This window comes from Mammaliicoccus sp. RAM2 (assembly GCF_045897195.1).
In the GTDB taxonomy this organism is placed as follows: domain Bacteria; phylum Bacillota; class Bacilli; order Staphylococcales; family Staphylococcaceae; genus Mammaliicoccus; species Mammaliicoccus sciuri.
Genome location: NZ_JBJNWI010000007.1, coordinates 57,672 through 168,424 on the forward strand (window position 1 = coordinate 57,672; position 110,753 = coordinate 168,424).

Genomic DNA, 110,753 nt, shown 5'->3' on the forward strand with positions numbered 1-110,753 from the left:
TCTATTATGACCGGTTGCTGAAGTGTCGTCGGGCCAATTCCCTCAACTTCTCTGAATAAGCTTTGCTATGTAATTTATATTAAGAATACTAGAAATGAGCATTTCTTTCAATAAGTTAACGAATGAAATTAAAAGACTAATCTCACAATCGCCATAATAAACATACCAGCTATAACTGTAATCGTTAAACTTTTAAATATGAGTGCTATTAGAATTGTTGGTATCGAGACTATAATACTCTCAAAATTTAACGTAAACCCCGCATTGCCTTCTTGATTTAACATGCCTTCTAGTATTAATGCCGTAAAGAGACATACCGGCACATATTGTAACCACTTGATCACACTTTCAGGTAAGTCCGCTTTTGATAACAATACAAATGGAGAAACACGGATAATCCAAGTTAAAACAAAACAACTTATCGTAATTAAAATTAAATACATCGATATACTCATTTATCAAACACCACCCCTACGACAGAAGCAATAATTGTCGACACAATAATGGATAAATAAGTTGGCATAAATAATGTCAGAATAAGCATGCATACAATCGTTAATAATATTAAATAAAGATATACTAAGACTTTGCTTTTATGTATCGTTTCAAACTGAGCAATTAATAAAAATATAAACATCGCTGTTAAAGCATAATCGAGGCCAAACATTTCAGGTTTAGGTATTAAGTTACCGACTAAACCGCCAATAATAGATGTGACAATCCATAATAAATAAGCTGAAATATTTAAACCATGCATCCAAGTCGCATTGAGTGATTTCTCTTTCACATATTTCGTAATCGCAACACCGAATGACTCATCCGTTACAAGTGTGCCTATTCCTATATTCGACCAAAAACCATTTCCTTTAAATGCTGGGACTAAAGCCAAACTTTGAAGAAACATTCTTGAGTTAACAAAAAATACCGTCAATAGAATTGCTGAAATAGGGGAGTGGATGGCGACCAACGCACATATAATAAATTGAGCAGCACCCGCATAGACAAAAATAGACAACAATGCAATTTCCAAAATAGATAAACCAGATGAAATACCGACGATACCAAAAGCTAATGCAACACTAAAGTATCCAAGCATAGTTGGTATACAATCTTTAACACCTTGAAGAAACAAACCTTTATTCGTAATACTCGTACTTGTCACAACGATGCCTCCAATCTACAGTTAAAGGTAAGTCTAACGTTTGTCTAACCTCAATCTTACTTACCTCTAAAGAATTTTAATATGTATTAGTTTTATCATACCTATATTACTTTATCAATAACACTTGATTAAATATTCGGAAAATAATTAATCAATTTGATACTGGATTAATCATTTGGGCTTAGATGGCCATAGATGATCAAGTCTTCGTGCGTTATACCTTGATTTTGTACCTTAGCGCACGATATCTCTCAGTCTTCGTGCGTTATGCCCTTATTTTGTACCTTAGCGCACGATATCTCTCAGTCTTCGTGCACTTATATTTATATCTCAAACCATATAAAAAACAGCAGAAATTCAATTGAATGAATTTCTACTGTTTGATTATCTATATAAATTATTCACTTAAACCGAATTCTGCACTTGCCTCGAATTTAACATCTCTACCGATCATCACGCCACCAGTTTCTAATGCTTGGTTAAATGATACGCCGTATTTTTCACGGTCGATTTTACCAGTTACTGCGAAACCTGTTACTGTTTCACCATTTAATGGGTTTTTACTTACGCCGTTGAAATCAACGTCAAATGTTTCTTCGTGTGTTACGCCAGCGATTGTTAAATCACCTGTAATTGAATCTTCACTGATTGATTTTGATTCAAATGTAATATTTGGATTTTCATCTGCACTAAAGAAGTCAGCTGATTTTAAGTGAGCGTCACGGTCAGCGTTTTTAGTATTGATTGAATCTGCTTTTATTGTAACTGTTGCTTTTAATGTAGAAAGGTCATTAATATCTCCTGATACTTCTACGTTATAATCTTCAAAAGTACCTTTAACGCGAGATACCATTAAATGTTTTACTGTAAATTCTAAACTACTGTGTGCTTTGTCGAAATTGAAATTAGTCATCTGTCAAAACTCCCTTTATTTATTTTGTATAATTAGTATATCAAATATAAAAAGTATATTCAAGCATTAAATCAAAAAAAGAGTAACCAATATATGATTACCCTTTTTGTGAGATTTAACTCACTTATAATTCAATTGTTTTTAAGCCGCCCATAAATGGTACTAATACTTCAGGTACAGTGATTGTACCGTCTTCATTTTGGTAGTTTTCAACGATTGCAGCAAATGTACGACCTACTGCTAATCCACTTCCGTTTAGTGTGTGTACGTATTCTGGTTTCGCATCTTTGCTTCGTTTAAATCTTATATTTGCTCTTCGTGCTTGGAAATCTGTCATATTTGAACATGAACTGATTTCTTTATAATCGTTGTAACTTGGTAGCCATACTTCTATATCATATGTTTTAGAACTTCCAAATCCAATATCCCCTGTACATAAGTTCACAGTTCTGTATGGTAATTCTAAAGCTTGTAAAATATTTTCAGCGTGTTGAGTTAATTCTTCTAGTGCTTTAAATGAATCTTCAGGTCTTTCATATCTCACCATTTCAACCTTATTAAATTGGTGTAATCTAATTAAACCTCTTGTATCTCTACCTGCTGAGCCAGCTTCACTCCTGAAACATGCAGATTGCCCTGTAAATTTAATTGGGAATTGTTCATCTTGTAACACTTCATCACGATAGAAGTTTGTTAAAGGTACTTCAGCAGTTGGAATTGTATATAATCCTTCTTTTTCTACTTTAAATAAATCTTCTTCAAATTTAGGCAATTGGCTAGTACCAAACATAGAATCTGCGTTTACAAGTTGAGGCACCATCATTTCAGTATAACCATGTTGCGTTGTATGCATTGTTACCATGAAGTTCATAAGTGCTCTTTCAAGTTGTGCACCTTTGCCTGTTAAGAATACGAAGCGTGCACCTGATACTTTAGCAGCTCTTTCAAAGTCTGCCATCTTAAGATTTTCAACTAAATCCCAGTGCGCTTTAGATTCAAAATCAAATTGACGTGGTGTACCCCATTTACGTACTTCTACATTATCATCTTCATCTTTACCCACTGGTGTTTCATCACTAATTAAATTAGGAATTCTTACTAATCTGTACGTAACATCTTCATTTAATTGATTTAAATTTTGGTCGATTTCTTTAATTTGATCGCCAACTTGACGCATTTCTAAAATAACATCGTCTGCATTTTCTTTATTGCGTTTCTTCTGCGCAATTTCACCGCTTACTTTATTACGACGTGATTTAAGTTCTTCTGTTTGAGCAATGAGTTCACGGCGTTTTTTGTCTAATTCTAAAATTTCATCGATGACCTTTGGATCGTCACCTCTTTTGGCTACTTTATCTTTAACAAATTCCGGTTCAGACCTAATTAATCTTATGTCTAACATAATATTTCCTCCCTCTTATACTATAATTGTTTAAGAAAAAAGCACCACGTTCCTCGTTGTTACACAAGGGACGTGGTGCTTACGCGTTGCCACCCTATTTAACAGTTATTAAAAACTGCACTCTAAGTCATATAACGGTTTCTACCGATTGTTCTTCTTAAAAGGATAGATTCGTTTAAGTTTCATGACTTGTTTACACCAACCACAAGCTCTCTATACATGTACGCTTAAATTACTTATTCCTAAACAATATAGTTATTAAATTAACATAAATATATCAAATTGATATCATATTTTCAAGCTATACTTATGATTCAGTCAAGAGACCTGTGTTTTCATAGACTTTTTTGCCGTTAATGATGACTGTTTCGGCATGATTTACACCGTAATGATATGGTAAATATTCATGGTTTGGAATATCCCATACAACTACATCAGCTTGATCGCCAACTTCAAGTGTACCTGCTTCTGCATCAATTGCTTTAGCTGCATTAACTGTAACAGCATTCCAAATTTCATTAGGCGTAAGCTTAAGCTTTAATGCCGCAATGCTCATTACAAGTTGAAGATTGTTCGTAACACAGCTACCTGGATTGAAGTCTGTCGCAATTGCAACAGCACCATTATGATCAATCATACCTCTTGCATCTGCATATTGATCTTTACCTAAATAGAACGTTGTGCCTGGCAATAATACAGCTACAGTGGCACTGTCTTTTAACGCTGCCTTATCTTCTTCACTAGAAGCTACGAGATGGTCTGCAGATATTGCACCTTCATCTATCGCTAACCCTAGTCCACCAAGTGGATCGATTTCATCAGCATGAATTTTAACTTTTAAACCTTTATCTTTTGCTGCTTGCATATAACGTCTTGATTCATCAATTGTGAACACACCTGTTTCACAGAAGATATCCGCGAAGTCAGCTTTATCTTTCACATCATCTAATAAATCAATCATTTCTTGTAAGAATGTTGCATTGTCTTTCGCATCTTTAGGCACTGCGTGTGGTCCTAAAAATGTATGTTTCATTCGAATCGGTAAGTCTTGCGCTAATTGATGTGCCACATTTAATTGTTTTAATTCAGTTGCTTTATCTAAACCGTAACCACTTTTAGCTTCTACAGTTGTCGTACCGAATTGAATCATTCTAATAATTTCTTTTTTAGATTTTTCGTATAGTGTTTCTTCACTTGATTCACGAGTCGCTTCAACCGTACTTAAAATACCGCCACCTTGTTTCAAGATATCAAGATAACTTACCCCTTGTTGTTTAAGTGCCATTTCATGTTCTCTAGATCCACCAAACACTAAGTGTGTATGTGCGTCTACTAAGCCTGGTGATACGACTTTATGAGTGGCATCAATGACTTCTTTAGCTTCAAATTCTTCAGTATGATCACCTGCATAAACGACTTTACCTTCATTTATAACAACTGTGCCATTCTTGATAATATTTAATTCATTTAAAGCTTTCCCTTTAAGAGGTCCGTCAGTTTTCTTCGGTAAAATTAATTCGCCTATATTTTGGATTATGATATCATTCATGGTTATCTTTCTCCTTTAACATTGGAATATCTACGTTTCTTTCTTTTGCAGTATCAATTGCAATGTCATACCCTGCATCAGCATGTCTTGCTACACCCATACCTGGATCAGTTGTTAATACTCTGCCTAGTCTTCTATCAGCGCGTTCACTACCGTCTGCTACAACGACCATACCAGCGTGTAATGAGTATCCCATACCTACACCGCCACCATGGTGAACTGAAATCCAAGAACCACCTGCAGCTGTGTTTACAAGTGCATTTAAGATTGCCCAGTCACCTACAGCATCTGATCCGTCTTTCATTGATTCTGTTTCTCTATTTGGTGATGCTACTGAACCTGAATCTAAGTGGTCACGTCCAATAACGATTGGTGCTGATATTTCACCTTTTCTAACAAGTTCATTTAATGCTAATCCCATTTTTGCACGTTCGCCGTAACCAAGCCATGCAATTCTTGAAGGTAAGCCTTGGAAAGCAATTTTTTCACTTGCCATATCCAACCAGCGCATTAATTTTTCGTCTTCAGGGAAGAGTTCGCGCATTAATTCGTCTGCTCTTTCAATATCTTTAGGGTCGCCACTTAAAGCAGCAAATCTAAATGGTCCTTTACCTTCACAGAATAATGGACGGATATATGCAGGTACAAATCCTGGGAAATCAAATGCATTTTCTAAACCTTCATCAAATGCTACTTGTCTAATATTATTACCATAGTCAAATGCAACAGCACCATTTTTTTGGAATAATAACATTGCTTCTACATGTTTTCTCATAGATGCTGAAGACAATTCTACGTATTTTTTAGGGTCACTTTCACGAAGTTTATCCGCTTCTTCAAGTGAATATCCTTCAGGCACATAACCGTTTAATGGATCATGTGCAGAAGTTTGGTCAGTCACGATATCAATTTTAAATCCCCTATTTAAGATTTCATGATGAATTTCAGCAGCATTACCTACTAAACCTATTGATAAAGGTTTACCCGCTTTTTTAGCTTCTTCTGCTTTTTCTAAAGCTTCATCTAATGAATCTGTCATAACATCGCAATATCTTGTTTCGATACGTTTTTCAATTCTAGACGGATCGACGTCTACACAGATAGCGACCCCACCATTCATCGTTACAGCTAATGGTTGCGCACCACCCATACCGCCTAATCCAGCTGTTAACGTAATCGTACCTTTTAATGATCCTCCAAAATGCTGGTTCGCACATTCAGCAAACGTCTCGTAAGTACCTTGAACAATACCTTGAGAACCGATATAAATCCAGCTACCAGCAGTCATTTGACCGTACATCATAAGCCCTTTTTTATCTAATTCATGGAAATGTTCCCAGTTAGCCCATTTAGGTACTAATACAGAGTTTGATAATAATACACGAGGTGCTTCTTCATGCGTTTTGAAAACAGCAACTGGCTTACCAGATTGAACAAGCATCGTTTCATCATTCTCTAATCTTCTTAACGTATCAACAATCGCGTCGAAACTTTCCCAGTTACGCGCAGCTTTACCAATACCACCATATACAACTAACTTCTCAGGATGTTCCGCAACCTCAGGATCAAGGTTGTTGTATAACATTCTTAGAACCGCTTCTTGTTCCCAACCTTTACACTCAATTTCTAAACCTTTTTTCGCTTTAATTGCTCTAGACATATCTCATTTCCCCTTTTCTAAAATATTAATAAACTAAATGGTATTGCAATTAATAAAGTAAGTGCAACACGGATAAACCAAATCACTACTAACTTCCATATTGGAATTTTGATATCTGTTGCTAAAATACAAGGTACCAAAGCAGAGAAGAATATAATTGCTGAGATACTTGTAATTGCTGTAACAAACTTCACTTCAATTGATGCTTTAACAACTAGAAGAGAAGGTAAAAACATTTCTATAATTGAAATCGTTGAAGCTTTTGCTAATAACGGTTTATCATCTATTGGAAAAATATAAATAAATGGATAAAATATATAACTTAGCCAATCAATAATAGGTGTGAAATTAGCTAATACTAAACCTAGAAATCCGATTGATAGGATAGAGGGTAGTATAGCCATTGTCATCTCTATACCATCTTTTAAATTGGTCATGATATTTTTAAATAATGTTAATGATTGGTGTGATTGTCTTTTTGCTTCTGTATAAGCTGTTTTAATATAACTACCTTGGACTTTTACTTCTTTTTGACCTTCTTGGTTATTGTAATATGCTTCCGATTCTCTTGAAATCGGTGGTAAATGTGCAGAAATTGCAGTCACAGCAAATGTAATAACTAATGTCGACCAAAAGAATAAATTCCACATATCCATTATATTTAGTGTCCTTGCGACAATTACCATAAATGTTGCTGACACTGTAGAAAATCCAGTCGCAATGATAACTGCTTCTTTCTTGTTATACATGCCATCTTTATACACTCTATTTGTGATCAATAAGCCTAATGAGTAACTTCCAACGAATGAAGCTACTGCATCAACAGCAGACTTTCCAGGTGTCTTAAATATTGGTCTCATAATAGGTTGCATAAAGACCCCAATAAATTCTAAGAGTCCATAACCTACTAAAAATGATAATGCAATGGCACCTACAGGAATCAATATACTTAGTGGTAACATTAACTTTTCAAATAAGAATGGCCCATAGTTAGGCTGAAATAATAGTTTCGGTCCTATATTAAAGACGTACATACACCCTATTATTGCACCGATGATTTTCACGACAACTAAAATAAAATCTGTCACTGACTTTTTAAAATCCATTCTTATGATAGGTAATATTGCGCCAATTAATATAATGATTAAAGCATAATAAGCAGTATATCCTCCTAATAATGAACGCAATGATAAATGTATATGGTCTACTAGTATCGTATTATTCTTACCAATCGTTATAGGAACAAAAAATAATATAATTCCTAATAAACTAAATACATAAAACCTCCACATATCCTTACCTTTGTTGTTTAGTTGTTGATTATTCATCACAAAACCCCTTTGTTTGTTAAATGATTATCTTAAATATTCACAAACTTTCTCTATATCATGATGGAATACTCTATCTTGTGTTATTGAAGGAACAATCGCTCTTAATTCATCGTATTTCTCTTTTGTCTTAGGCGACAGTTTCTCTACCCCTTTAATTTCTACAGCTTGTAAAGCGATGATACACTCTATTGAAATGACTCTTCTTACATTTTGGATTATCTGATAAGCATGCCTAGCACCAATCGTTCCCATTGATACATGGTCCTCTTGGTTTGCAGATGATGGTATTGAATCAACGCTTGCTGGATGTGCTAATGTCTTATTCTCTGAAACGAGTGATGCTGCTGCATATTGCATAATCATAGCACCACTTTGTAATCCTGGCTCTGGACTTAAGAATGCTGGTAAGCCTCCATTGAGTTGTGGATTAACTAATCTTTCAAGTCTTCTTTCTGATACATTCGCTAACTCAGCGACACCTATTTTTAAGAAATCAACGGCAAATGCAATGGGTTGCCCGTGGAAGTTACCACCTGATATTACAAGAGTTTCATCATCATTATCAAAAATCAACGGATTATCATTAGCTGCATTCATTTCAAATTCTAATTTTTCTTTTACATAATTCAGTACTTGGAAGCTTGCACCGTGAATTTGAGGTATACATCTCAATGTGTATGCATCTTGCACGCGCACTTCACCTTGTTTAGTTGTTAATTTAGAACCTTCTAACCAATTTCTCATACGCTCTGCTACTTCAACTTGTTCGTTAAAGTTTCTTACGATATGCACATGTTCATCATATGCGTCTACAATACCGTTCAGTGCTTGATGCGTTAAAGCAGCAATCCATTCTGCATGATGCGCAATATTTTCAGCTTCAATATATGCAATCACACCTTGAGATGTCATAGCTTGTGTACCGTTTATAAGGGCTAATCCTTCTTTTGCTTGTAATGAGTGTGGCTCTAATCCTACTTCGTGTAAGACTTCTTTCGCATTTCTTGTTTCACCTTTATAATGGACATCTCCTTCGCCAATTAAGGCTAAAGCTAAATGAGATAATGGCGCTAAATCTCCTGAAGCACCTAATGATCCTTGCTCAGGTATGACAGGGATAATTCTTCGATTAATAAATTCTACAAGTAACGCTACAAGTTGCTCAGTAACACCTGAATGTCCTTTTAACATAGTATTTAACCTTAAAACCATCATGATTAATGACACATTATCAGGAAATGGTTTACCTGTACCACAAGAATGAGAACGAATTAAATTGACTTGTAAATCGTTATATTTTTCTTGTTCTATTAGCACATCACTAAATAATCCGAAACCAGTCGTAATACCATAAATCGTTTCTTTATTTTTAATGATTTTTTCAACTGTTTCACGACTTTTTCTGACATTAACTAATGCCTCTTCTGAAATGGATATTTGACCATTTTCTTTTAAGAATTGTTTAATGTCTTGAATTGTTAATTCTTTACCATTCAATACTAAATTCACTAAAAAACACTCCTTTTTAGGACACAAAAAATACAACAAACCTAAATTTGTTGCACCTTTCTTCTATCTAGTATCTAATAGGTGTTTCTATGTCTTATATATGATTAATACCTAATCCAATTGTTTCATGCTCTTTACCTTTAATAGGTGCGCCGATTGTGCCATATAAACTCACAGCTATCCATTCACCTTCTGTTTTATCTTGATAAGGATAACCTCTTACTATTGAAAATTTCAAACCAACCGTTCGCATAATTTCACCAATAGATAATTCACCTCTTGTAATACCATTCACCGCTTCTAAAATCGCATGGTATAACGCGTGTGTTTCTCTATACTGACTTTCCGAAATAATCCCTTGTCTTCTAGCTGCTGTTTCAACAGATGAAATAATTTTATTTAATGACATCGTACCAATTTTGCCTACAATAAATCGCATGTCATGACATTGAGGCATTAACTGCTTTGCTGTTTGTTCATCTGTGATTGTTAATAACGTAGCATACTTGCCAATTGATATTTGTTCAGTCATGTGAAAGCTCCTATCTTATCTAATAACTAATGTCTATATTTATTTTAAGTATACGCTTTCAGAAATTTTCTGACAATACTTTTTAGAACATCCATAACTCAGTGATTGATTAATATATTAGTCTGTTAAAGTAATTTCTTTGTGATCTTTTAGAAAATACACTGTTCAATTTCAACTTTAAGTGGCATAATAAATCGTACAATTATTTGAAGGTGGGTTAATATGAAGACTATTTCATCTGTCACAATTCCAAAAAGAGAACAAGAATCTCACAAAGGGGATTATGGTAGGATATTATTAATCGGAGGTAATGCTAATTTAGGTGGGGCTATTATTTTAGCAGCTAGGGCATGTGTTTTTAGTGGTAGTGGGCTTATAACCGTTTCTACACATTCATCAAATTTTGCTGCATTACATTCAAGATGTCCTGAAGCAATGGTTTCAGATATCACTGATTTAAAAAAGCTTTCCAAATTAATTGAGCAATCGGATTGTATATTAATTGGTCCAGGTCTCGGTTTAGATTTTAAAGGGAATAACACATTAACATTTCTATTTCAGAATATTCAGCCACACCAAACATTAATTATTGATGGAGATGCTATTACAATTTTAAGTAAGTTAAAGCATACTTTACCTGAATGTGAGATTATCTTTACACCTCATCAAAAAGAATGGGAAAGACTGAGTAATATCCCGATTGAAGAACAAACATATGAAAATAATAAAGAAGCGGTTGATGCTTTAAATGCAACAGTCGTATTGAAAAAACATGGTACTGAATTATTCTTTAAAGATCATGAATATAAATTATCTATCGGTACACCTGCTATGGCAACAGGTGGAATGGGAGATACGTTAGCAGGTATGATCACAAGTTTCGTTGGACAATTTGAGTTAGAAGAAGCGGTTATTAACGCAACTTATATTCACAGTTATATTGGTGAAAAGCTTTCTAAAGATATGTATATCGTACCGCCATCCAAACTTATAGATGAAATTCCATATGCTATGAAATCATTCGAAGCATAAATATTCAAAATAAAAAAGCATATCACGCTACTGATGATGATCAGTAAGATTGTGATATGCTTCTTTTATATATTATTCTTCGTTATTATCTTGTTCTTCGATGTCTTCATTCACACGTTCAATGAAGTCTTCTCTTAAATCTTCTTTACCATCTTGTGTTTCAGTTTCAACAACTTCAGTCTCTGTTGTTTCTTCTAACACACCTTCAACTGGTGATTCTGCAATTTCATTTTCATCTGGTTCAACTTTAGCTACTGTTGCCACATGTTGATTATCACCTAAACGAATTAATCTTACACCTTGAGCACTTCTACCATTTTGAGAGATATCCGCTACGTGTAGTCTAATAATAACACCTGAATTTGTAACAATCATCAAGTCTTCGTCACCGTTGACAGTTGTGATACAAACAAGGTTACCATTCTTCTCAGTTAGCGTGGCAGTCTTAATACCTTTACCACCTCTATTAGAAATACGATATTGATCAGCTGAAGTACGTTTACCATAACCTTTTTCAGTTACGATAAGTATTTCATCTTGTTGATCTTCATCTGTTACATCTAATCCAATAACTTCATCATCTTCTCTTAATGTAATACCCTTCACGCCAGCTGCTGTTCTTCCTAATGGGCGTAATTTAGATTCATCAAAGCGTATCAATGATGCATGTTTCGTACCAATAATGATTTCTTTCGTACCATCCGTCAGTCTAACCGCAATAAGCTCGTCGCCTTCTTTAAAGTTGATTGCAATTTTACCGTTTTTGTTAATTCGTGAGAAATTAGATAATTTAGAACGTTTAACTGTACCATGTTTAGTAGCAAAGACTAAGTAATCTTCTTCACTTGATAAGTCTTTAACAGCTATCATTGTACTAATCATTTCATCTTTATCGATTTCTAAAGCATTAACGATTGGTAAGCCTTTAGATTGTCTAGACATTTCAGGAATTTCATAACCCTTAAGTTTGTATACACGACCTTTATTCGTAAAGAATAAGACATTATCATGTGTACTTAAAGTTACGAGTTGGCTAACAAAGTCATCTTCTATCGTATTCATACCTTGTACACCACGTCCACCTCTATTTTGTGAACGATATGTAGATACCGGTAATCGTTTAATATAGTTGTTATGACTTAATGAAATAACGATTTGTTCTTCTGGGATTAAGTCTTCATCTTCAATTTGATCAAGACCCGCTGCCGTAATTTCTGTACGACGCTCATCACCATATTTATCTCTTATTTCAGTAATTTCTTCTCGGATGATTTCTAGTAATTTTTCTTCATCACTTAAAATCTCTTTTAATTCTTCAATAAGTTTAAGTAAATCTTGATATTCTTTTTCGATTTTGTCGCGTTCTAAACCAGTTAAACGACGTAAACGCATATCTAAAATCGCTTGCGCTTGTCTTTCAGATAGGTTGAAACGATTTTGTAAACCTTCCATCGCTTCTGAGTCACTTTGTGATTCACGAATTAATGTAATGATTTCATCGATATGATCTAACGCAATTCTTAATCCTTCTAGAATATGCGCTCTATCTTGAGCTTTTTTCAAGTTATATTTCGTACGTCTTGTTACGACATCTTTTTGGTGTTCTAAATAATGATATAGAACTGCACGTAAGCCTAATAATTTAGGTTTACCATCAACTAGTGCAATCATATTCACACCAAATGATGTTTGTAATGGTGTTTGTTTATATAGATTGTTCAGAATAACATTAGCATTTGCATCTTTTCTAACTTCTATAACAATACGTACACCGACTTTTAAGCTTGTTTCATCTCTTAAGTCTGTAATACCTTCAATTTTCTTATCACGCGCTAATTCAGCAATTTTCTCGATTAATCTTGCTTTATTAACTTGGTAAGGTATTTCAGATACGACGATACGTTCCTTACCATTTTTCATAACTTCAATTTCAGAACGAGCTCTCATTAAGATTGATCCACGACCAGTTTCGTATGCACGTCTAATTCCGCTTCTACCCATAATTAAACCAGCTGTTGGGAAGTCAGGACCTTGAACGATATCCATTAACTCATTTGTTGTAATTTCTGGGTTATGACTAAGCGCTAATACGCCGTCTATAACTTCATTTAAGTTATGAGGTGGAATATTTGTTGCCATACCAACTGCGATACCTGATGTACCATTCACCAATAAATTAGGGAATCTTGCAGGTAAGACTACCGGCTCTCTTTCATTTCCATCGTAGTTGTCTTGGAAATCAATCGTATCTTTATTGATATCTCTTAATAATTCACTTGTGATTTTAGCCATACGTGCTTCTGTATAACGCATTGCAGCAGCACCATCACCATCCATAGAACCAAAGTTCCCTTGGCCATCTACTAATGGATATCTATAACTAAAGTCTTGTGCCATACGTACCATTGCTTCATAAATAGATGAGTCACCGTGTGGGTGATATTTACCCATTACGTCACCAACAATACGTGCAGACTTCTTGTAAGGTTTGTCTGAAGTCATACCTTGATCATTCATACCATATAAAATACGTCTATGAACTGGTTTTAAACCGTCTCTAACATCGGGTAATGCACGAGATACAATTACACTCATTGCATAGTCTAAGAATGATTCTTTCATTTCTTTACTGATGTTACGTTCACTAACTCTTGATTGTGGTATTTCAGCCATTAATCATATCCTCCTTAAATCGTAAATGATGCTTTATATATCTAACGTTGCGTATTCGGCATTTTCTTCAATAAATTGACGACGAAACTCAACAACATCTCCCATAAGCATTTCAAAAGTTTCGTCAGCTTCTATCGCATCTGTTAGTGTTACTTGAAGCATTGAACGATGTTCAGGATTCATTGTTGTTTCCCACAATTGATCAGCATTCATCTCTCCAAGACCTTTATAACGTGCTATAGACAATTTCGGTGTTGAGCTAAGTTCTTCTTTTAATTTATCTAATTCTCTATCGTTAAATACATAATATTTTTTCTTACCTTGTTCAACTTTGTATAAAGGTGGTTGTGCAATGTATACATAACCCGCTTCAATAAGTGGTCTCATAAATCTATAGAAGAATGTTAATAATAACGTTCTAATATGGGCACCATCGACATCGGCATCTGTCATGATAACTAATTTATGATATCTCGCTTTACTAATATCAAACTCTCCACCAATACCTGTTCCCAGTCCTGTAATCATGGCACGAATTTCGTTATTACCTAAAATTCTATCTAAACGTGCTTTTTCAACGTTTAAAATCTTACCACGTAACGGTAGAATCGCTTGTGTCTTAGAGTCACGACCTAATTTAGCAGAGCCACCGGCAGAGTCACCCTCAACGATATATAATTCACATTCTTCAGGTTTCTTACTTGAACAGTCTGCAAGTTTACCAGGTAAGCTTGAAACTTCTAATGCAGATTTACGTCTTGTAACTTCTCTCGCTTTTTTAGCGGCAAGACGTGCTCTAGAAGCCATGACACCTTTATCAACAATAATTCTTGCCACGTTTGGATTCTCTAATAAGAATCGTTCAAAGAGTTCAGAGAATAATTTGTCAACGATTTGACGTACTTCTGAGTTACCTAATTTAGTCTTTGTTTGACCTTCGAATTGAGGATCACCGTGTTTAACAGATACAACAGCAGTCATACCTTCACGTACGTCTTCACCAGAAAGCTTTTCTTCTCCTTCTTTAAGAAGCTTATTCTTAATACCATAGCTGTTAATAACACGCGTTAATGCACGTTTAAATCCATCCTCATGCGTACCACCTTCATAAGTATGAATGTTGTTTGCATAAGTTAATAAATTCGTCGCAAAACCGTTGTTATATTGAATTGCAATTTCAACTTCTACGTCATCTTTAGTATCGTGAATATAAATTGGCTCATCATATAGTACTTCTTTAGATTTATTTAACATTTCAACATAAGATTTAATACCGCCTTCATAGTGGTATGAATCTTCTTGAATGTTTTCGTCATCTCTTTCATCTCTCAAAGAAATTTGGATACCTTTATTTAAGAATGCTAATTCACGAATACGTTTTTGTAATGTTTCATAGTCATATTCAGTTGTTTCAGTAAAGATTTCACCGTCAGCTTTAAAGCGTATTGTTGTACCTGTATGATCTGTATCACCAATGACTTTCAAATCAAATGCTGGTACGCCTCTTTCATACGCTTGATGATAAATTTTATTATTAAGGTGAACGTAAACTTCTAAATTAGAAGATAACGCATTTACGACAGATGAACCTACACCGTGTAAACCACCAGATACTTTGTATCCGCCACCGCCAAATTTACCACCGGCATGAAGTACTGTTAAGATAACTTCTACAGCAGGACGTCCCATTTTCTCTTGAATATCAACAGGTATACCTCTACCGTTATCTGTTACTTTAATCCAATTGTCCTTTTCTATTACAAGTTCAACATGATCTGCATATCCAGCTAATGCTTCATCGATACTGTTATCTACAATTTCCCAAACGAGATGATGTAATCCTCTTGCAGATGTAGAACCTATATACATACCAGGGCGTTTACGGACTGCCTCTAAACCTTCTAATACTTGTATCTGATCTGCACCATAACTTGAAGCGTTATTTTGTTCTGACACGTATTTCCACCTTCACTTTCATCTACTCAATAATATTGCCTTTAGATACGTTAAATACCTTGGCATCTTTCATAATCTCATGCTCTATTCCATCAACAGATGTTGTTGTTACAAACGTTTGTACCTTCTCTTGAATTGTACTTAATAAATGGGTTTGTCGATTATCATCAAGTTCACTTAGCACATCGTCTAACAGTAGAATTGGATATTCACCAACAACTTGATTAATCAACTCAATCTCAGCAAGCTTTATGGATAATGCTGTCGTACGTTGCTGTCCTTGAGAACCATAAGTTTGTACATTCATATCATTAACATGAAAACTAATGTCGTCTCTATGCGGTCCAAACCGTGCACTTCCACGCTCAATCTCTTTATCCATTGAATCATTAAGCAACGAACAAAAAACATTTTTAAGTCCAGATACATCTTGATATGTTTCTGACAGTTTAATATTCGGCTCGTATTGAACCTTTAAACTTTCTTTTTCGCTCGTAATGCCTTGATGAATCACTTCGGCAATCTTTTCTAATTCACGAATAAAGTGCGCACGTTTCAAAGTCACATTTGCTGCCGCTTCTGAAAATTGTTCATTGAATACTTCTAACATCGTTCGATCTTTCATTTTCCCAATTTGTAATTGTTTGAGGTAATGATTTTTTTGTTTAAGTAATCTTTGATAATTAGATAAATGATTTAAATAGACCGCAGACATCTGACCGAGTTCCATATCAATAAAACGTCGTCTGATTTGCGGGCTACCTTTTACAATATTTAAATCTTCTGGTGCGAACAACACCACATTTAAGTGACCAATATACTGCGTTAATCGGCTCTGTTCTAGATGATTAACTCTCGCCTTTTTGCCTTTTTTCGTAATGATTAAAGAAATAGGCATTGAGCCGTGGCGATAACTTAGTTCACCTTCTATTTTACCATACTCTTCACCAAACTGTATGAGTTCTTTATCATTCGAAGTCCTATGACTTTTAGCTAGTGCTAAAGTATAGATAGATTCTAATAAATTCGTCTTACCTTGCGCGTTCTCACCAATTAATATATTAACATTGGAATTAAAATCAAGTGTACATTTATCATAATTTCTATAATGAGTTAAAGTAAGTTTCTGTAATATCATAATCTATTCACTGAGATGGTTAATACGAAATTGACCTTCAGAAGGAATTTCGACTAAATCACCATCATGTAATTTTTTGCCACGACGAGTTTCACGTTCACCATTTATTAATACTTCTTCATCTTGGAGGAACCATTTAGCCTGACCACCCGTTCCAATGACGCCTTCATTTTTTAGGAATTGACCTAAAGTAATATCGTCTTTTACTGAGATATCTTGTACCACTATCTTCACTCCAATCTTAATTAGTCATCTCTATATTATACCTTTTTTTCACCAAAAAATCATGCTTTTACGCACAATTCATTTTAAGATAAATTAATCTTCAAAATATTTATATTCTAAGTGAAAAATTAAGTCCGGAACTTAAACATTATTTTCATAATAAAATCAAAAAAGTATAGCTAACGAGTATAGTGAGATACTATGGCGCCTGTTAGTTACACTTCACGCGACTTTTGTTACTATAGACACCCTATCCTTAAACTTTCACACGAAAAAGCTGAGACAATGATCTTTGTCTCAGCTTTCTAAATATTTATATTGCTTTATCTTTCTTTGTAAAAATTAAAATCAAACTGATTAACAGGAATGCTGTTCCTGCTAAAAATGGAATTGTGATGAAGCCAAATACATTAATATACTCTGATGAACATGGAACACCTTGTGTACATGGTTTGATTTCTGCAAATCCTGGTACTTTTTGCTCTAAGTAATGCCATGTGGATATCAATAGTCCAATGATTGATAACGGTAGGGCTATTTTTTTAACATTAAAATCATTTTGGAATGAGCCAATTCCGAGTATTAACACGAGTGGATACATACAGATTCTTTGATACCAGCACATTGTACATGGGACAAATTGTCGTATCTCACTAAAGTATAAACTACCTAACATAGCTACTAAAGCTATTACCCAGGAAATAAATAGTGCATATTGTTGCTTCAAATATATCACCTATTTTTATTTATTTTTCTTTTCTATAGCTTGATCGATTGCTTTAGAAACTTTGTCGTAATCCATTGGATCTGATAATACTTTACCATCTACTACAATTGTAGGTGTAACGTCTACATCGTATTTATTTGTTAAATCTGAATCATTTTTCATTTGTTTATAAGACTCTGAATTTCTATCTTTCACTAATTTCATGATTTGATCTTTTTTAGATTTATTAATATCTAATCCGTCTACTGCTTTTTGGACTACTTTAAGATCTAACCATTCGTCATCTGTTTCTGCATTGTGGTCATCTGGTTGTGCTTCAAATAATGCTCTATGGAAATCCCAATATGCATCAGGTGCGATTTTATAAACAGCATGTGCTGATGCACCACCAATTTCAGATCCTTCACCGTGGAATGGTGCGTTCACAAATCTATATTCCACTTTGTCTTTATCGATATAATCTTTTTCTATTTGATCCATGTAATTCGTTTCAAATGCTTTACATGCTGGACATTTAAAATCTCCGAATTCAACTATTTGAACTTTAGCTTTATCTTTTTTATGTGTTGGATTATCTTTTGTATCTTTTGATAAGTCTGTGGCTTTAACAGTTCTATCAAATAGACTATCTTCTTTGTTGTCACTTCCGCTTCCACCAAACACAACAAGCAATACGATACCTACGACAACAACAAGTATTGCTATCATTAAAAACATAATATTACTGTTACTATTTTTATTCGCCATATTAATCCCTCAATCTCTTTTGTTGATAATATAAATTTTATACTATCACTTAAAGAAATTCTATATCATTCAATAAAAATTCATTAAGGTTTTGTGACAAAATGGTGATTAATATTTTCGTAAAAATTATTTAGTAATTTTTAATGCATTTTTTAAATTTTTGATAACGCCTTTTTCATAAGTGAGCACGCTACCACGATACGTTTTCGCTGCAAACACCAGTAGAATGATACATGTAACGATTGAAATGACAATTCCTAAAATTAAATGCCATTCAGGTGTAGTTTCTGATGTTGTTCTTAATAACATCACCATTGGCGATAACATTGGAATAAAGCTTGTCACTTTTACAAGCATTGTATCTGGGTTTGAAATACTAAATATCGCAATATAGAATGCTGCTAATGAAATAAATGTAACTGGCATCATAGATTGAGCAAGATCTTCTATACGGCTCGTTAATGCCCCTAGAATAGCCGCTAATGAAATATAGGATACAACACCCAAAATTAAGTAAACGGCGCCATAAATAATGATTCTCGTCGTCTCAGAGCCATATTCAACGCCAGCTGACTCAAATAGTCCTTTCAAATCAAATGCGAATATACTAATTACAATTGCAAGTATGATAAAGAATATTTGTGTAAAGGCTACTGCAATGATTGCGAGTATTTTCGCGGATACATGAATCGACGGTTTCACACTTGTAACAATCATTTCAATCACACGTGTTGTTTTTTCAGTCGCAATTTCTGAACCGATTTGGTTAGCGTAATTGATTGTGATAAAGAATGATAAGAAAATGATGATGTAGACAACAGCTGAGTTTAGTGCTTGAACTTTCGGATTAACATCACTAGATTGTTTTTCATCATTCGATTTAATTTCTTCTGTCTTCACATCACTTGGTGTATTTAACGTTTTCAAATCTTTTTCTGATAGATTTAATTTTTGTGCTGTTAATGATGATTGCATTTGGCTAAGCGTTGATTGTAAGGTCATTTTCTCACTTTCACTTACATTGCCTTTTTCATAAATTGTGCCATCTACTTTTTCACCATTCACGTTTACTTGAATTAAACGTTTATACTTTTCGTCTTTAACACCTTTTTTACCTTTTTCGAGTGAAACTTTTTCTACTTTTTCAATATCATCGTTTTGTTTATATTGCTTTTCTAATACTTTATAGATCATATCGTTATCTGTTTGTATCGCAACAACTTTACTATCGTTATCAAAGAAATCAATAATTTTGTCGATGTTACTTAATGCAAAGATTAAAATCATAAAAATTGTAGTCATGATGATAAATGATTTACTTTTCACTTTTTGCATATACGTTAAATTAAATGTCGGCCAGAATTTATTCATGCTTATCACCTACCTTAGCTATAAAGATATCGTTTAGAGATGGTTCTGCAACTTGGAATCGTTTGAGGTAACCTAACTTCGTCACATTTTGATAAATACTTTCTGCATGTTTTTCATCAGAAATTGTGATTTTAACGCCTTTTTTAGTCGTTTTAAATGCTTCTACACCTTCAAAGTCTTTTAAGAATTCTAAATCATAGTCGCCTTCGATAAATACATCTTTCTTACCAAAGTCATCTTTAACTTGATCAAGAGAACCAGCAACGACTGCTTTACCTTTATTCATAATGCAAATATAGTCACAAAGTTCTTCTACATGTTCCATTCTATGTGAGCTGAATATAATCGTTGTGCCTTGTTCTTTTAAATCTTTAACAGCAGCTTTAAGCAATTCAACATTGACTGGATCAAGTCCACTGAATGGTTCATCAAGAATTAATAATTCGGGTTTATGAATGATTGCAGCAATCAGTTGTACTTTTTGTTGATTACCTTTCGATAATGCTTCGATCTTTTTTTCTTTATTTTCAAATGCATCAAATCGTTTCAACCAATAATCTAATGCTTCTGAAATATCTTTTCTTTTCATGCCTTTTAGTTCAGCTAAATATTGCACTTGCTCCCAAACTTTTAATTTTGGATGCAATCCTCTTTCTTCAGGTAAATAACCAATCGTATTGGTCATATTATAGTCAATTGGCTTGTCGTTAAATGTCACAACTCCAGTTGTCTTTGGTAATAAACCTAAAATCATACGAAATGTTGTCGTTTTACCTGCACCATTTCCGCCTAAAAATCCATACATCGTACCTTTAGGAACTTCCAAATTAACATCATGTACAGCCGTAAAGTCATTGAATTTTTTGGAAACATCTTTAATTAGTAATGTCATAATGTTTACTCCTTTTCTTTAGATTCTATTTCTGAAATATCTATATTCTCGTCTTCTTCGAAAATAAATAATTCATCTATAGATACTTCGAACACTTGAGAAAGCTTATGTGCTAGTACTAACGTAGGATTGAATTTGTAACGCTCAATAGAATTGATTGTTTGTCTAGACACTTTAACCAATCGAGAGAGTTCACTTTGTGTCATGTTTTTCTGTGTGCGATATTCATAAACTTTGTTTTTCAATTCATCACTTCCTGTCAAGTTAACTTTACAATATATGAATTTTTACACCGTGTCAAGTGAACTTGACACAAAAAAAATAGCTGAGACCCAAATTAGGTCCCAGCCATTACATGTTTATTAATATGTTCTGATTGGTAAGATAAGTTGTACGACAGTTTCGTCGTCTTTAGGTTTAAGAATAAACGGTCTCATTGTACCAAAGAATTCTACTTGTACTTCATCGTTGTCGATAGCTTTTAATGCATCCATCATGTATTTAGAGTTAAATGAGATTTTTAATGATTCACCTTCAACATTGTCTGTAGATACATCTTCTTTAACTGTACCGATTTCTGGTGAAGTAGATGATAATTCAACTTTATCAACATCCGTAGATAATTTAATGACGTTGTTACCACCCTCACGTGCTAATAGTGATGCACGATCTATTGCATGATAGAACTCACTATTATCTAAGATGATTTTAGTTTCATAGTTCTCTGGGAATAGTCTTGTTGTATCTGGATAGTTCCCTTCAAGTAATCTTGAAATAAAGTTAATGTGACCAACTTTAAATAATACTTGGTTACTTGCAAAGAAGATATTGATGTCTTCTTCAGAATCAGAAACGATTTTGTTTAATTCAGATAAAGCTTTACCTGGGATAATAACATTTTTATCATCGATTTCTTCGTCTTCTAATTTTAATTTTCTTAATGCAAGTCTGTGTGAATCTGTTGCAGTACAGATTAGTTCATTGTTTTGAATAAGCCAGTTAACACCTGTTAATACAGGGCGTGTTTCTGACGTGGACACTGCAAAGTTCGTTTGTGCGATAATGTTCTTTAATACTTTAATTGGTAATTTAATTGCATCGTCTTCAGATACTTGCGGTAATAATGGATATTGATCTGGATCTAAGCCACTTACGTTAAATTCAGAATGTCCTGATGTGATCAGTGTTTTAAATTGATCATTCGTTGATAAATTAACGGTTTTACCTGGTAATTTTTTAACGATATCTACAAAGAAACGTCCTGGAAGTACTACAGAACCTTTTTCTTCAATATCTACAATTTTTTCACCATCAATATTTTGATTTATTGTTATTTCTATTGATATTTCAGAGTCTGATCCTGTTAAGATGATGCCTTTATCTGTAGCATCTATCTTGATTCCTGTAAGTATCGGTAATGTAGTTCTTGGTGAAATTGCTTTTAATGTATCATTCAATTGATTAAGAAAGTAATCTCGTTGAATTGTAAATTTCATAACTTATAAAACTCCTTCCAGTCGTTATATATTTAATTATATATCTTTTAAAATCATAGTAATAGTCATAGGGGCTGTGGATTGGTGGATAACTCGGCTTAAATGGTGATATAAAAGTTATTCACATGTTGATAAACTGTGTATGAATGTGCACAACTTATCAACATTATCCACGAATTTGTTTTTCCAGTTGTTCTAAATCATTTTTGAGTTCTGGGTTGTTTTCTAAATCTTTTTTAATTTTATCATGTGCATGGATGACAGTTGTATGATCTCGTCCACCAAATTCTTCACCAATTTTAGGTAATGAAAAATCAGTAAGTTCTCTTGATAGATACATAGCGATTTGTCTCGGATATGCAATTGATTTTGTACGTTTCTTAGCAGCAAAGTCTTCGATTCTAACGTTATACATTTTACCAACAGCTTGTTGAATGTCTTGAATCGTGATTTTAGTAGATCTTGGTGATGAAATAATATCTTTAAGTGCTTCTGCTACTAAATCTGTATTAATCGGTTTATTTCTAAGTTTGGAGTACGCTAATACTCTCGTTAAAGCACCTTCTAATTCACGTATATTGGATTGAATTGAATTAGCGATATAAGTTAAAGCTTCAACAGGTATATCTAAGTTTTCTTCTTCGATTTTCTTTTGTAAAATAGCCATTCTCGTCTCAAAGTCAGGAGGCGTAATATCTACTATTAATCCCCATTCGAAACGTGTTCTTAAACGATCTTCTAAAGTTGGAATTTCTTTAGGCGGACGGTCACTTGAGATGACGATTTGCTTTTTATTTTGATGTAAATCATTAAAAGTATGGAAGAATTCTTCTTGCGTTTGCTCTTTCTTTTGAATGAATTGAATGTCATCTATTAAGAGCACATCGATGTTTCGATACTTGTCTCTAAAGCTTTCCGTATCGTTCATACGTATAGACTTAATAAATTCATTTGTGAATTTTTCGCTAGATGTATATAGAACGTTAGCATTTGGATTTTGTTCAAGCACATAATGACCAATTGCATGCATTAAATGTGTCTTTCCTAAACCGACGCCTCCATATATGAAAAGCGGATTATAAGCATTGGCTGGTTCTTCGGCTACTGCTAGTGAAGCAGCGTGCGGGAACTGGTTACCAGGTCCAATAACGAATGTATCAAAAGTGTTATTACTGTTCAGCTGACTATTTGTAACTTCTTCATATGCTTCAGTTTCTTTAGGTTTTTCTGGCTGTTCAGTGAAATCTTCACTTTGTAAATCTTCTTCTGATATAAATTTAACTTGAACTTTGTCTCCAATCACTTCATATATAAAGTTTGTGACGTGTTCATGATATTTATTGGTTAACCACTCAGCGACAAAAGGACTTTGTGCAACAACTATTGCGCGCTTACTATCAATTTGATGTAAGTAAGTCCCTTTGAACCATGTATTATAACCAGCAGAAGCGATTTGATCTTCAGCAATAGATAACACTTGCTCCCAAATTTCTTCTTTTGAATTCATAAAAGTCCTCTTTCTCATTTAAATTTATTGAGTTATACACATAAAATAAGATTGTTGATAAAGAAAATCACAGGTTGTGAATTATTATCCACAACTTACACACAAACGGTGGATAACTACACTTTATAATTCTCTTGTCCACAATCTTTACACGTAAATATTTATGAAATAATCACAGTAATATCAATGCTTTGTATAACTTATCCACACAATTATACTTTTAAACAAATCGAGTTGTCAAATACCTGTGAATATGTGCTGTTTGATGAGATTATACTGTGAATAAGAATATATCTTGATCAATTTATCCACAAAAAGTTGGTTATGTATTGTGAATAAGTGGATAACTTAATAAATAGAAGTTGTAAATTTCTTCTTGATTTTTAAAATCTGATTTGTTATAGTTTAGTAGTTATTGAAATTGTGACAAATCACACGTATGGTATAAATAATTTTGAAACTAATCTTCTGATATATATAAATGAATATCATACAAATGATAATCTAATGTAGAATTAGATGTTAAGAATAATTAATGGAGGTGTTCTTAAATGGTAAAACGTACGTATCAACCAAATAAACGTAAACATAGTAAAGTACACGGTTTCCGTGCACGCATGAGTTCTAAAAACGGCCGTAAAGTATTAGCTCGCCGTCGTCGTAAAGGTAGAAAAGTATTATCAGCTTAAGATCACTGAAGAGCAGTGGTCTTTTTTTTGTTTTAATTGAAGGAATTGTTTTGTATAATAAACAATAATTAAGTGATGTATTGTGGAGTGGATGTTTGTGGAAAAGGCTTATCGAATTAAGAAAAATAATGATTTTCAAAGAATTTATAAAAAAGGTAAGTCAGTCGCTAATAGACAATTTGTTATTTACACAGCTGAAAATGATCTTGATCACTTTAGATTAGGTATAAGTGTTTCAAAGAAAATGGGTAATGCTGTTACAAGAAATAGAATTAAAAGGTCCATTAGAGAATGTTTTAAGAATCATAAAGAAAATATTATTCCTAAAGACATCATTGTTATCGCTCGAAACCAAGCTGTTGATTTAAAAGTCATTGAAACACAGAAGAGTCTAGAGCATGTATTGAAGATTGCTAAAGTTTTTAATAAACGTATTCCCTAAGTATTGATATATTACTAGGAGGTTGCAGCATGCTTAAATCGCGCTATGAAGGACAATCAGTAGAACAAGCACTACAACAAGGTTTAGAAGATTTGAATGTTCAAGAACAACAAGTAAGAATTGATGTTATTAATGAAGGTAAAAAAGGTATTTTTGGATTTATGAAACAAGATGCACAAATTGAACTAACTGTAATCGATCCAGAACTTAAACAGTTTGAATCAATTGAAGCATTAAAAAATCGTCACGAGTCGGTCGAAGAGGACGATAGACCATTAACAGATGAAGTGACACATCAAGAAGACACAATAATAGAAGAAAAAGATATTCAGTCAGAAACAGGCATACGTGAAGATCGCAATCAGAAAAAAGATTCATTAAATGAAGTGGCACAAAACACTTTAGATTATGTACTTAATATCATAAGAGAAATGGATATTGATGTAGATGGTTCATATGAAATTAAGTCTAATACAATTTATATTAATATGACTTCCAACAATGCTGCTTATATAATAGGTAAGCGTGGTCAAATTTTAAACGCCTTACAAATAGTAGGTCAAAATTATATGCATCAATTTGTTAAAGGTTATTATACGCTTATATTAGATATCGAATCATATCGAGAAAAGCGTAAAGAAACGTTAGAAAAATTGGCGCTTAATATGGCTAAGAAAGCAACTCAGACAAAGAGACCGGTTAAATTAGAACCTATGCCAAACTTTGAACGTAAAATTATGCATCAAGCAGTCAGTAAAATTGAAAATATCGAAACATACTCTGAAGGAAGAGAACCACATCGATATTTAGTCATTAAGAATAAATAAAAATAGTCGGAGTGAGTCATCTCGCTCCGCATTTTTTCGAACAATATATTCGAAAAATATTACAAAACCATTTACAATCAATAGAATAGTTATTAATGGTGGAGGAGAATATCATGGATTTAGATACAATTACAAGTATCTCAACGCCTATGGGTGAAGGTGCAATAGCAATCGTACGATTAAGTGGTCCGGATGCCTTAAATATTGCTAATCGTATATATAAAGGTAAGAAACAAATTACTGAAGTGGCATCACATACAATTAATTATGGTCATATTATTGATCCTGAGACTGATGAAGTCGTAGAAGAAGTCATGGTTGCTGTTATGAAAGCACCAAAGACTTTTACGAGAGAAGACATCGTTGAAATAAATTGTCATGGTGGTTTAGTAACAGTTAATCGTGTACTTGAGTTAACGTTATCTAATGGTGCTAGAATGGCAGAACCAGGTGAGTTTACGAAACGAGCATTCTTACACGGACGTATTGACTTGTCTCAAGCAGAAGCGGTTATGGATTTCATCCGTTCTAAGACGGAACGCGCATCGAAGGTAGCCTTAGGTCAGATGGAAGGACGTCTAAGTAGTCTTATTAAAGGCTTAAGACAGTCCATATTAGAAATACTTGCTCAAGTAGAAGTGAATATTGATTATCCTGAATACGATGACGTAGAAGAAGCTACAACTAAATTCTTATTAAAAGAATCAAGGCATATTGAAAATGAAATCGATCAATTATTAAGAACAGGCCAGCAAGGTAAAATTATGCGCGAAGGTCTATCAACAGTCATTGTTGGGAAACCAAACGTAGGTAAAAGTTCTATGCTTAACAACTTGATTCAAGATAATAAAGCGATTGTTACTGAAGTAGCTGGTACAACAAGAGATGTATTAGAAGAATACGTCAATGTTCGTGGTGTACCATTAAGATTAGTGGATACTGCAGGTATTCGTGAAACAGAAGACATCGTAGAAAAAATAGGTGTAGAAAGATCAAGAAAAGCTTTATCAGAAGCAGATTTAATTTTATTTGTTCTTAATTATAATGAAGCATTAACGGAAAATGACTATCAGCTATTTGATGTCATTAAAGATGAAGATGTGATTGTGATTATAAACAAAATGGACTTAGAACAGAAGTTAGATATTGATGAATTAAAAGCAATGATAGGCGACCATCCTTTAGTTCAAACTTCTATGGTTGAACAACAAGGTATTGAAGAACTTGAACAGAAGATTTCAGAGTTATTCTTTGGTGGACAAGTACAAGCACAAGATATGACATATGTCTCAAATTCAAGACATATAGCATTATTAAAAGACGCTAAGACATCTATAAATGATGCAATTCAATCTGCTGAAGACGGTGTACCTATAGATATCGTACAAATAGATTTAATCAAAACTTGGGAATTGCTCGGTGAAGTAATTGGTGAAGAAGCAAGTGATTCACTAATTGACCAACTGTTTAGTCAATTCTGTCTCGGAAAATAAAAAGGAGGAAAAATTTTGACACAAAAATATGATGTTATTGTTGTCGGCGCTGGACATGCAGGTGTGGAAGCTGGTTTAGCTTCTGCAAGACGTGGTGCAAAAACACTAATGCTTACAATTAACCTTGATAGTGTAGCATTTATGCCATGTAATCCATCAGTTGGTGGTCCAGCTAAAGGAATTGTTGTAAGAGAAATCGATGCGCTTGGTGGTCAAATGGCTAAGACAATCGATAAGACACACATTCAAATGCGTATGTTAAACACTGGTAAAGGTCCAGCTGTAAGAGCATTACGTGCACAAGCAGATAAAGTATTGTATCAAGAAGAAATGAAACGTGTGATTGAAGATGAACCAAATCTTGATATTATGCAAGGTATGGTTGAACGTTTAATTATAGAAGATAATAAAGTTAAAGGTGTAGAAATGGTTATCGGCTCAACTTATGAAGCGGATGCTGTTGTATTAACGACAGGTACATTTTTACGTGGTGAAATTATTTTAGGTAACTTGAAATATTCAAGTGGACCAAACCACCAAATGCCATCTATTAAATTAGCTGAACACTTGAAAGAATTAGGCTTTGATATCGTGAGATTCAAGACTGGTACGCCTCCACGTGTTAATGGTAATACAATAGATTACAGCAAAACAGAAATTCAACCAGGTGATGAAGTAGGACGTGCGTTCAGTTATGAAACGACAGAATACATTTTAGATCAATTACCTTGTTGGTTAACATATACAAATGAACAAACGCATAAAGTTATCGACGATAATTTACATTTATCTGCTATGTACTCAGGTATGATTAAAGGTACAGGTCCAAGATATTGTCCTTCAATTGAAGATAAATTTGTTAGATTCAATGATAAACCAAGACACCAATTGTTCTTAGAGCCAGAAGGACGTAAGACACAAGAAGTATACGTACAAGGTCTATCAACAAGTTTACCTGAACATGTTCAACGTAAAATGTTAGAAACAATTCCAGGACTTGAAAAAGCAGACATGATGCGTGCCGGTTACGCAATTGAATATGATGCAATTGTGCCAACACAATTATGGCCAACACTGGAAACGAAAGTCGTTACAAACTTATTTACTGCGGGTCAAATTAATGGTACTTCAGGATATGAAGAAGCGGCAGGACAAGGTTTAATGGCAGGTATCAACGCTGCTGGTAAAGTATTAGGTAAAGAAGACGTTATATTACGTCGTTCAGATGCTTATATCGGTGTGTTAATTGATGATTTAGTTACAAAAGGTACGAACGAACCATACCGTTTATTAACTTCTAGAGCAGAACATCGTCTATTATTAAGACATGATAATGCAGACTTAAGACTGACAGATATCGGTTATGAAATTGGTATGATTTCTGAAGAACGTTACGCTAAATTTAATCAAAAACGTGAAGCAATTTCAGCTGAACGAGAAAGATTAAGAGGTATTCGTATTAAACCGAATGCACATACACAAAGTGTTATCGAAAGTCGCGGTGGAACAGCGCTTAAAGACGGTATATTAGCTTTAGATCTATTACGTAGACCAGAAATGGATTACGCAGCTATTATGGAAATCTTACAAGAAACTTCACCAGTAGATGAAGACGTACAAGAACAAGTAGAAATTCAAACGAAATACGAAGGTTATATCCAAAAATCATTAGCACAAGTTGAAAAAATGAAACGTATGGAAGATAAAAAAATTCCTGAAAATATCGATTATGATGCAATCAATAGTTTAGCGACTGAAGCACGTCAAAAACTTAAAGAAGTTAAGCCACTTGATATTGCACAAGCTTCTCGTATTTCAGGTGTAAACCCTGCAGATATTTCGATTTTACTTGTGTACATTGAACAAGGTAAAATTCAGAAGGTGAACTAACATGAATGAACAAACTTTTATTGATACGTTAAAAGAATCAGGTATAACATTATCAGATAAACAAATTAGTCAATTTGAAACATACTTTGAGATGTTAGTAGAGTGGAACGAAAAAATTAACTTAACAGCAGTTACTGAAAAAGAAGAAGTGTACTTGAAACACTTCTTTGATTCAGTGACACCAAGCTTTTATATAGATTTTAATGAAATTGAAACGATTTGTGATGTAGGGGCAGGCGCTGGATTTCCGAGTATCCCTTTAAAAATCGTATATCCACACTTGCAAATTACGATAGTAGATTCATTAAATAAAAGAATTAAATTTTTAAATGAATTAGCTGCATCATTAGACTTAGATAAAGTAAACTTTGTACATGATAGAGCAGAAACATTCGGTAAATCACAACAGTACCGAGAAAGCTTTGATCTTGTAACTGCAAGAGCAGTAGCACGATTATCTGTATTAAGTGAATTATGTCTACCTTTAGTGAAAAAGGGCGGTCAATTTGTAGCATTAAAAGGCTCACAAGGTAATGAAGAGTTAGAAGATGCACAATTTGCAATTTCTGTCTTAGGTGGAGAAGTAAAAACAGTAAATGAATTTACGCTACCTCTTGAAGAAAGTATGAGACAGATCATTACGATAGATAAATTAAGACAAACACCTAAGAAGTATCCAAGAAAGCCAGGAACACCAAACAAAGAACCTTTAACAAAATAATTCCTGGGAAATATGTATGAACGAAAGTAGGTATATTGAGATGAAAAAGCCTTTTTCTAAATTATTTGGACTTAAAGACAAAGAATTAGAACACATAGAAGAAGCACGAGCTGAAGGTAATGTGGCAGTCATATCAACAGAAAGAATAGTGCCAAACCGTTATCAACCGAGAAAAGTATTCGATGAATCTAAAATTAAAGAACTCGCACAATCTATAAAAGAACATGGATTATTACAACCTATTGTTGTTCGTCCAATTGAAGAAGGTATGTATGAAATCATAGCAGGTGAGCGAAGATTTCGTGCAATGAAATATAACGATTTACCAGAAACTGAAGTTATTATTAAACCATTAAATGACAAAGAAACAGCAGCCGTTGCACTAATTGAAAATATACAAAGAGAAAATTTATCAGCTATAGAAGAAGCGGAAGCCTATAAGAAATTGCTGGATTTAGAAGATATTACACAACATGATTTAGCAGTTAGTATGGGTAAGAGCCAGTCATTTATAGCCAATAAATTAAGACTGCTCAAATTATCAGAACCTATTATTATTTCATTACAAAAAGGTGAAATAACAGAAAGACATGCAAGAGCATTGTTAGGTTTAGATGATGAAGGGCAGCAAGAAGTCTTAACATCCATACAATCTCAGAACTTAAACGTTAAACAAACAGAAGATCGCGTTAAGAAAATACGCGGCTCTGAAAAAGTAAAAGCAAAACAATTTCAATTCGAACAAGACATCACAGAAGCACTTGATTCACTCGAACAAAGCATTAAAAATGTTGAAAAAGAGGGTATTAAAATCAAGCGAATTGATGAAGAACATAAAGACTTCTATGAAATTACGATTAAAGTTTATAAGAAGAAATAATATATAAAGTTTGGGACATTATAAAATATCCCAAACTCTTTTTTATGTTTACATATAGAATTTCTGTAAATTTCCGATATATTATTGTTATTTGTAAAAAAGTCATTTATACTTTTCTGTAAACGTTTTCATTTAAAAGGGGGATTTTAATGATTACATTTTTAGTTTCTATCGTTTTATTAGTTATAGGTTATTTTACATATGGCAAGTATATTGAAAAAATGTTTGGTGTTAAGGATGAACGTCCGACGCCTGCTCATGATCAAAGGGATAATATTGATTTTGTTCCGATGTCGACAAATAAGAACTCATTGATTCAATTGTTAAATATTGCAGGGGTTGGACCGATATTTGGACCGATTATGGGTGCTTTATATGGACCAGTTGCTTTTATTTGGATTGTATTAGGGTCTATATTTGCTGGTGCTGTTCATGATTATTTAACAGGTATGATTTCTATCCGTAATAAGGGGGCTCATTTACCTGAATTAGCTGGTAAGTTCTTAGGTAATGTGATGAGACATCTCGTAAACGTCTTTACACTATTACTATTGTTATTAACAGGTACGGTATTTGTTACGAGTCCGGCATTACTATTACATTCTTTAATGGATGGTAGAGTGGCTTTAGGTATTATTATTTTTGTTATTTTCTTATATTATTTCTTATCAACAGTGCTACCTATCGACAAAATTATTGGTAAAGTTTATCCGATATTTGGTTTCATCTTGATGATTTCTGCAGTAGGAATCTTTGTACGATTAATTATGACTGGTGCAGAAATTCCGGAACTAACTTTGAAAAATATGCATCCTGATTCGGCACCAATTTTTCCTTTATTATTCTTTACGATTACTTGTGGTGCTTTATCTGGTTTCCATGCGACACAATCACCGATTATTTCTAGAACGACGAATAATGAGAAAAATGGTCGTAAAATATTCTACGGTATGATGATTGCTGAAGGTATTATTGCGATGATTTGGGCTGCGGCTGCTATGAGTTTATTTGGTGGCTATGGTGGTCTACAAGAAGTGTTAGCGAAAGGTGAAGCGGCGCTTGTAGTGAGTGAGGCTTCTACTATGTTATTAGGTTCTGTATTTGGAACATTAGCGATTCTAGGTGTTATTGTATTACCAATAACAAGTGGTGATACTTCGTTTAGAAGTGCGAGAATGATTTTAGCTGATTATTTTAATTTCGGTCAGAAAAAAGTAATGAATCGCTTCGCAATTGCGATACCTATGTTTGTTATTAGTTTTATTTTAACGAGAGTAGACTTCACAATACTTTGGAGATACTTCTCTTGGGCAAACCAAACAACAGCTGTTATCGCTCTATGGATAGGCGCTATGTATTTATTACTATCTAAAAAGAATTTCTATGTCGCTTTAATACCTGCTTTATTTATGACATGGAATATATTCACGTATATATTAAGCCAACCAATTGGATTTGGGATGGATTTATCACTTAGTTATTGGTTGTCAGCTGGTTTGACGATTTTATGGTCTATGTATTTCTATTATTTATATCGTAAAAATAGTGAAAATGCGATAGAAATAGATTATCAAATCGGTGGATCACCCGTATCTAAATATTAAACAGTAAAAGCACCTTTCGATCTCCATCGAAAGGTGCTTTTTATATATTTAATATAGGGAAGGTAGTCTGCCATACGATACTCGCTCAAAAATATCATATGGCAGTGCTATTATTTAGGGGTAATAGCAAATGCGCGGACAGGGAATCCGGGTGCATTTTTAGGTTTAGGGCTAATGGCTAATATAATTGAACCACGAGTTGGTAGTTCGTCTAATCCGGTTAACAGTTCTATTTGAAAAGTATCTAAACCAAGTACGTATCGTTCACCGACAATGTCATTATTTTTACGGATGTCTACTGAAGCATCAGTATCAAATGTTTCATGTCCGATTGACTTGATCTTTCTCTCTTCAAACAAGTATTTAAGTGCGTCTAATGACCATCCTGGGAGATGTTCATGACCACCATTGTCTTTGTTCTCAAATTGCTCTTTATCTGGCCATTTCTTTGACCAGTCACTTCTAAATGCGACAAACGTTCCACTTTCAATTGGTCCATTTTCAGATTCCCATTGAAGAATGTGTTCTTTAGTTAGTCTGAAATCTGAATCTTGGGCTACTTCTTTTGAGAAATCTAACACGATTAAAGGTAAGACTGTTTCTTGTAAACCGAGTTCATGTAAATATCGTTTATGTTCTACAAAATGTATAGGTGCATCTATATGCGTGCCATATTGTGTAGGAAATTGCCATGATTGGGCAAAGAAACCGTCATCTTTAACTTTATATAATGTTTTTGTTTCTGCATTTTCAAAAGCTGAAAAATGTGGAGATTCTGAATCAAATGTATGCGTTAAATCTACCCATTTATATTCTTTCAGTTGATTTAGCGAGTTCCATAATGGATATGACATAACATCACCTCATTTATTAGTTAGGTTGTTTAACTGTATTGTCTTGACGTAATTTTTCTACTGAATTTACTAATACAGTTAAAGCTTGTTTTACTTCTTCTTCTTGTCTTGTCTTCAATCCGCAATCAGGGTTTACCCAGAATAGAGAACGGTCAATTTCTTGAAGTGCTCTATCGATTGCAACTGTAATTTCTTCTTCTGTAGGTATACGAGGGCTATGAATATCATATACACCTAAACCGATACCTAAGTCATATGTGATATCTTCAAAATCTTTGATTAAGTCACCATGACTTCTTGAAGTTTCGATTGAGATAACATCAGCATCTAATGATTTGATCGCATGGATGATTTGACCAAATTGTGAGTAGCACATATGTGTATGAATTTGTGTTGAATCTTGTACTGAAGAAGTTGATAATTTGAATGAATGTACAGCTTTATTTAAATAATCTTCATGGTATTCAGAACGTAAAGGTAAGCCTTCGCGCAATGCAGGTTCGTCTACTTGGATGACTTTAATACCCGCTTCTTCAAGTGCTAGAACTTCTTCATTAATGGCTAATGCGATTTGATCTTGAACTTCGCTACGTGGGATATCCACACGTTCGAATGACCAGTTTAAGATTGTAACTGGACCTGTAAGCATACCTTTAACAGGTTTGTCAGTTAAACTTTGAGCATATAATGTCTCTTTAACTGTTAATGGTGCTGTCCATTTAACATCTCCGTAAATGATTGGTGGCTTAACGGCACGAGAACCATATGATTGAACCCAACCAAACTTAGTTACTAAGAATCCGTTTAGCTTTTCACCGAAGAATTCAACCATGTCATTACGTTCAAATTCACCGTGTACTAATACGTCTAATCCAATTTCTTCTTGAATTTCAATCCAACGTTTAATTTCATTTTGTACGAATTCTTCGTATTTTTCATCTGAAATACGATTGTTTTTCCAATCAGCACGGTATTTACGTACTTCTCTTGATTGAGGGAATGAACCAATCGTTGTTGTTGGTAAGTCTGGTAAATTTAATACTTGATCTTGTAAGACTTTTCTTTCTTTAAATGGTGTTGTACGTTCTGATTTAACTGAATCATAGTCATATTCTAGTTGTTTGAATGATTGACTTTCAAAGCGTTCATATTGCGCTTTTAATTCGTTATATAAAGTGTCATCATTTTCGTTAAATAATTGTTTTAAAGCATATAGTTCGTCTAATTTTTCAGTCGCAAAGCTTAAACCTTCACGAACTGAGTCGTCTAATGTTTCTTCTTCTAAAGTAACTGGTACATGTAATAATGAAGAAGATGGTTGAATAACTAATTCATCTGTATAAGATTGTAATGTTTCGATTAAAGCTTTCTTCTCTTCAATATTAGTTGACCAAACATTTCTACCATCAACGATACCAGCGAATAAAGCTTTTTCTTTAGGGAATAAGCCATCTTTGATTTGTTGTAAGTTAAAGCCATTGTCATGTACAAAATCTAAACCGAAACCATAGACTGGTAGTTGACCAACAAAGTTTAAATCTACGCGTTCGAAATATGTTTGTAAGACAAGTTTCGCAGCAGGTGCCGCTTCGTTAAAGAATTCATATGCTTCTTTCGTAATATCTTGAAGATCAGCTGCACCGTCTGTTACTAGAATTGGCTCATCTACTTGGATGTATTCAGCGCCAGCATTAGTTAATTGCTTGAATACTTCTTTATATAACGGTAAAAGTGTTCTTACTTTTTCGTCGAAACTTTGGTCGCCACCTTTAGATAATGCTACGTATGTAACAGGTCCAAGAATAACTGGATGAGATGTTACACCAACTTCTTTAGAAAAGTTGAATTTCTCAAGTAACACATTTTTATTTAATTGAGGTGACACGTTGTCCCATTCAGGTACGATGTAGTGGTAGTTTGTGTTGAACCATTTGATTAACGCACTTGCAACATGATCTTTGTTACCACGTGCAATATCGAATAATAAATCGTCATCTACAGGACGTCCTTGGAAACGTTCTGGAATAATGTTAAATAGTAATGATGTATCTAACACGTGGTCATATAGTGAGAAATCACCAGTAGGGATATGATCAACATGATGTTCTTTCTGAATTGTTAAAATTTCTTTGTGTAAATCCTGCAACGTTTGATCTAATTCGGCTTTATCTATTTTTTTAGCCCAGTAACTTTCGATGGCTTTTTTCCATTCTCTTTTCTTACCTAGTCTTGGGAATCCTAAATTTGATGTTTTAATTGTCATAATATTGCCTCCTTGGTTTGTGTTCCAGTTTTTAGTTGTGAATAATTTGCTAATTCAACTGTTAAATCATATTTTAAAAATGGTGTAACTAAGTACAAGCCATTAAAATATTGGTGTACTGCATCAATCAATTGTTTACTCAAATTAATACTGAGCTCTCTTGTTGCATCTCTGTCATCTTTGACTTTTTCAAAGGCGTTTAGCACCGTATCTGATAGTTTAATACCAGGTACTTCGTTGTGTAAGAAGAGTGCGTTATTGTAATTCGTAATTGGCATAATACCAATGAAAATCGGCGCTTCTATATGTTTAGTTGCTTCATATATTTCTTTAACTCTTTCAGGTTCATAAATCGGTTGTGTAATAAAGTATTCCATTCCAGATTCAATCTTTTTTTCTAATCTTTTGACTGCTGGCTCTAGTCGTCTTACATTTGGATTGAATGCACCTGCAACAGAGAAGTTCGTATTGCTTCTCAATGTGTCTCCATCGGCGTTTATACCTTGATTAAACTGAGTAATAATTTCAGCTAATCCGCTAGAATTAACGTCGAATACACTTGTTGCGCCAGGGAAGTTACCCACTTTAGAAGGGTCGCCCGTAATCGTTAAGATGTCATTAATACCAAGTAATGAAAGGCCCATTAGGTGAGATTGCAAGCCGATTAAGTTTCTATCACGGCAAGCTAAGTGTACGAGTGGTCTAATTTTATATTTTTGTTTAATGACACTTGCTGCGGCAATGTTAGAAATTCTTACACTCGCTAATGAATTATCAGCAAGCGTGACCGCATCTACACCTGTATCTTCAAGGGCTTGTATCCCATCGAAAAATTTATTCGTATCTAAATGTTTAGGTGTGTCTAATTCAACAATAACGGTTGGTCTTTGTTGAACAAGCTCTTTAATACTAGGTTCTTCTTTATTTTGCTTTTTGTACTGTTTTGTTTCGATTGGTATAACATTTTTATGCTTGATAGGCTTTAAATCTTTGACGACATTCTTTATTTTTTTAATATGTTCCGGTGTAGTACCACAACATCCACCTATTAATCTGACGCCTTGGTTAACGAGCTCTTTAGCTGCATCTGAAAAGTAATCTGAGTTGTTATTGTATTTCAAGTCGTTGTCTTCTAAATCCAGTAAACTTGCATTTGGATAACATGAAAGGTAAGCATGATCAGGTAAGTCAATATGTTTAAATGTCTTAATCATATGGTATGGACCGTGATGACAATTTAAACCAACGACATCTGCACCGGCGTTTACTAATGTTTTTAATGCATCTGGTATAGGTGTGCCATTTCTCAAATAATTTGTATTACTAGCTGTTAGTTGAGCAATAATCGGAATGTCGTATCTTGCTTTTGTATCTTTTAAGACAGCAAGTAATTCTTCTAAATCGTAGTATGTTTCAAATAAAATACCATCTACACCTTCATTAACAAGTGTTTCAATTTGAATCTCTGTGTGATATTGAATAGCTTCAATTGATAAGTTACTCTTTTTGATATTACGAAAACCGCCTACCGTACCTAGAATAAACGTATGGTCGTTGCTCGCTCTTTTAGCGATTTGAACAGCTTCTCGATGAATTTCTTTTACGCGATGTTCTAAATTAAAATCTTGAAGCTTCTCAAAATTTGCACCGTACGTGTTTGTTTGAATAATATCTGCACCAGCTTCAATATATGAACGGTGAATTTGTTCTATCTTGTTAGGATGTGTCAAATTATAACTTTCTGGGCAAGTATCCAATCCTTCAGAGTAGAGGATGGTTCCAATTGCTCCGTCAGCTAATAAAATTTGGCTCTTTAACGCTTCTTTTAGAATCATATGTAGCCTCCTTTAATGCCCAATCGATATCTGTAATCAATTCTTTGACATCTTCTAAGCCGACTGACAATCTAAATAATCCGTTAGTGATACCACGTTTAGCTCTCACTTCTTCAGGGATGGCTGCGTGACTCATTGTAGCTGGGTGAGAAAGAATCGTTTCTACACCACCTAAGCTTACAGATACAAGTGGGATATTAAGATGGTCAACAAATGCTTGTGCTTTTGATTCATCTTTAAGTCTGAATCCGAGCACGGCACCGCCATTTTTAGCTTGTCTTAAATGTGTGTCATTTGTGATTGGATAATAGACTGTTTCAATTGCTTCATTATCGATTAAATATCTATAAATTTGTTCTGTGTTATAAACAGATTGTTTAAATCTAATTGGTAATGTCTTTAAATGCTTAGCAAGTGTCCAAGAATCATAAACACTTAATCCTGAACCTGTACCATTTTGAATAAGGTAAATTTCATTTTTAAGTTCTGGGTCATTCACGACTACTGCTCCAGCTATGAGGTCACTGTGACCACCTAAGAATTTTGTAGCTGAATGAACGACGATGTCAGCACCTAGTTTCAATGGTGATTGTCCTAAGGGTGTCATAAATGTATTATCGACAGCTAATAGTGCGTCGTGTTTACGTGCAATTTGGCTAACTCCATCAATATCTGTCACTTTAAAGAGTGGGTTAGAAGGTGTTTCAACATAGATCAATTTCGTATTATCTTGAACAGCTTCTTTGATATTTTGTAAGTCTGTTTGATCGACAGTTGTAAATTCTATTTCAAATTTCTTAAGAATTTGTTCAGTTAGTCTGAACGTTCCGCCGTAAACATCATCTGGAAGAATCACGTGGTCTCCTGGTTTCAATGTTAAGAAGACAGCTGTTATTGCAGCAATTCCTGAACTAAATGCAAATCCGTAATTACCGCCTTCTAAATCTGCTAACTTTTCTTCAAGTAACTTTCTATTAGGGTTACCACTGCGTGCATAGTCAAATTCTTGATTGCCCCCTAAAGTTTCTTGATGGTAAGTCGATGAATAGTATAATGGTTGATTGCTTGATAAGTGCTCATTACCTCTAGTGGAATCCAATATTAAAGACGTTTCTTTTGAATAGCTCATATTGACACTCCTTCTTTTCTTGAATTTTTTAAGGCTTGTAGTATGTCTTCGTAAATATCTTCGTAATCTTCTATTCCAATAGATAAACGGAGTAAATATTCATCAATACCGCGTTTATCTTTTTCTTCATCTGCCATATCTACATGTGTTTGTGTATATGGGAAAGTGATAAATGTTTCAGTACCGCCAAGACTTTCAGCAAATATACATAATTTAATATTTTGTAAGAAGCTATCAACGCTATATGCATTGTTTAAACGGATACTTAACATTCCGGTTTGACCTGAGTAAAGGACTTCATCAATGCTTTCAACAGATTGTAGTGAATGTGCTAACTTTTGAGCATTTTCAGTAGAACGGTCAAGTCGTAAATGTAATGTCTTTAAGCCTCTCAGTAATAAATAACTATCGAATGGTGAAAGTGTTGCACCGATCATATTATGAAATTGGCCAAGCACTTCACCTAAGTAGTCATCTGCTACAGTGACAATGCCAGCTAACACATCATTATGACCACTTATGTACTTTGTAGCAGAATGTAAGACGATGTCAGCACCGTCTTTTAAAGGTGTTGATAAGTATGGTGTTAAGAACGTGTTATCTATAATCGTTAATATATTTCTTGCTTGTGCAATTTCATATAAAGGATTTAAATCTACTGAGAACATTAACGGATTTGAAATGGGTTCAATAAAGAATGCACGTGTATGTTCATTAATAGATGCGTTTACTTCATCAATATTTGAAAAGTCTATGTACTTAAATTTGATGTTGTATTGTTTTTCATAAAATTCAAATAATCTAAATGTGCCACCATATAAGTCGAATGACACTAAGATTTCATCATTTGGTTTAAATAAGTTACAAACTAATTGGATACTAGCCATACCACTTGATGTTGCAAATGAGTATTTACCACCTTCAAGTTTGGCAAATGCATCTTCAAAGTTTGAGCGAGTTGGATTTTTTGTTCTTGTATAATCAAAACCAGTCGAACAACCTAATTTTTCATGTTGATAGGCTGTAGAAAGATAAATTGGGTTTGTAGTAGCCCCAGTATGGTCTTTAGTTAATGAAATTTGAGCGAGTTGAGTAGATTTCATAATAGCCTTCCTCCCTAATGAATTTAAAAATAAAAAAAGCTTCCGTCCTTTAAACCCGAAATAAATCGGATGTAAAGGACGAAAGCTTAGCTCGCGGTACCACCTTTGTTCGCAATGACATTACTGACATTACCTCTATAAGTACGAGTCTCTTACAAGAAGATATAATGGCAGTAAAATTGGTGAACAAATTCCAGTACGCCATCATCGCTAAAGAGACTTTAATACTGTATCGCTATAACGGGCGATCCCGTTGACACCTCAATATCGATGCCACCACTCCAAGGCCATTTTCAATCTTTCTTTCAATGTCCCCTTTCAGCAAATGGGAACTCTCTGATGATTGCAGTGTAAGATTTACTTTCCTTTTTATCGTGATTTTATTTGTTTTCGTTGTTGATATATTACACAATACTATGCGTATATTTTTTTGTCAACAACTTTTCTGAATATTTTAATTTATCGCTCAACTTTTCTTTTGTGCATATCCCTTTCAAAATTGTTATAATCTAATTTGGATGTTTTACGTGAAACATACGAGAATAAATAACGTGGTGATGAAATGAAAGAAAGAAATCAAGCATTAACAGATAAGATTTCTTATAACCATAGTCATGATAAAATTGTTGAACTTCCTTTAGAAAAATTAAGAAGGAATCCGTATCAACCGAGAGATTATTTTGATGAAGAAGCTTTGAGAGATTTAACTCAGTCTATTTCACAGCATGGTGTGTTGCAACCTATCGTCGTAAGAGAAACGATAAAAGGTTACGACATCGTAGTAGGTGAAAGAAGATTTAGAGCAAGTCAATTAGCTAACAAAGATTCAGTACCGGCAATCATTAAAAATTTAACCGATGAAGAAATGTTAGAACTTGCTATTATAGAGAATCTTCAACGTGAAAATTTAAAACCTCTAGAAGAAGCAAAAAGTTATGCGACGATGATGGAAGAACTGAACTTAAAACAACAAGACGTAGCAGATAGATTAGGGAAATCAAGATCATACATTGCAAATGTCTTAAGGTTGCTCAACTTACCACCAAGTGTAAAAAAATTAATCAACGAAGAAAAAATATCAAGTGCACATGGTAGAACATTACTTGGTTTAGATAAGAAACATCAATTAGATCAAGTGGCTAAAAAAGTTGTAAAAGAACATATGAGTGTTAGAGCATTAGAAGAATATATTAAACAGTTAAATGCTCATGGCCAAGACAAGAAAAAGAAATCCAAACAACCGAAACCTAATTTCTTAGTTAAACATGAATATCAATTAAAAGAAAAGTTTGGAACGAATATTGATATTTCTAAGACTAAAAAAGTAGGTAAAATTTCTCTTGAATTTAATTCTGAAGATGAATATAAGAGAATATTAGAATTATTGTTAGAAGAATAAGAGGTGTAAAAGTGAATAAGATTATGAACATCATCCATAAATTGATAGACCCATTTATGGATCCAGAAAATTGGCAGAAGTGGATAGAACAAATATTAATCGGCATATTCTACATTGTATTAGCTTACGTCATTATTAAAGTGCTTCATAAAGTCGTAGAGAAATTCTTTACAACGAAATACGGAACTAAGAGGGTAGGGAAGTCTAACAAGCGTGCTAAAACAATGGTTAACTTACTACAAAATGTTATTTCTTATGTCGTATGGTTTATAGTTGCGACAACGATTTTAAGCAATTTAGGCATAAGAGTTGAAAGTATTATTGCTGGTGCCGGTGTTGTAGGGTTAGCAATTGGTTTCGGCGCACAAACTTTAGTGAAAGATGTCATTACGGGCTTTTTTATTATTTTCGAAAATCAATTTGATGTTGGCGATTATGTAAAAATTAATACAACAGGTACCACTGTTGCGGAAGGTACTGTACAATCAATAGGAATGAGATCTACAAGAATATTATCATTTGCTGGTGATTTAACAATACTTCCTAATGGTACAATGAATGAGATTGTAAACTTCTCAATTCATAACGGTATGGCTATCGTAGAAATCCCTGTATCTATTAAAGAAGATTTAGATGAAGTTGAAAGTAAGTTAAATGAATTTTTACCAACAGTTAAAGAAAGATATGAAATATTCATTAAAGATCCTGAAATTTTAGGTGTAGAAACTGTGACGGCAGGGGAAGCAACGATTAAAATAGCAGGTGAAACAGAACCAAATGAACATGCATCAGGTGCAAGAATCTTAAGAAGAGAAGTGAAATCTTTCTTCGATAAAGAAGGTATTCAAGCGCCAATTCCAACAATGGTTTCTTATAATCCAAATAACATTCAATAATCATCTAATCGGGAGGCAAAAATATGATCAAATCATATGAGTTAAATGATATCGTTGAAATGAAAAAACAACACGCATGTGGGTATAATAGATTTAAAATTATAAGGCTCGGTGCAGATGTTAGAATAAAATGTGAAGAATGTTCTCGTAGTATTATGCTACCAAGACAAGAGTTTAATAAAAAAATTAAAAAAATATTAGTAAAAGGACAAGGTGAATAAAATATGGCATTAACAGCTGGCATAGTAGGATTACCAAACGTAGGTAAATCAACATTATTTAACGCAATTACGAAAGCAGGAGCACTTGCAGCGAACTATCCTTTCGCAACAATCGACCCTAACGTAGGGATTGTAGAAGTACCAGACCACCGTTTACAAGAATTAACGAAATTAGTAAAACCTAAGAAAACTGTACCAACAGCATTCGAATTTACAGATATTGCAGGTATCGTTAAAGGTGCATCTAAAGGTGAAGGATTAGGAAATAAATTCTTATCACATATCCGTGAAGTAGATGCGATTTGCCAAGTCGTACGTGCATTTGTTGATGAAAATGTAACGCACGTATCAGGAAAAGTAGATCCAATCGATGATATTGAAGTTATTAATATGGAATTAGTATTAGCTGACTTAGAATCAGTAGAAAAACGCTATGAAAGAGTAGCAAAAATGGCAAAACAAAAAGATAAAGATGCCGTGGTTGAAGAAAAAGTATTAGCAAAAATTAAAGAAACATTAGAAAACAATAACCCAGTAAGAAGTTTAGAATTCACACCAGAAGAAAAAGCAATCGTGAAACATTTAAGCTTACTTACTTCTAAACCAATGTTATATGTAGCAAACGTAGCAGAAGATGAAGTAGCAAGTCCAGAAGATAACGAATACGTACAAAAAATCGAAGAATACGCAAGTAACGAAGGTTCACAAGTTATCGTTATTTCAGCAAAAATCGAAGAAGAATTAGCAACATTAGATGACGAAGACCGCGAAATGTTCTTAGAAGATTTAGGCGTAGAAGAAGCAGGATTAGACAAATTAATCCGCGCATCATATAACTTATTAGGATTAGCAACATACTTTACAGCAGGTGAACAAGAAGTAAGAGCATGGACATTTAAAGAAGGCATGACAGCACCACAATGTGCAGGAATCATCCATACAGACTTCGAAAGAGGCTTCATAAGAGCAGAAACCGTAAGTTATGACGATTTATTAGCAAATAACGGTATGAACGGTGCTAAAGAAGCGGGTAAAGTAAGATTAGAAGGTAAAGAATACCTAATGAAAGACGGAGACGTTGTACACTTTAGATTTAATGTGTAAGATAAAGGCCAGTAGTGTTTATGCACTATTGGCTTTTTCTGTGATATCATTGAGAAAAAGATTGTAAAAAGTAATACTCTATGCTATAATTCTTGATTGTGAGTAATGAAAATTATTCCTTGCTTAATACTGAGTTATTAGGCCGCATAGACCACAAGGAGGTGTAAATTGATGAGAACATATGAAGTAATGTACGTAGTACGTCCAAATATCGAAGACGAAGCTAGAAAAGCTGTCGTTGAGCGTTTTAAAGGAATCTTATCTTCAAACGGTTCAGAAATCATCGAAGAAAAGGATTGGGGTAAACGTCGTTTAGCTTATGAAATCCAAGACTTCACAGAAGGTTTCTACAACATCGTTAGAGTTAAGTCTGAAAATGACGAAGCTATCAGTGAATTTGATCGTTTAGCAAAAATCTCTGATGATATCATTCGTCACATCGTAGTACGCGAAGAAGAAAAATAATTTAACTTATAAAATGGGGGAGATTAAATGATTAATCGTGTTGTATTAGTCGGTCGATTAACTAAAGATCCGGAATACAGAGTAACACCCTCAGGCGTTCAAGTTGCTACTTTTACTTTAGCTATTAATCGTACTTATACGAATCAGCAAGGTGAAAGAGAAGCTGACTTTATCAACTGTGTTGTATTTAGACGTCCCGCAGAGAATGTAAACAATTACTTATCTAAAGGTAGTCTGGCAGGAGTTGAAGGTCGTCTACAATCTCGTAGCTACGAGAACCAAGAAGGTCGTCGTGTTTATGTAACTGAAGTTGTTTGTGACAGTGTTCAATTCCTTGAACCAAAAGGCGCAAACCAACGTCAATCTGGTAATGATAATCAATCATATAACCAAAATAATAACGAATTCCAAAATTATGGACAAGACTTTGGTGGTAACCAACAACAAGGACAAAAAGCACCTTCAAATCAACAGTCAAATAATCAACAATCAAGTAATCCATTTGCAAACGCTAATGGCCCAATTGATATCAGTGATGATGATTTGCCGTTCTAATAGTTGATTGAAACGAATATAAATTGATAAACATTTAACGAGAAGGGAGGAACACAATCATGGCAGGTGGACCAAGAAGAGGTGGTCGTCGTCGTAAAAAAGTTTGTTACTTCACAGCAAACGGTATTACACATATCGACTACAAAGATACAGATTTACTTAAAAAGTTTATCTCAGAAAGAGGTAAAATCTTACCACGTCGTGTAACAGGTACTTCAGCAAAATACCAACGTATGCTTACTGTAGCTATCAAACGTTCACGTCACATGGCTTTATTACCATACGTTAAAGAGGAACAATAATATATAACGTATAGCAAAACCCTTTAGCAATCAGGCTAGAGGGTTTTTTTGTGTTTGGATTTATAGAAAAGTTGTTATTTATAATGACAACGATATTATTGTAAATAATTTGGAATTATTAAAAGTATAAATAGTATAAACATTACTAGTGCGCTGAAGTAAATAGACTTGTTATTTCTTATATATACTTTAGATATTGTTTCACAAATTAATAATTGAGTTAAAAAACTAAATACAAACAAGAATAATAAACTAAAGATTAGTCTTAATAAATTAATATTTGTAAAATTAAAAGAAATAAACATAAACATTGTCAGAAATAAAAAGGCTGTATAAATAAAGTACTGGAAAAGAATGTGTGTTCTATCTAATAATCTTCTAATAATTTCAAAGTCAAAGATATATTTTAGTAAAAATATGTTTACTGAAATAGAGAAAACAAACTGTATATATAGCAAAGCGGTTAAATTATTAAAAAAAGATGTCTTTTGATCCAAGAAAGTCGTTATTATAGATAATAATAAAATGAGAAATACGATGAATAAATTTATTTTTCTATACATTAAAAAGCTCCAATATATTAATTGATTTTTACTACGTTTTGAAAGCTATCAGGTGCATCTTTCTTATTGTTTATAATATCAATATAATCAAGTATAACATCTTCCCCTATACCTGTGGTGTATACTAAGTATGATTCATTATCATAAATTTTTCCTAGATGATTATTAATAAAATCTTGCATAATTTGGTATCCATCTTAAGTATCGTCATTAGTTATTTTTTTGAGAATGTCTGTTTTTAGTGAATGTTCTATATCTAAACACATAGGTAATAATATGTAACGTAATCTCATATCTAAAGTCGCAAGATCTGATAATGCAGAAAATTCGAAATTATAATTTCCACTATCATCTTTAGGTACATTTTTTCTGAATGAAGATAATTTAAATAAGTACGTATTATATTTCAATATTTCTTTAGCTTCATCCTCTTTTATTTCGTTAAATAAAATACCTAATGATTTTAATTTTTAATTTGCTCTTCAAAGCTCAATTTTGGTTTTCTTTTCATACATAACTACTTATCCTTTATATCTGGCCATCTTTTGATAGTTTATATTGATTAAATTATATAATAATAATCCAGCATTTCATATATCATGTTATGTTGGCTTTTTCTTTATTTCTGTAGTTGTTTTCAATGCATCTCATTTCATTCATTGTAAAAATACAATATAATAATGAGTAATAGAATTTATGGGATGTGTGTTTATGAAGGCTATTTATGACCTTATTAAAAGTGATGCGGATATGATTTATATTTTAGAAGTTGTAGAAAGCCTGAATTTAAATGATTCGTGGGTTAGCGCGGGATTTATAAGAAATAAAATTTGGGATATGATTCATGATTATACAGATAAGACACCATATAATGATGTTGATGTTATATTTTATGATGCTGACTGTCTAGATGAATCTATTGAGAAGCGATATGAACAGCAATTAAGAGATATTGATTCTAGCATACCTTGGTCAGTAAAAAATCAAGCGAGAATGCATTTGAAAAATGATTTTATTCAATATATTGATTCGAAGGATGCTGTGGATCATTATACAGAAGCGCCAACAGCTATTTGTGCTAGGATAAAAAATGGTGAGTTAGAAGTACATTATAACTACAGTGTTCAAGACTTGTTTAACGGTATTGTTTCACCAACTCAATATTTTAATCATGACTCTGGTAGATATGACGTTTATTTGGATAGAATTAATCGAAAACAATGGCATAAGCAATGGCCAAATTTAACATTTGATAATTAGAATTTAAGTAAAGATTTAATTCTTAAAGGATGTGTTCTTAATGACAATCGAAGGATTAATTGAAAGATATAAAAATACATTACCTGATGAACAAATAACTGAAGAAGATTTTAAATTAATGATGTCCAATATTGGAAATCTTAATGCCAATATTCGTGAAGATAATTTTGACTTAATTGCGCGTTTAATTATAAGTGGGAAATTGGAAGATTATCAAATGCTACAGTTACTTGAGCATTGTGAATTTGTTTTAAGAAGTGTTAACGAAAGTGATACTGAACATCTTGTGCTGGATAGAAGTTTCAGTGCACTTATTATCGGAATCATTGTTGAATATTTAGAAGAACATGAACAGTTACCTCAGGATATTTACGAGAAGATTATAAACATAGCGATTAAATACATGGATAAGGAATCTGATGTTAGAGGATATGTACAAGGGACAGGATGGATGCATAGTGTTACGCATGGATCAGATTTACTTGCAACATGTGTTAGATCTAAAAATTATTCAGGTGACTGTAATAAAGTGATCTTAAAGGTCATCGCTAAAAAACTTTATCAGTTAAATACTGATTTATCTTGCTATATAGATGATGAAGATGAGCGACAAGCATTTATCATTGAAGCATTACTTGAAAAAGGACTTGCAGATCAAGAATTAAGTAATTGGATAAGCGAGTTATTCGTGACAGTTAATCAAACAGATTTAAATCAATCTGAAGAAGTATATTTAAGTTATTTTAGAATAAGGAAAAATATAAAAGATTTCTTGAAGACATTGTATTTTAGACTAAAATTTAATCAAAAATGTCAGGTAACTCAAGATAAAATAGAAGAAATCCTTAATAAGTTATACTTAGAATTAACACAACAAGGAGAATAAAAATGGGGATAAAATTTTATGTAGCAGGTAGTTTTGGAAATAAGAATGTTGTAAATAAACTTATAAAGAGCTTAGAACAACACGGCTTACAAAATACTTATAATTGGACGCTGAATGATAAAGCAATTAATAAAGAGGACTTAAGAAAAATTGGTCAATCAGAAGCGGATGCAGTGAAAAATTCAGATATACTGTTAGCTATATTGCCCGGAGGTAAAGGGACATATACAGAAATAGGTATTGCGATAGGACATAATAAACCTATTCTATTATTAGCACAAAATGAAAACATATTTGAAGCTGATAATGCAGCTACATTTTATTTCCTGGAAAATGTTTATCGAAAGCAGCTTGATAGGGTTAATGTATATGAAGAAGTTGTAGGTATTATTGAATCTGTGAAATAATATGGTCATGATTTAAATATAAATAAAGGATGATGTTTCATGAAGTCGGTTAGTGTATATCATTATGATGCATTTAGTTTAGAAGTGAATAAAGGAAATCCTGCTGGTGTGGTATTAGATAGTGAAGGATTAACAGATGAAGATATGCAAGAAGTTGCGAAACAAATTGGATTTAATGAAACAGCATTCCCTTTAAAATCAAGCCGTGCTGATTTTAGGATACGATATTTTACGCCAGGTCACGAAATGGATTTGTGTGGACATGCTACTATTGGAACAATCGCGGCAATGAAACAACATGGATTATTAGAAGATAATAATGAATTTATAATAGAGACGAATGCAGGTATCTTACCAATTACTTTAAATGTTGAAAATGATAATATTTATATAACGATGCAACAAGCTAGCCCTCAATTTGATGCGTTCAATGGATCGAAAGTAGATTTGGCTCATGCTATCGGAATTGATGAGAAAGATATAGTAACAGATTATCCGATTGTTTATGGGAGTACAGGAGCATGGACATTATTAGTACCTATTAGGAATCTAGAAGTATGTAAAAGAATGATTCCTCAAAATAAATTATTTCCAGAAATATTAAAAGAAAGACCCAAAACTTCAATTCATCCTTTCTGTATGGAAACATATAAAGAAGGCTTGAATATGCATGCAAGACATTTTTCTTCACCATTTTCAGGAACGACTGAAGACCCCGTTACAGGAACTGCTTCTGGTGTAATGGGCGCATACTATGCTCAATATATAAATACATCGACTAAATATCCGCTTGAACTAATCGTTGAACAAGGACAAGAAATAGGAAAAGATGGACAAGTGTATGTGCATGTGAATAATATAAACAATCAGCTTAATATTGAGATTACAGGTAGTGCAATATATGTTAAAGAATTAAAAATAGAATTATAATCATTTAGACTACCGGAACACTAAAAACCCTCTCTAGACAAGGACTAGAGAGGGTTTTGATTTTTTCTATAGTAGTGTTCTTGATAATTCCCCCATTCATTATCAAGCTCTGATTTAGTTACAATTTTATATGGATTAAAAATGGTTTGTCCATTTTTATTTATGAATAAACCATCATCAATTTGATATGCGGCATGTACTACGGCGTTATTCTTTAAATAAACAATTACATCACCGTTTTGACTTCCTTCTGAAACTAATTCGTAGTTTAAAGATTTAAGGCTTGTTAGAAAAGCATCTGCTTTTATCCACTGTTGTAATATATTTTTATCACTAGTAATAGCATAAAGGACTGTTGAAAGACAGTTTGATCCTTGATGTTTTGGAAAAGTAGAAACAATTGAACTTAAATGATTGGGTAATTGCAATGTTGAATGTTGTGTTACGTGATTATCACAATATCTATCTACTCTATTTTGGAAAAACTGTCTTTGTTTATTTGTTGTTAATTGACTCCACTTTTGTGAAGTAATGAGGTTACCTTCTAAGAATAGTGGATTGTTAACTCTTTCTTGTTCCTGAAGTATATATGTTTTTGAATCTCTGTTAAGATTTTCAAACCATCCTTTAGAAGCTTGGATTACATAATTGTAATCACTTAAATTCCAAAACTCATATAAGTTATTTGTATCAATATTAAATGAACTTGTTGTCTTAAATGCATCTTTAAGAGTGATAACTACATCTTCATTTTCAAAAGGGATATCTTTAACAAAAAATAAATCAAAATTATTATAGTAATTTTCAGACCAATATTTAAGTATTTGTTCAGTAGGATATATTTTCATAACTATACCTCAATTCTAATAACTTAAAATTTATTAAATTTCAGTTTTTCTATAACATGGTCGTGATTTTTATATAGTACGAGATCTGCTCTGTTTTTAGTTGGCAAGATATTTTTGATTAAATTGACTTCGTTAATATTGTCCCATAGATCTGTTGCTATTTTTAAGGCTTCTTCTTTTGGGATGTCTCGATATTTATAGAAATGTGAGTCTGGCTTCTGGAAAGCTTCTTCTTGAAGTAGTAAGAAGCGATTGAGATACCATTTCTTCATATTTTCTATTGTTGTGTGTAAATATATTTTGTAATCAATATAATCACTTACGAGTTCTTCTTCATGTGGACTTACTTGGAAGATATTCACGCCTTCTATAATAAGAATGTCCGGACAGTCTATGTTGTGATACTGGTCCTTAAGACGGTCGTATGTGATATGTGAATACGTGTATGTTGGAATGTTAGGCTCGTTGTTCTTAATTTGTTTTAAGTGACTGATTAATGTTTTTGTATCATAACTTTCAGGAAATCCTTTTTTAGAAAGTAAGTCTTTATCGATGAGTTCTTGTTTAGGCATGATATAACCATCAGTCGTAATCAGATCAACTTTCCAGTCCGCGTTATATTCTTGTAGTAAGTTTAAAAGCAGTCTTGAGACAGTGCTTTTCCCTACAGAAACCCCTCCTGATATTCCAATAATAAAAGGTGGTGTATTATTTTTGTTATGTAATTTGTTGTTAATGTTAGATGAATAATCTTTATGGAATTTAACTTTGTTTGTCAAAAAATTAATGAGTGGCAAATAGAGTTCATTAATTTCTGAATTTGTTAAGTTATCATTTAAACTGATAATTTCTTCTAAGTTTAAATGACTTGTATCCATATCTAATTTAAAATTTGTGTTTTGCCATTCTTCTTTTGTGAATTTCATAATGAGTTCCTTTACTTAAGAATTTTTCACTTTTTACAGTACTCGTATAGGGTAACATAAATAGTCATGAAAGTGCTTTATTAATTTTGAAAAATTCTTATATACTATTTTATTCATGTACATCATGATTTTCTTTATAGTGTTAAAATGTATAGAAGATATGGGAATTATTAAAAATTGTCTTAATATAATTTTGAATTTGAGGTGACTGGAAGATGAATGGTTCTATACATCATTTAGAGATCTATGTTAGTGATATAAATAAATCTAAAAACTTTTATAGTTGGTTATTAGGACTGCTAGGATATAGTTTGTATCAAGAATGGAGAGAAGGTTTTAGCTTTAAATTAAATGAAACGTACATAGTATTTGTACAAGTGGACGATTCATTTAAACAATATGGATATCATCGTAAAAGGATTGGATTAAATCATTTGGCATTTACAGTTGAAGACAGAGTAACAGTGGATGGTATCAATATTATTTTGGAACAAAAAAATATTAATAGACTGTATGATGATTTATATCCATATGCTGGAGGTAATCATCATTATGCTGTTTATTTTGAAGATCCAGATAAAATGAAAATTGAAATAGTATCTAAAGAATAACACCACCTCTAGATTTGATATAAAGGTGGTGATATTCTTAAAATTCTGCTATGACAAGTTTATCTTCAAGGACTTGGTTTACAAAGTTTACTGTTGCTTCTCTTGATATAGGGTTATGTCCTAGCTTTTTATTGTTGTATAATATGAACTTTATGTTTGAACTGTTTATTTCGTATTTATTTAAGAAACTACAAAATGGATCGAAATGTCTAGTCATATCAGTCTCACATAATCTGTTTTGGATGTAGTAAATTTTAGGTACATATTTTTGTTTGCGAAATAAGCTCGTGATCGATAGTCTAAGTGCATATTGTTTCTTGATATAATCGCGTGAACGGTTGGGAAATATTTTAGTGTATAATTTTTCGACGTTCACTTTATCGTAACGATCTACGTAACATTGTGGATTGTTCACTACAGCAGTTGTGCCTTTATGTAATGTTGCTAAATACATAGACATAAAGCCACCTGCTGATGAACCACAATAGACGACATTTTGAGATTCTATTTGGAGTGCTTGCGTGACTTGTTGCGCAATTTCAGAATAGTCTTTTAAGAAATGACGTTCTTCTCTTCCAACACCCCAACCAATACGTAATTGCTTATAATGAACAGTTCTGTCATCTATATAAAGACAATTTGCATTAAAATCTTCATGCCATTTACTTCTCATAAAGACAGGTGGTTTACTTTTAGATGGATCAATCGCACCATTTGAAAATACAACTAATTTATGATTATCTTCTTTAAGATTTAACTTGATATAGATGTCTAATTTATCTTTCATGATTTTCACAACTTGATTATTATGCGCCCATAAAAGGTCATTGTTCAAATCTTCGTAATTTAATGTTTCCATGATGTGGAACACTCCTAATGGTTAATATTCATTACAAATACTTAATATAAAATTCAATATAACAAAGTACTCTAGCAATTAACAATTATATAGTGGAAATTTACAAAAACTTAACAAAAAAGAGGCTAGGCATCATGCCCAACCTCTTTTTAAAGGGATTAAATATTGAATAATCTTTGGAAGAATCCTTTTTTCTTAGGTTCTTCTTCAGTTTCTGATTTGATTTCTTCTTTTACTTCTTCTTCTTTGTTTTCTGAAAGCGTTGAAGTTTGTTCTACTGTCGTTTCAGGTGCTTTTTCTTCAGTAGATGCTGCTTTGTCAGTAGTTTCTTCTTTAGCTGTAGTTGTATCTTCTTCTTTAGATTCTACTACTTTATCAGTAGTCGTTTCTGGTTTAACAGCAGTTTCTTTATTTTCTGATTTCACTTCAGCTTGTGTTTCAGATTTAACTGGCTCTTCAGCTGCAGTAACTTTTGTTACTTCTTTATCTTCTTGTTTTTTAGTTTCAACTGATTCACTAGAAGTCTTGTCTTTTGAAACTACTTTAGAACTTTGTGGTTGTTCAGCTTGTTTCGTTTCAACTTTAGTATCATTCTCTTGAGCAGTAGCCTCTGATTGTTGGGGTGCTTGTAATGCTAAAGTTTGTTCTAGTTTCTGTTGTTGAATATGAACTTGTTGCAACATTTCACCAAGCATTTGTCTTTCTCTACGCATATGTTGAACTTCTAATCTTAATTCTTCAATTAAATGTTGTAGTTCAGGTGTTTGATTAGCAGGTTCGTCTTTAACAAGAACTTGTAAAAAGTCTTTCTCTTGTTCAAGTGTTTCGAATGCTTGGTCATAACTATTTGTTTCTTTAACCTTTTCTGCTATTTCTTGGAAAAGTTCAATATCTTCTTCTTGGAAGTCTGTCGCTTCTCTTCCACGATATTCTGTCTTAGAAAGTTGATATCCTCTGTCTTCTAAGTGTTGTACAATTTTTCTAACTTGCTTTTCACTAAGACCTACTTTAGTTGCGAATTCTTTAGTTAACATATTATAAATCATCCTTTATTTGACAGTAATTTAATAGGTAGGGTTGTCTGTCGGCAGACAACCCTCACACTTCCCTTTATACATTACATGTAAATAACAGAAAGTTCAAGTATTTATTGTATTAATTGTGAAAAGTATTATATGCAAAAAAGAAATATGTTATTATTTAGGAAATTAGAACAATAAAAATTAATATTGGAGCTGTTAGATATGTCTAATAATACTGAGAAAAAAGCTTTTAAACCAATTTGGATTATTGTTAGTTTTGTTGTATTAATTGGAATATTGTTATTACCGACTTCAAACGATTTACCTGTTATGGCAAAATGTGCGCTAGCGATTTTAGCTTTTGCAGTTATTATGTGGGTAACAGAAGCCGTAACTTATCCTGTATCAGCGGTCATGATTGTTGGACTGATCGTTGTACTCATTGGATTTAGTCCAGTTCAAAATTTAGGAGATGCTTTAGGCAATCCGTCAGCAAATGGAAAAGCTTTAGAAGGGGATTCATTACTAGGTACAGGCAATGCGTTACAAATGGCTTTAAGCGGATTTTCAGGATCTGCAGTGGCACTCGTTGCAGCAGCATTATTCTTAGCTACAGCGATGCAAGTAACCAATTTACATAAACGTTTAGCATTACAAGTACTTTCTATTGTAGGAAACAAAACAAATAGAATTGTTATCGGTGCAATTGTAGTTTCTATTATTTTAGCATTCTTTGTACCTTCAGCTACTGCAAGAGCTGGTGCTGTTGTACCCATCTTATTAGGAATGATTGCTGCATTTAATACATCTAAGAACAGTAAATTAGCAGCATTATTGATTATTACAGCCGTGCATGCCGTCTCAATATGGAATATAGGTATTAAGACTGCCGCCGCTCAAAATATCGTTGCGATAGGGTTCATTAATAAATCAATGGGACAAGATGTTTCTTGGGGTGAATGGTTCTTGTATGCAGCACCATGGGCGATTATCATGTCAGTCGTCTTATACTTTGTGATGATTACTGTCATTAAACCTGAAGAGAAAGAAATAGAAGGTGGAAATGAATTAGTTAAAGCACAATTAAAAGAATTAGGACCAGTTTCAGCAAGAGAGTGGCGACTCATTACGATTTCTATCTTATTATTATTTTTCTGGTCTACCGAAAAAGTGCTCCATCCGATTGATTCATCTTCAATAACAATCATTGCATTAGCAATTATGTTAACACCTAAAATCGGTGTCTTTACTTGGGAAGATGTTGAGAAGAAAATTCCTTGGGGTACAGTTATCGTATTTGGAATTGGTATCTCACTAGGAACAGTATTGTTGGAAACAACAGCGGCACAATGGTTAAGTGATAAAACATTTGGATTGATGGGACTTAATCATATGCCACTAATCTCAACCATTGCACTCATTTCTATATTTAATATTTTAATACATTTAGGATTTGCGAGTGCAACGAGTTTATCTTCAGCATTAATACCTGTATTTATAGCTTTAACACAAACATTAAATTTAGGTGACCAATCTATCGGGTTTGTACTTATACAACAATTCGTGATTAGCTTTGGTTTCTTATTGCCAGTTAGTTCACCACAAAATATGCTGGCATACGGCACAGAAACATTTACCGTTAAAGACTTTATTAAAACAGGTGTACCACTCACAGTTATTGGATACTTATTAATTATCTTGTTCAGCATGACATATTGGAAGTGGATAGGATTGATATAAAGGAGAAGACGTATAAACAGGCTGCTGAGATGAGAAATCGCCGAAGTCGTGGCTTAAGTCGCGAATAAAGCCAAGAGATCGCGCAAGTCATGGCTTAACGATTGAATAAAGCCAAGAGATCGCGCAAGTCATGGCTTAATGCCTAAATAAAGCCAAGAGATCGTCCAAGTCATGGCTTAACGACTAAATAAAGCCAAGAGATCGTCCAAGTCATGGCTTAATGCCTAAATAAAGCCAAGAGATCGTCCAAGTCATGGCTTAACGACTAAATAAAGCCAAGAGATCACCCAAGTCGTGGCTTAACGACTGAATAAAGCCAAGAGATCATCCAACTCCATCCGAACTACATAAAAAAGCCGTTCAATCTTCAAAATTGAACGGCTTCTTCTTGTGTAATTAAAACCATACGCTATGCGTATGGTACAGTATGGTTTAACCGTTGTATTAAAAAATGCATCTCTACATGCTAAAATAATATTTGGTCAGCCAACCAAAATTAACAACACGAGGAGATGCATTAAATGTCATCAGACACAAACAGTTTAGCACATACAAAATGGAATTGTAAGTACCACATTGTGTTTGCACCAAAATATCGTAGACAAATTATTTATGGGAAAATTAAAAGAGATATTGGTATTATTTTAAGACAATTGTGCGAAAGAAAAGGTGTAGAAATAATAGAAGCTGAAGCATGTAAAGATCATATTCATATGTTAGTTAGTATTCCACCAAAGTTAAGTGTTTCTCAATTTGTAGGTTATTTAAAAGGTAAGAGCAGCTTAATGATATTTGATAGACATGCCCATTTAAAGTATAGATATGGTAACAGAAAATTTTGGTGTAAAGGATTTTATGTAGATACAGTTGGTAGAATAAAAAAGTGATAGAAAATTATATAAGAAATCAATTACAAGAGGATATAGTAGCAGAACAGTTAACAATGATAGAGTACATAGAACCTTTTACTGGGGAAGAAACTCGAAAGAAGACAAAATAAAACAACCCTTTTAAGGGTTGCTGGGAAAGTAGTACATTTGGCTGATCTTCTCAGTGCCCTTTTAGGGCTGGTCAGTAATAGAAGCTTATAGCCGCAGAACAAACCACCCGTTAAACGGGTGGTTTTGATTTGCGTTATTTAAATTAATTGCCCGATGAATACGGCGATGATGATAATTGGAAGTACAAATTTAACTAAGAAATACCATGTATTTACAAAGAGTCTTCCTTTTTTAGTTTCGCTCATATTTAATTCTTTCATAATGATTTCTTTATTGAATATATGACCAACAAAGATGGTTACGCCTAATGCACCTATTGGCATTAAGATATTCGCGACTAAGTAATCCATATTATCAAAGAATGTACCGACACCGAATGTAAAGTCTTGGAGTAACCCGTTTGAAAGTGCTGATGGTATCCCGAATATAAAGACTAATATACCAATGATATATGACCATTTTTTTCTATTATCATTATTATTTTTAGTAATGTTTGAGATATTCAATTCTAATAACGAAATTGAAGATGTAATGGCTGCGAATAAAAATAATATTAAAAATAGTAAATAGAATAATTGACCGACAAACATTTGATCAAATACTTGTGGAAGGACGATAAATAATAATCCTGGTCCTTGGTTAGGTTCTAATCCAAATGCGAAAATAGCTGGGAAGATGGCTAACCCGGCTGCTATTGATACAGCTATGTTCATCCATACAATGGCATTCGCACTTTTGACGATATTTGTTTTACGATCTAAATATGAAGCGTATGTCATCATACCACATGTTCCTAATGATAATGCGAAGAACGATTGTCCTAGGGCATATAGTATACCTTCAGCACTTAAATCCGATACTTTTGGTTGTAGGAAATATTGAATTCCGTCTAAAGCGCCGTCTAAAGTGATCGATCTAATAATGACAATTACGAACGATATAAATAAAAGTGGCATCATGACTTTTGAAGCTTTCTCGATACCTTTTTCTACACCTTTACTGACAATAACTACAGTGAAAAGTATAAAAGCAAACTGACTCGCTAATGAATAAAATGGGTTAGATATATAATCATTAAAGATGTTGCCGTAATTATGTGATTGCGTTAATCCAAAGCTGTCTAAAAGTGTACGTATAATATATAAAATGATCCAACCACCGATAACACTATAGAATGAAAATAGTACAAAGACTGTTAAATTTCCAAGCCATCCTACTAAATTCCAAGATGATTTACCGGACACTTTTTTGAAGATGTTAGTAGAATATGTTCTACCATAGCGACCCAATACAAAGTCACTTAAAAGTAGTGGTAAGCCAACAAGCAATGTGAAAATAATAAATATTAATAAAAATGCGCCACCACCGTATGTTCCAGCCATGTATGGGAATTTCCATACAGCACCAATTCCTATAGCTGACCCGGCACTTGCTAGAACGAAACCGATACTGGACGACCATTGAGATAAATTTTTCATATATATACCTTCTTTTAATTGATATTCACTTTAAAGCGGTAAAGCTTTTAAGCAAAAAAATAAAACTCACAGCAATGAATTTTACACTATATTTTTGGATAATGCAATATTAAAAAATATCGGCAACATAAGTTAGTTGCCGATAGGGTATTATAATTAATAGAACGAATAAAGAACTTATTCGCCGATTGAACCGTTACTTTCATCATTCCAAGCGATGATTCTATCTACTGGTAATCTACTAGAATCATGTGGTGGTTTAACACCTTTACCAATAGCGATTAAATGAGCTGGTACATATCTAGAAGTATCAATATTTAATGCTTCTAATACAGCTGTTTTGTCAAATCCGCCGATAGGGTTTGTATCGTAACCATGATCAGTCGCAATAAGCATTAATTGCATAGAGGCTAAGTTTGCATCCATTAAACCTTGTGCATTAAAGTAACTTTCGTCAGCACTGCTAATTAAATTTGAAATTGTTTCAATAAAGTAATCTTTTGAATTTTCATCCATATAACCAAGTTCAACATTCTTCTCGTAAATATCGCTCACATATTCAGCGTGTTTTAAATCTGCAAGTACAAGAATAATTGCACTTGATGAATGTAATTGTCTTTGGTTGAACTGTACTAGATGGTCTAATTTTTGTTTTGTTTCTTCAGAATCGATGATAACAAAGCGCCATGGTTGTAAGTTGATTGATGAAGGTGCTTTAGTAGCAAGTGCTATCATTTCTTTTATTTCTTCTCTTGGAATTTTGAAGTTTGGGTCGAATTCTTTAACTGATTTTCTTTTATTAATAATTTCAGTTAATGAAAGCTTTGAGTGTGTCATTTTATTTCTCCTTTTAGTATGATGTCATTATAATGCACCAATTAACTAAAAAAATAAAATGATTAGCTTACGAAATAAATTTTTTTAGGAGGGATTGTCATTGGAATCGAAAATATTAATCACAGAACTGGATAAACCGATTTTTCTAGCGGGTATGGCTGGAGGTATTACAACACCTGATTTAGTGGCTTCAGTTTGTAATGAAGGCGGCTTTGGACAAATTGGTGCTGGATATATGACGCCTGATGCTTTAGCTAAAGATATAGACCAAATTAGACAAATGACGACTGAACCGTTCGGCGTCAATTTATTTGTGCCAGAGTATCCGGCTATTGATCAAGAAAAAGTTGATTTTATGAATAAAATATTACATCCCATAACTGAAAAATTAAACAGCAAACAAATACAGGATGTTTCAATAGATGTGAATTTTGATGACATGTTAAACGTGATTATAGATAAATATGTTGAATATGTAAGCTTCACATTTGGTAAGCCTTCAGAAAGACTCGTTCGCAAATTACATGGTCATCATATTAATGTAATAGGGACAGCAACAGATGTAAATGAAGCTCAAGCTTTGGAATCCATAGGTATTGATGCGATAGTGATTCAAGGTAGTGAAGCGGGTGGTCATAGAGGTTCATTTGAACAATCATTGCCAGAAAATCGCCTTACAACTGAGCAATTGTTTAATCAAACGTATCCTTTGATTAACGTTCCATTAATAGTAGCGGGCGGTATCACAACACCTGAATTAGCGAAAAATTATATTCAAAAAGGTGCTAGTGCAGTTCAACTGGGTACAGCATTCTTAACGACACATGAAAGTGGTGCGCCAGAAGTGCATAAAGAGGGCATATTAAAGGCACATCCAGATGATATTATATTAACGAATACGTTTAGTGGCCGTTATGCAAATGGTATTATAAATCCATTTATACAGTATATGGAACAGTTTAAAGATGATATTTGTCCGTATCCTATTCAAAATATATTAACACAACCTTTAAGAGGGCAGTCTAAAAAGTTAAAGAATAAGGATTATATGAATTTATGGTGTGGAACAAATCCGGAAGGTGCCAAAGATGAAAGTGTCCGTGCATTAATGGATAGATATCATAAAGCAATAAAAAGCTGACTTCGATTGCGATGTCAGCTTTTCTAATTTATAAATCCATAGATTCTAATAATTCGTATACAAATTCTCGATTGTTTTCATTTCCGTGTATATATTTGTTGATGTAACAAGAACGAATACTCGGTGAGATAACGTCTTTTTGAAGCGGCAAGTATTGCTTAATATATAAATCTATTGGCGTAGGTGCTAATGATTTTTGTGGATTCGGTTGTATATAAGGGATGTCTTGTTGAACTTCATAACCATGTCTATTAAAGAAGTTCTTACGTAAAATCGCTTCTTCTTTACCACTGTTGTTTTCGTATGATTCTTCTCCAAACGATTCCAACATAATCATGTTAGCATCTCTTCCATGAACATCTTGAGCATGTTTATGAAGTTCTGTTTCAATTCTTTCCAATGTTTGTCCGCCAACACGCTGATTGCGGTATTCAGGATGCGTCATTAAATAAATAATAAAAGCTGAATTTGTTGTAGGTTCATAATGACCTGTAGATAAACTTACGACCGTGTCATCAATTAAACCAACTAAAAATATATAATGTTTCTTTATGTAATCAGATGTTAGCGAATGGATAAAGACATGGCGGTCTTCTCGCAACTCTGCCTTGAAAATATCTTCATACATTTCTAATGCTTTTTTGAATAATGGATCATCGATAGATGTGACAACTTCAAAATTCATAGTTATGAACCCCTCATAATCAATATTTTATAATATTATAACATAAGATTTTAATGGTAGTAGTATCGTATTGAGGAAATAAAAAGAGAGACCGGGACATTACACTATGTCCCAGCCTCTTAAGATATTATATTGTCTTATTTAGGATTATCATCTGTAGGGTTATTGATATCTGCTTCTTCATGTCTGACTTTTTCAGAAACATGTTCAGTATCTTGAACTTTATTTTTCTTAATGACGATTTCTTCAGATACGACATTTTCTTTTTCTACGTTTACACGTTCTTCGTGTAATGGAATGTTTACGGAATCATCATCATTTGCGTTAAAATCTTCGTCTACTTTCTCATTAACAGGTCTACGTTCGATTGTTACTTCTTCACGTTCAACAGGTACATCAAATTCTTGTTCTTCTTCAACAACATGTTTATCAACAGATGCTTCACCTGTTTCAACATTCTCTTTGTCTACATTTAGACGTTCTTCATGAAGTTGAACAGCTTCTTCATCTACATTGTTATCTTGTGTGTCGTTATTGTAGGACTGTTGGGATGCATAAACATTTGTATCTTGTTCATCTTGACTAGAAGAGAAGTTAGATTCACGTGTTGTTGTTTCATTTGATGTTGGTGGCTCAACACTTTCGTTTGGTTTATCGTAATTTAAGCTTGAACGCTCTGTTTCCACATCATCATCATGCACTCTTGAGAATGATGATTCATTTTCTCTTGTTAAATCTCGTTGATCTTTAACTTTATCAGTTTCACCATATTGAGTAGACGTATTTGTCGTTTCTCGATTATTCAAATCTTCTAAATCTCTTTCATTATCGCTAGAGTAGACTCTTCTATCATCTTGTACTTCATCTTCTGTTTCTTGTTGTTCTCTTTGTTCGTTTGCATAACCAGCAGCGCCAAGACCTGAAGCACCAGCTAAATTAGCTGAAGTTGATGTGCCATCATGGTTGATGTTTGAAGCATCTACATCATCATGGGCTACATCTTCTTCATTAATATTATTACCATATCGATTAGTATTTACATCTCTATCTGTTTCAGCTTCATTATCAAATGATGATGCTTCTGTTTTTTCTGTTTCAGCACCTTTAGTAATATCATTTTCAGATACTTCATCTTGCTGATTAAATTCATCTTCTCTTTCAGCTTTATCAAAATCAGATGCTTCATCTACAGCTTCATCATGATCTTGATCAGAAGATGAATGCGCGGCAGCGGCACCAGCGCCCGCAGCACCTGCACCTAATCCGGCACCAGCAGCTGTACCTTTAGATACGCCACTTTCTTCGCTCTCATCACTAGAAAATGGTTTCGTGTTATCGTAATGCTCATTTCCTGTTTGAGAGTCTTTAGGGTGATCTGAATCATAGTTTTCAGTATCACTTATATTGTCATTATCAACATATAATAATATTTTTCCGTTATTAAGTTCTTGTTTGTATCCATCTAATTCTTCTTCTGGAACATTTAAACTAGATAGTACACGTTCTTCAGCACTTTCACCTGAGAATAGTGCAGTAATCTTGTCACTAAATGAACCTCTTGAGTTCTTCACTTTAACATCCGTGTAGTCTAAGGAGTTATCATCTAACCTGTCTTCGGAAATAACTTGTAAGTCACTTTCTCCGACGCCTTCTTCTTTTAATTGATCAATACGTTGCAGTAAATCACTTTCGCTACTAAATTTTTCTATTTTACCCATACTAAAACCTCCATAAATTTGTAATGTGTAAAAATCTTATCAACAGTGATTATTTTCTAGGTGTTTACATACTTAATAAATATTGTCTACGTAAATACAATATAATTCACAAATACCCTTGTGGAGGAGAATCAAACAAAATTCTATTAACTTTCTAATTATTTAGATTTTTCAGTCTATTTAAAACCGCTTAAAATAGCGCTAACATAAGGTTTTGCCTATTGTAAAAATACTGAAATTTTGTTATTATCAATGAATAATTTATTACTAAAAACTCATATAATCTGAAGAATATGGCTTTGGAAGTTTCTACCGTGTTGCCTTAAACGACACGACTATGAGTAAATGAATAACACTGGAATCAGACTATCCAAAATGGTGTGGTTTTATATTATTTTTTACTCATCTTACCTAATTTCTAGGATTAAGGTGTGTTTTTTTTAATCTAAATGAGGAGGCGAGTAGTGTGAGGACACTACAAGATAGGGTTAAAGAAGATGGTGTAGTCATCGATGAAAAGATTCTTAAGGTTGATTCATTTTTAAATCACCAAATTGATGCAAAGTTAATGTATGAAGTTGGTCAAGTTATTACGGAACATTTTAAAGACAAGAAAATTACGAAAGTACTTACGATTGAAGCGTCAGGTATCGCGCCTGCTATTATGGCATCCTTACATTTAGATGTGCCATGTTTATTTGCGAAAAAAGCAAAACCATCTACAATGACATCTGAATTTTATCAAACAGATATTCACTCATTTACTAAAAATACAACGAGTACAGTGGTTATTGCGAAACAATTTTTAAATGAGGATGATCATGTGTTAATTATTGATGACTTTTTAGCGAATGGAGAAGCATCATTAGGATTACATCGCTTAGTTCAAGCAGCAAATGCAACAACATCTGGAATTGGAATTGTTATAGAAAAAAGTTTCCAACCGGGCAGAGAGAAGTTGGAATCTGAAGGATTAGAAGTCTTATCTCTATGCCAAGTTGCTTCATTATTAGGAAATACAGTCAAACTGGTAGGAGAATAACATGAAAAATTTCATCTTAAGTGTTCAACATTTACTTGCTATGTATGCTGGTGCCATAATGGTACCTATTATCGTCGGATCTGCTTTAAAATTCACACCTGAAGAAGTGGCTTACTTAGTCGCAATTGATATCTTTATGTGTGGTGTAGCAACATTTTTACAAGTATATAAAGGAATAGGAATTGGACTGCCGGTAGTCTTGGGATGTACATTTACTGCAGTTGCACCAATGATTCTAGTTGGTAATACACACGGAATAGGTGTGTTGTACGGTTCTATATTTCTTTCAGGGGTTATTGTAGTCTTAATTTCTCCATTTTTCTCGTATTTAGTAAAATTATTTCCACCTGTTGTTACAGGAAGTGTCGTTACAATAATCGGTATTACGTTAATGCCAGTTGCCATGAATTATTTAGCTGGTGGTCAAGGTGAAAAGCATTATGGAGATAGTAAAAATATATTCTTAGGATTATTTACATTAGTGATCATCTTATTAATACAAAGATTATCTAAAGGGTTCATTAAATCTATAGCGATATTGCTCGGTTTATTAATAGGCACAACCGTCGCTTCCTTCTATGGATTAGTGGATACATCGAATTTAAAAACTTCCAATTGGTTAGAATTACCTAGACCATTTAGATTTAGTGGTTTTGAATTTGAATTTGGTACAACAATCGTCTTTGTCATTATTGCAATCGTTAGTTTGATTGAATCAACAGGTGTGTATCATGCTTTAAGTGAAATTACGAAACAACCTATTACTAGAAAAGATTTATCAAAAGGTTATAGAGCTGAAGGAATTGCGATTATTATTGGTTCAATTTTTAATGCGTTTCCTTACACAGCTTATTCTCAAAACGTCGGCCTAGTTTCATTGTCTGGAGCTAAAAAGAATCAAATCATGTATATGATGGTTGCGTTATTAATCGTTTGTGGCTCCATACCTAAACTCGGTGCATTAGCAAGTATGATTCCATTTCCAGTTCTAGGTGGTGCGATGATTGCAATGTTTGGAATGGTTATGGCATACGGTGTGAAAATGCTTGGTGGCATAGATTTTAACAAACAAAACAATTTACTCGTTATTGCCGTATCGGTCGGAATTGGTGCAGGTATTACAGCAGTACCTCAAGCACTTGAAACATTTGGAGAAAACTATGCATGGTTAACACAAAATGGTATCGTATTAGGTACTTTCTCAGCTATTATATTAAATTTATGTTTTAATGGATTAAACAATCAACAAAACAGTGAAAATGTGAAATAATAAATATGAAAATAAATTAATGGAGGTTATATACATGTGGGAAAACAAATTTCAAAAAGAAGGCTTAACGTTCGATGATGTATTACTAGTACCAGCAAAATCAGAGGTATTACCAAGTGATGTCGACTTAAGTGTATCTCTTTCAAAAAATATTAAGTTAAATATTCCAATCATTTCAGCTGGTATGGATACTGTTACTGAAGCTAAAATGGCGATTGCTATGGCAAGACAAGGTGGCTTAGGTGTAATTCATAAGAACATGTCTATAGAACATCAAGCAGATGAAGTACAAAAAGTTAAACGTTCTGAAAATGGCGTTATTACGAACCCATTCTTCTTAACACCTGAAGAGCAAGTGTATGCAGCAGAAGCATTGATGAGTAAATACCGTATTTCTGGTGTTCCAATCGTTAATAACGAAGAAGATATGGAACTTATCGGTATTATTACAAACCGTGACTTAAGATTTATCGAAAACTTCTCAATTAAAATTTCTGATGTTATGACTAAAGAAGATTTAGTAACAGCGCCAGTTGGTACAACGTTAGAACAAGCAGAAGAAATTTTACAAAAATATAAAATCGAAAAACTTCCATTAATTTCTGAAGAGGGTAAACTTAAAGGATTAATTACAATTAAAGATATTGAAAAAGTAATCGAATTCCCATATGCAGCAAAAGACAGTGAAGGACGTCTACTTGTTGCAGCAGCATTAGGTATCGCTAAAGATACACCAATTCGTGCTCAAAAATTAGTAGAAGCGGGAGCAGATGCACTTGTTATTGATACTGCACATGGTCACTCTAAAGGTGTCTTAGAAGTCGTTAAACATATTAGTGAATCATATCCAGAAGTTACAATTATCGCAGGTAACGTTGCAACTGGTGAAGGTACTAAAGCATTGTTTGAAGCGGGAGCAGACGTGGTTAAAGTTGGTATTGGACCAGGTTCAATCTGTACAACACGTGTCGTTGCAGGTGTAGGTGTACCTCAAATTACAGCTATTTATGATTGTGCAACGGAAGCGCGTAACTATGGTAAAGCAATTATTGCTGACGGTGGTATTAAATTCTCAGGTGATATCGCGAAAGCTTTAGCAGCAGGCGGAAATGCAGTTATGTTAGGTAGCTTACTTGCTGGTACAGAAGAAAGCCCTGGACAAACAGAAATCTTCCAAGGTCGTCAATACAAAGTTTATCGTGGTATGGGATCACTTGGTGCGATGGAACAAGGTTCTAAAGACCGCTACTTCCAAGAAGATACTGCAGCTAAGAAATTTGTACCAGAAGGTATTGAAGGTAGAATTGACTTTAAAGGCCCATTACAAGATACAATTTATCAATTAATTGGCGGTATTAAGAGCGGTATGGGTTATACAGGATCAGCTAACCTAGAACAATTAAGAGAAGAAGCTCAGTTTATTAGAATGACTGGCGCAGGCCTTAAAGAATCACATCCACATGATGTTCAAATTACTAAAGAAGCACCAAACTACTCATTTTAATTAAAGGAGAACTACAATTATGGAAATGGCTTTTGAACAAGAGTTAATTCTTGTATTGGATTTTGGTAGTCAATATAATCAATTGATTACACGTCGTATAAGAGAAATGGGCGTATACAGTGAGTTACACGACCATGAAATCTCTATCGAAGAAATTAAAAAAATGAATCCTAAAGGTATTATACTTTCAGGTGGACCAAATTCAGTATACGAAGAAGGATCATTCACAGTTGATCCTGAAATCTTTGAACTAGGTATTCCTGTTTTAGGTATTTGTTACGGTATGCAATTAATGACTAAATTATTAGGTGGTTCTGTAGAAAGAGCTAACGAACGTGAATACGGTAAAGCAACATTAAATGTTAAATCAGATGACGAGTTATTCTTCAGCTTACCTAATAGTCAAACAGTTTGGATGAGTCACAGTGACAAAGTAATCGATATTCCTGAGAACTTTGAAATCATTGCAGACAGCCCAAGTTGTCAAAATGCAGCAATTGAAGATAAATCAAGAAAATTATACGGTGTACAATTCCATCCAGAAGTAAGACATACTGAATACGGAAATGACTTATTAAGAAACTTCATTCGTCGTGTTTGTGAATGTACAGGAAACTGGACAATGGAAAACTTTGTTGAAATCGAAGTAGAAAAAATTAGAGAACAAGTTGGCGATCGTAAAGTATTATGTGCGATGAGTGGTGGCGTTGATTCATCAGTTGTAGCAGTATTACTTCATAAAGCAATTGGCGATCAATTAACTTGTATCTTCGTAGACCATGGATTGCTTAGAAAAGGTGAAGGCGACATGGTAATGGAGAACTTTGGTGAAGGATTTAATATGAACATCATTAGAGTAGATGCCAAAGATCGTTTCATGAGTAAATTAGCTGGCGTTTCAGATCCTGAGAAAAAACGTAAAATTATCGGTAATGAATTTGTATATGTATTTGATGACGAAGCATCAAAATTAGAAGGCGTAGATTTCCTCGCACAAGGTACGCTTTATACAGATATCATTGAATCAGGTACAAAGACTGCACAAACAATTAAATCACACCATAATGTAGGTGGATTACCAGAAGACATGCAGTTCCAATTAATAGAACCAATTAATACACTATTTAAAGACGAAGTACGTGCACTAGGAATCGAATTAGGCATACCAGAACATTTAGTATGGCGCCAACCATTCCCAGGCCCAGGTTTAGGAATTCGTGTATTAGGTGAAATTACTGAAGAAAAATTAGAAATCGTAAGAGAATCAGACGCAATTCTAAGAGAAGTCGTGCGTGAAGAAGGTCTAGAAAGAGACATTTGGCAATACTTCACAGTATTACCGGATATCCGTTCAGTAGGTGTTATGGGAGACTACCGTACATATGACTACACAGTCGGCGTACGTGCAGTAACATCAATAGACGGCATGACAAGTGACTTCGCAAGAATTGACTGGGAAGTCTTACAAAAAGTATCAAGCCGTATCGTAAACGAAGTAGACCACGTAAACAGAGTTGTCTATGACATTACATCTAAGCCCCCAAGCACAATAGAGTGGGAGTAAGATAATTAACCCCCCTTTAGCCTTAACGGTTAGAGGGGGGTTATATTTTCATAAAGCGTTTCATATGTTTGTAATTTTTATTTTTGATATATTGGAATATATAGACAAGGAGGCGTTATGAATGTTCGTTGCACAAGCAATTTTTTCTACTAAAGATGAGGCATCTAAGGCTATATTAGATAATAAAGTTAGTCATGCTAAACAAGATTTTGAAGGTTTTGAGGGCTTTATTGATGCTCAAGTTTGGAAGTCTGAAACGGGAAGTAAGTTAGAATATGCAATTGTTTCTAAATGGAATGGTAAGAAAGATTTTCAAGCTTGGATTTCTAGACCTTCTCATGTTGAAGAGCATAAAAACATGAGTAAAGAAAAGAAAGAAAACGAAGAAGCGAAAGTTTCGAAAATCGAAAAGCAAATTAAAAAATACGAACTTGTAGATTAATAAGTAAGTTATTTTAAGGAGCTTATAAAATAAAAATCACGAGTGATTTTAGGTGGATATTCATCTTTAGTCACTCGTGATTTTTTGGTAGAAGTCATACTTATAACTGTAAATTTTTGTATAATATAAGAGAACTTAAGTATAAAAATAAATTCCTAAGTTATGAATTGAAACGCTTATTAGGAGGGATTGGCGATTAAAAGGTTAATCGTATTATTTTGTATATTCATCGTAGTTGTGGTCAGTGTGATGTTGTTTATATCAAATGAAAGAGATAATGATCGTGATGTTCGGAATTTTACTTCTAAAAATGGAACGGAAGGTGAATATTTAATTTATCCTGTTAAGGACGCTAAGGGGATATTAGTGTGGTTACATGGTGATGGTGCTTATGAGTTTCATCATCCTGATTCAGAAGTCTATTTAGCTGGGAAAGATGGCATCCGTCAAGTTGCTAAAGAAAAAGGGTTAACTTTAGTTGTACCGAAGTCTGTTAACGATGAAGAACAATGGTGGAAGAATGGAGAAGCAAATGTGCAATATTTAGTTGAATTGATTTCTTCTTTACCAAATCATGAAAAATTATGGATAGGCAGCTTTTCAGGTGGTGCAGAAACAACAGCATATTGGATGTTAGATAAATTACCAGAACTAAATGTTCAATCTGGCGGCGCTATAATGTTTGGTGGAGGAGGCTCTCCAAAGAAAGAAGGGATTGCCACTCATATAGAAAAGTCACAACATGTTAAAGGATCATTTCCATTAACATGGATTGTTGGAGAAAATGATCACGTAGGTGGAAAAACTGAAGATGACCCATTTGATGCTTTCGCTACAAGTAAAGAAGGTGAAGCATTCTATGCTCAAGAAGGGTGGGTAACAAAGAGGGTTGTCTTAAAACATTATAGTCACATATTGGCGAATGGAGAAGTCGGACTGTATGGGAAATATTTAAGAGAATATATTGATTGAAAATTACTAATTCATATTAAATATTTATTAGTTTCTAGAGTTTATATATAACTAAAGCTGTATTACTTAAAATTAATATTATGAATTTTTTGATTTATTTGAATTTACCATCTTAATTTTAATTTATTTATGCTAAAATTATATATAAATATATATAAGGAGTGTTTAATATGAATTGTCCTAAATGTGGTTCACCTGTTATGCAAGATGATAGATTCTGTGGTGAATGTGGTGAAAAATTAATTCAGTCTAATGGAAACACGACTGCAGTAGAATCAACTAACAATGAAAAAGTTGAAAAGTTTAAGAGTTCTTTAAATACATATAAAAATGAAACTTTAAATGAGAGTAAAGGTTTCTTTAAGAATATTTTCGCAAATTTAGATCAAGAGATCTCAAGTACACACACATATAGTTATAAATTTATAGCTTCTTTAGTAGGTGCAGGTATTCTATTGCTATTAATTTTCTTGTTAATTATAGTACCTGCAGATATAAGCTTTTTTGGACCATCTAAATCAAGTATTGTTTTCAGTGTTTTATTTTCAATCATTTTCAGTTTAGCACTGTTATTTGGTATAAATTTAGGTATTGTTAAACTGTTGAATACGAATATTAGCGTGCATAAACTATTATCAGACTTTGTTTCATTTAATTTATTTTCAACAGGATTTTTCTTTGTTGGATTATTATTTGCGCTCATTAAAGTGCCGAGCTTCGCAGCGATATTAATCTTGTTAAGTATTTTATTATTTGTAGTATCTCCTATCTACTTAATGACGAACTATAGTAATCAATTTAACTTCCGTTTTCAAGTGGTGTACGGCATTCTTATTTACTTTGTTGTTGCATCGATTATATTACGTATATTAGTAGAAAAATCAATTTCGGATTCTCTAGATATAGTTAATTCGTTATTGACTGATTATTAGGAGGTAAGTCATGAAATATTGCAAAAATTGCGGGAATAAACTTTCTGATGGACAAAAGGTATGTACAAATTGTGGTACGCCTGTAGCTCAAGGAAATCAAACGAATCAGAATGTTGAACATAAGAAAATGAATAAAAAACCACTGATTATTATAGCAATCATAGCATTACTATTAATATTAGTATTTGCCGTTTATAAAGTCATCGAATCACAACTATCTCCTGTTAATGAAGCTGAAGAAATTGCTTCAGATATTAAAAAAGGAAATACTAAATCTTTAAAAAATCATTTGAAATTCAATAATCGTGATTTAAGCCAAACAGAAAGTAGAGCCTTTTATGATTATGTAGTAGAAGCGGATAGTTCAGATAGATTTGCTGATGAGGTTGAAAGCCAAGTGAAAGATATGAAAGATAGTGATGCGGAAAGTACTTCTATAAGTGCTGGAGAACAGCCTGTTATTCAAGTTAAGAAAAATGGTAAGAAATATGGCATCTTTGATAATTATGAATTTGAAGTTGTAAAAGAAAGTGTTTCAATACAATCAGATTCAGATAGTACAATTACGTATGACTACAATGGTAAAAAGAAAAATATCAAATTATCTAAAGATAACGATAAAGTATTTGCAACACTGCCTATAGGTAATTATCATTTAGATGCTACTAAGGCAATTGATGATAAGAAATTTAAAGGTGAAGTTATAGTTAACATGGTAGATTCATCAGAAGTTATAGAGAATTTCAAGCAGAAAAATGTTAAAGTAAATATCGACTCAGAGTATAGTTATGGCGAGGAAGATGTAGATATTTATATCAATGGAAAGAAACGAGGTACTTATCAAACATATGACGAAACAACATACGGCCCGTTCTTACCAGATGAAAAAGTAGCCATATATGCACAAACTAAAGTAAATGGTAAAGTATTTAAAACAAAAACTGTTAATGTTACGAAAGCTGATGACGGTGAAGATGAAATAACGGTGGATCTTTCGTTTGATGATGATGCAATCAAAGATTATAAAGAAAATGAAGAATTAAAAGACAATGTACAAACATTTATGGAAGATTATACTGATGCATTAAATGAAGCATATGAGGAAGAAGACTACATGTATGTATCTAGTTATATTAAGAGTAGTTCAGATACAGCAGATCATATAGAAAATGTTGTTGAAGAAGGCGGTAGTACAGAGTTCTCTACACCTAAAGTGACAAAGTATGATAAAAAAGGTGACACCATTACAATTGAAACAGAAAAGAAAGACCAAAATGGTAAAAGTATTAAATCTAAATACGTATTAGATTATGATTCAACATTCTCTGACTTTAAAATTAAAGATTATACAGATATCTAATTTAATCAATAGAGTTTAGAATCTAAGGCATTAGTATTGTCTTAGATTCTTTTTCTATATTTTATATATAAGAATATAGCACTATTTTCACTTGAAATTATATATATGTATTGTATCATGAAGGTGAATAATTACACTCAATAATTTTTAATATAAATTTGAAGTGGGTGATAATTAAAAAGCTAGGATTTGGAGATTGTCATAGTTGCGTTGATTGAATGTTTAAACGAGAAGTTATCGCAAGTAAGTACTCAAAATTTAAGGAGTGATTGATTATGCGTAAAGTAAGTAAAGTACTTTCAGCAACGGTCGTCTTATCAACACTTGTAGTAGGGTCTTCAGCGGTGTCTATAACAGGTAGTAGTTCAGATGTTCAAGCAGCAGAAAAATTTCAAGAATGGGGTCATGGTGAAGGTGGAAGCGGTGTTAGTACAGAAAGTACTGCAGATACACAATCGCAAATACCGTGGTATAACTATGAAGGCTATACAACATATGATCCAACATTTACATTAGATTATAATTTTGTTCGTGCAATGAAATATGATAATTTTACGCTCAATGGCTATAAAGCAAATCCAAAAGCTAACCAAAACCATGCTTATACAGTAGATTCTTATGGTTCTCAAATAGATTTTAATGAGAAAGATCAAGTTATCCAAATGGAATTCAATACAAAACCACACGCAGTCACTAAAGCACAATTTAAAAAAGCGCACGCATCAAATGATAGTACAGCAGAAGGAAAATTTGAAGATGGTGGTACATTCATACCTTATAATACAAATAACGGCGCTTATAAAGCCTACTTTGATAAAGATGGTTATTTAACACATATCCGTATTGGTCAATAGTGTATGAAGATGTGACTGATTATATATAAAGAATAGACAATCCTCTAAACTTTTGGTTTAGAGGATTGTTTTAATTAAATTGATTTATTTTTATTAATCGGTTAAAATAAATTAACCATAAATAGAAGGAGAGATTTCATGCAACCAAATCGATTTGAAATAAATACATTTGAGGAACTGAAGTGTATATCTGATCAATTACGAATGAAAATATCTATGCTATTGATAGAACGAGAAATGACTGCAACGGAAATTGGGAAACATTTGAATATTCCAAAGGCTAAGATATTTTACCATTTGAAAGAACTTGAGAGATATGGAATGGTAAAAATCAATCGTACAGAGGTTAAAGGAAGTAATGTTTACAAATATTATGTAGCAACTCATAACGGATTTAAAGTGAATCCACAGCTATTAAATGAATATCGAGATGAAGTGTCAGATTCAACAAAAGATATGGTAACTTCACAGATTAATCGAACGATTGATGTGTTAAATCAATATGGTTTAATCATGGATGATGAACAGTTAATATCAAAGACTGTACAAGCGAAGTGGTCTCAGAATCAGTTCGATACATTTAAGCAAAAACTTGATGCATTAATTGATGAAGTAGATCAACAATCCAATGATGAAGATAAATCATATTATTATTTGAATATAATTGGATTTGAAATGAGAGATAAAGTCTTTAATCGTAAGGAGAATGATGATTAATGAGAGGACTCTTAAAACATACTGACTTTATGCAACTCATTTTTGGACGAATATTAACCAATACTGCAGATAGTATTTATTTTATTACGACTATGTGGTTAATTTATGATATAACAAAAAGCTCTGCACTTACAGGGCTTTTAAGTAGTTTGATATTAGTACCGAAATGTTTACAGATGTTTTATGGGCCAATTATTGATCATTTTAGTTTGAAGAAAATTTTGATACATTCTCAAACGATACAAGCAGTCTTAGTGGGTATAATTGCTGTTCTCCTATTCTTTCACTACGAAAATGCTATACTTATTATTATTCTTGTTGTGACAGCAGCAATGGTAGGTGAAATTTCTTACCCTATTAGTAATAAATTAGTGCCAGTGTTATTACCTAAAGATAAAATTGTGTCAGGTAACGCAATGATGTCGTTTTCTAATCAAAGTATGGATTTAGTATTAAATACAGTTATTACGATATTGATTTCTTTAGTTAGTATTTATACGTTATACGTTATGAATACAATTATTTTTATAAGCGCAGCAGTTATATATGCGATGATAAAAGTTAAATCTCAAAAATCTACTGGTAGTACATTGGATTTTAAAACATATATGAATTCATTAAGTGAAGGTTTATATACAGTGAGACATTCATTATTGTGGATATTCCAGATTGGCGCATTTGCAGTTAACTTTGGAATTGGCATGGTTTATACAGCACTACCTGTTTTATCTCACTACCTTAATCAACCAATATATTATGGATTGTTTTTATCTGCTATATCATTAGGTATGGTATTATCAACGCTAGTTGTTGGATATGTTAAGAAATATCCATTTGGTAAATTGATGGTAGTAACTTTTATTTTATCCGGTGTTTTTCTATTGTTAGGTTTTGTAACACCTATTTATATCTTTATTATTTTGTTTGGCTTAAGTTGGTTATCTGTAGGATTGGCGAATATTTTATTCCTGTCAGCTAGCCAAGCAATCATTCCAGAGTACATCTTAGGAAGAATAACTTCAATTACAAGTAGTTTAGGTGTCATTGGTTTACCTTTAGGAAGTCTAATAGGTGGGTTTTTACTAGAATTAATGAACCCAATTGCTTTAATCAGTATAACAGGTTGCTTTTTTATTGTTTTGGGGATTATTTGGCTAGTGCATCCAAAACTTAATAAACTAAGACCTATTGATTTATTAACTTTGGATGATTTTGAAATAAGTGTAGATAATAAGAATATTGATATAAAAAACGATGCTCTAGGAAGTTAAATTAGAGCATCGTTTTAATATGTTCAATTTCTGGTTCTTCTAGTTCGTGGGCGCCGTCGAGTAGTTCGAATTGAACGTTTTTAAATAATGGTTTAAGTTGTTCTGATAGTGCTTTTACTTTGCCAGGTATTGTTAAATAATCATTTGAACCTGTCGTAATAATGACGGATGTTTCTTTATAAGTTTCTGTAATATGATAGTCGAGGTCTGATGGGTGCAGTAATAAGATTTGATCAACTTTAATAAGGTGTTGTTCCAGTAATCCTAATATGAAATTCGCACCGTTTGAATAACCTAAAAATATGACTTCTTCATAATCGTGTTCTTCGATAAATGTATTCCAAAAATCTATAAAAGATTTCGTTTGTTGCTCGAAGTCATGTCGGTCTAATGTGTTGTTCTGAAGAGGTGCAAAGAAACGTCTTTCTTGTCCTTCGCCAACACTACCTTGTAAGCTTAAAATGTTAGCTTCAGGGTTTAATATACTTGAAAAAGGAAGAAGTTGGTATTGATTGCCACCTGTTCCATGAAAAAGTACAATTAAAGTATTGCTATTCGGATTTTCTTGTAAGAAATATTCCATTATATCTCCTCCATTAATGTGAAAGGGCTGTTGTTTATGAATCACAATTCAATTATACATCATGTATCTATTATAAATCATGATGCAGAAGAATCATTCAATTTTTATCGTAATATATTAGGTCTCAATTTACTAATGAAGACTGTTAATCAAGAGAACTATGAAATGTATCATGTTTTCTTTGCTGATAAATATGGACGACCAGGTACAGAAGTGACGCTTTTTGAAATGAAAGAAGGTAAAGATAATCAGTTTGGTGCAAATGCATTTGATCGATTACTTTTTAAAGTGCCTTCTGTAGAATCGTTAAAATATTGGGAAGCACGGTTTGATGAATATGAAATATGCCACTATGGTATTGAAGTTTACACTGACCGTAGTCTAATTCGTTTTGAAGGACCGGATAATACGCCACTCGGTTTAATCGTCATTTCTGATCAAGAAAATGTCCATCAATTTAATACAGATGAAGAAAGTACCGTGCCAGTAGAATATCAAATACTTGGTCTAGATTCTATACATGCACGTGTCAGATATCCTAAAGCAAGTATAGAACATTTCCAACAATTATATAATTGGACATCAGTAGGTCAGCAGACATTCTTTGATACAGATTTAACTGTTGAGATTTTGCATAATCATAATCAAGATATGTATCATGAAATACATTTTATTTATGACACATTTAATCCACTTGAAGATCAAGGATTTGGCGGTATACATCACGTTGCTATTTCAGCTGAAGACGAAGGTGAATTGCAAGAAGTTGAAACAGCTTTAGATAAATTAAATATGGTCCATTCACCGATTAAAAATCGAGGATTCTTTAAATCAATTTACTATAGAGATCCAAATCAATTGCTATTTGAAGTTGCGACTTTAAAGCTTAATATGAAAGAAATTGCCTTTGAAGACAAAGCATTTCAAGACATCACGTTATACTTACCAGAACATTTAGAAGAGAAACGCGCATATATAGAAAATCAATTACAAAAATAGAATTGAGTAAAATAATGTATTTTATATAATATAAGTATTTGAAATACGATATATATAACCATATAATATAATTAACATTGAATATTGTATTTGAGGGTTGATATTTATGAATACGATTATTAAAAATATTAAACAAAGACCTAAGCAATTTATATTATGTGTAGCGATTCCATGTTTATGGCCATTACTACTATTATGGGATAATATAAAAATAGAGTCATTTATAATAATAGGAATCGGAATGTCAATCATGGTATTTGTCAATTTCAATATGAATGCGTCTCATGAAGTATTAGGTGAAGAACTTAACCAAATCATAAAAAAGCATGGCATTTCAAAAGAACACTTGTTTGAAATAACAGGATTAACAAAGTATGAAGTAACAGAAAAAGACCATCAATTTGAATTTTATGTTTCACCAGGAAGAAAGAAAAAGTATTTAAATATGTTGAAAGAATATTATGAGTAAATAATAAAAGTAGCAAAAATTACACCTGACTTGTGAATTTTTGCTGCTTTCTTTTTTGTGGAATAAATCAAGTGCACGTTAGGTGTAAGCAAGTCCAAGCGCACGAAGACTGAGAGATATCGTGCGCAAGGGTACAAAATCAGTGAGTAACGCACGAAGACTGAGAGATATCGTGCGCTAAGGTATAAAATTAGGGCGTATCGCACGAAGACTATATAATACTTACTTATTCTCTATACAATATGACTGTATTTTTATAATTTTATCTTCTCTAAATGTGTATATGTCACATGCATTTATCTTATTTATTTGGATATCTTCTTTATAAAAATAACCAGTACCTATAACGACAATTTGGTGGACACTTTTAATCGTATCGTGAATTTCAAATTGTGTTGTTACGGTTTCAAAATAATGTGAGACTTGTGTGCAATAATTTGCAACTTCTTCATAACCTTTCAATGTTGTATCGCCAACAATATGCCATTCGATATCTTGATCTAAATAAGCATTACATTTATCAAAATGTCCTGTAGAAAAACTTTCTGCAACCGATGAGTTAGACAATGAAGTTCACCTCATTTTAGATAAATTATATCAATCAGAGTGTAAAATAACAATTTGGAGGCGGAATATTGTCAAAATTGTTACAATATTTTATAATAATTACAAATATTAACATTCTTGTTATGTGAAAGGGGCGGTCAACATGCACTTTATTGTCACATTAATTGTTGCATTAGTAGTTGGCATATACACGTATAAGAAGAAAGTTCCTGTTAATGCTAAGACATTGTTGTTTACTATGGCTTTTGTAATAATGTTGCTAGCATTATCAGATTTCTTTGCAGGAATATTAGAGGGTATTCAAGACGCAAGGAATAATAGATAACGTAATATATTAAAGAAGCTTACACGGTTTTTAAAGTGTAAGCTTCTTTTTATAAACCCTTTCATATCAAAGATGCAAAATATCTTTGGCAATGTTTTTTCAGGATTTTTAATGCAATGACAACGATGTTTGATACACTGTTTTTGAATCTTTTATTAAGGTGATGACAAGGAGGACATCAATATGAATTTAAGTAAGCAAATTATTCATTTGAGAAAAGAATATAACTTATCTCAAGAAGATCTAGCTGAAAAAGTCTTTGTGAGTAGGCAGTCTATTTCTAATTGGGAAAGGGGTAAGAGTTACCCCGATATTGAATCTTTATTGCTACTTAGTAATATATTTGATGTCTCCTTAGATCATTTAGTAAAAGGAGATGTAAACATGATGAAAAGAGAAATGGATAGAAAAGTATTTGATAAGTGGACTTGGTTAATGATGACCTTTATGGGACTTGCTGCTATTCTACTTATACCGAGTATGATGTTAATGGGCATGTATGGATTGGTTGTACCTTTTGTTCTTTGGTTAATCGGTATGTACTTTGCTTATAAAGTAGATAAATTTAAAGAAGTCCATAATATTAAAGCATATAGTCAAATTATGGACTATATGAATGGTAAAGATGTAAAAACAATTCGTGAAAGAACAAAGAAAGATAAATTTAAAGATAGAGTCGTTGCTATTGTAACGCCAATTATATTCGCACTTATCGCATTTATAATTGCTTATTATGGCATGAAATTAATAGACTGATCAAAAATAAGGCCAAATCACATGTCTGATCGTGTGGTTTGGCTTTTTTTACTCTAATTTAAGTTTAAAGCTTGTTTTATTTCGTCGGTCTTTGACTTAAAATCAAATGCATCTTTCGATAATGGTTGTCCTGTTTCGGCTAATTTTTTTACACTTTGTATTTGAAAATACCAGCCTGTAAAATCATTCGCAATGGTTTCGAAGGTGAATGGTAACGATTCTTTAAATGTTAACGTTACAGTGTCCCCATTTTCTTCTAATGAAAAATCTACATGACCTTGGTCCCAGTCATATCCAATATGATCATTTGGATGATAGTCTGTAATCTTCGCATATTCATATTCATTATTACCAAGGTCGAAGATTAATTGACTACCTGCTCGTTCTTCTTCAAAAGATAATTCAGGAAACCATTGTTTAATACCTTCAGTCGTTCCTAAAAGTTTGAATACATGTGACTTATGTGAATGTATGGATACATCAATCGTTTGATGAGCGTGCGTTTCGTCAGTTCTGTAATTTACGTTCATTCTAATCCCCCTTATTGTTTGTCGTACTTAATATACCAATAATTTAGCCAAATATAAAAAATTTATAGCATAGTATAATTTAGTACCTTGCAATGTATAATAGTGTGTGTTATATTTTCATCAAGAGCTATTATACATTGTATAGTACTGGGGTAAGTGGAGGAAAAAATATGAACATACAATTTAAAAAAGGCGCACTTGAATTTATTGTATTGCTTATTATTAAAGGCGAAGATCAATACGGTTATTCATTAATTCAAAAAATCACACCTAGAATCACCATTTCTGAAGGAACGGTTTATCCTTTGTTAAGACGTCTCGTAAAAGAAGCATATTTAACAACATATTATGAGCCATCTACTGAAGGACCAGCTAGAAAGTATTATAAAATCACAGATTCAGGTAATGAGCGATTAGAGCAGTTGTTAAAAGAATGGCAAAGTTTCACAGATGCGGTGAATTTGTTTTTAGAGGAGAGTGAAAGTAATGAGTAAGAAAGAATACTTAAATTTGTTAAGTAAGTATTTAAAGAATATATCTGAGGAAGATAAGCAAGATATTCTAGCTGAATATGAAACGCATTTTATAAGTGGTGTTGAAGACGGGCAAACAGAAGAGGATATTGCTAAAGAACTTGGTCATCCGAGAGATATTGTCAAGGAAATAAATGCAACTTTAGCGATAGATAGAGCAGAATCTCATCATAAAGTAGGTAACGTGTGGCAAGCGATTATATCTGTAATGGGACTAGGTTTATTGAATTTCTTTGTTATTTTAATTCCTTTTGTCATTATTATTTCGGTGCTATTTAGTTTTATGGCGACAACTCTATCTCTACTCGTTACGCCTGCGATGTTGATTGTAAAGGGTGTCTATAATGGCTTTGATGCAGTTCACCAATTAGATGTATATATTGTGTTAGCCAGCTTTGGTTTAGGGCTCGTGCTGTTTGTGGTTACTTACTTATTAACTAAATGGTCATATCAATTAACGGTTAAATATTTACGTTGGAATATTTCTATCGTGAAAGGAAGTGCTAAATCATGAAGAAATTATTATGGATTTTATTTAGTCTAGGACTTGCTATATTTATCGTATTTGGTACACTGACATTTGCTGTCGGGAAAAAAGAAGCAGATAATACGAAACGAGAAACGATCTTAAATAAGACTTATCAAGAAAAAATTAAACATATAAATGTTAATGCAAGTGATGCTGCTGTAACCATCAAAAAAGGCGATCAATTTAAAGTGACATCTGTAGGGAATAAAGATGAATTTGATATAACTTCTAAAGTAGAAGACGAAACATTAAACGTCAATTTAAAAGAACAAAATTTGATGATTAATTTTAATTTCTTTAAGAATGAATATAATGAAATCGAAATAACAGTACCTAAAAATCTTGAACAACTGGATATAAAGACAGACACAGGTAAAATTAACATGCACGATATTAAATCTGATAACACATCTTTAGTTGTAGATACGGGCATGATAAACATTGATGGTTCGGATTTAGGGAATTTTGAAGCATATTCAGATACAGGTAAGATTTTAACTAATAAGACGAACTTCAAGAATGGAAAAATTCAAAGTGATACAGGAACAGTTAGATTAAATGATGCACCAGCTGATACACCATTAGACATTGAAACAGATACAGGGTCTGTGAGATTGGTTTATAATAAAGAATTGAAAAATACGTTACTAGATATTGAACAAGATGTAGGTAATACACAAATTAATCGCAATGAATTAAAGAATAAAAAAGTAGGTTCAGGAGATAATTTAGTCAAAATTAGAAGTGATGTTGGTTCTGTTCAAATAGATTAATAACAAAACGCTAACGAGTCGACTCGTTAGCGTTTTATTTAATTTAAACGTTATGATTTTTGAGATATTTCTTGTATATATGCTAATGCTTGTCTTTTTTTCTCTTTGCTTAAACCACGTAATAATTGAATGGCATCATTAATAATTTGTGAATCTTCTTCATCTTCGTATGCTTCTGGTACGTTTACCCAGCCCATAATATATGCGGGTGTTGTAGATAGTGCGATTGATAATTTTTCAACTACTGAAGGTGTTAATTTAGATGTTTGACCAGTTTCATATCTAGAAATGGTCGACTGATTGACGTTAATCAGTTTAGCTAATTTATACGTGCTAAATCCGAGTTCTTCTCTTCTTTGTTTAATTCGATATCCTGTTTGATTCAATGCTTTCACCTCAATCACTTCAAATGATGATCTATTAATTCTATTATATCTGATTTGAGTTGTGATTTGTAATTTTCAGATACGAATGATACTTTATTGACCAATAAATATTCATTTGCTATAATTCGAACTAATCGAATAAAAGCTTTCTAGGGTTCCGTAACCGAGTGGTTAGTCTGGACCGAGAGAAAGCCGCAAGTTGATACTTGTGACACGGAGGGATAAAAGCCTGGGAGACTTATTAAATAAGTTTCCCAGGCTTTTTAATTTAAGGAGGAAATGTAAATGAACTGGATAAAAATTATCATTGGCGCAATATTTGAAGTTGGTTGGGTAGTCGGCTTAACACATGCAAATAATACATTTGAATGGATTCTGACAGTTATCGCGATTGTCGTAAGTTTCTATTTATTAATTAATGCATCTAAATATCTGCCAGTAGGTACTTCGTATGCTGTATATGTTGGGTTAGGTGCGACGGGTGTAACCATTGTGGATTTCGCATTATTTGGTGAACCTGTTGTTATCGGAAAAGTTATTTTAATCGTGACGTTAATTATAGGTGTCATTGGCTTGAAACTTGTAACACGTGAAGAGGAGGGTGCATAACATGGCATGGATTGTATTGATTTTGGCAGGTTTATTTGAAATGTTAGGCGTATTATTTATGAACATTTATGCAAAACGTAATAATATCCCATCGTTATTAGGGCTAGGATTATTCTTTGTATTAAGCTTTATTTGTTTATCCATCGCAATGAATACAATACCTATGAGCACGAGCTATGCAATATGGACTGGTATCGGTGCTGTCGGCGGTGCGTTATTAGGTATTATATTCTATGGGGAGTCTAAAGAATTTAAACGTATATTATTTATCGGCATTATTCTAGCAAGCACGATAGGTTTGAAGTTAATCAGTTAACTATTTAATAGTTTATAAATCATAATTAATTTCCATCCATTCGTTGACTTCTTTGAAACCAAGCTTTTTGTACACTGGTTTACCTAGAGTAGAAGCGGCGAGTAAGATTTTTTTGATATTTCTTGATTCGACATCTTGAATGAGTTCAGTAATGATTTTTTGGGCGATGCCTTGTCCTCTAAAATCTGGGTGTGTATAAATATTAGTAACGTATGCTCTTTCACCTGATGGGTTTGTGAACGATGGTGGAAATGGGTAATAGATAATCGCACCACTTGCGATAATTTTATCATCAACAATGGCTAATAATTGATAAAGCGATTTGTTCGTTAACATGTCCGTGAAAAATTGTTCTAGTTCAACATCTATATTAGGTGTTGGGTTAGAACCTTCATCAATTAATTGCGCTTTGCGTAATTCGACTAATTTACTTAAATCTGAAATGGTTGCTTGTCTAATAAACATATTTAACCTCCTTAATATCTATAAAAATGGGTATATACTATTATAGATGATTTTATACAACAACTTAAATTAAAGTGGGGATAAAATGGAAAAAATATTAATGACAGGTGGAACAGGTTTAGTTGGATCAGCATTAGTGGAACATTACTTAAATACAGATAGTGAAATTTATATATTAACAAGAAGTGATAGAACGTCAGAGGAACCATTTGTACATTACATTAATTGGTCTGAAGATGATTGGGAAGCGTATTTACCTCAAATCGATATCGTGATTAATCTCGCAGGCGCTAGTCTCAACAATCGTTGGACACCTGAGCATAAAGAAGCTATTATGAAGAGTCGTATTGAATCGACTAAGCGACTATATGACTATTTTGAAAAGCAAAATTATGCACCAAAAGTATTATTTAATGCGAGTGCAGTTGGATACTACCCGCCGTCTAAAGTGGTATCTTACGATGAGTATGATCAGTTTCTGTCACATGACTTTCTATCGACTGTCGTAGAAAGATGGGAACAAACCGCATGGCTATTTGATAAATTAGGAACGAGAGTCGTTATAGGTCGATTTGGTGTTATATTATCCAGTGAGGGTGGTGCGCTACCTACGATGGTTAAACCTTATCAATTCTTTGTTGGTGGTCCACTTGGTTCAGGTAAACAATGGATGAGTTGGATTCATATTGATGATTTAGTAAAAGGCATCACTACCCTCATTCAAAATGAACAATTTAAAGGAGTTTATAACTTATGTAGTCCTCATCCAGTTCAACAAAATGAGCTCGGCGAATCTATTGGGAAAGCGATTCATAGACCACATTTATTGCCAGTACCAAAATTTGCATTGCGCTTGTTATTAGGAGAGCAGTCTACTGTTATTCTAGATGTTCAAAAAGTATTCCCTAAAAAATTGCAAGAACAGAATTTTGAATTTGAGTATCCATATATAGATGATGCCATTAGTCATTTATTAAAATAAATATTAATTATAGAAGTGGCTGGGACATAATGTAGTGTCTCAGTCACTTTTTTCTTTTGACTTATATACAAAACAAATGTATGATAATGAATATTAATACGAATTATAGTATATTTATTATAAAGGTGGGTACTCAATGAATCAGTTTATCGCATTAACAGAAAAGTATAGCCCGAATAATTATAGTCCATTAGATATTGTTTTGACTGAAGGCAAAGGTGCACATGTTAAAGATTCAGATGGCAATACATATATTGATTGTGTTTCTGGATTTTCAGTTCTAAACCAAGGGCATGGTCATCCTAAAATTATTCAAGCATTTTTAGATCAAAGTCAAAAGATTACAATGACTTCTAGAGCTTTGTATAGTGATAATTTAGGCACTTGGGAAGAGAAGATTTGTAAGTTAGCCAATAAAAATAAAGTATTACCTATGAATACTGGGACTGAAGCGGTAGAGACTGCCATCAAAGTAGCAACGAAGTGGGGTCAAGATATCAAGGGTATCAATGCACTTGATGCTGAAATTATTGCGATGGAAGGTAATTTTCATGGTCGAACAATTGGTTCGCTGTCCTTATCATCAAACGATAGTTATAAAGAAGGCTTTGGTGTACTAGCAGGTAATATTAAATACAGTGAATTTGGCAATGCTGAAGAAATTGCTACTCTTATCACGCCAAATACAACAGCAATCATCTTAGAACCTATTCAAGGAGAAGGTGGCGTTCATATCCCACCTAAAAATTTCATTAAAGAAGTTAAAGCTTTGTGTGAACAACATCAGATTCTGTTGATTGCAGATGAAATTCAAGTAGGATTAGGTAGAACAGGTAAGATGTTTGCGATGGAATGGGAAGGCGTTGAACCTGATATTTATTTATTAGGAAAAGCTTTAGGTGGCGGTCTTTATCCTATTTCTGCGGTCGTAGCGAACGATGATGTCATGCAAGTATTAACGCCAGGTACACATGGTTCAACATTTGGCGGAAATCCATTAGCATGTGCTGTTTCAATTGCAGCTTTGGATGTACTTATAGATGAGTCGCTTCCTGAACGTTCGCAACAACTTGGTGAAAAATTATTAAATGGTTTGAAAAAAATAGAAAGTCCAATTATAAAAGAAGTGAGAGGACGTGGGTTGTTTATCGGTATTGAACTTAATGAGCAAGCACAATCAATCGTATCAAGTATTAATGAACAAGGTGTCTTATGTAAAGAAACACAAGGCAATATTATACGTTTAGCTCCACCACTCGTTATTGAAGAACAAGACATTGATACTATTGTTAATGTCATTACACAAACAATAGAAGAAAAGTCAAAACAATATCAATCATAGATTTTTTATAAAAAGTGAGTAAGGTATAAATCAATGTCTTACTCACTTTTCTTTTATGTTAAAATTTCCTGGGTATATATTTATATATACTAATTTTTATTGAAGGGAAGGATAATATGAAAATAGCAATAGTAGGTTCAGGTAATGGTGCCGTAACCGCTGCTCTAGACATGATATCTAAAGGACATGAAGTAAAATTATATTGTCGTAATCAATCTATTCATAAATTTGATAAAGCTTTTGAACGAGGTGGTTTTGATTTTATAAATGAAGGTGAAAAGACATTTGTTAAGTTTACTGACATAAGTGATGATATGTCGTATGTATTAAAAGATGCAGAAGTGATACAAATGATTATCCCTTCATCATTCATCGAACATTATGCGAAAACGATGGCGCCTCTTATTAACAATGATCAACTGATCTTATTCAATATTGCAGCAGCTATGGGATCTATTAGGTTTATCAATGTGTTAGAGAAAAAACATATTGAAACAATGCCAAAGTTTGCTGAATTGAATACATTAACGTACGGGACACGTGTAGATTATGATAAAGCAGAAGTGAATTTATCTCTTAACGTTCAGAAAGTACACTTCTCAACATATGATAAAAGCTATTTAACAGAAAGCTTTAGAACGATTAAAGAACTATATCCGTATATCGTCAAAGAAGAAAGTCTTTGGAAGACAAACTTAGAAAACGGGAATCCAGAAGTGCATCCAGGTCCAACATTATTAAACGTAGGCAGAATAGACTATGCAGATGAATTTGCCTTATATAAAGAAGGTATTACACCTCATACTGTGAAGCTATTGCATGCAGTTGAATTAGAAAGATTGTCACTAGGTAGAAAATTAGGTTTCGAACTTAATACAGCAAAAGGTGCGCGTATAGAACGAGGTTATCTATCTAATGATGATGAAGATGAACCACTCAATAAATTATTCAATACAAGTCCAGTATTTTCACAAATCAACGGACCAAACGAAGTAGAAAATAGATATTTAACAGAAGATATCGCATATGGTTTAGTACTCTGGTCAAGCTTAGGAAAAGTAATCGGCGTACCAACACCAAACATAGATGCCATAATCGTAATCGCTTCAACAATATTAGAGCGAGATTTCTATACAGAAGGTTTAACAGTAGAATCATTAGGATTAGAGAAATTAGGATTGGAATAGAAAAACGCTTAGCTCATCTGCGAGCTAAGCGTTTTTTCAATTTATTAAGCGATATTTTTAAATAATGATCTACTAATTATTGCGGCTATTACTGTTAATAAGAGTGTTAAGATGCCGATACCTATCCATGCGTATTGTACGAATACATAACCGCCTAATATTGTTAATAAACTTGATCCTACATAATAACCTAATAAATATAAAGTTGAGGCGTGTGATTTGCTTGATTCGGTTAATGTGGCGATATAACTGCTTTGAATGGAATGTGCGCCAAAGAATCCGAATGTCATTGCGGCGAGTCCTAATATATCAATTGGTAAGTATGTTATGAATGTAAGGATAATACCTACAATCATAATTGTTATGGCGATTGCATATGCTTTTTTTATTCCAAGTTTATAACTGAGTTTCCCAAAGTTAATGGAGCTATACGTACCTATTAAATATAAAATAAATATAAAGGCAATTGTAGACTCACTAAGTGAGAATGGTGGGTGTTCGAAACGTACCGTTATATAACTGTATATTGTGACAAAGGTACCCATTAATAAGAATGCTAGTGACATCGTTTTTAAAACGGCTGGGTTCTTTAACAACTTTCCATATTTAATGAAATGTTGTTTCGGTGATACCCATTGTGGTGTTTGAACTGTTGAAGTTGGTAATAAAATAACCATTAATATTGCGAGTATTAAATTAAGAATGCTGAGCGACGCGATCGCAACTTGCCAATTCGCGATGTCTGTTAGAATACCAACAACTACACGGCCAGACATACCTCCAAAGGTCGTTCCTGCTACATATAAACCCATTACTTTACTGACTCTATCTTTATGTACTTCATCAGCTATATACGCCATAGCGATAGAAGGCACACCACTTAAAGCTAATCCCATCAGACCACGAATGACGAGAAATAAATGGAAGTTCGTTACGAATACACTGATGATAGATAATACACTTACAAGTAATACAGAAATAGACATCATACGTTTCTTCTCAATATTATTGAGCATAGGCACTAAAATTAAACCAATACCAAGCATAAAAGTAGAAACGGATAAAGTTAAACTGATATCAGATAGCGACACGTTAAAATATTGACTAAGCCCATTAAATATCGGTTGCGTAACATAAAGGCTAGAAAAAATGATGAATCCTGCTAATAATAATGAAATAGATCTCTTTTTCTGTTCACTTGTCATATTGTATCTCTCCCTACAACAATAATCATAACGCTAAAAAAATCATTTTTCGAAAAATATGCATATATTATTCAATTGTAATTGTGATATATTATAATAATCTGAATTTTTAAGTAAGGGGTGGGAATATGAGATACGAAATGGCTTTAGAGAAAATTGTACCTGCTTTGAAAAAAGTAAATGGAGTTTTATCAATATTTTTAAAAGGGTCTATTGCTAGAGGGGAGAATGATGCATATTCTGATTTAGATATTTATGTCATGTTAGAACGTGATGTACAAGTTGAAGAAGTATATGACAGTATTGTAGATGCACTAGAGCAATATCAATCGCTGTTATTTAAAGAAGTTGTCGAAATTATATGCCCTCAAATCGTTGGTGTATTTGAAGATATGTTACATATAGATTGTTATATTGTTCATGAACATGATTATCCTCAAACAGATGATATAAAAGTGATGTATGACCCTAATGATAAATTGAAGGAATATGATAAAAAAGATTTAAGTATAACTGAAGAGGTATTTATAGATTCAGCATTAGATAGTTGTTGGTTTATCTTTCAATATGATCATATAGTTGGAAGAGGACAATATTTATGGACGACTCAAATGATAGATAACGCACTTAATCATGCAATTAAAGTATTGTTATATAAATATTATCCTGAGAAGGCAGTTCTAGGTAAAAAAGCTGCTCATCATCTGCCTGCTGATATTTATTCAAAGTTAAATCATATAAATGATTGTAATAATTCTATAAAGCATAGAGAAGCGGTTGCTCAATATATGAATCTTTACCAAGACTATATTAAAGACATAGTTGAGGAATATTGGGTTGAAGGATTCGAAAAAATATACGACTATTTATATAAAAAATATGCATAACTAGACACCAGTCATAGTGACGTCACTATGACTGGTGTCTATATATTTACATGTGAGTATAATTTTTGTAATGATGAAACTGATGCGCGTATAATGTAGTTAAATTAATGGGAGGTACGATTATGATAGAAATTTTAGGGCACCACCATATTTCGATGCTTACGAAAGATGCTAAGTTAAATAAAGATTTTTATGTGGAAAAATTAGGACTACGTTTATATTTAAAAACAGTGAATCAAGATGACCCTTCTATGTATCATTTGTTCTATGGTGATGAGGTTGGTTCGCCTGGTACTTCTTTAACATTTTTCGAACTTAAACCGATGGGACAAACTTATAAAGGTACGAACTCGATTTCAAGAATTGGCTTGTTAGTACCAAGTGAAGAAAGCTTAAATTATTGGAAAGATCGTTTTGAAAAGCTTGATGTTGATCATGACGCTATTGGTATTTATAACGGTATGACGGCTTTACATTTTAGAGATCATGAAGGATTGGAAATGGTGTTATTACCTAATGGTGAACGTAAAGTGCCGCAAAGTTGGCGTCATAACAGATACACAGATGTACCAGAAGAACATCAAATTATGGGTATGGGTCCTGTAGAATTTAAAATTGATGATGTTTCAGAAATGAAAAATTTCCTGGAGAATGATTTGCATTTTGAGTTAGTAGATTCTGAAAGTGAGTTATTATATACGATTGATTTTGAAGGATTGTATAGCGATATTATATTGAAAGAAGTAGAAGGTCAAAGAGAAAGGCCTGGTAAAGGAAGTATTCACCATCTTGCATTATCCGTAGCAGACGAAGAAGAATTAAATAAAGTGAAAGAATTATTAGATGAAAAAGGCGTTGTACATTCTGGAATAGTAGATAGAGATTTCTTTAAAAGCTTATATTATAGACATTCACATATATTAATCGAATTTGCGACAGAAGGACCAGGTGTGCCATATGATGATGTGTCACAACTTGGACAACAGCTGGATTTACCAGGATTTTTAGAATCAAGAAGAGCAGAAATTGAAAGTAATTTAGAACCTATTTAATAGAAGAATGTAGTGTTTCTAATGATCAAGACTGAAAAACAAGATCGTTATAAATTTTAACGTCCAAGAAACGCAAACAAGATCGTTAGCCCTTCATATATACAAACAAAAGCACCTTTTGACCGAGTCAAAAGGTGCTTTCTTCTATATTTTATGTTGTTGTTTCTTTATTAATCTCACTGTGATAAATGAAGTGATTGGGATGGCGATACTTACAGCGATGCCACCTAATAATATGGTTATGATTTCAGCTGCAAATATTTTGGCATTGATTATTTCGCCAAAGGTGTAATTTAATTTACCAAACCAGAAAAATAGCGTGATTTGTCCGCCTATGTAGGCGAAATAAATTGTATTGGTTGTTGTTGATAGGATGTCTCTTCCTATTGTTAAGCCAGACTTGAAAAGTTGTTGCAATGATATTTTTGGATGTGCTTCATATAGTTCGTACATTGGAGAACTAATGGATATTGTTAAATCAATCACTGCTGCGATTACGGCTAATACGACTGTAAATACCATGAGTTCGGCATAGTGTATGCCTATATTCATTGAAAATATATACGTTTCATCTTGTTCTTCTTCAGTGAATCCTTGCAACATTGAAATATCTACAATGAAATAGATTAATCCTATTAAGATAAGCGTAGATATAATGGTCGCGAAAAAGGCAGCAACTGTCTTAGTATTATATGCATTAATATAGAACAAGTTAATACACGTAATAATTAAACAGAAGATGATTAATACGATGAATATAGGCGCTTTATAAATGATGAGTAATAGCGCAATAAACAACGTCAGCAAGTTTAAAAATAACGTTACGAACGATCTAAATCCTTTCTTTCCACCAACGATGATCATAAGAATGAGTAATATACTGGCTAAAATAAATGTCGTCATTATTTAGCCTCCTCTCGTTGCATGAACATCATTGCAACAAATATTGTGATAGGAATCGTAATCACAATGCCAATGCCACCCATGAGTGCTCTTGTAATTTCTAATGACCAATTCATGGATAAGGTGTACGTGATTGTATTGCTATTTTTAAAGTAAAGAATAATCATCGGAATGCTACCAGATAAATAAGCAAAGAATAAGATGTTCGTCATTGTGCCCATAATATCTTTACCAATGTTTGTGCCAGATTGACGCAATTGTTTCAATGAAATTTCGGGGTGTTGTGCCTTAATCTCATATAAGGAACTTGTTAACGTAATTGCAACATCCATAACGGCACCAAGCGAACCTATTAGCACAGACGCAAGAAATATTTGTGTCGGCTGAATCGTTAAGAAACTCATCGTTTCATATTTAACGCCGTCACCATTCGTAAACATCATGACGAGTTGAGCGATACCAATACTTAAAAATGTACCAAACAAAGTTGAAATTATCGCAACAAAAGTTCTCCGCTTAAAGCCACTAACGAGCAGTAAGGACACGATTGTTGAGAATATAACTGTTGCCGTCATTAATATAAAGAAGTGATGATTATTATGTTTCATGAAATAATCAATCATTAATAGTAGAACTGTGACATTAATAATGAGTGAAATAATGGAATATAGTCCTGATTTTCTACCGACGATAAGTAAAGTTAATAAGAACAAACCAGTCATTAACGTGACAGCACCATCTCGTTTTAAACCTTTTATAATAGCAGTGTCTTCTTTACCTTTATAGGATAAGAGGACTTGGTCGTTTACATGGTATTTCTCAGAGTCCGTTAAAGAATCCGTGTATTTATGAGAAACTGTAATGCGGTCTCCTTTATGCTGGCCATTCTGAATCTCTAAATGGATTTGTTCTTTATGTAACGTATCTTTATTTTTATTTTGGTCAACCGTTGTTTGTGAAGATTGGTGTGTAATATCCGTAATTTGACCAATCGGTGTTTTGTAATATTGCGCATTATGTTGGGTGAATATATAGGTTATTACAACGCATACAATAAATATGAGTATCGCAACATTAAATGGTTTCGTTAATTGTTGTTTGATTTTTGAATTCATGTTTTGCCACCATCATTTTTCTTTGATTTGAACATACTATAGTATACGTACATAAGTGGTGTACTTCAATTATTTCCATGTTTCAGCACAAGGTAGTGAATCGCGTTTTCTAGCTTTTGAGACATACGGATGTCCTGCTACTGTGAAACGTAAAGGTTTGTCTGTCCAAATACCTTTATTTGGGATGCCGATTCTTGCTGAACGCTCAATTTGTTTAGGATATCTTCTATTTGTTGTATCAATTTTTAAGCAATTAGCATTAAGTTTAGTGCCGTCTAATGTTTTAGATATTTGCATTGCTTGCGTGAATTTGCCAGGTCCATTTGTTAATTCTATACCTGTTTTGCCGTTACGGTTCAATGCCATTTGCTCAATGCCGTGTTCAGGTTCTATCGATCTAATTAAGACACCTTGAGGTTCACCTTCAACTTGTGTAACAAAGTTAATCAGTAATTGTTTGTGCATGGAGTGTGCATAAATCGTTCCACCCTCACAGTACAAAGATTTCACGCTTTTAGTATTTCTACCATTGAATGAATGGGCAGCTTGATCGTGTTTACCAATATAAGCTTCAGTTTCAACGATATAACCTGTATATACGATATCGTCTGTTTCATGAATGATTTTGATGCCAAGTAAGTCAGCAGCAATTTCTTCAGTCGTTCTATTGATAAAATCCATTTTGAAAATATCCTCCTTAATGATACGTTGCTTGTCTTTGTAATAATGAGCGTGTGTGTTCAATAAAAGTCTTCAATTTACTATTTTGGTTATTGTCTTGATAAACGATGTTAATGGTTCTCTTAAGTTCGGTATGTGTTAACGGGATTTTTGTAAGTTGTTCATTTTCAATACCATTACTTAAATAATCAGGCACGATGAGTACGCCTTTTTCAGATAGTAAAGTTTGTCGTAATAATGCAAAGTTTGAAATCGGGTAAGTCTTCTGTGATGCATGTTTACGTATTAAATGTGATATTTGATCAGGTAATGTGTTGAAATGGTAAATGTATTGTTGGCTCAATTGTGATAAAGGCGGTTTAGGGTTCATTGATAAATCGTTGTTGTTGTGTACGTATAAATTATATGTTTCTTCGAATAGTGTATGTTTAATAGTATGTTTATTGTTTGTTAGTTTCGGTGTGAGTTCGCATAACGAGACATCTATTTGATGAGATAATAAACCTTCTTCGATTTCTAATGGTGTCATCATCATAGGTCTAACTTCTATTTTGAAATCTCGCTCGTAAGTCTTAATAATAGCCGGTAAAGCTTGTGATACATAACTTTCTGTATAAGCGAGTTTAATAGAACGTCTATCTGAATGTTCTTGGTGTATAAATAAATCTTTCGTCTCTTCTATTAAATTTAAAATTCTATTTGTCTGTGTAAGTAACAGTTCGCCACTGTCTGTTAATTTTACATTTCTGCCTTCTCTTAAAAATAACGTCGTGTTTAATTCTTTTTCTAAATTCGCGATTTGTCTACTGACCGCAGATTGGGCGATCTCTAGTTCGAGCGCAGCCTCTGAAATATGCTCTCTCAAAGCAACTTCTCTAAAATAAATTAATTGTTTTATCTCCATATTCAACACCTCATTATTTATATTATCTAATTTTTAGATATATTTCATCTATTTTATATATTGTTAAGATAAGTCCTTGTAAAGTATGATATAGACTATCAATTATTGAAGATTCTGAAATTTATTGTTGAGGTGATGTCGAATGTCATTTAAGAAAGATAGAAGACAACTTGGCCTATATGATTCGATGGACGAGCATGATGCTTGCGGGATTGGCTTTTACGCCAATATGGACAACAAAAGGTCACATGAAATTGTACTAAAATCAATTGAAATGCTTTGTAGATTAGATCATAGAGGTGGAGTTGGAGCTGACGGAATTACTGGTGATGGCGCTGGTATTATGACAGAAGTCCCTCACCTCTATTTTAAACAAAAATTAAAATTAAATTTACCTGAAGAAGAACATTACGCAGTAGGTATGTTCTTCACTGATGGAAAAATAGCTGGCAGTGAACATGAAAAGAAGTTTAATGCGTACTTTGAAGAAGAAGGGTTAAAAGTTATTGGATACAGAGATGTTCCATTAGATACGTCAGTATTGGCAGAACATGTCGAAGCGACAATGCCTTGTATTCAACAAGTGTTTGTTGAAAATCATTCAAGTGAACACTTTGATCGTTCGTTATTCATTGCACGTAAACAAATTGAAAGATATGGCGATGAACAAGATTTAGATTTATACTTTGCAAGTTTATCTAGACGCACAATCGTATATAAAGGTTGGTTGCGTTCTGACCAAATTAAAGGTTTATATATTGATTTGTTAGATGAGGATTATGTTTCTAAATTTGGTTCTGTACATTCGAGATTTAGTACGAATACATTTCCAAGTTGGAAAAGAGCACATCCAAATAGATTATTAATGCATAATGGTGAAATTAATACGATTAAAGGTAATGTTAACTGGATGCGTGCAAGACAAGATAGATTAATTGAAACAATCTTTGGTGATGTGAAAGATAAGATTGGAACAGTGCTAGATGAATCAGGAAGTGACTCATCAATCGTTGATAATGCACTCGAGTTCTTAAGTTTAAGTATTCCTCCAGAACAAGCTGCAATGCTATTGATTCCTGAACCGTGGTTATATAACGAAACACAAGATCCTAAAATTAGAGCTTTCTATGAATATTACAGTTATTTAATGGAACCGTGGGACGGTCCGACAATGATTAGTTTCTGTGATGGAGATAAACTTGGCGCATTAACAGACCGTAATGGTTTAAGACCTGGTCGTTACACAATTACAGATTCAAATGAAATTATATTTTCTTCAGAAGTAGGCGTTATTGACGTTGAAGAAGAACATGTTGTTTATAAAGGGCAACTCAACCCAGGTAAACTTTTATTAGTGGATTTTAAAGAGAATAAAGTTATCGAAAATGATGAATTAAAACAACGTATCGCAAGTGAATATCCTTATGATGAGTGGGTAAGTCATAAACCGTTAAATGTAAATGATACAGTGGCGACACCATCACATGTTGAAGAAGAAAAATTATTCCAATTACAACGTCGTTTCGGATATACAAAAGAAGAAATTAATAAATATATGTCAGAACTCGTGAGTGAAAAGAAAGATCCAATTGGTGCAATGGGCTTTGATACGCCAGTTGCCGTGTTAAGTACGAGACCAGAATCGTTGTTTAATTACTTTAAACAACATTTTGCTCAAGTAACGAATCCACCAATTGACTCATATAGAGAGAAAATCGTTACAAGTGAATTGGTTTACTTAGGTAAAGAAGGTAACTTGTTACAACCGCATCAAGATAACACGAGAAGAATTCAGTTAAATCATCCAGTATTATCGAAAGCGCAACTTGAGCAAATTCAAGATAGTGAATTTAATGTTGCGGTGATTCCGACGACTTACACAGGTTCACTTAAAGAAGCGTTAGATGACTTAGGACAAACTGTATCGAAAACCGTTAAAAATGGTGCTGAGATTATTGTCTTAGAAGATGAGTCTGTTGAAGATTTAGAAGCGGCGTTTGCAATGCCGATATTATTAGCGGTTAGTCACATTCATCAACACTTGATTAGAACGGGTCAACGTTTAGATACAAGTATTGTGGCTTATTCTGGTGAGTGTCGTGAAGTACATCATTTAGCTACATTAATAGGTTATGGTGCCAATGCTGTTGTGCCATACTTAGCACATTATACGATTGAAGATTTAACTGCTGCGGGACGTCTTGAAGGTACAGTTGAACAGAATATTGATACGTTTAGTCAAACGTTATCAGCTGGTGTGATTAAAGTAATGGCTAAAATGGGTATTTCAACTGTTCAAAGTTATCAAGGTGCACAAATCTTTGAAGCAATTGGATTAGGTAAAGATGTTATCGATCAATACTTTACAGGTACACCGTCTAAACTTTCTGGTATATCAATTGATACGATTGATAAAGAGAATAAAGCTAGACAGTCTGAACAGATTAAATATTTAAATTCAGGTAGTACTTTCCAATGGCGTCAACAAGGTGAATATCATGCATTCAATCCTAAAACAATTCATTTATTACAACATGCATGTAGAGATAATAATTTTGAAATGTTTAAAGAGTATTCTGAAGCTGCAGATAGTGAACGTATGAGTCACTTAAGAAACTTACTTGATTTTAAATCAAATCGCGCAATTGATTTAAAAGACGTAGAATCTGCTGACCAAATTGTGAAACGCTTTAAGACAGGTGCGATGAGCTTCGGTTCTATTTCTCAAGAAGCGCATCAAACTTTAGCAGAAGCGATGAATAGAATTGGTGGACGTAGTAATAGTGGTGAAGGTGGAGAAAATCCAGAACGCTTTATTATTAAGCCGGATGGCACAAATTATATGAGTGCTATTAAACAAGTCGCATCAGGTCGCTTTGGTGTAACGAGCGATTACTTACAACACGCTAAAGAAATTCAAATTAAAGTCGCACAAGGTGCTAAACCTGGTGAAGGTGGACAATTACCTGGTACAAAAGTTTATCCTTGGGTAGCTGAAGTACGTGGTTCAACACCGGGTGTCGGATTAATTTCACCACCACCTCACCATGATATATATTCTATTGAGGACTTAGCACAATTGATTCATGACTTAAAGAATGCAAATAGAAAAGCAGACATCAGTGTTAAGCTCGTTTCTAAATCTGGTGTAGGTACAATTGCAGCAGGTGTTGCTAAAGCTTTTGCCGACAAGATTGTCATCAGTGGATATGACGGCGGTACAGGTGCATCACCTAAGACGAGTATTCAACATGCTGGGTTACCGTGGGAGATTGGTTTATCTGAAACACATCAAACGCTTATGTTAAACGGTCTTCGTTCACGTGTAACGTTAGAAACAGATGGTAAATTAATGACTGGTCGTGACGTTGCACTCGCTTGTGCGTTAGGTGCAGAAGAGTTTGCATTTGCGACAGCACCTTTAGTCGTGCTTGGCTGTATTATGATGAGAGTATGCCATAAAGATACATGCCCAGTTGGTATTGCGACTCAAAATGGCGACTTACGAAAATTATATACAGGTAAAGCAGATCACATCGTAAACTTCATGTATTTTATTGCCGAGGAAATAAGAGAAATTCTAGCTTCATTAGGCTTAAAAACAATGGACGAACTTGTAGGTAGAACGGACTTGTTATCAGTATCAAACAGATATTACTCTCACCCTAAAGCGAGAGAACTTGATTTAGAGGCACTTTTATTTGTAAATGAAGGTGAAAGATACCGCTCTATGAATCAAAATCATCATCTTGATGTTGGATTCGACTTAACGAAATTATATGAAGATGCAAAAGCATCAATTGATCATGGTGAAAAATTTGTTGGTAGTTATAACGTTCGAAATACTGAAAGAGATGTTGGTGTTATTACAGGTAGTTATATTACAGAAGTGCATGGTGAACCTGGTTTACCAGAAGATACAATAAGTGTTAAGACGTTTAAACATGCTGGACAAAGTTATGGTGCATTCACGCCTAATGGTATGACGTTACATCATACTGGTGACGCTAACGATTACTTTGGTAAAGGTTTATCTGGAGGTAAATTGATCTTAAATGCACCTAACGAAGATAGAGAAGACAATATCATCGTCGGTAACGTTTGTTTCTACGGTGCGACAAGTGGAACATCTTATATTAACGGTAGAGCTGGGGAACGTTTCTGTGTAAGAAATAGTGGCGTTAACGTCGTTGTTGAAGGTGTCGGCGACCACGGTTTAGAATACATGACTGGTGGACGTGTCGTCATTTTAGGTGATGTAGGGCGTAACTTCGGTCAAGGTATGAGTGGTGGTGTATGTTACGCATTGCCAACAGATGTTGAAGCATTCAAAAAAGATAATGAACTTGACACTTTAGAGTTTGAAACATTAAAAGATCCAGATGAAATTGAGAATTTAAGACACATGTTAGAAGAACATGTTCGATATACAAATAGTAAAAAAGCAAAAGCAGTGCTAACGTCATTTGACACAATTGTCGACAAAGTGGTTAAAGTGATTCCGAAAGACTACAAACTCATGATGCAGAAGATTTCACTACACAAATTAGAAAACGAAGAAGATGCACTGTTAAATGCATTCTTTGATGATCGAAAATCTATTGGTGATGAAGAAGAACTGGCTTCGGTATATTAAGAAGGAGGGCATATTATGGGTGAATTTAAAGGTTTTATGAAGTATCCTAAGCAACAACTTGATGAGTTGCCGTTAAAAGATAGAATTAAAGGATATGACGCATTCCAACAACGTTTTACTAAAGAAGACGCAGCTACACAAGGTGCGCGTTGTATGGATTGCGGAACACCATTTTGTCAAACAGGCTCATCATTCGGTAGAGATACAATAGGTTGTCCAATAGGTAACTATATACCAGAATGGAATGACTTAGTGTATCGCAAAGATTATGAAGAAGCATATGCAAGATTATCAGAAACGAATAACTTTCCTGAATTTACAGGTCGTGTATGTCCTGCACCATGTGAATCTTCATGTGTCTTAGCGATTAATAATGATTCAGTCGCTATCAAAGGTATAGAACGTACAATTATAGATGAAGCGTATGATATGGGACTTGTGAAACCTAAGTTTCCAGAACATCGCTTAGAAGAAAAAGTAGCCATTATCGGTAGTGGTCCAGCAGGCTTAACAGCTGCAGAAGAATTAAATTTACTTGGCTATAATGTGACTGTATATGAGCGTAACCATCGTCCAGGTGGTTTGCTTATGTACGGCATACCAAGTATGAAATTAGATAAAGAAGTTATCGAACGTCGAGTGAAATTAATGGAAGAAGCGGGTATCGTCTTTAAAACAGATGTTAATGTGGGGAAAGACATCACGAAAGAGGAACTAGATGAACAGTATGATGCAATTATTGTTTGTACAGGCTCACAAAAAGGGCGTGACCTACCATTAGAAGGACGTATGAGCTTCGGTATACATTTTGCGATGGAATATTTAACAGAGCAAACGCAATTACAAATGGGAGAAATTGACGAACCAACTATAACAGCAAAAGGTAAAAATGTGATTGTAATCGGTGCGGGTGATACAGGTGCTGACTGCGTAGCAACAGCATTAAGAGATGACTGTAAATCAGTCGTTCAATTTAATAAATATGTAAGACTAACAGATAAAATGGAACAAAATACATCATGGCCATTACCAATGCCAATTTTCAAGTTAGACTATGCGCATAAAGAATATCGTGAAAAGTTCGGATTTGAACCAAGAGCATATGGTATTCAAACAATGCGTTATGATGTTGATGAAAATGGTAATATTCGCGGTTTATATACGCAAGTGTTAGAAGAAACTGAAGACGGAATGGTCATTGTAGAAGGTACAGAACGTCATTGGCCAGCAGATTTAGTCCTATTATCAATTGGTTTTGAAGGTACAGAACATTTAGTGCCACATTCATTCAATTTAAAGACAGAACGAAACAAAATCATAGCAAATGAAAAAGACTTCAGAACAAATCAAGATAAAGTATTTGTAGCTGGAGATGCAAGAAAAGGTCAAAGTTTAGTTGTTTGGGCAATAAAAGAAGGGCGTGCAGTTGCAAAAGCTGTAGATGAATCCTTAAAGAAAAAAATTACAATTTAATTTTTGTGATTTTTGTTGACATCAGTAATGGCATGTTATAAGATAAATAATGTCTTATTTGGAGGAATACCCAAGTCCGGCTGAAGGGATCGGTCTTGAAAACCGACAGGGGCTTAACGGCTCGCGGGGGTTCGAATCCCTCTTCCTCCGCCATTATTTTTAAATATCCAAGACTATATATATAAAGAGCACTGTCCACTTTTGTGGGCAGTGTTTTTTTGTTGTGAAAAAATATAATGGTTGGATGTATATTTGGGAGCGGAGTGGAGATTAAGTTGCAGGGTGGAATATTGCGGTGAAAATATAGTAGGTGGAAATATAGGGGGCGTTGTTAGGGACATAATTCGGAAAAGTGTCTCTAAGGGGTGACGTTAGGGACAGAATTCCGAGAAGTGTCCGTAAGAAGTGTTGTTAGGGACAGAATTCTGAGAAGTGTCCGTAAGAGGTGCTGTTAGGGACAGAATTCTGAGAAATGTCCGTAAATGAGCGCCTATCTAATTACCAGAATTCGAAATAATGGAAGTTACAGCATTCTAATTACCAGAATTCCGAATAATGACAGTTACTCGGACCGGACTCCAAACTAACTCCAACCTCACTCGAACCTAATTCCAACCTCATATCGTCATGCGATTATGACAATTTCTTTTGTTTTCACAAAAGGATAACAACTTTGTTATAATATAAGAATATTCTGATAAAAGGTCGTGTCTTAATGAAAGCAAAGGGATTAAATAGAGGAGATGTGGTGGGTGTTGTAGCATTAGCGAGTCCGCCGAACCAAACGCATTTAAAGAACGGGTTGAAACTTTTAGAAGAGAGATATGGTATTCGGTTTAAACTAGCGAAAAATATAGACCGCGTTCATGGTCATTTAGCGGGAACGGATGATGAACGATTAGATAGTTTGCATGACATGTTAGAAAATGATGAAGTGAAAGGCATAATATGTGCTTGCGGTGGTTATGGTACACCTAGAATTGTAGAACGTATTGATTATAATCTTGTAAAAGCACATCCTAAAATTATATGGGGATATAGTGATATTACATGCTTACACAATGCTATTAGACAACAAACGGGATTGGTAACATTTCAAGGTCCTATGATCGCATCAGATATAGGAGATACTTATAATGAGATTTCTATTGGAAGCTTTGAGCAGTTATTTAATGGTGAAGCTGTGTCTTATCCTACAGATCAATTAACGTTTAAATCGTTGGTTGGTGGCCGCGTTGAAGGAGAAATTGTTGGTGGTTGTTTATCTTTACTTGTTTCAAGTTTAGGAACACCATATGAAATCGATACTAAGGGCAAAATTTTATTTATAGAAGATATTGGTGAAGTGCCTTATAAGGTAGACGGATTTTTACAACAACTCAAATCTGCTGGCAAGTTAAATGATGCTTCTGGATTTATTTTCGGGCCATTCACAGATAGCGAGCCTAAAAATCCAAAGAAATCTTTAACGATGAAAGAAGTGTTAGATGATTTTATAACGCCATTAAATAAAACGGCAGTATATGATTTGAATATTGGACATTGCACGCCGCATTTTGCGATACCGTTTGGAACAGAAGCTACATTAGATGTGGACAATAAAGTATTAAATATAGCGTCAGGTGTAATTATAGAATAAAGGGGAAGTTATATGTTTATAACAGATATAAAATACTATAGATATGAAACGCCTTTGAAGAAACCTTTCAAAACAGCACTGAGAACAGTAGAAGTGATTGAAAGTATATATGTATTTATTGAAACGAATTATGAAGATGTTATAGGTGTTGGTGAAGCTGTACCTACATATGTTATTACGGGTGATACAAAAGGTGGTATAGAAGCTGCGATTGAAGAAGTCTTTAAGCCACTATTAATTAACCGACCATTAACGAAAGACTTACTAGATGAAATTCATCAAGTCATCGTAGGTAATACAAGTGCTAAATCTGCTATAGATATCGCGCTTTATGACTTATTAGCTCAAGAAGCAGAATTGCCTTTATATCAATATATCAAGCATAACCCGGGAAATAAATCGTTAGAAACTTGTTATACCGTGAGTTTAAATGATGCTGACGAAATGGTAGAAGATGGTTTGCGATATGTAGAAGATGGCTTTAACCATTTGAAGATAAAAGTGGGTAAAGACGATGTCTCTACAGATTTAAATAGATTACAAGCATTACGTTCTTCTTTACCAAGTGAGGTTATTTTAAGTGCGGATGCAAACCAAGCATGGGATGAAAAAGGTGCACGTCATGCATTGAAACATTTTGATGAAGCAGATTTGAATATTGAGAGTATTGAACAACCTGTTGGAAGATATGAGTATAAGGTACTAGGTGAGTTATCTCAAGAATTTCAAATACCTTTAATGGTAGATGAAGGATTATTTAGTATACATGATGCACAGAGACTTGTAGAAGTTGGTGCAACAAATATATGGAATATTAAACTGATGAAGACTGGTGGTATTCATCAAGCTTTAAAAATACATGATATTGCTAAAGGTGAAGCGATACCTTGCATGGTTGGATGTATGATGGAAACACATGTATCTGTAACGGCAGCTTTGCATTTTAGTTTAGCAGCAGAACAAGTGAACCGTGTTGATTTTGATGCGCCTTTAATGGTAGTTGAGCGACAAGTTGAAGGTGGTATTACTTATGAAGGTGCTAAAGTAACCGTTTCAGAAGGTACAGGGTTAGGAATAGATCGTGAATCTTTATATAAGAAGGTGAGCTCATGATTAAATATTGCAGAGTAAATGTCGGGACAATATGGAGAAGCTTTGATAAAGCTAGAGAAATTGATAGAGACGGTATCATGTATCCAGCAGATATTCAACGTTGGTTACTTGAACTTAATTTAGAACAGAAATTATCTTTTACGGAAGATAGTAGAATAGATACGCAAATTCTCTATGGCGAAAAAGTAGAAGTCGTAGAAGAACAAGATGGTTGGAGTTACGTTATCTGTTTAGAACAACCGTCTAAACAGAATCCAAAAGGATATCCAGGATTTATTCCGACGAGTCAATTAGGTGAGATGAAGGCGTACGATACACATCCACGCCTTCGTGTTAATGTACCTAAGACGACATTGTTTAATTTAGATTTTACAACGAAACAAATTCTGTCATTTAATACGATTTTACCTATTATTAAGAAAGATGAGCCTTTTATTGAAGTTGACACACCTGAAGGCAAAGGGCTTATTAGTGCGAATGATGTAGAATTCAGTGATGAATCTGGCGCATTCGAAATTGGTACAATGGCAGGTGTCATTGAAAATGCGAAGCGCTTTTTAGACTTACCTTATTTATGGGGAGGGATGTCTAGTTATGGCTATGATTGTTCGGGATTATGTTTCCAAATGTACAAAAGTCAAAACTTCCACATCCCCCGAGATGCTGATGAACAATATGAAGCAATGACGGATGTTTCGATAGCATCACATGACTTTTTGCCAGGTGATTTACTGTTCTTCAGTAAACCGGAAGATAAAGGCTTTCTATCACATGTTGGCATATATATGGGAGAAGACATGATGATTCATGCGCCGCATACACCGAAAAGTATCGAAATCATTAAGTTATCAGGTAGTTATTATCAAAAGATATTAGCTAAAGCTGCACGATTATCAAATATCTAATATAGATTGGATAATATATGACCCAAATTGGTGAGAGAAATCAATCGCCTTTTTGGGTTTATTTGTGTTGGATAAGAAACAATAATAATATAACGCGCCTTCATGTTGGATAATACCTACATCATTGACAACGTTGTCGTACTCACCTGTCTTAGTGTAAAAATTAAGCGTATCTTCGTAAAAAGATCGATAGATTGAAACTTTATCGTTTAAATGTTGGTCATTCATGATGTTCATCATGTCTTGATGATGTTTATGTTCTGCAATAAAGCGTAGTATATGAATCATATCTTGAGAAGATGTTGTATTCTGTTTCCCTTCACTTATAGCTTCTGCATCCATCATATAACGATTTAACTGTGTTTGTTCACATTGCAAAGTTTCTTGAATAAATAAGTTGATATGTTGAAGTCCGAAATGATCAATTAATGTATTGGTTGCCGTATTGTCTGAAACAACAATCATTAAGTAGATTAAATCTTGAACGCTCAGTTGATCGATATTCATATTTTTTAGAACGCCACTGCCGCCAACTTTATGGTTGATTTGAACGAGTGCTTTTCTATCTTCTTGAGTTGTACTTTCATAAATATAAATCATAATAGGCAATTTAATTAAACTTGCTGATTCAAATATTTTTTCGTGGTGATGGTTTGTGAAAATGATAGAATCTCCTTTTGCAAAATCGAGTGCAACGTTGTCATGATCGATATATTCATGTGTTAAAAAAGACATATGAAAAACCTCCTTTACACAATCATACTACATTATTTATATAATATTAATTGTAAGCCTTTACATACTTGTATATACAAGTTATAATTCAACTAAATAAAGTTAGGGGAGTGAGTTTAATGGCTGTGAATAGAGAAGATGTAAAGCAGATTATTGATGCTATTGGTGGGCAAGACAATGTAAATGCCGCAACGCACTGTGTGACACGGTTAAGACTTGTATTAAATGATGAAAGTAAAGTAAATAAAGATGCATTAGATCAAATAGATTTAGTGAAGGGGTCCTTCTCAGCAAACAACCAATTTCAAATCGTAATTGGACCGGGAACTGTTGATGAGGCTTATAAAATTTTCCAACAAGAAACAGGTGTTGAAGAAAGTTCGAAAGATGATGTGAAGAAAGCTTCTGAACAGAAGATGAATCCGTTTCAACGTTTAATTAAATTGTTGGGTGATGTATTCATTCCAATCTTACCTGCAATCGTAACAGCAGGTTTACTATTAGGTTTAAACAATGTATTAACAGCAGAAAATTTATTTGGCGCTAAGTCACTTGTTCAACAATATGCATGGCTTGCAGACTTTGCAAACATCATTAACGTTATCGCAAGTACAGCATTTATCTTCTTGCCGGCTTTAATTGGTTGGTCAGCTATGCGTGTATTTGGTGGTAGCCCAATTCTAGGTTTAGTATTAGGTTTAATCTTGTTACATCCGCAACTTGCTTCTCAATATGATTTAGGTGGCGGTAAATCGAGTGAAATTCCTGTATGGCACATATTTGGTTTAGAAATTAAGCAATTAAACTATCAAGGTCAAGTATTACCGATATTATTCGCAACTTGGGTATTGTCTATTATTGAGAAATTCTTAGCTAAACGTGTACATGATTCTATCAAAATGCTTGTAGTAGGTCCTGTCGCGTTATTAATTACTGGATTTTTAGCATTTATCGTTATTGGTCCATTGGCGTTAGAGTTAGGTACGTTAATTACGAATGGTATTAAAGCAATCTTTGAAAGTGCTGGCTGGTTAGGTGGCGCAGTGTATGGATTATTCTATGCACCACTTGTTATTACAGGATTACATCATATGTTCTTAGCGGTAGATTTCCAACTCATAGGAAGTCCTTTAGGCGGCACGTACTTATGGCCAATTGTGGCGATATCTAATATTTGTCAAGGTTCAGCAGCATTCGGCGCTTGGGTAGTATATAAACAACGTAAAATGGTTAAAGAACAAGGTTTAGCTGCTACATCTGGTATTTCAGCATTCTTAGGTGTAACTGAACCAGCAATGTTTGGTGTCAACTTACCATTGAAATATCCATTCTTTGCAGCAATTATTTCTTCTAGTTTGCTAGGTGCTTTTATAGGAGCTGCAGGTGTTATCGGTAAAGTAGGTGTAGGTGGCGTTCCTGCAATTATCTCTATTGAAAGAGAATATTGGGGTGTGTTCGGTATTGTGACATTGATTGCGATCGTGTTACCAGCTATACTAACGATTGTGCTTTCAAACTTTGCTAATGAAAAAGCTAAAGAAATGGTTCAAGAATAATATATATAAATAAAGGAGTATACCTATATGGCAGTTTCAGATTGGAAGAAGTCCGTTGTTTATCAAATTTATCCAAAGTCATTCAATGATACGACTGGAAATGGGCAAGGTGATATACCAGGTATTATAGAAAAATTACCTTATTTACAAACGTTAGGTGTAGATTACATTTGGTTAACACCCATTTATCAATCACCAATGAACGATAATGGATACGATATTAGTGATTATTATCAAATTAATCCTGATTTTGGTACAAAGGAAGACGTCAAAACATTACTAGATGAAGCGCACAGTTTAGGTATTAAAGTAATGCTCGATATTGTGATCAATCACACTTCGACATCACATCACTGGTTTGTAGAATCTCGCAAGTCTAAAGATAATCATTATCGTGATTATTATATTTGGAAAGAAGGCACTAAAGAAGAGCCACCAACGAACTGGGAGTCTAAGTTCGGTGGTAATGCTTGGACTTATGATGAACAAACAGAAAGTTATTATTTAAGATTGTTTGATGTTTCTCAAGCTGATTTAAATTGGGAGAATGACAATTTAAAGGCTGAAATATATGAAATGATTAATTATTGGATTGATTTTGGCGTAGATGGTTTCAGATTTGATGTCATTAACTTAATTTCCAAAGGTGCTTTCGAAAATTCAACAGCAATCGGTAAAGAATTTTATACAGATGGACCAAAAGTCCATGAGTATTTACAAGAACTGAATAAACAAACATTTGGCAATAAAGACATTATGACGGTTGGAGAAATGTCATCAACAACAATTGATAATTGTATTAAATATACAAATCCAGAACGTCATGAGTTAAGTAGTGTATTTAATTTTCATCATTTAAAAGTAGATTACAAAGATGGTGAAAAGTGGTCAGATATGAAATTTGATTTTCTTGAACTGAAACGTATCTTAATGGATTGGCAAGTGAACATCGCAAAAGGTAACGGATGGAATGCTATTTTCTGGTGTAACCATGATCAACCTAGAGTCGTAACGAGATTCGGTAAAGATGATACAGAAGCGGAAAGAGTTAAATCTGCTAAGATGCTTGGGATATCATTACACATGCTTCAAGGTACGCCGTATATTTATCAAGGTGAAGAAATTGGCATGACAGATCCAGGTTTCACGGATATTGATCAATATAAAGATGTAGAATCACTTAATGCATACAAATTATTAAAAGAACGCGGTATGGATGAACAAATGATTATGAAAGTAATAGGTCAGAAATCTAGAGATAACTCTAGAACGCCTATTCAATGGAATGCACATGCTGAGGCAGGCTTTACAACTGGAGAACCATGGATTGGTATCCCAGAAAATTATAAGCATATTAATGTTGAAGCGGCATTGGAAGATAAAGATTCTATTTTCTATACGTATCAAAAGTTAATACAATTACGTCATGAACACGATGTTATAACGTATGGAGAAGTTGAACCACTTCATATGGAACATCCAGAGCTGTTCGTTTACAAGAGACATTTAAATAATGAAACTTGGTTAGTTGTTGCAAACTACTCTGATCAAATCGTTGATATCCCAGAAGATATCGATTTAGAGGGTGAAATCATGATTGCAAATAATGATTTAAATGGTAACGCTTTGCAACCATTTGATGCTTTTGTCGTAAAAGTAAGTGGTGACTAATTGATGTTGAAGGTATAGAGGTGAACGCATGAACAAGTATATGAAAATCTACCAATCTATTTGTGAAAAAATTTTAAATGGTGAATATGCTCATTTACAGCAACTACCTTCAGAAAATGAATTAACAAAGATATATTCAACTTCTAGAGAGACTGTAAGGAAAGCTTTAAATTTATTGCAAGAAAAAGGTTATATTCAAAAGTTAAGAGGCAAAGGGTCTGTCGTTATTTATGAAGATGTTATTCAATTTCCAATATCGGAAATGGTGAGTTTCCAAGAAATTAATAAACGATTAGGACTTGATTATGAAACTAAAGTTGAATTACTTGAGGTTATAGATGCTAAAGACGTTCCTGTCGTTCAACATGCGCTTGAGTTAAGAGACCAAGATAAGTTGTGGCATGTTGTCAGAACGAGAACAAAAGATGACGCCGTGCGTATTATGGATGAGGATTACTTTATATGTCAGATTATTCCTAAGCTGACTGAAGAAGTTGCAGCTGAATCTATCTATAAATTTATTGAACAAGAAATGAATGTAGAAATCAGTTACTCGAATAAGTCTATTACATTTGAAAAGATGACAGAGAATGAAATATTATATTTCGGAAAATTAAATCCGCCTTATACAGCAACAGTTAGAGGTACTGTATATCTTAATAACGCAGAAAAATTTCAATATAATATTTCAAGACATATCGCGACGGAATTCAAGTTTGTAGATTTTTCTCGCAGGGTGATTCATAAAACACTTTGATTGAAGTAGTTTTTTCTTGCCAAATCGTAACATTTTGTTGTAGTATATATATTGCCGTGCTAAGTGGGGAGGTAGCGGTTCCCTGTACTTGAAATCCGCTTATGCAAGACTGAATTCCTTTGCCGCGGACATATTATTGTGAGGTCTGCCCTCAGCACGTGGTGTCTGAAGACGTCGGTCCTATGCAATACAAACCCATGAATCATGTCAGGTCCGGAAGGAAGCAGCATTAAGTGGATCATTGTATGTGCCGTAGGGTAGCCGAAGTTTAGCTAACGACTGAGGTAACGCTTGTGATGTTTGTTCAAAGCAAAGGTGCACGGTTTTAAATTTTATAAACTTATCAAATTATATATAAATTCAAAAGGGTGACCGCGGTCACCCTTTTTCTTATATCAGGAGGATATTTTATACATGACCCAATTACTAATTGGAACGATCATAGAATCGGAATATGAATTAGCTAAAGAAGTCGTTAAAGAAGCATTCAAAAATGAACGTTATTCTGATGGAACAGAACACGAATTAATCGGTAAAATACGAAAATCAATGAATTATAATGCAGAACTTGAAGTTGTAGCGAAGACAGAATCAGGCAAAATTCTGGGGCATGCAATGATGTCAGAAGTCACCGTTAGTTCTGATGAAGAAACACATACAGTATTAGCGCTTGCGCCTGTTTCTGTTTTGCCAGAGTATCAAAATAAAGGAATAGGGAAAGCATTAATAGAAGCTTTAGAATATAGAGCTTATGAAAATGGCTATGTCGGTGTAGTCGTACTAGGTCATGCAGCTTATTATCATAAATTAGGTTATCATGCAGCGTCAGAGTTTAATATATACCCACCATTTGAAGTGCCAGATGAAAATTTCATGTTTAAATATTTATGGGATCACCCTACAAAAGAAATTAAAGGCACAGTTCATTATCCAGAAGCTTTTGATAATTAATAATAGGGTGTACCTATTGATTCATGATATAATATAGCCAATATCTTATTAAATTTTGGAGGTGCCACTTTGAACTACCAGGCTTTGTATCGAATGTATAGACCGCAATCATTTGCAGATGTTGTCGGTCAAAAACATGTCACAAAAACATTAAGAAACGCCATCCAAAAAGAAAAGCAATCACATGCTTACTTGTTTAATGGCCCACGTGGAACTGGTAAGACAAGTATTGCTAAAATCTTCGCTAAAGCAATTAACTGTACAGAGAATACGAATGGGGAACCTTGTAATGAATGTGCGATTTGTAAAGGCATTACACAAGGAACAAATTCAGATGTCATTGAAATTGATGCTGCTAGTAATAACGGTGTAGATGAAATTCGTAATATTAGAGATAAAGTAAAATATGCACCAAGTGAATCTAAATTTAAAGTCTATATTATAGATGAAGTGCACATGCTTACAACAGGTGCTTTCAATGCACTTTTAAAGACACTTGAAGAACCGCCAAGTCATGCTATTTTTATACTCGCAACTACTGAACCTCACAAGATACCACCTACTATTATATCTAGATGTCAGAGATTTGATTTTAAAGCCATCCATTCTGGTGAAATAGAAAGCAGACTCGCGTTTGTCGCAGATGAGCAGAATATTACATACGAAGAAGAAGCTTTGGCATTTATCGCTCAGGTTTCAGAAGGTGGTATGCGAGATGCATTAAGTATCATGGACCAAGCAATAGCTTTTGGAGATGGGCACTTATCACTCGAACATGCTTTAAATGTAACGGGTAGTGTAGATAAAGCGGCTTTAAATGCTTTGTTTAATGACATGGTTGCTAAAGATATTAAACAAGCTTTTACTAGGTATCATGAATTTATTTCTGCGGGTAAAGAAGTTAATAGACTTGTAAATGATATGATTTATTTCATAAGAGATTCAATTGTCGCTAAGACAACTGAAAAAGTTGAAGACGACCACGCACTGAATCAAGTAGACTTAAATACAATGTACAAAATGATTGATTGTATTAACGACACATTAGTTTCAATGAGATTTGCAATTAACCAAAATGTTCATATAGAAATACTAATCGTTAAGTTAACGGAATTAATTGATCAGAACAATAACGGACAAACGGTTTCTGTTAGTTCAAATCAAAACGCTGGCTCTAGTGAAGTGATGGATAAAATCCAACAACTTGAAGCGACGATTCAGCAACTAGCTCAAAACGGTGTAAGTCAAAAGGCTAAACCAGTTGAAAATAAACAAAATATCCCTCGTAAACAATCTAAGCATGTCTTCTCTATTCGACAAATCGAACGTGTGCTTGACCATGCTAATCGTGATGATTTGAATTTACTTAAAGAAAAATGGCAAGCAGTGATAGAATCGGTTAAAGAGAAAGAGCAAAGAGCGCTAGTCAGTCTTCTCTTAAACTCGGAACCTGTTGCAGCAAGTGAAGACCATGTGCTCGTGAAATTTGATGAAGATATTCATTGTGAAATCGTGAATAAGAATGATGAAAAAAGAAATCATATCGAAGCGATTGTATGCGAGATAGTTAACAAGAATGTAAAAGTTGTTGGCGTACCAAATTCGCAATGGTTACAAGTCCGTCAACAGTATATTCAATCTAAAAAAGCGAATACGGCTCAAGGTGAAGCTGAGCAAGAAGAAAAGCCAGAAGAAGCGGATGTTGTAAAGAAGGCTCAAGAGTTGTTTGGTGAAGATACCGTACATGTTACGGATGAGTAATACATGACATCACCTCTAAAGGCATGTATAATAAATATGACAAAAATTAATAATCTTAAATGTATAAATTAGAAATTAGGAGGACGAAATTATGCGCGGTGGCGGAAATATGCAACAAATGATGAAACAAATGCAAAAAATGCAAAAGAAAATGGCTGAGGAACAAGAAAAGCTAAAAGAAGAAAAAATCGAAGGAACAGCTGGTGGCGGTATGGTTACAGTCGTTGTTTCTGGTCATAAAGAAGTGTTAGACGTTATCATTAAAGAAGATGTAGTAGACCCTGAAGATATTGAAATGTTACAAGATTTAGTATTAGCAGCAACAAATGACGCTTTATCTAAAGCAGATGATGTAACAGCAGATCGTTTAGGTAAACATACAAAAGGTCTAAACATTCCTGGAATGATGTAATGATGTTCTACCCAGAACCAATATCTAAACTCATTGATAGCTTTATGAAATTGCCGGGAATAGGTCCGAAGACTGCACAACGTTTAGCTTTCCACGTATTAGATATGAAGGAAGACGACGTTGTACTTTTTGCCAAATCTCTCGTAGATGTTAAGAGAGAACTGACTTATTGTGAAACTTGCGGACACATTACGGATGTTTCCCCTTGTCATATATGTCAAGATAAACAAAGAGACCGTTCAGTTGTGTGTGTTGTTCAAGATTCTAAAGATGTCATAGCTATGGAAAAAATGCGTGAATATAAAGGGTTATACCATGTATTGCATGGTGCGATATCTCCAATGGAAGGTATTGGACCTGAAGATATTAATATTCCTTCGTTATTAGAACGATTGAAGAATGATGAAACCGAAGAAATTATATTGGCGACTAATCCTAATATAGAAGGTGAATCAACAGCGATGTATATATCTAGACTTGTTAAACCGATTGGTATCAAGACAACTAGACTAGCACATGGTCTACCAGTAGGTGGAGATTTAGAATACGCTGATGAAGTAACACTTTCGAAAGCTATAACTGGAAGAACAGAAATTTAATAACGATATTTGAGGCTGGGACAATGAATAATGTCTCAGCCTCGCTTTCATTCAACTAATAGTATAGAAAGAAGTGTAACTATGATAAAAGACACAGCATTAATATTAGAAGGTGGCGGAATGAGAAGTATGTACACAGCTGGTGTGCTAGATTTCTTCATTAAGAAAGATTTATATTTTAAATATAATATTGGCGTTTCAGCAGGCGCATCTATGGCTGCAAGCTATATATCTCGACAATTTAGACGCAATCATCGTGTCACAACAAAATACATTAAAGATAAGCGTTATATTTCGTTATCAAATTATGTAAAAAATAAAGAGATATTTGGTATGGACTTTGTGTATCATCATATACCGACTTACTTGGAACCTTTTGACTTTGAAAAGTTTGATCAAGCAGAGGAAGAGTTTGTTGTTGTAACGACAGATTGTGACACAGGAGAAGCGGTTTATTTCAATAAGAAAGAAACAGAAGGCTCTATATTGACTGCCTTAGAGGCAACAAGTTCTTTACCAATGATGGCCAACCCAGTTCAATATAAAGGTCATACATTATTAGATGGTGGTATCGTCAATCCTATTCCGATTGATAAAGCAATTGAAGAAGGCTATAAGAAAAATGTTTTGATTTTGACAAGACCGAAAGGCTATCGTAAAAAACAAAGTAAATTTTCAAAAGTATTCAGATTGAAAGCATATCCTAAAATCAATCATTTAATGGCGATAAGATATAAACATTATAATCAGACTTTAGAATGGATAGAAGCGGAAGAAGAGAAAGGTAATTTGTTTGTTATCAGACCTTCTGATTCATTATCTGTAGATAGAATCGAGAAAAATCCTAGAAAATTAGATGCTTTATACAAACAAGGATATAAAGATGCTGAAAAAATATACGAAAAACTAAAAGAATATGTTGAGAATTAAGTATATTTGAGAGTATTGAGTGTTTTGGTGTAATTTTTATGCTTGAGTAAAGGGTATTTAGCGTGTATAGTTATATCTTGTGAGCGAGAGATAAATAAAACATCAAAACACTTTGGAAATTAATTTTAAAAAGTTGTTGACTTCGAATTAAGAAGTGTGTATAATAGTTTCTTGTGAGACAAA

105 protein-coding genes, 1 tRNA gene, 1 other RNA gene, 2 pseudogenes, 3 riboswitches and 2 other annotated features (1 of these 114 only partly in view) are annotated in these 110,753 nt (G+C 33.5%); of the genes and pseudogenes, 64 read left to right on the top strand and 45 right to left on the bottom strand.

The features are described 5' to 3' along the window. A riboswitch (SAM riboswitch) is annotated at positions 1 to 62 on the bottom strand (it extends 40 nt beyond the left edge of the window). A 66-nt stretch (positions 63 to 128) separates the two neighbouring features. From ACJTHF_RS11165 to hutP, 9 genes are all read right to left on the bottom strand, one after another. Beyond that, positions 129 to 455, bottom strand: a complete 327-nt coding sequence (locus tag ACJTHF_RS11165; protein ID WP_119469375.1) for an AzlD domain-containing protein — start codon at positions 453 to 455, stop codon at positions 129 to 131. Continuing rightward, entirely contained in the window at positions 452 to 1,096 is a 645-nt protein-coding gene (locus ACJTHF_RS11170; protein WP_058590793.1) for an AzlC family ABC transporter permease, read from the bottom strand. Before ACJTHF_RS11170 ends, ACJTHF_RS11165 begins: the two co-directional genes overlap by 4 nt. Positions 1,097 to 1,559: 463 nt before the next feature. Next, positions 1,560 to 2,075: a YceI family protein gene (locus tag ACJTHF_RS11175; protein ID WP_048542856.1), complete on the bottom strand. Its 516-nt coding sequence runs from the start codon at positions 2,073 to 2,075 to the stop codon at positions 1,560 to 1,562. A 124-nt stretch (positions 2,076 to 2,199) separates the two neighbouring features. Continuing rightward, positions 2,200 to 3,477, bottom strand: a complete 1,278-nt coding sequence (gene serS / locus ACJTHF_RS11180) for a serine--tRNA ligase (RefSeq protein ID WP_078354847.1) — start codon at positions 3,475 to 3,477, stop codon at positions 2,200 to 2,202. A gap of 63 nt (positions 3,478 to 3,540) precedes the next feature. After that, positions 3,541 to 3,736: a binding site (T-box leader), on the bottom strand. A gap of 48 nt (positions 3,737 to 3,784) precedes the next feature. Beyond that, the gene (gene hutI, locus ACJTHF_RS11185; protein ID WP_107609038.1) at positions 3,785 to 5,026 is read right to left on the bottom strand and encodes an imidazolonepropionase; all 1,242 of its coding nucleotides are present in this window, start codon (positions 5,024 to 5,026) and stop codon (positions 3,785 to 3,787) included. Continuing rightward, on the bottom strand, positions 5,019 to 6,686 hold the full coding sequence (gene hutU / locus ACJTHF_RS11190; protein ID WP_058590712.1) for a urocanate hydratase: 1,668 nt from the start codon (positions 6,684 to 6,686) through the stop codon (positions 5,019 to 5,021). Before hutU ends, hutI begins: the two co-directional genes overlap by 8 nt. Before the next feature lie 17 nt (positions 6,687 to 6,703). Next, the gene (locus ACJTHF_RS11195) at positions 6,704 to 8,014 is read right to left on the bottom strand and encodes a YjiH family protein (RefSeq protein WP_078354849.1); all 1,311 of its coding nucleotides are present in this window, start codon (positions 8,012 to 8,014) and stop codon (positions 6,704 to 6,706) included. Between the two features lie 27 nt (positions 8,015 to 8,041). After that, positions 8,042 to 9,526, bottom strand: coding sequence for a histidine ammonia-lyase (gene hutH / locus ACJTHF_RS11200; RefSeq protein ID WP_048542867.1), 1,485 nt, complete (start codon positions 9,524 to 9,526; stop codon positions 8,042 to 8,044). 94 nt (positions 9,527 to 9,620) lie between these two features. Then, entirely contained in the window at positions 9,621 to 10,058 is a 438-nt protein-coding gene (hutP, locus tag ACJTHF_RS11205; protein ID WP_078354850.1) for a hut operon transcriptional regulator HutP, read from the bottom strand. Between the two features lie 222 nt (positions 10,059 to 10,280). On the opposite strand from hutP, the gene ACJTHF_RS11210 reads away from it, so the two are divergent. Then, on the top strand, positions 10,281 to 11,090 hold the full coding sequence (locus ACJTHF_RS11210) for an NAD(P)H-hydrate dehydratase (protein WP_048542870.1): 810 nt from the start codon (positions 10,281 to 10,283) through the stop codon (positions 11,088 to 11,090). Positions 11,091 to 11,162: 72 nt separating this feature from the next. Here ACJTHF_RS11210 and gyrA read toward each other — a convergent pair whose 3' ends face one another. The 11 genes from gyrA to dnaA form a co-directional block, all read right to left on the bottom strand. Beyond that, positions 11,163 to 13,763 carry a DNA gyrase subunit A gene (gene gyrA, locus ACJTHF_RS11215; RefSeq protein ID WP_078354851.1) on the bottom strand — a complete coding sequence of 867 codons (2,601 nt, stop codon included), beginning with the start codon at positions 13,761 to 13,763 and terminating at the stop codon, positions 11,163 to 11,165. Between the two features lie 33 nt (positions 13,764 to 13,796). Next, on the bottom strand, positions 13,797 to 15,719 hold the full coding sequence (gyrB, locus tag ACJTHF_RS11220; RefSeq protein ID WP_025906237.1) for a DNA topoisomerase (ATP-hydrolyzing) subunit B: 1,923 nt from the start codon (positions 15,717 to 15,719) through the stop codon (positions 13,797 to 13,799). A 22-nt stretch (positions 15,720 to 15,741) separates the two neighbouring features. Further along, on the bottom strand, positions 15,742 to 16,857 hold the full coding sequence (recF, locus tag ACJTHF_RS11225; protein WP_107609037.1) for a DNA replication/repair protein RecF: 1,116 nt from the start codon (positions 16,855 to 16,857) through the stop codon (positions 15,742 to 15,744). A 3-nt stretch (positions 16,858 to 16,860) separates the two neighbouring features. Beyond that, entirely contained in the window at positions 16,861 to 17,091 is a 231-nt protein-coding gene (gene yaaA, locus ACJTHF_RS11230) for a S4 domain-containing protein YaaA (RefSeq protein ID WP_269750679.1), read from the bottom strand. A 304-nt stretch (positions 17,092 to 17,395) separates the two neighbouring features. Then, positions 17,396 to 17,809 carry a disulfide oxidoreductase gene (locus tag ACJTHF_RS11235; protein ID WP_025906234.1) on the bottom strand — a complete coding sequence of 138 codons (414 nt, stop codon included), beginning with the start codon at positions 17,807 to 17,809 and terminating at the stop codon, positions 17,396 to 17,398. Between the two features lie 15 nt (positions 17,810 to 17,824). After that, on the bottom strand, positions 17,825 to 18,556 hold the full coding sequence (locus ACJTHF_RS11240; protein WP_058590717.1) for a DsbA family protein: 732 nt from the start codon (positions 18,554 to 18,556) through the stop codon (positions 17,825 to 17,827). Positions 18,557 to 18,682: 126 nt separating this feature from the next. Next, a complete protein-coding gene (locus ACJTHF_RS11245; protein WP_107609114.1) occupies positions 18,683 to 19,927 on the bottom strand; it encodes an ABC transporter permease in 1,245 nt (414 codons plus the stop codon). Further along, positions 19,920 to 20,819: an ABC transporter ATP-binding protein gene (locus ACJTHF_RS11250; RefSeq protein ID WP_078354854.1), complete on the bottom strand. Its 900-nt coding sequence runs from the start codon at positions 20,817 to 20,819 to the stop codon at positions 19,920 to 19,922. Before ACJTHF_RS11250 ends, ACJTHF_RS11245 begins: the two co-directional genes overlap by 8 nt. A gap of 5 nt (positions 20,820 to 20,824) precedes the next feature. After that, positions 20,825 to 21,064, bottom strand: a complete 240-nt coding sequence (locus tag ACJTHF_RS11255) for a helix-turn-helix transcriptional regulator (protein WP_048542884.1) — start codon at positions 21,062 to 21,064, stop codon at positions 20,825 to 20,827. 117 nt (positions 21,065 to 21,181) lie between these two features. After that, a complete protein-coding gene (dnaN, locus tag ACJTHF_RS11260; protein WP_037589476.1) occupies positions 21,182 to 22,315 on the bottom strand; it encodes a DNA polymerase III subunit beta in 1,134 nt (377 codons plus the stop codon). A gap of 166 nt (positions 22,316 to 22,481) precedes the next feature. Next, positions 22,482 to 23,822 (bottom strand): chromosomal replication initiator protein DnaA, encoded by a 1,341-nt coding sequence (gene dnaA / locus ACJTHF_RS11265; protein WP_048542887.1) that lies wholly within the window; start codon positions 23,820 to 23,822, stop codon positions 22,482 to 22,484. A gap of 551 nt (positions 23,823 to 24,373) precedes the next feature. On the opposite strand from dnaA, the gene rpmH reads away from it, so the two are divergent. From rpmH to ACJTHF_RS11305, 8 genes are all read left to right on the top strand, one after another. Beyond that, entirely contained in the window at positions 24,374 to 24,511 is a 138-nt protein-coding gene (gene rpmH, locus ACJTHF_RS11270) for a 50S ribosomal protein L34 (protein WP_016999186.1), read from the top strand. Positions 24,512 to 24,608: 97 nt separating this feature from the next. After that, the gene (gene rnpA, locus ACJTHF_RS11275) at positions 24,609 to 24,953 is read left to right on the top strand and encodes a ribonuclease P protein component (RefSeq protein WP_025906220.1); all 345 of its coding nucleotides are present in this window, start codon (positions 24,609 to 24,611) and stop codon (positions 24,951 to 24,953) included. A gap of 29 nt (positions 24,954 to 24,982) precedes the next feature. Further along, positions 24,983 to 25,780, top strand: a complete 798-nt coding sequence (jag, locus tag ACJTHF_RS11280; protein WP_107609115.1) for an RNA-binding cell elongation regulator Jag/EloR — start codon at positions 24,983 to 24,985, stop codon at positions 25,778 to 25,780. A 113-nt stretch (positions 25,781 to 25,893) separates the two neighbouring features. After that, the gene (gene mnmE, locus ACJTHF_RS11285) at positions 25,894 to 27,273 is read left to right on the top strand and encodes a tRNA uridine-5-carboxymethylaminomethyl(34) synthesis GTPase MnmE (protein ID WP_025906217.1); all 1,380 of its coding nucleotides are present in this window, start codon (positions 25,894 to 25,896) and stop codon (positions 27,271 to 27,273) included. A 15-nt stretch (positions 27,274 to 27,288) separates the two neighbouring features. After that, positions 27,289 to 29,163 (top strand): tRNA uridine-5-carboxymethylaminomethyl(34) synthesis enzyme MnmG, encoded by a 1,875-nt coding sequence (mnmG, locus tag ACJTHF_RS11290; RefSeq protein ID WP_232157045.1) that lies wholly within the window; start codon positions 27,289 to 27,291, stop codon positions 29,161 to 29,163. 1 nt (position 29,164) lies between these two features. Further along, positions 29,165 to 29,884: a 16S rRNA (guanine(527)-N(7))-methyltransferase RsmG gene (rsmG, locus tag ACJTHF_RS11295; RefSeq protein ID WP_107603083.1), complete on the top strand. Its 720-nt coding sequence runs from the start codon at positions 29,165 to 29,167 to the stop codon at positions 29,882 to 29,884. Between the two features lie 40 nt (positions 29,885 to 29,924). Next, positions 29,925 to 30,764 carry a nucleoid occlusion protein gene (noc, locus tag ACJTHF_RS11300; RefSeq protein WP_107609116.1) on the top strand — a complete coding sequence of 280 codons (840 nt, stop codon included), beginning with the start codon at positions 29,925 to 29,927 and terminating at the stop codon, positions 30,762 to 30,764. A gap of 149 nt (positions 30,765 to 30,913) precedes the next feature. Beyond that, complete coding sequence (locus ACJTHF_RS11305) at positions 30,914 to 32,368, top strand: carbon starvation protein A (RefSeq protein ID WP_048542897.1); 1,455 nt, start codon at positions 30,914 to 30,916, stop codon at positions 32,366 to 32,368. Positions 32,369 to 32,478: 110 nt separating this feature from the next. On the opposite strand, the gene ACJTHF_RS11310 is transcribed toward ACJTHF_RS11305, so the two are convergent. Genes ACJTHF_RS11310 through ACJTHF_RS11330 form a run of 5 tightly spaced genes read right to left on the bottom strand, consistent with a single transcriptional unit; the run spans position 32,479 to position 39,552 of the window. Then, on the bottom strand, positions 32,479 to 33,222 hold the full coding sequence (locus tag ACJTHF_RS11310; RefSeq protein WP_119469370.1) for a cyclase family protein: 744 nt from the start codon (positions 33,220 to 33,222) through the stop codon (positions 32,479 to 32,481). 16 nt (positions 33,223 to 33,238) lie between these two features. Continuing rightward, a complete protein-coding gene (gene metE / locus ACJTHF_RS11315) occupies positions 33,239 to 35,488 on the bottom strand; it encodes a 5-methyltetrahydropteroyltriglutamate--homocysteine S-methyltransferase (RefSeq protein WP_119469369.1) in 2,250 nt (749 codons plus the stop codon). Beyond that, positions 35,482 to 37,320 carry a bifunctional homocysteine S-methyltransferase/methylenetetrahydrofolate reductase gene (locus ACJTHF_RS11320; protein ID WP_119469368.1) on the bottom strand — a complete coding sequence of 613 codons (1,839 nt, stop codon included), beginning with the start codon at positions 37,318 to 37,320 and terminating at the stop codon, positions 35,482 to 35,484. Before ACJTHF_RS11320 ends, metE begins: the two co-directional genes overlap by 7 nt. Beyond that, positions 37,277 to 38,449, bottom strand: coding sequence for a cystathionine beta-lyase MetC (gene metC / locus ACJTHF_RS11325; RefSeq protein ID WP_088592619.1), 1,173 nt, complete (start codon positions 38,447 to 38,449; stop codon positions 37,277 to 37,279). Before metC ends, ACJTHF_RS11320 begins: the two co-directional genes overlap by 44 nt. Further along, a complete protein-coding gene (locus ACJTHF_RS11330) occupies positions 38,446 to 39,552 on the bottom strand; it encodes a PLP-dependent transferase (RefSeq protein WP_078354857.1) in 1,107 nt (368 codons plus the stop codon). Before ACJTHF_RS11330 ends, metC begins: the two co-directional genes overlap by 4 nt. 71 nt (positions 39,553 to 39,623) lie before the next feature. Continuing rightward, positions 39,624 to 39,934: a binding site (T-box leader), on the bottom strand. Between the two features lie 180 nt (positions 39,935 to 40,114). On the opposite strand from ACJTHF_RS11330, the gene ACJTHF_RS11335 reads away from it, so the two are divergent. From ACJTHF_RS11335 to rpsR, 7 genes are all read left to right on the top strand, one after another. Beyond that, entirely contained in the window at positions 40,115 to 40,951 is an 837-nt protein-coding gene (locus ACJTHF_RS11335) for a ParB/RepB/Spo0J family partition protein (RefSeq protein WP_070368812.1), read from the top strand. Between the two features lie 11 nt (positions 40,952 to 40,962). Next, entirely contained in the window at positions 40,963 to 41,847 is an 885-nt protein-coding gene (locus ACJTHF_RS11340) for a mechanosensitive ion channel family protein (protein WP_025906205.1), read from the top strand. A 23-nt stretch (positions 41,848 to 41,870) separates the two neighbouring features. Then, positions 41,871 to 42,068 (top strand): DUF951 domain-containing protein, encoded by a 198-nt coding sequence (locus ACJTHF_RS11345; RefSeq protein ID WP_025906204.1) that lies wholly within the window; start codon positions 41,871 to 41,873, stop codon positions 42,066 to 42,068. A 3-nt stretch (positions 42,069 to 42,071) separates the two neighbouring features. Next, positions 42,072 to 43,172, top strand: coding sequence for a redox-regulated ATPase YchF (ychF, locus tag ACJTHF_RS11350; protein ID WP_058590728.1), 1,101 nt, complete (start codon positions 42,072 to 42,074; stop codon positions 43,170 to 43,172). Positions 43,173 to 43,343: 171 nt separating this feature from the next. Beyond that, the gene (gene rpsF / locus ACJTHF_RS11355; RefSeq protein WP_025906202.1) at positions 43,344 to 43,637 is read left to right on the top strand and encodes a 30S ribosomal protein S6; all 294 of its coding nucleotides are present in this window, start codon (positions 43,344 to 43,346) and stop codon (positions 43,635 to 43,637) included. A gap of 27 nt (positions 43,638 to 43,664) precedes the next feature. Beyond that, positions 43,665 to 44,192 carry a single-stranded DNA-binding protein gene (ssb, locus tag ACJTHF_RS11360; RefSeq protein ID WP_025906200.1) on the top strand — a complete coding sequence of 176 codons (528 nt, stop codon included), beginning with the start codon at positions 43,665 to 43,667 and terminating at the stop codon, positions 44,190 to 44,192. A gap of 59 nt (positions 44,193 to 44,251) precedes the next feature. Further along, on the top strand, positions 44,252 to 44,494 hold the full coding sequence (rpsR, locus tag ACJTHF_RS11365) for a 30S ribosomal protein S18 (RefSeq protein WP_025906198.1): 243 nt from the start codon (positions 44,252 to 44,254) through the stop codon (positions 44,492 to 44,494). A gap of 763 nt (positions 44,495 to 45,257) precedes the next feature. Here the strand turns inward: rpsR and ACJTHF_RS11370 are convergent. Next, positions 45,258 to 45,568 (bottom strand): annotated as a pseudogene (locus ACJTHF_RS11370) (Abi family protein); the annotation flags it as partial. A 200-nt stretch (positions 45,569 to 45,768) separates the two neighbouring features. Here ACJTHF_RS11370 and ACJTHF_RS11375 point away from each other — a divergent pair. The 4 genes from ACJTHF_RS11375 to ACJTHF_RS11390 are packed head-to-tail and all read left to right on the top strand — an operon-like array spanning position 45,769 to position 48,540. Beyond that, entirely contained in the window at positions 45,769 to 46,317 is a 549-nt protein-coding gene (locus ACJTHF_RS11375; protein ID WP_158259709.1) for a nucleotidyltransferase family protein, read from the top strand. Positions 46,318 to 46,357: 40 nt separating this feature from the next. Continuing rightward, positions 46,358 to 47,203 (top strand): DUF2785 domain-containing protein, encoded by an 846-nt coding sequence (locus ACJTHF_RS11380; RefSeq protein ID WP_107609482.1) that lies wholly within the window; start codon positions 46,358 to 46,360, stop codon positions 47,201 to 47,203. A 2-nt stretch (positions 47,204 to 47,205) separates the two neighbouring features. After that, positions 47,206 to 47,610 carry a nucleoside 2-deoxyribosyltransferase gene (locus ACJTHF_RS11385; protein WP_078354860.1) on the top strand — a complete coding sequence of 135 codons (405 nt, stop codon included), beginning with the start codon at positions 47,206 to 47,208 and terminating at the stop codon, positions 47,608 to 47,610. Positions 47,611 to 47,649: 39 nt separating this feature from the next. Next, positions 47,650 to 48,540, top strand: a complete 891-nt coding sequence (locus tag ACJTHF_RS11390; protein WP_232157047.1) for a PhzF family phenazine biosynthesis isomerase — start codon at positions 47,650 to 47,652, stop codon at positions 48,538 to 48,540. Between the two features lie 44 nt (positions 48,541 to 48,584). On the opposite strand, the gene ACJTHF_RS11395 is transcribed toward ACJTHF_RS11390, so the two are convergent. Then, positions 48,585 to 49,388, bottom strand: a complete 804-nt coding sequence (locus tag ACJTHF_RS11395) for a hypothetical protein (RefSeq protein WP_107609483.1) — start codon at positions 49,386 to 49,388, stop codon at positions 48,585 to 48,587. Positions 49,389 to 49,411: 23 nt separating this feature from the next. Next, the gene (gene coaA / locus ACJTHF_RS11400) at positions 49,412 to 50,314 is read right to left on the bottom strand and encodes a type I pantothenate kinase (protein ID WP_048542921.1); all 903 of its coding nucleotides are present in this window, start codon (positions 50,312 to 50,314) and stop codon (positions 49,412 to 49,414) included. Positions 50,315 to 50,529: 215 nt separating this feature from the next. On the opposite strand from coaA, the gene ACJTHF_RS11405 reads away from it, so the two are divergent. Next, the gene (locus ACJTHF_RS11405) at positions 50,530 to 50,925 is read left to right on the top strand and encodes a VOC family protein (protein WP_048542923.1); all 396 of its coding nucleotides are present in this window, start codon (positions 50,530 to 50,532) and stop codon (positions 50,923 to 50,925) included. Positions 50,926 to 50,962: 37 nt separating this feature from the next. Here the strand turns inward: ACJTHF_RS11405 and ACJTHF_RS11410 are convergent, their stop codons facing one another. Then, on the bottom strand, positions 50,963 to 51,784 hold the full coding sequence (locus ACJTHF_RS11410) for a YqiA/YcfP family alpha/beta fold hydrolase (protein ID WP_232157049.1): 822 nt from the start codon (positions 51,782 to 51,784) through the stop codon (positions 50,963 to 50,965). Positions 51,785 to 51,942: 158 nt separating this feature from the next. Continuing rightward, positions 51,943 to 52,818: a hypothetical protein gene (locus ACJTHF_RS11415; protein ID WP_058590750.1), complete on the bottom strand. Its 876-nt coding sequence runs from the start codon at positions 52,816 to 52,818 to the stop codon at positions 51,943 to 51,945. A 210-nt stretch (positions 52,819 to 53,028) separates the two neighbouring features. Between ACJTHF_RS11415 and ACJTHF_RS11420 the strand changes: the two genes are divergently transcribed. Then, positions 53,029 to 54,546 carry a DASS family sodium-coupled anion symporter gene (locus ACJTHF_RS11420; RefSeq protein ID WP_048542929.1) on the top strand — a complete coding sequence of 506 codons (1,518 nt, stop codon included), beginning with the start codon at positions 53,029 to 53,031 and terminating at the stop codon, positions 54,544 to 54,546. A 521-nt stretch (positions 54,547 to 55,067) separates the two neighbouring features. Beyond that, positions 55,068 to 55,546 (top strand): annotated as a pseudogene (gene tnpA / locus ACJTHF_RS11425) (IS200/IS605 family transposase). A 138-nt stretch (positions 55,547 to 55,684) separates the two neighbouring features. Here tnpA and ACJTHF_RS11430 read toward each other — a convergent pair. After that, positions 55,685 to 57,025 carry a sodium-dependent transporter gene (locus tag ACJTHF_RS11430; protein WP_119469622.1) on the bottom strand — a complete coding sequence of 447 codons (1,341 nt, stop codon included), beginning with the start codon at positions 57,023 to 57,025 and terminating at the stop codon, positions 55,685 to 55,687. 177 nt (positions 57,026 to 57,202) lie between these two features. Then, positions 57,203 to 57,862, bottom strand: coding sequence for a nitroreductase family protein (locus ACJTHF_RS11435; RefSeq protein ID WP_048540236.1), 660 nt, complete (start codon positions 57,860 to 57,862; stop codon positions 57,203 to 57,205). A 100-nt stretch (positions 57,863 to 57,962) separates the two neighbouring features. Here ACJTHF_RS11435 and ACJTHF_RS11440 point away from each other — a divergent pair, with 100 nt between their 5' ends. Beyond that, positions 57,963 to 59,003: an NAD(P)H-dependent flavin oxidoreductase gene (locus tag ACJTHF_RS11440; protein ID WP_078354866.1), complete on the top strand. Its 1,041-nt coding sequence runs from the start codon at positions 57,963 to 57,965 to the stop codon at positions 59,001 to 59,003. 28 nt (positions 59,004 to 59,031) lie between these two features. On the opposite strand, the gene ACJTHF_RS11445 is transcribed toward ACJTHF_RS11440, so the two are convergent. Both ACJTHF_RS11445 and ACJTHF_RS11450 read right to left on the bottom strand, forming a co-directional pair. Then, complete coding sequence (locus ACJTHF_RS11445) at positions 59,032 to 59,688, bottom strand: GNAT family N-acetyltransferase (protein WP_048540240.1); 657 nt, start codon at positions 59,686 to 59,688, stop codon at positions 59,032 to 59,034. 137 nt (positions 59,689 to 59,825) lie between these two features. Beyond that, positions 59,826 to 61,406, bottom strand: coding sequence for a DUF2382 domain-containing protein (locus tag ACJTHF_RS11450; RefSeq protein WP_078354867.1), 1,581 nt, complete (start codon positions 61,404 to 61,406; stop codon positions 59,826 to 59,828). Positions 61,407 to 61,661: 255 nt separating this feature from the next. Next, positions 61,662 to 61,764, top strand: a riboswitch (purine riboswitch). Between the two features lie 108 nt (positions 61,765 to 61,872). On the opposite strand from ACJTHF_RS11450, the gene xpt reads away from it, so the two are divergent. The 11 genes from xpt to ACJTHF_RS11505 all read left to right on the top strand — a co-directional run bounded on the left by xpt (position 61,873) and on the right by ACJTHF_RS11505 (position 73,334). Further along, positions 61,873 to 62,448, top strand: a complete 576-nt coding sequence (gene xpt / locus ACJTHF_RS11455) for a xanthine phosphoribosyltransferase (protein ID WP_037589423.1) — start codon at positions 61,873 to 61,875, stop codon at positions 62,446 to 62,448. Position 62,449: 1 nt separating this feature from the next. Then, a complete protein-coding gene (locus tag ACJTHF_RS11460) occupies positions 62,450 to 63,718 on the top strand; it encodes a nucleobase:cation symporter-2 family protein (RefSeq protein ID WP_048540250.1) in 1,269 nt (422 codons plus the stop codon). 34 nt (positions 63,719 to 63,752) lie between these two features. Next, positions 63,753 to 65,222: an IMP dehydrogenase gene (guaB, locus tag ACJTHF_RS11465; protein WP_049320817.1), complete on the top strand. Its 1,470-nt coding sequence runs from the start codon at positions 63,753 to 63,755 to the stop codon at positions 65,220 to 65,222. Positions 65,223 to 65,241: 19 nt separating this feature from the next. Next, positions 65,242 to 66,786, top strand: a complete 1,545-nt coding sequence (gene guaA / locus ACJTHF_RS11470; protein WP_037589419.1) for a glutamine-hydrolyzing GMP synthase — start codon at positions 65,242 to 65,244, stop codon at positions 66,784 to 66,786. A gap of 121 nt (positions 66,787 to 66,907) precedes the next feature. Then, positions 66,908 to 67,228, top strand: a complete 321-nt coding sequence (locus ACJTHF_RS11475) for an antibiotic biosynthesis monooxygenase family protein (RefSeq protein ID WP_078354869.1) — start codon at positions 66,908 to 66,910, stop codon at positions 67,226 to 67,228. A gap of 189 nt (positions 67,229 to 67,417) precedes the next feature. Continuing rightward, a complete protein-coding gene (locus tag ACJTHF_RS11480; protein WP_048540255.1) occupies positions 67,418 to 68,200 on the top strand; it encodes a hypothetical protein in 783 nt (260 codons plus the stop codon). Between the two features lie 170 nt (positions 68,201 to 68,370). Continuing rightward, positions 68,371 to 69,132 carry a zinc ribbon domain-containing protein gene (locus ACJTHF_RS11485; protein ID WP_232157056.1) on the top strand — a complete coding sequence of 254 codons (762 nt, stop codon included), beginning with the start codon at positions 68,371 to 68,373 and terminating at the stop codon, positions 69,130 to 69,132. A 10-nt stretch (positions 69,133 to 69,142) separates the two neighbouring features. After that, positions 69,143 to 70,492 (top strand): TcaA second domain-containing protein, encoded by a 1,350-nt coding sequence (locus ACJTHF_RS11490; protein ID WP_232157058.1) that lies wholly within the window; start codon positions 69,143 to 69,145, stop codon positions 70,490 to 70,492. 275 nt (positions 70,493 to 70,767) lie between these two features. Then, on the top strand, positions 70,768 to 71,346 hold the full coding sequence (isaB, locus tag ACJTHF_RS11495; RefSeq protein WP_078354870.1) for an immunodominant staphylococcal antigen IsaB family protein: 579 nt from the start codon (positions 70,768 to 70,770) through the stop codon (positions 71,344 to 71,346). A 138-nt stretch (positions 71,347 to 71,484) separates the two neighbouring features. Next, complete coding sequence (locus ACJTHF_RS11500) at positions 71,485 to 72,063, top strand: ArsR/SmtB family transcription factor (RefSeq protein WP_058590759.1); 579 nt, start codon at positions 71,485 to 71,487, stop codon at positions 72,061 to 72,063. Beyond that, on the top strand, positions 72,063 to 73,334 hold the full coding sequence (locus ACJTHF_RS11505; protein ID WP_232157060.1) for an MFS transporter: 1,272 nt from the start codon (positions 72,063 to 72,065) through the stop codon (positions 73,332 to 73,334). Before ACJTHF_RS11500 ends, ACJTHF_RS11505 begins: the two co-directional genes overlap by 1 nt. A 1-nt stretch (position 73,335) precedes the next feature. Here ACJTHF_RS11505 and ACJTHF_RS11510 read toward each other — a convergent pair whose 3' ends face one another. Further along, positions 73,336 to 73,917: an alpha/beta hydrolase gene (locus ACJTHF_RS11510; RefSeq protein ID WP_048540262.1), complete on the bottom strand. Its 582-nt coding sequence runs from the start codon at positions 73,915 to 73,917 to the stop codon at positions 73,336 to 73,338. Between the two features lie 36 nt (positions 73,918 to 73,953). Between ACJTHF_RS11510 and ACJTHF_RS11515 the strand changes: the two genes are divergently transcribed. After that, a complete protein-coding gene (locus tag ACJTHF_RS11515; protein WP_107603393.1) occupies positions 73,954 to 74,916 on the top strand; it encodes a VOC family protein in 963 nt (320 codons plus the stop codon). A 106-nt stretch (positions 74,917 to 75,022) separates the two neighbouring features. Further along, a complete protein-coding gene (locus ACJTHF_RS11520; protein ID WP_078354873.1) occupies positions 75,023 to 75,385 on the top strand; it encodes a hypothetical protein in 363 nt (120 codons plus the stop codon). 222 nt (positions 75,386 to 75,607) lie between these two features. Here the strand turns inward: ACJTHF_RS11520 and ACJTHF_RS11525 are convergent, their stop codons facing one another. Further along, positions 75,608 to 75,952 (bottom strand): nuclear transport factor 2 family protein, encoded by a 345-nt coding sequence (locus ACJTHF_RS11525; protein WP_232157062.1) that lies wholly within the window; start codon positions 75,950 to 75,952, stop codon positions 75,608 to 75,610. 142 nt (positions 75,953 to 76,094) lie between these two features. On the opposite strand from ACJTHF_RS11525, the gene ACJTHF_RS11530 reads away from it, so the two are divergent. Both ACJTHF_RS11530 and ACJTHF_RS11535 read left to right on the top strand, forming a co-directional pair. Beyond that, entirely contained in the window at positions 76,095 to 76,277 is a 183-nt protein-coding gene (locus tag ACJTHF_RS11530) for a hypothetical protein (protein WP_058590764.1), read from the top strand. 183 nt (positions 76,278 to 76,460) lie between these two features. Next, positions 76,461 to 77,033 (top strand): helix-turn-helix domain-containing protein, encoded by a 573-nt coding sequence (locus tag ACJTHF_RS11535; RefSeq protein ID WP_048540271.1) that lies wholly within the window; start codon positions 76,461 to 76,463, stop codon positions 77,031 to 77,033. A gap of 53 nt (positions 77,034 to 77,086) precedes the next feature. Here the strand turns inward: ACJTHF_RS11535 and ACJTHF_RS11540 are convergent, their stop codons facing one another. After that, on the bottom strand, positions 77,087 to 77,563 hold the full coding sequence (locus ACJTHF_RS11540) for an SRPBCC domain-containing protein (protein WP_048540274.1): 477 nt from the start codon (positions 77,561 to 77,563) through the stop codon (positions 77,087 to 77,089). 170 nt (positions 77,564 to 77,733) lie between these two features. On the opposite strand from ACJTHF_RS11540, the gene ACJTHF_RS11545 reads away from it, so the two are divergent. Genes ACJTHF_RS11545 through ACJTHF_RS11555 form a run of 3 tightly spaced genes read left to right on the top strand, consistent with a single transcriptional unit; the run spans position 77,734 to position 79,398 of the window. After that, positions 77,734 to 78,057: a PadR family transcriptional regulator gene (locus ACJTHF_RS11545; protein ID WP_025906145.1), complete on the top strand. Its 324-nt coding sequence runs from the start codon at positions 77,734 to 77,736 to the stop codon at positions 78,055 to 78,057. Continuing rightward, positions 78,050 to 78,610, top strand: a complete 561-nt coding sequence (locus ACJTHF_RS11550; protein ID WP_232157064.1) for a DUF1700 domain-containing protein — start codon at positions 78,050 to 78,052, stop codon at positions 78,608 to 78,610. The genes ACJTHF_RS11545 and ACJTHF_RS11550 overlap by 8 nt, the downstream gene beginning before the upstream one ends. Next, positions 78,607 to 79,398, top strand: a complete 792-nt coding sequence (locus ACJTHF_RS11555) for a DUF4097 family beta strand repeat-containing protein (protein WP_078354876.1) — start codon at positions 78,607 to 78,609, stop codon at positions 79,396 to 79,398. Before ACJTHF_RS11550 ends, ACJTHF_RS11555 begins: the two co-directional genes overlap by 4 nt. Positions 79,399 to 79,448: 50 nt before the next feature. Here the strand turns inward: ACJTHF_RS11555 and ACJTHF_RS11560 are convergent, their stop codons facing one another. Continuing rightward, a complete protein-coding gene (locus ACJTHF_RS11560; RefSeq protein ID WP_048540278.1) occupies positions 79,449 to 79,784 on the bottom strand; it encodes a helix-turn-helix domain-containing protein in 336 nt (111 codons plus the stop codon). A 138-nt stretch (positions 79,785 to 79,922) separates the two neighbouring features. Next, positions 79,923 to 80,022: riboswitch (guanidine-I (ykkC/yxkD leader) on the top strand. Positions 80,023 to 80,069: 47 nt separating this feature from the next. Between ACJTHF_RS11560 and ACJTHF_RS11565 the strand changes: the two genes are divergently transcribed. Then, on the top strand, positions 80,070 to 80,393 hold the full coding sequence (locus ACJTHF_RS11565) for a DMT family transporter (RefSeq protein ID WP_025906137.1): 324 nt from the start codon (positions 80,070 to 80,072) through the stop codon (positions 80,391 to 80,393). 1 nt (position 80,394) lies between these two features. Continuing rightward, positions 80,395 to 80,709, top strand: a complete 315-nt coding sequence (locus ACJTHF_RS11570) for a DMT family transporter (RefSeq protein ID WP_037589390.1) — start codon at positions 80,395 to 80,397, stop codon at positions 80,707 to 80,709. Positions 80,710 to 80,721: 12 nt separating this feature from the next. Here ACJTHF_RS11570 and ACJTHF_RS11575 read toward each other — a convergent pair whose 3' ends face one another. Next, positions 80,722 to 81,174 carry a GNAT family N-acetyltransferase gene (locus ACJTHF_RS11575; protein ID WP_232157068.1) on the bottom strand — a complete coding sequence of 151 codons (453 nt, stop codon included), beginning with the start codon at positions 81,172 to 81,174 and terminating at the stop codon, positions 80,722 to 80,724. A gap of 85 nt (positions 81,175 to 81,259) precedes the next feature. Here ACJTHF_RS11575 and ACJTHF_RS11580 point away from each other — a divergent pair, with 85 nt between their 5' ends. The 3 genes from ACJTHF_RS11580 (at position 81,260) to ACJTHF_RS11590 (ending at position 84,685) form a co-directional block, all read left to right on the top strand. Next, entirely contained in the window at positions 81,260 to 82,156 is an 897-nt protein-coding gene (locus ACJTHF_RS11580) for a TIGR01777 family oxidoreductase (protein ID WP_058590768.1), read from the top strand. A gap of 136 nt (positions 82,157 to 82,292) precedes the next feature. Then, positions 82,293 to 83,498, top strand: coding sequence for an ornithine--oxo-acid transaminase (gene rocD, locus ACJTHF_RS11585; RefSeq protein ID WP_106417565.1), 1,206 nt, complete (start codon positions 82,293 to 82,295; stop codon positions 83,496 to 83,498). 116 nt (positions 83,499 to 83,614) lie between these two features. Further along, a complete protein-coding gene (locus ACJTHF_RS11590) occupies positions 83,615 to 84,685 on the top strand; it encodes an NAD/NADP octopine/nopaline dehydrogenase family protein (protein WP_058590770.1) in 1,071 nt (356 codons plus the stop codon). 44 nt (positions 84,686 to 84,729) lie between these two features. Here the strand turns inward: ACJTHF_RS11590 and ACJTHF_RS11595 are convergent, their stop codons facing one another. After that, positions 84,730 to 85,890, bottom strand: a complete 1,161-nt coding sequence (locus ACJTHF_RS11595; protein WP_078354878.1) for an MFS transporter — start codon at positions 85,888 to 85,890, stop codon at positions 84,730 to 84,732. 128 nt (positions 85,891 to 86,018) lie between these two features. On the opposite strand from ACJTHF_RS11595, the gene ACJTHF_RS11600 reads away from it, so the two are divergent. Next, a complete protein-coding gene (locus ACJTHF_RS11600; protein ID WP_232157070.1) occupies positions 86,019 to 86,777 on the top strand; it encodes a nucleotidyltransferase domain-containing protein in 759 nt (252 codons plus the stop codon). A gap of 122 nt (positions 86,778 to 86,899) precedes the next feature. Beyond that, positions 86,900 to 87,829 (top strand): VOC family protein, encoded by a 930-nt coding sequence (locus ACJTHF_RS11605; RefSeq protein ID WP_232157071.1) that lies wholly within the window; start codon positions 86,900 to 86,902, stop codon positions 87,827 to 87,829. Positions 87,830 to 87,973: 144 nt separating this feature from the next. Here ACJTHF_RS11605 and ACJTHF_RS11610 read toward each other — a convergent pair whose 3' ends face one another. The 4 genes from ACJTHF_RS11610 to gltC all read right to left on the bottom strand — a co-directional run bounded on the left by ACJTHF_RS11610 (position 87,974) and on the right by gltC (position 91,432). After that, positions 87,974 to 88,732 (bottom strand): YibE/F family protein, encoded by a 759-nt coding sequence (locus ACJTHF_RS11610; RefSeq protein ID WP_106417477.1) that lies wholly within the window; start codon positions 88,730 to 88,732, stop codon positions 87,974 to 87,976. After that, complete coding sequence (locus tag ACJTHF_RS11615) at positions 88,732 to 89,847, bottom strand: YibE/F family protein (RefSeq protein WP_058590778.1); 1,116 nt, start codon at positions 89,845 to 89,847, stop codon at positions 88,732 to 88,734. The genes ACJTHF_RS11610 and ACJTHF_RS11615 overlap by 1 nt, the downstream gene beginning before the upstream one ends. Before the next feature lie 69 nt (positions 89,848 to 89,916). Next, positions 89,917 to 90,528, bottom strand: a complete 612-nt coding sequence (locus ACJTHF_RS11620) for a DNA-3-methyladenine glycosylase (RefSeq protein WP_084756625.1) — start codon at positions 90,526 to 90,528, stop codon at positions 89,917 to 89,919. 16 nt (positions 90,529 to 90,544) lie between these two features. Continuing rightward, positions 90,545 to 91,432, bottom strand: coding sequence for a glutamate biosynthesis transcriptional regulator GltC (gene gltC / locus ACJTHF_RS11625; RefSeq protein ID WP_232157072.1), 888 nt, complete (start codon positions 91,430 to 91,432; stop codon positions 90,545 to 90,547). Positions 91,433 to 91,574: 142 nt separating this feature from the next. Here gltC and gltB point away from each other — a divergent pair, with 142 nt between their 5' ends. From gltB to ACJTHF_RS11655, 6 genes are all read left to right on the top strand, one after another. Beyond that, entirely contained in the window at positions 91,575 to 96,068 is a 4,494-nt protein-coding gene (gltB, locus tag ACJTHF_RS11630) for a glutamate synthase large subunit (protein WP_106417478.1), read from the top strand. Positions 96,069 to 96,083: 15 nt separating this feature from the next. Continuing rightward, positions 96,084 to 97,541, top strand: coding sequence for a glutamate synthase subunit beta (locus ACJTHF_RS11635; RefSeq protein ID WP_058590782.1), 1,458 nt, complete (start codon positions 96,084 to 96,086; stop codon positions 97,539 to 97,541). Between the two features lie 60 nt (positions 97,542 to 97,601). Then, positions 97,602 to 97,694 (top strand) — tRNA-Ser (locus ACJTHF_RS11640). Positions 97,695 to 98,256: 562 nt separating this feature from the next. Next, positions 98,257 to 99,180: a S66 peptidase family protein gene (locus ACJTHF_RS11645; RefSeq protein ID WP_107603260.1), complete on the top strand. Its 924-nt coding sequence runs from the start codon at positions 98,257 to 98,259 to the stop codon at positions 99,178 to 99,180. A 12-nt stretch (positions 99,181 to 99,192) separates the two neighbouring features. Beyond that, entirely contained in the window at positions 99,193 to 100,293 is a 1,101-nt protein-coding gene (locus ACJTHF_RS11650; RefSeq protein WP_078354886.1) for a dipeptide epimerase, read from the top strand. Beyond that, a complete protein-coding gene (locus ACJTHF_RS11655) occupies positions 100,290 to 101,198 on the top strand; it encodes a C40 family peptidase (RefSeq protein ID WP_084756629.1) in 909 nt (302 codons plus the stop codon). The genes ACJTHF_RS11650 and ACJTHF_RS11655 overlap by 4 nt, the downstream gene beginning before the upstream one ends. Here ACJTHF_RS11655 and ACJTHF_RS11660 read toward each other — a convergent pair. Beyond that, positions 101,187 to 101,933, bottom strand: a complete 747-nt coding sequence (locus ACJTHF_RS11660) for a serine hydrolase (RefSeq protein ID WP_058590786.1) — start codon at positions 101,931 to 101,933, stop codon at positions 101,187 to 101,189. The genes ACJTHF_RS11655 and ACJTHF_RS11660 overlap by 12 nt on opposite strands. A 119-nt stretch (positions 101,934 to 102,052) precedes the next feature. Between ACJTHF_RS11660 and treP the strand changes: the two genes are divergently transcribed. The 9 genes from treP to ACJTHF_RS11705 all read left to right on the top strand — a co-directional run bounded on the left by treP (position 102,053) and on the right by ACJTHF_RS11705 (position 110,570). Further along, positions 102,053 to 103,489, top strand: coding sequence for a PTS system trehalose-specific EIIBC component (treP, locus tag ACJTHF_RS11665; protein WP_106417480.1), 1,437 nt, complete (start codon positions 102,053 to 102,055; stop codon positions 103,487 to 103,489). Between the two features lie 27 nt (positions 103,490 to 103,516). Beyond that, positions 103,517 to 105,160: an alpha,alpha-phosphotrehalase gene (gene treC, locus ACJTHF_RS11670; RefSeq protein ID WP_058590788.1), complete on the top strand. Its 1,644-nt coding sequence runs from the start codon at positions 103,517 to 103,519 to the stop codon at positions 105,158 to 105,160. Positions 105,161 to 105,188: 28 nt separating this feature from the next. Next, on the top strand, positions 105,189 to 105,917 hold the full coding sequence (gene treR / locus ACJTHF_RS11675) for a trehalose operon repressor (RefSeq protein ID WP_058590789.1): 729 nt from the start codon (positions 105,189 to 105,191) through the stop codon (positions 105,915 to 105,917). A 54-nt stretch (positions 105,918 to 105,971) separates the two neighbouring features. Beyond that, positions 105,972 to 106,240, top strand: an RNA gene (gene ffs / locus ACJTHF_RS11680) — signal recognition particle sRNA large type. A gap of 91 nt (positions 106,241 to 106,331) precedes the next feature. Continuing rightward, positions 106,332 to 106,868, top strand: coding sequence for a GNAT family N-acetyltransferase (locus tag ACJTHF_RS11685; protein ID WP_075578196.1), 537 nt, complete (start codon positions 106,332 to 106,334; stop codon positions 106,866 to 106,868). A gap of 69 nt (positions 106,869 to 106,937) precedes the next feature. Further along, entirely contained in the window at positions 106,938 to 108,629 is a 1,692-nt protein-coding gene (gene dnaX, locus ACJTHF_RS11690) for a DNA polymerase III subunit gamma/tau (RefSeq protein WP_058590791.1), read from the top strand. A gap of 91 nt (positions 108,630 to 108,720) precedes the next feature. Continuing rightward, positions 108,721 to 109,041, top strand: a complete 321-nt coding sequence (locus ACJTHF_RS11695; RefSeq protein WP_048540322.1) for a YbaB/EbfC family nucleoid-associated protein — start codon at positions 108,721 to 108,723, stop codon at positions 109,039 to 109,041. Between the two features lie 2 nt (positions 109,042 to 109,043). Further along, complete coding sequence (recR, locus tag ACJTHF_RS11700; protein ID WP_232157077.1) at positions 109,044 to 109,640, top strand: recombination mediator RecR; 597 nt, start codon at positions 109,044 to 109,046, stop codon at positions 109,638 to 109,640. A gap of 81 nt (positions 109,641 to 109,721) precedes the next feature. Continuing rightward, positions 109,722 to 110,570, top strand: a complete 849-nt coding sequence (locus ACJTHF_RS11705) for a patatin family protein (protein ID WP_078354892.1) — start codon at positions 109,722 to 109,724, stop codon at positions 110,568 to 110,570. The last annotated feature ends 183 nt before the right edge of the window (positions 110,571 to 110,753 follow it).

Excerpts from the sequence above, each read along its gene's own strand:
- ACJTHF_RS11520 (WP_078354873.1), top strand. The coding sequence starts at position 75,023 with ATGAATACGATTATTAAAAATATTAAACAAAGACCTAAGCAATTTATA.
- jag (WP_107609115.1), top strand. The coding sequence starts at position 24,983 with ATGCTTAAATCGCGCTATGAAGGACAATCAGTAGAACAAGCACTACAA.
- ACJTHF_RS11575 (WP_232157068.1), bottom strand. The coding sequence starts at position 81,174 with ATGTTTATTAGACAAGCAACCATTTCAGATTTAAGTAAATTAGTCGAA.
- ACJTHF_RS11615 (WP_058590778.1), bottom strand. The coding sequence starts at position 89,847 with ATGAATTCAAAAATCAAACAACAATTAACGAAACCATTTAATGTTGCG.
- noc (WP_107609116.1), top strand. The coding sequence starts at position 29,925 with ATGAAAAAGCCTTTTTCTAAATTATTTGGACTTAAAGACAAAGAATTA.
- guaA (WP_037589419.1), top strand. The coding sequence starts at position 65,242 with ATGGAAATGGCTTTTGAACAAGAGTTAATTCTTGTATTGGATTTTGGT.
- ACJTHF_RS11645 (WP_107603260.1), top strand. The coding sequence starts at position 98,257 with ATGAAAGCAAAGGGATTAAATAGAGGAGATGTGGTGGGTGTTGTAGCA.
- ACJTHF_RS11450 (WP_078354867.1), bottom strand. The coding sequence starts at position 61,406 with ATGGGTAAAATAGAAAAATTTAGTAGCGAAAGTGATTTACTGCAACGT.
- ACJTHF_RS11590 (WP_058590770.1), top strand. The coding sequence starts at position 83,615 with ATGAAAATAGCAATAGTAGGTTCAGGTAATGGTGCCGTAACCGCTGCT.
- isaB (WP_078354870.1), top strand. The coding sequence starts at position 70,768 with ATGCGTAAAGTAAGTAAAGTACTTTCAGCAACGGTCGTCTTATCAACA.
- treR (WP_058590789.1), top strand. The coding sequence starts at position 105,189 with ATGAACAAGTATATGAAAATCTACCAATCTATTTGTGAAAAAATTTTA.
- ACJTHF_RS11515 (WP_107603393.1), top strand. The coding sequence starts at position 73,954 with ATGAATCACAATTCAATTATACATCATGTATCTATTATAAATCATGAT.
- ACJTHF_RS11385 (WP_078354860.1), top strand. The coding sequence starts at position 47,206 with ATGGGGATAAAATTTTATGTAGCAGGTAGTTTTGGAAATAAGAATGTT.
- ACJTHF_RS11605 (WP_232157071.1), top strand. The coding sequence starts at position 86,900 with ATGATAGAAATTTTAGGGCACCACCATATTTCGATGCTTACGAAAGAT.
- ACJTHF_RS11170 (WP_058590793.1), bottom strand. The coding sequence starts at position 1,096 with ATGCTTGGATACTTTAGTGTTGCATTAGCTTTTGGTATCGTCGGTATT.
- ACJTHF_RS11570 (WP_037589390.1), top strand. The coding sequence starts at position 80,395 with ATGGCATGGATTGTATTGATTTTGGCAGGTTTATTTGAAATGTTAGGC.
- ACJTHF_RS11240 (WP_058590717.1), bottom strand. The coding sequence starts at position 18,556 with ATGGCGAATAAAAATAGTAACAGTAATATTATGTTTTTAATGATAGCA.
- ACJTHF_RS11310 (WP_119469370.1), bottom strand. The coding sequence starts at position 33,222 with ATGTCATATCCATTATGGAACTCGCTAAATCAACTGAAAGAATATAAA.
- ACJTHF_RS11420 (WP_048542929.1), top strand. The coding sequence starts at position 53,029 with ATGTCTAATAATACTGAGAAAAAAGCTTTTAAACCAATTTGGATTATT.
- ACJTHF_RS11600 (WP_232157070.1), top strand. The coding sequence starts at position 86,019 with ATGAGATACGAAATGGCTTTAGAGAAAATTGTACCTGCTTTGAAAAAA.
- ACJTHF_RS11500 (WP_058590759.1), top strand. The coding sequence starts at position 71,485 with ATGCAACCAAATCGATTTGAAATAAATACATTTGAGGAACTGAAGTGT.
- ACJTHF_RS11195 (WP_078354849.1), bottom strand. The coding sequence starts at position 8,014 with ATGAATAATCAACAACTAAACAACAAAGGTAAGGATATGTGGAGGTTT.
- ACJTHF_RS11210 (WP_048542870.1), top strand. The coding sequence starts at position 10,281 with ATGAAGACTATTTCATCTGTCACAATTCCAAAAAGAGAACAAGAATCT.
- ACJTHF_RS11345 (WP_025906204.1), top strand. The coding sequence starts at position 41,871 with ATGATCAAATCATATGAGTTAAATGATATCGTTGAAATGAAAAAACAA.
- ssb (WP_025906200.1), top strand. The coding sequence starts at position 43,665 with ATGATTAATCGTGTTGTATTAGTCGGTCGATTAACTAAAGATCCGGAA.
- treC (WP_058590788.1), top strand. The coding sequence starts at position 103,517 with ATGGCAGTTTCAGATTGGAAGAAGTCCGTTGTTTATCAAATTTATCCA.
- gltB (WP_106417478.1), top strand. The coding sequence starts at position 91,575 with ATGTCATTTAAGAAAGATAGAAGACAACTTGGCCTATATGATTCGATG.
- serS (WP_078354847.1), bottom strand. The coding sequence starts at position 3,477 with ATGTTAGACATAAGATTAATTAGGTCTGAACCGGAATTTGTTAAAGAT.
- ACJTHF_RS11650 (WP_078354886.1), top strand. The coding sequence starts at position 99,193 with ATGTTTATAACAGATATAAAATACTATAGATATGAAACGCCTTTGAAG.
- ACJTHF_RS11395 (WP_107609483.1), bottom strand. The coding sequence starts at position 49,388 with ATGAAAATATATCCTACTGAACAAATACTTAAATATTGGTCTGAAAAT.
- ACJTHF_RS11540 (WP_048540274.1), bottom strand. The coding sequence starts at position 77,563 with ATGAACGTAAATTACAGAACTGACGAAACGCACGCTCATCAAACGATT.
- ACJTHF_RS11705 (WP_078354892.1), top strand. The coding sequence starts at position 109,722 with ATGATAAAAGACACAGCATTAATATTAGAAGGTGGCGGAATGAGAAGT.
- ACJTHF_RS11175 (WP_048542856.1), bottom strand. The coding sequence starts at position 2,075 with ATGACTAATTTCAATTTCGACAAAGCACACAGTAGTTTAGAATTTACA.
- ACJTHF_RS11380 (WP_107609482.1), top strand. The coding sequence starts at position 46,358 with ATGACAATCGAAGGATTAATTGAAAGATATAAAAATACATTACCTGAT.
- ACJTHF_RS11490 (WP_232157058.1), top strand. The coding sequence starts at position 69,143 with ATGAAATATTGCAAAAATTGCGGGAATAAACTTTCTGATGGACAAAAG.
- ACJTHF_RS11330 (WP_078354857.1), bottom strand. The coding sequence starts at position 39,552 with ATGAAATCTACTCAACTCGCTCAAATTTCATTAACTAAAGACCATACT.
- coaA (WP_048542921.1), bottom strand. The coding sequence starts at position 50,314 with ATGAAATTCACAAAAGAAGAATGGCAAAACACAAATTTTAAATTAGAT.
- rpsF (WP_025906202.1), top strand. The coding sequence starts at position 43,344 with ATGAGAACATATGAAGTAATGTACGTAGTACGTCCAAATATCGAAGAC.
- recR (WP_232157077.1), top strand. The coding sequence starts at position 109,044 with ATGTTCTACCCAGAACCAATATCTAAACTCATTGATAGCTTTATGAAA.
- ACJTHF_RS11305 (WP_048542897.1), top strand. The coding sequence starts at position 30,914 with ATGATTACATTTTTAGTTTCTATCGTTTTATTAGTTATAGGTTATTTT.
- rsmG (WP_107603083.1), top strand. The coding sequence starts at position 29,165 with ATGAATGAACAAACTTTTATTGATACGTTAAAAGAATCAGGTATAACA.
- ACJTHF_RS11635 (WP_058590782.1), top strand. The coding sequence starts at position 96,084 with ATGGGTGAATTTAAAGGTTTTATGAAGTATCCTAAGCAACAACTTGAT.
- gltC (WP_232157072.1), bottom strand. The coding sequence starts at position 91,432 with ATGGAGATAAAACAATTAATTTATTTTAGAGAAGTTGCTTTGAGAGAG.
- ychF (WP_058590728.1), top strand. The coding sequence starts at position 42,072 with ATGGCATTAACAGCTGGCATAGTAGGATTACCAAACGTAGGTAAATCA.
- ACJTHF_RS11375 (WP_158259709.1), top strand. The coding sequence starts at position 45,769 with ATGAAGGCTATTTATGACCTTATTAAAAGTGATGCGGATATGATTTAT.
- hutP (WP_078354850.1), bottom strand. The coding sequence starts at position 10,058 with ATGACTGAACAAATATCAATTGGCAAGTATGCTACGTTATTAACAATC.
- ACJTHF_RS11620 (WP_084756625.1), bottom strand. The coding sequence starts at position 90,528 with ATGGATTTTATCAATAGAACGACTGAAGAAATTGCTGCTGACTTACTT.
- ACJTHF_RS11535 (WP_048540271.1), top strand. The coding sequence starts at position 76,461 with ATGAATTTAAGTAAGCAAATTATTCATTTGAGAAAAGAATATAACTTA.
- mnmE (WP_025906217.1), top strand. The coding sequence starts at position 25,894 with ATGGATTTAGATACAATTACAAGTATCTCAACGCCTATGGGTGAAGGT.
- ACJTHF_RS11660 (WP_058590786.1), bottom strand. The coding sequence starts at position 101,933 with ATGTCTTTTTTAACACATGAATATATCGATCATGACAACGTTGCACTC.
- ACJTHF_RS11435 (WP_048540236.1), bottom strand. The coding sequence starts at position 57,862 with ATGACACACTCAAAGCTTTCATTAACTGAAATTATTAATAAAAGAAAA.
- ACJTHF_RS11390 (WP_232157047.1), top strand. The coding sequence starts at position 47,650 with ATGAAGTCGGTTAGTGTATATCATTATGATGCATTTAGTTTAGAAGTG.
- hutU (WP_058590712.1), bottom strand. The coding sequence starts at position 6,686 with ATGTCTAGAGCAATTAAAGCGAAAAAAGGTTTAGAAATTGAGTGTAAA.
- ACJTHF_RS11530 (WP_058590764.1), top strand. The coding sequence starts at position 76,095 with ATGCACTTTATTGTCACATTAATTGTTGCATTAGTAGTTGGCATATAC.
- ACJTHF_RS11565 (WP_025906137.1), top strand. The coding sequence starts at position 80,070 with ATGAACTGGATAAAAATTATCATTGGCGCAATATTTGAAGTTGGTTGG.
- ACJTHF_RS11655 (WP_084756629.1), top strand. The coding sequence starts at position 100,290 with ATGATTAAATATTGCAGAGTAAATGTCGGGACAATATGGAGAAGCTTT.
- ACJTHF_RS11445 (WP_048540240.1), bottom strand. The coding sequence starts at position 59,688 with ATGAATTTTGAAGTTGTCACATCTATCGATGATCCATTATTCAAAAAA.
- ACJTHF_RS11475 (WP_078354869.1), top strand. The coding sequence starts at position 66,908 with ATGTTCGTTGCACAAGCAATTTTTTCTACTAAAGATGAGGCATCTAAG.
- dnaA (WP_048542887.1), bottom strand. The coding sequence starts at position 23,822 with ATGAATTCAAAAGAAGAAATTTGGGAGCAAGTGTTATCTATTGCTGAA.
- ACJTHF_RS11485 (WP_232157056.1), top strand. The coding sequence starts at position 68,371 with ATGAATTGTCCTAAATGTGGTTCACCTGTTATGCAAGATGATAGATTC.
- dnaN (WP_037589476.1), bottom strand. The coding sequence starts at position 22,315 with ATGAAATTTACAATTCAACGAGATTACTTTCTTAATCAATTGAATGAT.
- ACJTHF_RS11505 (WP_232157060.1), top strand. The coding sequence starts at position 72,063 with ATGAGAGGACTCTTAAAACATACTGACTTTATGCAACTCATTTTTGGA.
- treP (WP_106417480.1), top strand. The coding sequence starts at position 102,053 with ATGGCTGTGAATAGAGAAGATGTAAAGCAGATTATTGATGCTATTGGT.
- ACJTHF_RS11510 (WP_048540262.1), bottom strand. The coding sequence starts at position 73,917 with ATGGAATATTTCTTACAAGAAAATCCGAATAGCAATACTTTAATTGTA.
- ACJTHF_RS11580 (WP_058590768.1), top strand. The coding sequence starts at position 81,260 with ATGGAAAAAATATTAATGACAGGTGGAACAGGTTTAGTTGGATCAGCA.
- gyrA (WP_078354851.1), bottom strand. The coding sequence starts at position 13,763 with ATGGCTGAAATACCACAATCAAGAGTTAGTGAACGTAACATCAGTAAA.
- hutI (WP_107609038.1), bottom strand. The coding sequence starts at position 5,026 with ATGAATGATATCATAATCCAAAATATAGGCGAATTAATTTTACCGAAG.
- ACJTHF_RS11550 (WP_232157064.1), top strand. The coding sequence starts at position 78,050 with ATGAGTAAGAAAGAATACTTAAATTTGTTAAGTAAGTATTTAAAGAAT.
- ACJTHF_RS11245 (WP_107609114.1), bottom strand. The coding sequence starts at position 19,927 with ATGAATAAATTCTGGCCGACATTTAATTTAACGTATATGCAAAAAGTG.
- ACJTHF_RS11320 (WP_119469368.1), bottom strand. The coding sequence starts at position 37,320 with ATGATTCTAAAAGAAGCGTTAAAGAGCCAAATTTTATTAGCTGACGGA.
- ACJTHF_RS11335 (WP_070368812.1), top strand. The coding sequence starts at position 40,115 with ATGAAAGAAAGAAATCAAGCATTAACAGATAAGATTTCTTATAACCAT.
- rpsR (WP_025906198.1), top strand. The coding sequence starts at position 44,252 with ATGGCAGGTGGACCAAGAAGAGGTGGTCGTCGTCGTAAAAAAGTTTGT.
- ACJTHF_RS11165 (WP_119469375.1), bottom strand. The coding sequence starts at position 455 with ATGAGTATATCGATGTATTTAATTTTAATTACGATAAGTTGTTTTGTT.
- ACJTHF_RS11460 (WP_048540250.1), top strand. The coding sequence starts at position 62,450 with ATGAAAAATTTCATCTTAAGTGTTCAACATTTACTTGCTATGTATGCT.
- ACJTHF_RS11410 (WP_232157049.1), bottom strand. The coding sequence starts at position 51,784 with ATGGAAACATTAAATTACGAAGATTTGAACAATGACCTTTTATGGGCG.
- ACJTHF_RS11695 (WP_048540322.1), top strand. The coding sequence starts at position 108,721 with ATGCGCGGTGGCGGAAATATGCAACAAATGATGAAACAAATGCAAAAA.
- ACJTHF_RS11595 (WP_078354878.1), bottom strand. The coding sequence starts at position 85,890 with ATGACAAGTGAACAGAAAAAGAGATCTATTTCATTATTATTAGCAGGA.
- ACJTHF_RS11250 (WP_078354854.1), bottom strand. The coding sequence starts at position 20,819 with ATGACATTACTAATTAAAGATGTTTCCAAAAAATTCAATGACTTTACG.
- guaB (WP_049320817.1), top strand. The coding sequence starts at position 63,753 with ATGTGGGAAAACAAATTTCAAAAAGAAGGCTTAACGTTCGATGATGTA.
- rocD (WP_106417565.1), top strand. The coding sequence starts at position 82,293 with ATGAATCAGTTTATCGCATTAACAGAAAAGTATAGCCCGAATAATTAT.
- ACJTHF_RS11685 (WP_075578196.1), top strand. The coding sequence starts at position 106,332 with ATGACCCAATTACTAATTGGAACGATCATAGAATCGGAATATGAATTA.
- ACJTHF_RS11405 (WP_048542923.1), top strand. The coding sequence starts at position 50,530 with ATGAATGGTTCTATACATCATTTAGAGATCTATGTTAGTGATATAAAT.
- ACJTHF_RS11555 (WP_078354876.1), top strand. The coding sequence starts at position 78,607 with ATGAAGAAATTATTATGGATTTTATTTAGTCTAGGACTTGCTATATTT.
- rpmH (WP_016999186.1), top strand. The coding sequence starts at position 24,374 with ATGGTAAAACGTACGTATCAACCAAATAAACGTAAACATAGTAAAGTA.
- metC (WP_088592619.1), bottom strand. The coding sequence starts at position 38,449 with ATGAGCTATTCAAAAGAAACGTCTTTAATATTGGATTCCACTAGAGGT.
- recF (WP_107609037.1), bottom strand. The coding sequence starts at position 16,857 with ATGATATTACAGAAACTTACTTTAACTCATTATAGAAATTATGATAAA.
- ACJTHF_RS11430 (WP_119469622.1), bottom strand. The coding sequence starts at position 57,025 with ATGAAAAATTTATCTCAATGGTCGTCCAGTATCGGTTTCGTTCTAGCA.
- ACJTHF_RS11415 (WP_058590750.1), bottom strand. The coding sequence starts at position 52,818 with ATGTTAACTAAAGAATTCGCAACTAAAGTAGGTCTTAGTGAAAAGCAA.
- ACJTHF_RS11610 (WP_106417477.1), bottom strand. The coding sequence starts at position 88,732 with ATGACGACATTTATTTTAGCCAGTATATTACTCATTCTTATGATCATC.
- ACJTHF_RS11545 (WP_025906145.1), top strand. The coding sequence starts at position 77,734 with ATGAACATACAATTTAAAAAAGGCGCACTTGAATTTATTGTATTGCTT.